Here is a 114,891-nt window from a genome sequence, read left to right on the forward strand (position 1 = left end):
CTTCATGGGGATAAGTGCCCAGGCGGCTGGTGAGAAAGCGCCGGGTATCTTCCGGTGAGCGCAGCGGATCGCCCTGGCGCAGCGGCTCGTCCATCACTCGCCTCGCCATTTCCATGGCAGCCTGCACCTGGGCATATTTGGCGGTGCCCAGGCCTTTGACCTCGCAGAATTGTCGGCGGGAAGCGGTCATCAGGCCGCGCAGTCCGGAAAATTCGGTGATCAGGTGTCGGGCCAGGGCCATCACCGGCATGCCGGTGGTACCGGTACGCAGGAAAATGGCCAGGAGTTCGGCATCTGACAATGATTCAGGGCCGTGAGTGAGCAATCGCTCACGGGGCCGCTCATCGGCGGGCCAATGGCTGGGTGGCATGTTTGCTTCCTTGCTGGTTTCGGGGAGTGCGTCCTGCACCGGGTTCTCGAAATTACAAAGGTTACTCCAAAAGGTAACATTTGGTAAACGAACAGGGGCGCTGGCAGGCTGCCCGTCTGCGCTCGGCATGCTATCTTATAACTCTTTCATTTTACGGGATTACGGAGCCCGCATGACCGCCAAGCGAATATTGTTGGGAATTACCGGTGGTATTGCCGCCTATAAAAGTGCGGAGCTGGTTCGGCTACTGAAAAAAGCGGGGCACGAAGTCCGGGTTGTGATGACCCGTGGCGCGGAGGCATTTGTTGCGCCGTTGACCTATCAGGCTCTGAGTGGCGAACCGGTGCGCACCTCCCTGCTCGACCCAGAAGCCGAGGCTGGCATGGGGCACATCGAGCTGGCCAAGTGGGCTGATCAGGTTGTGGTGGCACCGGCGTCTGCGGATTTTATGGCCCGGCTGGCCCATGGGTTGGCTGATGACCTGTTGACGACGGTCTGTTGCGCCACCGAAGCGCCGATAGCGCTGGCCCCCGCGATGAACCAGGCCATGTGGAAGAACTTTCGTACCCAGCGGAACCTGGCGCTGTTGATGGAAGACCCGCAGATTACCGTCTGGGGGCCGGGTCAGGGCGAGCAGGCCTGCGGCGATACCGGTCCTGGGCGCATGCTGGAGCCGGAACGTCTGGCGCGTCTGGTAAACGGAGAAGGCTTGGCTGAAACTACCGGGCCGCTGTCCGGCAAGCGGTTGGTGATCACGGCCGGGCCAACCCGGGAGCCGATCGATCCGGTGCGCTACATTACCAATCACAGCTCGGGCAAGATGGGCTACGCCCTGGCCGGTGCGGCCGCCGCCGCCGGGGCCGAGGTGGTGCTTATCAGTGGGCCTGTCAGTCTGTCGGCGCCGGCGGGGGTTGATGTCCGGCCGGTCAGCACTGCTCAGGAAATGCTCGAAGCTGCCAGCAAAGCGGTCGATGAAGGCTGCGATATCTTTATCGCCACGGCCGCGGTGGCAGATTACCGGCCCGAGGTGTTCGCCAGCGAGAAAATCAAGAAAACCAACGACAACATGAGCCTGGCGCTGGTCCGTAACCCCGATACCCTGGCGACCATCGCAGCCAGGGCTGATGCGCCGTTCACGGTCGGCTTTGCGGCCGAGACTACGGATGTGGCGCGCTATGCGACCGACAAGATGCAACGCAAGAAACTCAATATGATTGTCGCCAACGATGTGTCCGTGCCCGGGCTCGGCTTCAGCAGCGATCGCAATGCGGTTACGGTGTTCTGGCCTGAGGGTTCGGAATCCATCGGGCCGGACAGCAAACAGGCGATCGCTGCCCGTCTGGTGGCGTTGATTGCAGACCACAGCAACAGGATTGAACAGGCATGAGTAAAAGAAAGTTTCAGGTACGGGTTCTGGATGACCGCATTGGTACCGCGATTCCGTTTCCCGAATACGCCACCGAAGGCTCTGCAGGCCTTGATCTGCGGGCGGCATTGAAAGAAACCAAGACCGTTATGCCGGGCGAGACCCACCTTATTCCTACCGGCCTGTCTGTGCATATTGCCGACCCGGGGTTGGCCGCCATGATCTTGCCCCGCAGTGGGCTCGGGCACAAGCATGGGATCGTGCTCGGAAATCTGGTGGGGTTGATCGATTCCGACTATCAGGGCGAGTTGATGGTGTCCTGCTGGAACCGTGGCCAGACGCCATTCACCATCGAGGTGGGCGAACGTATTGCCCAGATGGTGCTGGTGCCTGTGGTACAGGCGGATTTCGAGATTGTGACCGAATTTGATGCCAGTGACCGGGGCGAAGGTGGCTTTGGCTCCACCGGGAGCCACTGAGTCGGGCATATTTACCTGGCAGCGAGTTAACTGGCCGGCGTCTATACTCAGCGGATACAGAACTATCCGGGAAAGAAAATAACTGCGGGATGCATTATGAAATTCGCCAAGAAAAAAACCAACGCGTCTTCCGGTGATGAGCAGCCGGAGAAGAAACCCGGAAAAAAACAGAAACCTTCCAAAGCGTCCAAAGAAGCGGCTGGCTCCGGGTTAAAGAAACTCGGATCGGTCGGGCTGAATCAATCGCTGGTGGTGCTGATGGCCGGCGTGGTAGCGGTGGTGTTGGCCCATTTTCTGGTGGTGGTGCCCGCCGGGGAAGCCCGTTATGAAGCGGCCAGTGCCATGGAGGTGGACAGTGCCCAGCGGCGCCTGAATCAGTCGCTGACTGCGCTGCTGGAACAGGTTCGGGCGGTGGCCAACCAGCGCTACGCCGCCCTGGCTTTGGCGGAGCGCTCCGATCTGGCGAATCTGGCTGAGCAACTGCAAGCAGCGCTGCCCGGCTCCGCCCAGGTGTTTGTCTTCCCGTATCGGGAAGTTCCCCGGACCGGTAACGGCGATACCCTGCTGGGATTTGCGGGCCTGGAACTGGCCCGGCGGGCAGAAAATGGACAGAACCTGTTGCCGGACGCCTTCCCCCGGGACAATCAGTGGTATCTGCAATTTGCCGCGGCGGTACGCCACCCCACCAGCAATGCCGTGGTTGGTAGCGTACTGGCGGTCTTTGAAGCGTCCCATATCCAGCCACTGCTTTCCGTGAGCAACTCGCAACTTGGGGGGCAGCTTTCATTGGTGCAATCCGTGTCCGGTGCTTCACGAACCGTGGCCAGCGCCGGTAACGGTAACGGCCCGGAGCTGTCCCGCACCCTGCTCAACCCGGACTGGTCCGTCCGTTACCAACCGGCCTCGGCACCGGTGGCGCCGGTAAGCACCATTCTCCTGGCGATTCTGGTGGGGGTGCCTGCGCTGGTGGCGGCGGTTCTGGTCTGGATGCTCCTTGGCAACGCTCAGCGTGGTATACGTCAGGATGTGACCGCGCTCATTCAGTGGGCCCACAAGGTGTTCGGGGGCGAGCGGATGAAACTGCCGGCTCTGCGCTGGGATATGGTAGCGTCCACCGGAGAAGTGCTGTTCCGTCTGTCCCAGATGGTGGAGAAACGGGTGGCCAAGGCTGCGGAGTCGGCTGCACCCAAAGCAGCTCCTGCCCGCCGCAAGGCAGCGACGGCGGAGGATGAGCCGTTGTTTCAGGACAAGGACATGCCGGACATTGATATGCTCGATGGCGATGAGGATGTGCTTGGCTTTGGTGGCTCCGAGGATTCCCTGTTCGACGAGGATATCCCGGAAGTGGCAGAAGCCGAGGTGCCTGTGGTTCAGGTCAACCCGGAAATCTTCCGTGCCTATGACATCCGGGGCATCGTTGGTCAGACCCTCTCGGCCGAGGTAGTTGAAGTCATTGGTCGCGCGATCGGCTCGGAGGCGACAGAGCGTGGCGTCACGAATATCTGCATTGGTTTTGATGGCCGTCATTCCAGCCCGGAACTGGCCGATGCCCTGGGGCGCGGCATCATGGCGACCGGGTGCAACATCATTCACCTGGGTGCCATCCCTACGCCGGTGCTGTATTTTGCAACCCATCACCTGCAGACCGGTTCTGGCGTTATGGTGACCGGCAGTCACAACCCGGCCAACTATAACGGCCTGAAGATCATGCTGGGCGGAGAGACTCTCTCTGGTGAGGCTATCCAGAAGCTTTACCAGCGCATCCAGACTGCCGATCTTGCCAGGGGGCAGGGGGCGCAATCCCGGGATGACGTGCGCCGCGCCTATCTGGATCGTATTGTCGGCGATATTGCTGTGGCCGCGCCGCTGAAAGTGGTGGTGGATGCCGGTAATGGCATTGCCGGAGAGCTGGGCCCCATGCTGGTTGAAGAGCTGGGCTGTGAAGTCACGCCACTGTATTGTGAAGTGGACGGTGATTTCCCGAATCATCACCCGGACCCCGGTAAACCGGCGAACCTGCAGGATCTGATTGCCAAGGTTAAGGAGACCGGCGCCGATATCGGGCTGGCCTTTGATGGCGACGGCGATCGCCTGGGCGTGGTCACCAATACCGGCAAGATCATCTGGCCGGATCGCCTGCTGATGCTCTTTGCCCGTGATGTCGTGTCCCGCAATCCCGGCGCGGATGTGCTCTATGACGTGAAGTGCAGCCGCCGGCTGGCTGGCGTGATCTCGGAGGCCGGAGGGCGCCCGATCATGTGGAAAACCGGCCACTCCCTGATGAAAGCGAAAATGAAAGAGACCGGTGCCCTGCTGGCCGGGGAAATGAGCGGACACATTTTCTTTGGCGAACGCTGGTACGGCTTTGACGATGGCCTTTACTCGGCGGCCCGGCTGCTGGAAATTCTGGGCATTGAGGATCGCCACTCTGATGAGGTCTTTGAAGACTTCCCCGAGGATATCAGCACCCCTGAGCTGAATGTCGAGGTGACCGAGAAAGACAAGTTCGCCATCATTGAACGGCTAGGTCAGCAGGCGGATTTTGGTGACGGCAACATCAGCACCATCGATGGCATTCGGGTAGATTATGCCGATGGCTGGGGGCTATGCCGTGCGTCCAATACCACGCCGGTTCTGGTTCTGCGCTTCGAGGCTGAAACCGAACAGGCACTGGAACGGATCAAATCCGTGTTCCGGGAACAACTGCAGAAAGCGGCACCAGACCTGGTGGCGGAATTCTGAAACCCATTACTGTCGTAAGGATTAACACAACATCATGGCGCTGGATCGTGAAACAGCAATGCAGGTGGCCTCGGTACTGAGCCGGGGCCTGCCCTATATCCAACGGTTTACCGGCAAGACGGTCGTGATCAAATACGGCGGCAACGCCATGGAGAACGAAGACCTCAAGAGCAGTTTTGCCCGGGACGTGGTGCTGATGAAACTGGTGGGGATCAACCCCATCGTGGTTCACGGCGGCGGCCCCCAGATCGGGGAGCTGCTGGAACGCCTGAATATCCAGTCCCGCTTTGTTAACGGCATGCGGGTTACCGATGCGGAGACCATGGACGTGGTCGAAATGGTGCTCGGCGGCCAGGTGAACAAAGAAATCGTTTCCCTGATTAATGCCCATGGTGGCACCGCGGTGGGCCTGACCGGCAAGGATGCCAATCTGATCCGGGCCCGGAAGTTGGAAGTGGTCAATCGCTCGCCGGAGCTTGAGCGACCTGAAATCATCGATATTGGCCATGTTGGCGAGGTCGCAAGCGTCAACGTGGATGTTATCGACATGCTGACCCGCAGCAACGTGATCCCGGTCATCGCGCCCATCGGTGTCGGGCCGGATGGCGCTTCCTACAACATTAATGCGGACCTGGTAGCCGGCAAGGTGGCAGAAGCCATGAAGGCGGAGAAGCTGATCCTGCTGACCAATGTCTCCGGCCTCAAGAGCAAGGAGGACAAAGTGCTGACCGGTCTGACCGCCCAACAGGTCAACGACCTGATTGAAGACGGCACCATCCATGGCGGCATGTTGCCAAAAATCCGCTGTGCCCTGAGTGCGGTAGAAAATGGCGTGCGCACCTCCCACATTATCGACGGACGTGTGGCCCATGCCTGCCTGCTGGAAATCTTCACCGACGAGGGTGTCGGTACGCTGATTTCCCGTAACTGATACTTCTGGCCGGGAGTTACCGGATGAAACGCCTGCTGTCATTTCTCGTTATCACAGGAATAGTGGCCTTCGCCGGCTTTAAAGCCGGCGTCTGGTGGCTGACGGACCAGCGCCTGGCAGAGGCGCGCACGGCATTATCGGAATACGGTGTACTTGAGCGGGGTAGCATCAGCTCCTCCGTGGATGGTCGGGTCATACTCCGGCAAGCGCACTGGGAGGATTTCCGGCTCACTCAGCCATTGCAAATGGGTCTGATGGAGCTGGAAACCGGTTCTCCGGTCACCCTGGTGACCACACTGATGAGCCCTGAGCGTTTGCCGGCCAGTTGGCGGCTGTCCATTGAGCGCGCCAGCATCATGCTGGAACCCACCATGTTCCGGAACTGGGTGACGGCGGCACCGGATGAAACCAGTCAGGCCCCCCTCGGCAATCTGTCCTGTGCGCCGGATCCCCGGCAGCAGCTGGGCAGTGGTGATTTGATGCGTATGGGGATTCCTGATATCCGGGGCGACATGATGCTGGAGCAGACTCCCGATGCGCTGCGTTTTGAACTGAATACCCGTGAAACCGGAAGCCTGGAGCTGGTGTGGCCAGACGCCAGACTGACCATGGGCAATCTGGCCGAACCAGCCTCGATGGGTGCCGGACCACTGCAGCTGACCGTTCGCGACGCGGGCCTGATGCGCCGGCTCTCTGCCTACTGTGCTCGCGAGACCGGGCTGGAGGTCAGCGACTGGGCAGGGCGGGGCGTTGCGGCGCTGGAAGAAGGGTTGCAGGCTCGGGGCCTGGAAGCCAGCCCGCAGTTGCTGGCACTGTATCGGCAATGGCTGACCGAAGGGGGCGAGCTGACCATGATGCTTGCACCCGGCTCCGAAACCTTTGGGCTGCCCGTACGCACTGATTCGGAAAACGGCGCCAGCCTGAGTGTATCTTATAACGGTGCCACCGTTCCGGATGTTTATCTGACCAGAATGCGGCGGGTGGAACCGGCACTGCCCGCCCAGGCACTGGAACCTGTGGTACCACCGGAAGACCCGGATTCCGAGCAGTGGTACCCTGACAGTGTTGAGAACGCCAATATCTGGCTTGGCCGGCGCGTAAGGGTCACACTCTCGAATGAAAACCAGGTTGAGGGGCGACTGGTCAGTGTTGGTGATCGGGATATGGAAATTGCCCGTACCGTGGCGGGGGGCGAAGTGGCCTATCCCATTCTGATTCGTGCCATTACACAATTTGAAGTCTGGCGCCGGGGCCGCCCGGAATAACGCCGGGACGGGAGGCAATAAGTGACTGCAAGCGCAAGCACAGGGGTACCAGGTATCAGGGACATGCTGGCCCGGCTGATTTCATTGCCGTCCATCAGCAGTGCCTCACCGGAGTGGGATCACAGCAACGAAGGTGTGGTTCGCCTGCTGGCGGAATGGCTCGAACCCCTGGGGTTTACCGTCGAGATCATGGAAGTGCCGGGCATGCCCGGTAAGTTCAATCTGATCGCCACTCTGGGTAGCGGTCCGGGTGGGCTGGTACTCTCAGGCCATACCGACACCGTACCGTTTGACGACAAACGCTGGCAGAGCGATCCGTTCAGCCTCACGGAAAAGGACAACCGCTGGTACGGTCTGGGCACCTGCGATATGAAAGGCTTTTTCCCGCTCGCCATCGAAGCCGCCAAAGCCTTTGCCGGCGAGCCCCTGCAGCAGCCGCTGATTATCCTGGCCACTGCCGACGAAGAAAGCTCCATGAATGGCGCCCGGGCACTGGCGGAAGCCGGCAAACCGAAAGCCCGCTACGCGGTGATCGGCGAGCCTACCAATCTCAAACCAGTGCGCATGCACAAGGGCATCATGATGGAAAGGTTGCGCTTTGACGGGCAATCGGGCCATTCCTCCAACCCGGCCCTGGGCCGCAACGCGCTGGAAGGCATGCACGAGGCGCTCGGCGAACTTCTGGCCCTGCGCAGCGAATGGCAGGAAAAGTACCGCAACCCCAACTTCGAGGTACAGGTGCCCACCCTGAACCTGGGCTGTATCCACGGTGGTGACAATCCCAATCGCATCTGCGCCCAATGCGAATTGCACTTCGACCTGCGTCCGCTGCCGGGCATGAACATGGAGACCCTGCGCCAGGCGATTCTTGACCGGATGCAGCCTCTGGCCGAGCGGCGGGAACTCAAACTCACGTTTGCCCCCCTGTTTGACGGCGTACCGCCGTTTGAAACCCCGGCCGACGCCGCTCTGGTCAAAGCCTGTGAGAAACTCACGGGCCACACGGCACACGCCGTTGCTTTTGCCACGGAGGCACCCTGGCTGCAGCAGCTGGGGTTGGAGACCCTGGTGATGGGGCCAGGTTCGATCGACCAGGCGCACCAGCCGGACGAGTTTCTTGAACTGTCCCAGTTACAGCCGACGGTGGATATCCTCAAGGGATTGATCAAAAGGTTCTGTCTTTGAGTAGACTAACGGTAAGGCGGGCGGAAAACCGTCCCGGCATTCTCCATTCTTGGCAAGCATTATCAGGGTATAAGGAATAAAGGTTTGAAATCAAACGACTGGCTGCACGGATTCCGCCATTCCTCTCCGTACATCAACGCCCATCGCGGCCGAACCGTCGTCCTGACCATGCCCGGGGATGCCATCGAGCACCGCAATTTTATCAACATCATCCACGACATCGCTTTGCTCGGCAGCCTTGGCGTCAAGTTGGTGGTGGCGTTCGGTGGCCGCCCCCAGATTCAGTCGCGACTGGATGATGCCGGCCTGGAATCCTCCTTCGCACGGGGCTTGCGCATCACCCCTGATAACCATCTGCCGATGGTTATGGAAGCCATTGGCGGGCTCAGGGCCTACCTGGAAAGCCAGCTCTCCATGGGGTTGGTGAACTCACCCATGCATAACGCCCGGATTCGGGTCAGCAGCGGCAACTACGTCACCGCCAAACCCGTTGGCGTGCTGGATGGCATTGATTTTGGCTATACCGGCCGCGTCCGCCGTGTTGATACCCGAGGCATCGAGCAATTGCTGGAGCTGGGGCATATTGTTTTGCTGCCGCCAATGGGCTATTCGCCCACCGGTGATGCCTTCAACCTTTCCTATGAGGATGTTGGCAGCCAGGTGGCCGCGGCGCTGCAGGCGGAGAAGCTGATTGTCTTCATCGACGACGAAGGCCTGCTCGAAGAAGATGGCAGCCTGATACGTGAGTTGTCCGCCCGTCAGGCCTCCGAACGCCTGAACGACAATGCCGTCACCGGCCACGACGCGGCCTTGCTCAAGGCCGCCTGCGATGCCTGTGTCAAAGGCGTTCGGCGTGCCCACATCATCAGTTATGTCGAAGACGGCGCCCTGCTGGAGGAGCTGTTTACCCGCGATGGTTCCGGCACCCTGGTCAGCGGTGATAACTACGAACAGATTCGCCAGGCGCGGGTAGAAGATATCGGGGGCATTCTGGAGCTGATTCAGCCGCTGGAAGAGCAGGGCGTGCTGGTTCGCCGCTCCCGGGAAATGCTGGAAACCGAAATTGACCGGTTTGTGGTGGCGGAGCGGGACGGCACCATTGTCGGCTGCGCCGCGCTATACCATTATCCTGAGGAGGGCTCCGGAGAGTTGTCCTGTTTTGCGGTAGACCCCTCCTACCGACGCGCCGGCCGTGGTGACGAGATTCTCGCCATGGTTGAAAAGCTGGCCCGGGGCCAGGGTGTCCACAAACTGTTTGTGCTGACTACCCAAACCGAGCACTGGTTCCGGGAACGCGGTTTCCTGCCTACCGCCGTGCAGGATCTGCCGGGGCCAAAGCTGGCCTCATACAACACCCAGCGTAATTCAAAGGTGTTCTACAAACCGCTCTGAAAGCAATTCCAGCTGCGCAGCGCGACTGTCCGCCGGCTGCCGGGAAAGCTCCTCGACGGCCCGGTAAAATTTGCTGAAGCGGTAGTCCAGCTCTTTCAGCATCTGTCGGAAGGCGGGAACATGCTGATTGTACTGCCGGAACAATGCCAGCTGTGCATTATTCAGCTGCACCGGCGGCGGGCCGAATGGCCCCGGCTCTTCATAATGATCGGCCAGGTTGGCGTAGTCCCGGGCCAGCTCGTCGAGCAGTTGGGCCTTGCGCGCTCGGAGCATGGATCTGTCCATATGGTTCTGGCTGGCATAAAGCTGCTGCAGTTTCTCGCTGGTATCCTCGACCAGCGCCAGAGCCTGTCTTCGGTGCTGTAGTCGCGCCAGAGCACCGTCAAAACCTTCCAATGCCCCTTGCTGCTGCAGCCAGAGCCGAAGCCCCTCCAGTTCCACGGCGGTGGCAAAACTTTCGTTAAAGGCGGTATCACCGTTGATATAGAGAACTCGGTGGGCCAGCTCATGGAACATCAGGGCAACCATACGGTCATCCGTCAGAGAGGTGAACCCGGTATGCAACGGATCATCGAACCAGCCCAGGGTGGAGTAGGCGGTAACAGTGCCGATAAAGGTATCGTAATCGCGCTCCTGGAAGACCTTCTGTTCCTGCCGGGCATCGGCCAGGCGGAAGTACCCGCGATAGGACTGGCAGCCCACAAACGGATAACACCACTGGTGGGGGGTAAGCGAAAACTCCGGCACGGCGACCAGATTCACCACCACCCATGGTCGGCCCAGTGCCACGTATTCACTGTAGGCATCGTCCACGGGTAAAGCCAGTTCCTTCGCCGCGAATTCGCGCGCCCGCACAGCCAGCTCAAGCCGTCGGCGAAGTTCCGGGTCGGTTTCCGGTGCCGTGATCACCTGGTTGATGGGCCTGGCCTTCATCATCAGGGACACATGGCCGCCGATGGCCTGGCCATAGTAGCCAATGGTCGTACAGCCACTCAGGGGTGTTACCAGTAGCAAAAGAAGATAGATCTGACTAAGCTGTCTCATGAATCATCATATTATGATGTTGTGGGTATGAGGCTGTACAATTCCTTATTCGCCGACGGCTGTCACAGATTTTTAACTGACCGCCACAGGCCTTATCATAACAGCTCGAACCTACACCCACTCAGGGACGTTGGCCGGATTTCCGCATCCGGCAACATGCCGGCTTTGCAACTGGTCAGGTAGTTCATGGATCCGAGAGAGCGTCGCAGCAGCCCCCGACAGCCGATAAAACTTGCCGCTCAGATAGATGCCGGCAATGGTGAGGCGTGGCCCTGCCAGATTGCTGATTTCTGTGCCGAAGGCATGTTCATTCGTTATTCGGGTGAAACCTCCGGCAAAATCGAGCGGGCCTTTGCCGGCGGCAGCGTTACCGAGCTGGTGGTTCGGTTCCGCGGTCTTGAGGGCAATCGTCGATACGAGCTTCATGTCAGCCCGGTGCGGCGTATTGACGGTGCCATGGGCGTGCATTTTACCCGCCCCGATTCCGATGCCTTCAACGCCATGCTCCAGTTGTGTGGCAGCTCCGGTGATCAGTCCCGGTCATCCCTTCGCGCCCCCAGTGAGCGGGTTCAGTTTGTTCTTCATCAGTGTGCCAAAACGGTTACGCGGTTTATTGAACCACTGATGGATGCCTGTTTTGTGCAGACGGTGGATGCCCTGCGTGTTACAGCCCAGAAAGCCCCCAATGATCAGCTTGCCAATGAGTTGATGGATGCCTCCGGCCAGATTCAGGGGCGCCAGCGGGTGCTCTGGCATTACATGAGCCGCAGTCTGGAATCGCCCTTAAAACCGGAGCCCAAAGGCGCGCCCGGTTCAGTGTTGTCGGTGGTAGACAAAAACGAGTTTGAGGACTGGCTGGCAATTCGGGTGATGGTTACCCGTGCTGATACCCAGTACCGTGGCGACCTGCTGCAGCTCAAGCTGAGGCTGGACAAGTTAGGTATCGCCAATCGCACCGGCCATCATAATCCCCTCGGTCCCGCTCTTGTGTGCGAAGCCTTCCATAACGCGCTTGCCCAACTGAAAGTCAGCCGGGAGGTTGAAAAGGTCTGCCTGAAGACGTTTGAGCAGACGGTGATCAAACAGCTGGAGCCGCTGTATCGGGAGTTGAACAATATCCTGATCCGGCATGGTGTGTTGCCGGATCTGGACCTGTCCCGTTATCTGAGCGAACAGGCGCCGGCCAGGAAGGAACCGCCGACCGAGGTGCTGAAGCCGGAGCCCGAAACACCTCTGGAAAAGCCGCAGCCTGAGGCGTCGGAAAGCAAACCCGGGCAAACGGCCCGCGGGCTGAAAAACCGGGTAGCTGGAGAGTTCCGGGGGTATGCCCGCGCAGCCCAGACTGCTTTTGCCACGGTGAGGAATCTGCTGACAACACTGCAGGCCAGTCGTGTGGAGAATGGAGAGGCGACGCCAGAGCCGTTTGCGGCCAATGCCCGTCCGCTGTCTCAGGGAGAACTGCACCGGGAATTGCAGGAGCTGCAGCTACGCGCTGCGGCTCCGGAAGAGCCGGCCGTGCCCTTGCGGGACCGGGTGGTTGAAAAGATACGTGAAACCGGTGACACCCGGCTCAATGCTGAGCAGCAGGACACTCTGGACGTTGTCGATCGGTTTTTCCGGAGCGTGGTCGATAGCCCCAAGCTCAGTGACTACGCCCAGAGCCGAATGCGTCAGTTGGAAGTGCCGGTGCTGAAAGTTGTGATGCGTGATCCCGAATTCTTTGAGGACCAGGACAGCCCGGTTCGTGGTGTGATGAACCGCCTGGCACAACTGGGCGTTAAGGGTGGCCGGCTGAACCCGGTGGTGCAGCGCCGGGTGGATGAGCTGATTCACCGCATTGCTACCGAGTTCGAACAGGATACTGGTGTGTTTGAGCAAACCGTAGGTGAGCTGGACACGCTGATTGACCGGCAGAACCTCGTGTATCGCCGCAACGTTGAGCGGGTGACTGCTGCCGCAGAGGGTGCCCAGAAGGTTGCCGAATCCAAAACCGCCGTGGCCAGCGCGCTGGAAAGCAAACTGGCTGGCCGCAAGGTTCCCAGGGCCCTGGTCAGCCTGCTTGACGGCGGCTGGAGGGATTTATTGTCGCTGACCTGGATTCGCCAGGGACCAGACAGTCAGTTATGGCAGGACTACCTGGCGGTGATCGATTCGCTGATGGCTTTTGCCGAGGACCCGGACAGCAGCATTAACCTGCCCGAACTGTTACGGCTGATTCAGGATGGTCTGGCGTCGATCTCCAGCAACCATATGCCGTCCTCCCAGATCCGGGATGAGTTGAAGCAGTTCCTGGTGCGTCGGCCTGACAAGGCGCCGGAAATGGTTGAAATGCCTGCGGTCAGTGGTGTCCGCCCGGACAAACAGGTGCTCAGCGAGCGGGAACAGCGCAGCCTGCAACGCTGGATCAACCGGGCCCAGCAATTGCGCACAGGCGACTGGCTGCGGGATCAAACCAAGGCGGAAGATCCCCAGTATATCCGCCTGGTGTGGATTGCCCGTGGTTTCAGCCGGTTTGTATTCGTTAATCACCAGGGTATGCGGGTGGTTGAGCTGGAGCTGGAAGCTCTGGCCAGGCAAATGCGCAAAGGCATCATCGTACCGGATAATCAGTATGATCGACCGCTGGTAGATGAGAGCATCGACCGCATGGTTCGCAACGTCTATGACCAGCTGTCCTGGGCATCCACCCATGATGAACTGACCCGGCTGCTTAACCGCCGGGAATTCGAACGTATGCTGGAACAGCAACTTGCCCGCCGGGAAGACAGCCGGACTTTATTGCAACTGGATCTGCGCGGGTTCCGATTGCTGAATGACACAGCGGGCTACCAGGCTGGAGATGAAACCCTGAAACGGGTGGCGGAGGTCATCTGTCGGCATGTGGGCGATGGCATGCCGGTGGCTCGTCCCGGGGGCAATGAATTTGCCATGCTGGTGCCTGAAGAACAGGGGCCGGAAATTGCCAAGGCGCTCCTGGAAGCCATTGCAGATGAGCCCTTCGAGTATGGCGGTCGGTGTTACACGTTAAATGCCAATGTTGGTCTGGCGCCGGAACTGCCCGCGTTGATCAGCGCCGAGAAATGGCTGAAAGCCGCCGAACAGGCGCTCAATTCTGCCCGTGACAAGGGCCCTGGCCGTTTCTCTATATACACGCTCGACGCAGACGACCAGGCCCGGCAAGAGCAGATTGCAGCCCGTGTGGCTGGCCTGAGCAACCCGGACGAAGAACGCATGCTGCTGCGTTGCCAGAAGATCATCCCTCTGCACGCCAGCACCCGCATGGCGGCGCAGTATGAAATTCTGATCAGTATGTACGACGACAGCGGGCAGCTGATTACTGGCCAGGATTTCGTCCGCATGGCCGAGCGCTATGACCGTATGCAGGCGGTGGATCGCTGGGTCGTGGGGCACATGCTGGATTGGCTGAGGGATCAGTCACCGGATCCGCGCCATGTAGGCGGTGTGTGCATAAATCTCTCCGGCTATTCGTTGAACGACCAGTCACTGCTGGAATTCATTTACGAAAAGCTCAGTGAGAAGGATGCGCCTATTGAGCGTCTCTGGTTCGAGCTGACGGAAGCCTCTGCCATTCATGACCTGCAATCGGTGGCGGATTTCATGCTGGAAATGAAAGAGCTCGGCTGCCGGTTCTGCCTGGGTAACTTTGGTAGTGGCCCCAGTTCCTTCCAGTTCATGCGATCGTTGCCGGTAGATCTGATCAAGATCGACAGCGCCTTTACCGGCCAGTTGGCAGTCAACCAGACGGACCAGGCCATGGTCAGGTCCATGGTTGATATGGCTCACTACATGGAGCGGGAAGTGATTGCCTCTCAGGTTGAATCCCGTGAGGTTCTGGATATGCTGAGACAGCTGGGCGTGGATTACGCTCAAGGGTTTGTGGTCGAGAAGCCCCGACTGCTGACCAGCCTTGTCTGACGCACATCCGGGAACCTGAGCTTTTTATGTCCAGACGCCATCCGATTATCGCCGTTACCGGGTCTTCCGGGGCGGGCACCACCACAACCGGGCAGATCTTCAGCCGCATGTTTGCCAGTGAGGGCATTGCTGCCGCTATGGTCAGTGGCGACAGCTTTCATCGGTATACCCGGGAGCAAATGGCACGACTCGCCGCTAAAGGGCAGTTTGGTGAACGCAACCATTTTGCCCTGGCAGCCAATCATATTGATAGGCTGGAAGCTCTGTTCTATGACTACAGCCATACCGGCAATGGCCGTTACCGGCAGTACGTTCATGACGAAGACCGCGACCTGGTGGCCGAAGGCCACAAACCTGGCACCTTCACCCCCTGGGGCCCGTTACCTGCGGATACCGATGCCCTGTTCTACGAGGGGCTCCATGGCGGGGTGGTGAGCGACAACTACAACATTGCCCAGTACGTTGACTTGCTGATTGGTGTGGTACCCATTGTCAATCTGGAGTGGATCCAGAAAATCCATCGGGATACTCATCAGCGCGGCTACAGCCAGGATGCCGTGGTTCAGACGATCATCAATCGGATGGACGATTACGTGCACGACATCGTGCCGCAGTTCTCTCATACCCACATCAACTTCCAGCGAATTCCGCTGGTGGACACGTCCAATCCGTTCGTTGCCCGGGATGTGCCCAGTGAGGACGAAAGCATGGTGGTCATTCATTTCAGGGAAACGGCGGAAGTGGATTTTCCCTGGTTACTGCAGGCCATCCCCCAAAGCAGCCTGTCCCGCCACGACACTCTGGTGATCCCTGGGCCGAAAATGGCCCTGGCCATGGATCTGATTATCCGGCCCATGGTCCAGAGCCTGATGGCTGGTAGAACTTTTGCCTGATCAGGCTGTCAGGGTGCCATCGCGGTAGTCGGCCAGCGCCTGCTCAATCTCGGCAGTTGTGTTCATTACAAAAGGACCATACTGGACAACTGGCTCGCCGATGGGTCGGCCGGCAATCAGCAGCAGTTTTGCGCCGGCCTTTCCGCCTTCAATCAGAACTTCATCCCCATGGTCCAGAATGTTTGCCGAGGATGGTGTCAGAGTCTGGTTCCGGTCTTCGCTCACCAGACTTGCGACGCCTTCGTACAGGTAGACCAGAGCATTGAGAGCCTGAGGTACCGGTAAGGAGACTCTCGCTCCGGGCTCCAGATGGACGTCGGCATACACGGGCTCCGTGCTGCCGCCGGTGACTGCGCCGGTGACGGCACCGCCACCGATTTCCAGTTCACCGGCAATTACCCGGACGGAAACACCCGGCTGACGTGCTATCGGGATCTCTTCAGGCTGAATGTCTCGGTAGCCGGCGGGCTTCATTTTTTCAGCGGCCGGCAGGTTGAGCCAGAGTTGGAATCCCCGCATGACCCCGGATTCCTGTTGCGGCATCTCCGAGTGCACGATGCCCCGGCCTGCGGTCATCCATTGCACCCCACCGTTGCGGAGGTTGCCGCGATTCCCCAGGTGGTCCTCATGCAGCATGTGGCCTTCAATCATATAGGTGATGGTTTCAAAGCCCCGGTGCGGATGGGCCGGAAAGCCGGCAATATAGTCCTGGGGCTGGTCAGAACCGAATTCATCCAGCATCAGGAATGGATCCATGCGCACGGATTGGCGCTGACCCAATGAGCGTTTGATGCGAACCCCGGCGCCATCGGATGTGGCCAGTGCGGGAATGGTTTGTTTCAGGGAGCGAAGCATGATCCCGTCCTCCTCTCGGTTAGTCATGGGGCTATTTAACCGGGATGGTGGAAGGGATGAAAACGCAGAATTCTGGCGGGGGAAGTCAAAAAAACTGACGAAGGCATCAAAAGGTGACGACGGGAACCCCGTCGTCACCTCCGGAGCGATTATTCCACGTTGCGGGAGTAGAAGATTTCCAGCATTTCCCGGCGCAGGCGATCCTCGATGGACTGGGCTTCTGCCGGGTCCAGATCGCCGGCGTTCACTCCGAACACATAGTTGTCCAGATTGAACTCCTTGAGCATCATCTTGGTGTGGAACAGGTTTTCCTGATACACGTTGACGTCGATCATCTGATACGCGTTCTGGGTATCCTCGGTCAGGTAGTTCTGGATCGAGTTGATGTCGTGATCGATGTAATGCTTGGTACCGTCCACGTCACGGGTGAAACCGCGTACACGGTAGTCAACGGTAACCACATCCGAGTCGAAGCTGTGAATCAGGTAGTTCAGTACCTTCAGCGGTGAAATCAGACCGCAGGTGGACACGTCGATATCGGCCCGGAAGGTACTCACGCCGTCATGGGGATGGCTTTCCGGATAGGTGTGCACCGTCACGTGGCTCTTGTCCAGATGCGCCACAATGGTATCCGGCAGCGGACCAGGGGACTCTTCGTTATTGGCTTCGCTGTCGGACAGTTCGTGCTCGGCGATCAGCATCGTGACGGACGCACCATGAGGCTCGTAATCCTGGCGGGCAATGTTGAGAACATTGGCACCGATGATCTTGACCACGTCGGTCAGAATCTGGGTCAGACGCTCGGCGTTGTACATCTCGTCGATGTAATCAATATAGGCTTCGCGTTGTTCTTCGGTCTGCGCGTAACAGATGTCGTAGATGTTGAAGCTCAGGGATTTGGTCAGGTTGTTGAAACCGTGCAGCTGGAGTTTGGTTTCCATGCTCAGCCCCTCCGGGAAATGGAGATGAATGATCACAGGGAGAGGAACTCTCCCTGCCGAGGCCGCCACCGACTACTGACCGGGTGAATGGAACTGTTCACCTTTTGCGCAGACCGGCGGAGAAAGTTGCGTATTATGCATACCGCAGGTGTCATTGAATAGTATTTGCAATGACATTTTTTATAACGGAAAGCCGCGGTTGCAGGGCGCTGGCCGGAATCTGCCCTGCCGTTCTAGCTGGCGGCCTGGATTTCGAAGCTGTGCGTGATCTCGACACCGGCTTTGCCCAGCATGATCGAGGCTGAACAGTACTTGTCGGCAGACAGGCTGACTGCGCGCTCCACCTGCTTTTCCTTCAGGTTGTTTCCGCTAACCACAAAATGAAGATGAATGCGGGTGAACACAGCCGGCACCTCATCAGCGCGCTCCGCATCAAGCTCACAGTGACAGGCGGTCACGTCCTGGCGGCTTTTCTTCAGGATGCTCATCACATCGAAGGAGGAGCAGCCGCCCACGCCCATCAGCAGCAACTCCATCGGGCGCGGACCCAGATTCTCGCCACCGTGATCCGGGGGGCCGTCCAGTTGAACACTGTGGCCACTGCCACTGGTTGCTTTGAAGCTGGCATTGCCGGTCCAGTCGACGGTTGCTTTCATCGGAGTTACCCCTGGTGCCTGAATGAATGGGCAGGATGCTAGCACAGTTCACTCCCTGCGGCATGATGTGGTTGCGACCAAAGCGGTATTGCCTTCAGATACATCCTGTATCCGCTTTTGAGTTGCCCAGAAGTTACCTTCTTGTTATAAGTTGCGTGGCATATCAGTAAAACCCCTAACCCGCACGGACAGGCGGGGATATAAAAACGATCAGGAATCGCCAGACTCTGAGGAGGCATGTCTCGCATTATGGCTACCATTGTCAAGCCGGTTGAGCAGAAGACCAAACACCTGGATTACTTCCTTTCCCAATGCCATCGCCGGCGTTACCCAGCCAAAAGCACCATCATCTATGCGGGTGATAAAAGCGATTCCCTGTTCTACATCGTCAAGGGCTCGGTCACTGTCATTATTGAAGACGACGATGGTCGTGAAATGATCATGGCGTACCTTAATGCCGGTGATTTCTTCGGCGAGATGGGGCTGTTCGACAACATGGATTCCCGGAGTGCCTGGGTCAAGGCCAAGACTGAGTGCGAAGTGGCAGAAATCAGCTACACCAAGTTCCGGGAAATCGCTCAGCAGGATCCGCGGGTGTTGTACTTTATTGGTGAGCAGATGGCCTCGCGCCTGCGCCAGACCACCCGCAAGGTAGGGGACCTGGCGTTCCTTGATGTCACTGGCCGGGTTGCCAGAACACTGCTGGATCTGTGCAAAGAGCCGGATGCCATGACTCACCCGGACGGCATGCAGATCAAGATTACCCGTCAGGAAATTGGACGCATTGTTGGTTGCTCCCGGGAGATGGTCGGTCGGGTTCTGAAAACTCTTGAAGATCAAGGTCTGGTGCGGGTCAAGGGTAAGACCATGGTGGTTTACGGTACCCGTTGATTGTTCTCTCCCTCCTTGTAATCGCTGCATAAAACGGTGCTCTGCTTTTGACGGGCACCGGTCTTTCTCGGTATCTCCGTCGGTATATTCGCCATTTCCCGCTCCGTTACCTTCTCAGCTTTGATGGTGTCGAAGCACTTTACAGTTGTGTTCAGACACATTAACTGAGTGTTTTATAACAAACTGAAAATTAAAGATCTTTTCAATTCTGGCAGGAATCGCGCAGGGAAGGTTGAGTCACACATTGACTCACAAAAAGGAGTTTAACCATGAAAAGAAAATGGATTGCCGGCACTGCTGGCCTGGCCGCAGCCGCCCTGATGAGTTCCGCTTCTGTTGCCGCGCCGATTACGGCAGATGTTGTGTTTCTGGTCGATGAATCCGGCTCCATGGGTGGAGAGCACGCCTGGCTCAGCAATATGATTGCAAGCCTTGAGAGTGGTCTGGTCGGTGAGGGCGTTGGCTCTTCGGTAAGCAACCGGTATTCGCTGGTTGGTTTCGGTGGTTCGTCATTCAGCAACCATCTGGATCCCCATGCCCATGATATGGATGCCGTTACTGCGGGCACTCAGGAGTGGGGTAGTTCCACCGATTTTGCTGCTGCAACGTCGACGCTGGTTACCAACGGTGGCACGGAAGACGGCTGGAGTGCGCTGGACTGGGCACTGAATAATCTGAGCTATCGCGCGGATGCCGCGGTTAACTTTGTGCTGGTTACCGACGAGGATCGTGACAACACGAATGCTGCCCTGAACAAGGAGAGCCTGTTGTCAGGATTGTTCGGGAAGAACGCGCTGCTGAACGTGGTAGTAAACAACAGCTTTGGTTGTGATGCGTCCTCTACCAATGCCATTGGTATCGACAGCGATGATAACGGTTTCCAGGCCGATGGTTCCGGTGGTTTCACCAAGTGTGAAGGCGCTGGCAACATCGGTAGTGGTTACGGAACCACTGGCAGCGACTACGTCGATCTGGCCCTGAATTCCGGCGGTGCCGCCTGGAACCTGAACATTCTCCGTTCCGGTGGTACTAACGCAGATTCGTTCACCGCATCGTTTGTTGACACCAAGGTACAGGAAATTACCGAGCAGCCTCCGGTTTCTGTGCCGGAGCCCGGTACCCTGGCCCTGCTGGGTCTGGGTCTGACTGGCCTGGCATTCCGCCGCAAGAAAGCCTGATCGTTCGATCGAGGCTTGCAGTAACAAGGGCGCCTTCGGGGCGCCCTTGTTGTTTTTGTGACCGTTATCATCAGGGGCTTTGAGGTCCGCTAAGCGTTATTTCCAACAAAGGTTGATACAGACTGACAGATGGCGTCGGGCTCGGTCAGTGGCGCCCAGTGCGGGGCATCCAGTTCCTGCAGCGTGAGTTTACCGGTCCATTGCACCAGGCATTCGGTGAGTTGACGGCCAACGTAGGCATCCCGGGTAGGAATGATCACCTGAACGGGGCAGCGGGTGTGCCGTGGCCTGGGGCGTAGCAGTCTGGGCAGAAAGTTTGCCCGGTAGAGTTTTACGCCATATTGCCCGTCTGCCTTCTGCAAGGGGCTGAAGCGGGCATCAGCGACCTGTTCCTGTTTCTTGAGGTAGCCGGGCCAGGCTTTGTCCAGCCCGGCTTTCCAGATTATTTCCGGAAGTAGCGGCAGCTGGAAAAGAAATACGTACCAGGAACTCGCCAGCTGCCGCAGTACCTTGGTAGTACCGCCGTTTGCTGGTGAGCCGATCTGATTGCGAATCCAGAAGCCGACATGATCCAGGCAGGGGCCGGAAATGGACGTGTAGGACCGAATACGCTGCTGGAGGTCGGGGTCGGTGACCGATTCCCAGCTCTGAATGGAGCCCCAGTCGTGGGCAACCAGATGAAATGGCCGGTCGGGGATAATGGCGTTGACGACTGCTTGCAGATCTTTTGCCAGCAACGACAGGCGATAGTCCCAGGTCCGGGCTGGCTTGTCGGAGCGGCCAGCACCTCGGACATCGTAACGAATCACCAGATACTCCTGGCTGAGTGTGGCCGTGACCTTGTCCCAGACACTGTGGTTGTCGGGGTAGCCGTGTACCAGAACAATGGGCGTTGCTTCCGGGTTGCCCTCCGCAACGGCGTAGAGAAGAAGGTCTCCACTGGTCACCCAGTGTTCATGTTTGGTCGGCATCAGTCCGCTCCCGGCATAGTGTGTTTAAACGCCAGAGTAGCGATATCACTGGTCACACTCTGTGGCCAAAGGGGCCAGAAGTCCTTCAGTCCACCAGGGCAACCGATTTGATCTGGAGCCACACCGGCTGGCCAGGGGTGAGTGCCAACTGGGCCGCGGAGCGGCTGGTGAGCCGGGACAGAAACGGAGTATTGCCTGCCAGCAGGCGCACCAGGGTGGTGCCGGGGGTGACGTCAGTCTCGACGTGATCCACCCGCGCCGGCAGCAAATTCTGGATACTCTGGTCGCGATGCTCCGTCAACGCGATACTCACATCTCTTGCCAGTACCTGTATGCGGGCCTGGTCACCGTGCCGGAAGCGCGGATCCTGTCGTAGCCACAAGCTGCCACCATCAAAGCTGAAGCGGGCGAGATGCCATGGCTCATCCAGCGCATCCAGTGTTGCCTGAACCAGTACGCCTGCGTCTTCCTCCAGCCGAAACGGCTGGTCCACACGGGCCAGAGTCTCTTGCAGCGGTCCCTGTGCGATAACACGCCCGTTGTCCATCATTACAATGTGGTTGGCCAGGCGCGCCACTTCGCTGGTGGAGTGGGAAACGTAGATCATCGGAATGGCCAGATGGTCGCGCAGCCGCTCAAGGTAGGGCAGTATCTCCTGCTTTGAGCTCTGATCCAGTGCCGACAGAGGTTCATCCATCAGCAGCAGTCGCGGGCTGGTGAGAATGGCCCGGGCAATGGCAACCCGTTGTCGTTCGCCCCCGGACAGTCTGGCAGGCATACGCTCCAGAAGGTGGGCCAGCCCGAGCCAGGAGACGGCATCGTCAAACCGGATCTGGCGTTGCTCGGCTGGAACCCGGCGTTGCCCGAACGTCAGGTTCCGGCGCACCGACAGGTGAGGAAACAGATGCGTCTCCTGGAACACATAGGCCAGGGGCCTTTGATGAACCGGCCTGAACAGGGTGTCTGTCTGCCAGGGCGTGCCGAATACGGAAAGCTGTCCCTGGGCCTGCTGCAGCCCGGCGATGCAGCGGAGCAGCGTGGTTTTGCCGCATCCGGAGTGACCGAATAAAGCGGTAATCCCGTTGCCGGGTAGCTTCAGGTCGACATCCAGTTCAAATCCGGGAAAGCGGCAGATAAAACGTGCCTCGATGGCTGTGGGATTCATCGCAGGGCCCCCGCCCGGGCCCTGCCATTGAGGACGTACAGGGTCACCAGGACGATGAAGGAAAACGCCACCATGCCCGCAGCCAACCAGTGGGCCTGGGTGTACTCCAGGGATTCCACGTGATCGTAGATGGCCACCGACAGCACTTTGGTCTCGCCCGGGATATTGCCGCCAATCATCAGGATGACGCCGAACTCGCCGATTGTATGGGCGAAGGTCAACACGCTGGCGGTGATGAAGCCGTTGCGGGCCAGCGGAATCACCACAAAGAAAAACCGGTCCCAGGGCCCCGCCCGGAGGGTGGCGGCGGTCTCCAGAAAGCCTTCACGGATACTTTCGAAAGCATTCTGCAGGGGTTGCACGGTAAAGGGCAGGGAATAGATAACCGAGGCCACTACCAGGCCCTCAAAGGTGAACGGTAGTAAACCAAGGCCAAGACGTTCTGTCAGTTGGCCGACCCAGCCATTCGGGCCAAGCAGTAGCAGAAGATAGAATCCGAGCACCGTGGGCGGCAGGACCAATGGCAAGGCGACGACCGCAGCAATCGGCTGGCGCAGCCAGTGGCGGGACCGGGCCAGCCACCAGGCGATCGGGGTTCCTACCAGCAGCAGTACCAGGGTTGTCAGTGAAGCCAGCTTCAGCGTCAGCCAGACCGGCTGCCAATAGGTTTCCAGCATCAGTCCGCCGTGTCGTATCCGTAGTCCTGAATAATCGCAGCAGCCTCCGGAGATTGCAGGAAGGCGAGCCAGTCTCTGGCGGCGGCATTGTCGGCACCGCGCTTCAGAAGAATCGCCTGCTGGTCGATGGGGGCGTAATAGGCTTGCGGAATCCGCCAGAGTGTTCCGTCCTGATTCGGCCAGGCTTTGACTTGAGCCAGCGCCACCAGCCCGGCCTGGGCATTGCCGCTGGCAATGAACTGGAAAGTCTGGGCGATGGAGTCGCCACGGACCAGTTTGGGCTGTAGCGGTGACCAGAGTTCCAGGTGTTCCAGAACCTGCTGTGCGGCCAAGCCATAGGGGGCAGTTTTAGGATTCGCGATGGCCAGCCGCGAGAACGACTGTTCGCTCAGGTAGGCGATGGGAGAGATAAAGGCCGCGGTCTCAGGGCTCCAGAGCACCAGCTTGCCCCTGGCATAGGTAAAGCGAGAATCGGGAACGGCCATCCCGTCGGATTCCAGTAACCGGGGGCGTTGAGCATCGGCCGCCATGAACACATCAAATGGAGCACCGTTGCGAATCTGGGCGTAGAGTTTGCCCGTGGAGCCGAAGCTGGCGATGACCCGGTGACCGGTTGAGGCCTTGAATGTCTCCACCAGACTGGCGGTGGTGTCGGTGAAATTGGCAGCGACGGCGAGGGTCAGATTCCCCGCATAGGCGTTGCTCAGGGGCAGAAGCAGCCAGATTGCCAGCAAAGGGAAGAAACGCCAGCAGGTACGGCGGCTCATAGTGATTCCTTATGGTAGTGACTGGGCCAGTGGCAGGTCGCGGGCCTCCGAGCGGGCGACTGAATACGGCATAAGGTTAGCACGTATTGCCACACTTCCATGCGATTGGTTTCATTGAGCATCTCATGGCGCCCGCCGTCGAACAACCGCAGCGTTACCTGCTCGATGCCCGACTCCCGGATGGTCTGAAAATGCTGGCGGACGCCTTTCCCCATCTCGCCCACGGCATCCGCGGTGCCGGACAGCAAGTGTACCGGCAGATCCCGATGCCAGGTTGCCGGTCGGATGCTCAGCATGCCGGCAATGAAGTCCTGCCAGAGCCCCACGGAGCAATCAAAACCACAGCAAGGATCGGCTTCGTAGTGGTCTACCTGCTCGGCATCACGGCTCAGCCAGTCGCTGCCGGTACGGTTGGGGCGGAAAGCACGATTGAACTGGCCAAAGGTCATCTTGCCGATGAGCCGGCTGCGATGGCGCCGGCCACGGACGCCGGCAATCAGGTTGACCAGCAGCCGCGAGGCCAGCAGTTGGGGCCGGTGGATGCGGTTGGTGGCACTGAGTATCAGGGCGTTGATACGGTCGCCGTATTGCTGGGCATAGCTCTGAGCGATGAAGGATCCCATGCTGTGGCCGAGCAGATTTACCGGCAGGCCTGGATGCTGCTTGCGGGCAGTCTCTACCACTTGCGCCAGGTCGTCCACCACCCGTTGCCATCCGTTCTGGTCAGCATAATGCCCCTGGAGTTCGGCCGGGCAGTGGGGGCCATGGCCCCGGTGGTGATAGGTGATGACAAGAATGTTGTGAGCCCCGAGCCAGCGGGCCAGCTCCTGATAGCGATCACCGTGCTCCGCCATGCCATGGCTGATCACCAGAATGGCGACTGGCTGTGCCGGCAGATATTGCTGTCCGGCAATGGTGTGGCCATCAGGGGTATTCAGCGTCAGAGGGTGTTCGGTCATGGTTTCGGCCCGCATCCTTGTTGTTGTTCTGAGGTGCCGGGCGCTGCCACTCCGGCGGATTCCATAAATGCTGAAAACGGGACAATAAGCTGCCGGGGCGGGCCATGTCGCGGAACATGTCCACATATTCGTGGGTCCAGAGCACAATCAGGTTATTGGAATGAATCTGCCGGGTAATGCCGTATTCCGGTGGGTTGCTGTCGCTCTCCGGGACAAAGGTTCCGAACAGGCGATCCCAGATAATCAGTGTGCCACCGTAATTGCGGTCGATGTATTCCGGATTGCGGCCATGGTGTACCCGGTGATGGCTCGGGGTGTTGAAAAGGAATTCGACCCAGACCGGCAGGTGCCTCACCAGCGTGGTATGCACGAAAAACTGGTACACCAGGGAGAAAGCATAGGCGATGCCGATCCACACCGGGTTGAAACCGATCAGCGCCATGGGCAAATAGAAAATCCACATGCCGTTGAAAATGTTGGTGGCATTCTGGCGCATGGCGGTGGAGAAATTCATGCGTTCGGACGAATGATGGACTACATGGGCGGCCCAGAACCAGCGCATGCGGTGGCTGGCACGGTGCATCCAGTAGAAACAGAAATCCACGCCGAGAAAGGTCAGAAATCCGGTCGCCCAGTTCAGCTCCAGTTCCAGCAAGCGATAGTGATAGCAGAGCGCGTAGACGGGAAAGGCGATCAGGCCGGCAAAAAGTAGCTCCGTAACCTGGTAGCCGGCACCGAGGGCGAAGTTGCGAATAGCCTCCGGCACGTTCATCAACCGTGGGTCATGCCGTATCTTCAGGTATTCCCACAAGGTAACTGCAATGAACACGGGGGTGGCGATGACGAAAATCAGCTGTCGTTCGTCAAGAGCCAGCCAGGGGGCCAGGAACTGCCAGAGGCTGATCAGCCCGCTGTCTTCCAGCACTGTCCGCATCATGTCGATCAACACCATGGCTGCTCCCCAAATTATTTTTGTTGGGAGTCATCATCGCACAGCGTCGGCTAAAGGCGATGTCCTATTGCGCCAGGGTTGCTGGCCTATTCCGCCACCGCCTGGCCAGCGTCACCGGTTCTGACGATACACCGCGGCGATGGGATCGATGGCAGTCTGCCATTCGGATAGCCAGGCCTGCACAGGCTTCGGAACCCTGCCCGGCTTTGGCCATGGCACCGGGTACTCGGGCGGCTGGAACAACGGCGCCAGCAGCGAGCAGGCAGTGAGATCGGCGCGGGTAAACTGATCGCCTACCAGGAACGGACGTTGCTGATAGATCTCGGCCAGTTCTTTAACCAGAGCCTCGAGGGTTGCCTGTGAGGTATCGGCGGTTTTCTGGTTGATCTTCATCCACTTGCGCATGATCTCATCAACCCGGCTGAAGGCCAGGCTGAGCAGGATACGATTATAGAATGGTGTGCCCGCTGCCAGCATGGGTACCACTATTTTCGGGCGTTGCAGAAAATAGTGGTACACCCAGGTGCGCAGAGCGGGGCCGGCCTGTTCGTCCAGCTTCTGTTCCCATTCAAGAACCCTGGCCTGAAGGTCTGGATCCGCCGGCAATAAGGGCTTGTCTGGAAAGACCTTGTCGAGGTAATCCAGGATATGTCCGGAGCCCTGGATGATCTGGCCGTCGTGTTCGAGTACCGGTACAGACGACTCGGCCCCGGTCAGTTTGCGAATGGTGTTTACATGCTGGCCCGGGAGCAGGTTGACGGTCTGATAGTTGATGCCCTTGTAGTCCAGGGCCCAACGCGCCTTTTCGCAGTAGTGCGAAATGCAGAACTGATAGAGTTTGATCGCCATGGTGTTGCTCCGGATGTCTGGTAACTCAAGATTAACCTTTCTGTATGCGAATTCCCAAGACGGCAGGCGTAGAATGTAATGGTTATCTCACTATCTATCAGGGGGTTATATGAGTCTTGCAAAGAATGTCATGGCGATGTTGCTGATTACCGGGTCGCTCTGGGGCTGCTCCCTCAATGCCGAGAAAGAGGGTGGAAAGCCCGGGTCGCTGGCCGGTAGCCAGTGGTTGGTGGAAGAGATTGATGGTGAGCCGGTGCTTGAGGGTAGTGAGGTTACCATCGGGTTCACCGATGAAGGGCGGGTGTTTGGCTCATCGTCCTGCAACCGTTACAACGGAGGCTGGCACATTCAGGGTCAAGAACTGGTGTTTTCCCAGATGGCCGCGACGCGAATGGCCTGCCCCGAGACCCTGATGCAGCAGGAAAACCGGTTTCTGAAACTGCTGGGCGACGTTCACGGGTATCAGTTCGCCGCAGATGGCCGTCTGGTGCTTGAGACCGGGCAGGGCGTTACCATCCTGGCCTCGCCAGCCGCTGAACAGGAGTAGTTCCGGTCGCCTTGGCGATGACGTGACACAGATACGCTTCTGCCTCAGCGCTTTGCCTCGATCGTGGTGAATCCAGGATGGAATCTCTACAATGGCGACTTGTAGTCTGGAACAACAGAGGATGTGTTCATGTTTTTGCGACAAGGTGTATCGCTGTCTGTCGTGGTTCTTGCGGGTGCACTGATCAGTGCCTGTGTCTCCAGCCCGACGAAAACGGGCCTGTCGGAGTTTGGCCGTTACCAGTGTGGCCAGCTCGAAGTTACGGTCACCAGCTCCGGTGACGACGAACTGGTAGGGCTGGAATACCTGAATCGCCGGGTTCTGCTCAAGCCGGCCGAGAGCGCCTCCGGCGCCTTGTTTGTCGCGCCCGGCGACCCGGATACCCGGTTCTGGAGCAAGGGGGAGCGGGCAACGCTGAGCCTGCGTGGCGAGACGCTTCCCGAGTGCCTGGAGCCGGGCGCCATTGAATCCTCGTTTCGTGGGATAGGCACGGAACCGTTCTGGTCTGTTGTCATCGAGAATGGCCAGATGCGGCTGACCCGTCCTTACGACCAGCAAGTCACCGAAGATATCCGCCTGAACGAGATTCTTGCCAATCGTCATGGTCGCGCCTATGAAGCCACGCTGGGTGACGAGCGGATGGAAGTGCGGATCGCTCATCAGTTGTGTGAAGACCAGATGGCCGGTGCTCAGTATCCGGCTCAGGTGCGTCTGACACTCGGCGATGAGACGTTTGAGGGTTGTGGCGGGGATCGTCAGCGACTGTTCCGGGGTGCCGAATGGGTGGTGGAAGACCTTGCCGGTGCCGGCATTATTGACCGCTCCAGAATGACCCTGAGGTTTCTGGCGGACAACCGGGTAGCTGGCCGGGCTTCCTGTAATCGCTATATGGGAAGTTATAACCTGACGGGAGAAGGGCTGTCCTTCAGTCTCCAGGCCACCACCATGATGGCCTGTGCGCCGGCGTTGATGAATCAGGAAAGGCGTTTCCTGGAGCTGCTGGAAGAGGTAACGGATGGCCGGATCGGCCGGCATGGTGAATTGCTGCTGCAAACACCCGCTGGCGATACCATAAAGGCTTTTCAGTCTGAGGTGGAAAGCCCGTAGGACGCCTTGATCACGTCCAGACGGCCAGTTTTAGCCAGCCTGGTCAGACCTGCATCCAGTAGTCTGGCCAGTTCCTCCGATCTTGAGTTGCCAGCCGAGAAGGCGATGTAGACGGGGGCCTGGTGGGCGATCCCGGCCAGTCTTGGAGGTGGATATCCTGAATGCTCCCGCAAAAACCAGCTCATGACCGCCTGGTCTTCGGCGAAGGTATCGGTACGTTCCTGTGCCAGTAGTCTGAGGGCTCGCCCGAGGGGCGCTGCTCCGGAGAGGACCCACACTCGTTCGGGATCATCGGTATAGTCTGCAATATAACGATCCAGCTCCGGAGAGTAGGAGTAACCGTTGATCACCAGCAGGGTTTTTCCGTTAAGCGACTCCAGCCCCCGGTATTGCCATTGACTCTCCGGATGCGTGTACAAGCCGATACGGGCGGTGCCCATGGGGCGCTCCGGAAAGACAAAGTCCGGGGCGTCGCCTTTCAGGGCGCCGATAACGCCATCAATCCGGTTCTCCCGGGCCAGGCTCAGGGAACGGGCCCAGCCATAGTTTCTGTACTCAACGTCAAAGCCGGATGCGGCAAAAATCTCCCGCGCAATATCCACCATATAACCTTCCTCCGGCGCACCAGCCCGGCAGTTATGGGGGCACCAGGGGTCGGCGGCGAGAATGATCCGGTGTTGATCAGGGTGGGGGGCAGGTTGCTGGCGCGTGGCGCTTTCCGTGGCTTCATGTCGTCCTGGTTCTGTAGCCTCATCGGGTGAGCAGGCGGCCATCAACAGGGCCAGGATGAGCAACGGGAATCTGGGCATGAGCGAACCGGGTCACGGTAATCTGCGAAGGTGCATTTTCATAGTATACCCTTGCATACTATTTGCAATAACAGGTTCGGCACTGTCAACGGACTGAAGCATTCCTGGCGCACACTGTCAGCAGCCGTTGCCAGAGAGCCTGAAATGACCGAACTGAAAGCATTGACGCCCCACGCGGTGATACCAGCGGAGCAAGCCCGCCGGGACAAAGGCCAGAAACGAAGGCTTCGCACTTTCCTGCCGGAGCTGATCCAGCTCGAGCGGCTGCTGGCGGAGGCGCCGGAAGGTGTCTCCAGTTCCGTGCTGTCCCGGGTGAGCGTTCGCGATCTTGAACTGCCGGTCTATCGGGTCGACCTGGGCACCGACCGCAAGGATGCGCCCGTTGTTATGCTGATTGGCGGAGTTCATGGGCTTGAGCGTATCGGCACGCAGGTGGTGATGGCGTGGCTGTCTTCTTTTCTGGCCCGCCTGGCCTGGGATGACAGCGTACAGACGCTTCTGGAGCGGGTGCATATCACGCTTCTGCCCATGCTGAACCCGGGCGGCATGTACCTGAACCAGCGCAGCAATCCGAACGGGGTTGATCTGATGCGTAATGCGCCGATCACGGCCCAGGATCGCAGTGCCTTCCTGTTGGGAGGGCAGCGGCTTTCACCACGCTTGCCCTGGTATACCGGTGATCCCGAGCAGGGGATGGAAGCCGAGAACCTGGCCCTCGAGTCGGTGATCCGGGAACTGCTCCCGGGCCGTCCATTCAGCCTGGCGCTGGATTGTCACTCCGGGTTTGGCTGGCAGGATCAGATCTGGTTTCCCTACGCCTATCGCCGCCGGCCCATGCGCCGTATTGGCTCGGTCATGGCGCTCAAGCTGATCTGGGAACAGGCCTACCCCAATCACACGTACCGGTTTGAGCCGCAATCTGCCCACTATCTGACCCATGGTGATCTATGGGACTACTTTTACAAACAGGTTAACCGAACCAGCGACGGAGTTTTCCTGCCGCTCACCCTGGAAATGGGATCCTGGCGCTGGATTCGTAAACGCCCGCGTCAGCTGTTTCGGCTGGAAGGCTTCTTCAACCCACTGGTTCCGCACCGACACCAACGGGTGTTGCGCAGTCACATGCCGTGGATTGATTTCCTGTTGAACGCCGCTGCCAGTCATGAGAACTGGTTGCCGGGGGCGGATGAAGAGTCCATGCTGAGGGAAGCTGCCATTATGCACTGGTACAGGGATAGCCGATGACATGCACTGGATCCTTCTGAGAGGCCTTACCCGGGAGCAGGGCCATTGGGGCGATTTCCCGGCACAGCTTCGCTCGGCCTTTCCGGAACACCGGTTCCACACCATTGATCTGCCGGGCACCGGCACACTGTTCCGCGAGGATTCTCCCGGCACTATCCCTGAGATTCGCAGGCGCGTCTGTGAGCAGGTCAATCATATACCCAGGCCGTTCAGCCTGTTGGCGTTGTCCATGGGCGGTATGGTGGCCCTTGACTGGGCCCAGCATGCCGAACCCGGGGAGCTGCAGCACCTGGTTCTGGTCAACACCAGTTCCGGTTTCAGCCCGTTCTGGAAGCGCATGCGCCCGCTGGCCTGGCCGCGCGTGACTCAGCTACTGGCCCGTCGAGAGCTGTTTCACCGGGAGCGGGATATTCTGCGCCTGACGTCCAATCGAGAGATTCCACTGTCTTTGTGCAAAGCCTGGTACAGCATCCAGCGCCAGCGCCCGGTCAACTATCGTACGGCGTTCAATCAGTTGCGGGCGGCAGCCCGGTTTCAGCCCTTGCCGCAGCGGCCCATGGCAGACGCTCTGCTGCTGGCGAGCAAGGGTGACCGTATTGTGCACTGGCATTGCAGCGCCGAGCTGGAACGGCGTTGGTGCTGGACGCTTCGGCTGCATCCGGATGCCGGGCACGACCTGCCGCTGGATGAACCCGGGTGGATCATCCGGCAGATGGAACAGTGGTTGCCTGGTCAATAGCGGTTGCTTGACGCAACTGTTTTTTGCGGTCACGCTCATTGGCGTCAATTCAACGAGTGAACGGAGCCAATAACAAGATGAAACTCTTCGAAACCCGAACCGCCCCCAACCCACGCCGAGTGCGCATGTTCCTGGCCGAGAAAGGCTTGCTGGACCAGATTGAACTGGTGCAGGTGGATATTGAAAAAGGGGAGAACCTGAGCCCGGACTTTGTTGCCCGCAACCCGATGAAGAAAGTGCCGGTGCTGGAACTGGAGGACGGCACCTGCGTTGCCGAAACCATGGCCATCTGCCGCTATTTTGAGGAAAGCTATCCGGATACGCCCAGTCTGTTGGGTGAATCACCGCTGGAGAAAGCCCTGGTGGAGCAGTGGCTGCGCTGGATTGAATTCTATTTCATGATGCCCACCGGCATGTGCTTTCAGCACACCACCGGCTATTTCAAGGATCGGATGAACCCCATCAAGGAGTGGGGGGAGGAGTGCGGCCAGGGCGTCGAGAAATTCATGCATTTCCTGAACAAGCAGCTCGAGGGCAAGGAATACCTGTGCTGTGACCGGTTCACCGCCGCCGACATCAACGCCTTCACCACCGTGGCCTTTGCCCGGGTGGTCAATATCCGTATCAAGCCGGAACAGGAGCATCTGCAAGCCTGGTTCGACCGGATCAAGGCGCGGCCTTCGGCGCAGGTCTGAAGTTTGCCGGTGACCTGTAGTCCGGCTGGCTGATAGTATCGCTTGATGGAACGGCGCGCCTTGTTCACACGGGGGCGCCAGGAGCGAGCCGTGCGACTTGAAGGACTGAATGATGAGCAACAGTGCCAATCTGGAATGTGCGATTAATGCCATCGACCAGGCAAACCAGCAGGATCCCAACCGCGAGGAAGTAGATGGTGAATCCCTTCCCAGGGAATTCGCCTACAGTCTGCACATGACCCGCTGGCTGTTTGAGCTGGAGCCGGAACCTTCCGAGCGCATGCAGATTGCCTGTCGGGCCCAGCATGTCGAGCGCTGGACCATGCCCCGTAGTGACTATGGTGAGGGCCGCAAGAATTACTATCAATGGCGTCAGGCCTGCGGCCGCATGCATGGTCGCCGGGCAGCGGAGATCATGGCGGCTTGCGGCTACCCGAAAGCGGAGTGCGAACGGGTCGAAACTATTCTGACCAAGCGTAAACTGCGGGAAGACGAAGACACCCAGTTGCTGGAAGATGTGGCGTGTATGGTGTTTCTGGAGCGCTATTTTGCGCAATTCTTTGAAGACAACCCGGATTACGACAAGGAAAAATGGCTGCGCATTGTGCGCCGGACCTGGGGAAAAATGACACCTCGTGGCCACAGTGCCGCTCTGAAGCTGGCCGAGGGCATGCCCGCTCACCTGTTGGCGTTGCTGCAGGAGGCTCTTGCCGCACCCGCTGAGTGAATCCTGCACTTGAGCTACTGCCATTAGTTGCATATGATATGCATTATCATTTGGCAATGGATGGCAAACCATGGCGACACTGGCCGACCGAAATCCGAAAATCCTGATTGTCGAAGACGATCAGTCCCTCAGTGATCAGCTGTCCGGATTACTGGCGTCCCGGGGCTACCAGGTGGTGCAGAGCTACGAGGGCGATCAGGCACTGATCACCGCTATGGGGCAGCGGCTGGATCTGATTCTTCTGGATGTGCTGCTGCCGCGCATGAACGGCTTCGAATTCCTGGAGAAACTCCGTAAAACCCGCCAGACCCCGGTCATGATGCTGACCGCCTGTGGTGCCGAGCAAGAGCGCATTATGGGGTATCAGCAGGGGGCCGATGACTATGTGCCAAAACCTTTCAGTTTCACCGAATTGCTGTTGCGAATTGAGGCGTTGCTGCGACGCACCCTGGGCGAAACCGATCAGCGCGCAGACCCTGCCGCACTGGCTGCCGGTGAGTTGAAGCTTGATCGTCATGCCATGACCGTCAGCTTTCAGGGTAATCCGGTCTCGCTGACTCCCATCCAGTTTCGCCTGCTCTGGATTCTGGTGCTGCATCAGAGCGAAGCGTTGAGCAAACCCTATCTCTACCAGGTGGTGCTGGAGAAAGAGTTCAGTCGCTACGATCGAAGCCTGGACATGCACCTGAGCCGGGTGCGTCGCAAGTTGGTGGAAGCCGGCGTTGCCGGTGACCGATTGCAGACAGTGCATGGCAAGGGGTATTGCTTCCAGTGAATCGTCGTTTGTGGTGGAAGCTGTCAGGCACCCTGGCGCTGGGAACGCTGGTGTTGTTCTGGGTGATCTCCTTTCTGGGGGCCACTACTGAACAGCAGATGAGTTTTATTGCTCGCAAGCATCAGGAGACCCTGAAAGACTGGGGGCACACAGCAGAGCGTCTGTACCTGGCCGGCGACGAACAGGCCCTTGCCCGCTGGCTGGAGCAGCTGCAACGGGACGAAAACACCTGGGCGGCGGTGGTTCGGTCCGAGATACAGCCGCTGGCTGGCAGTGAACTGTCCTCACAGTTTCAGGAGGGTTTTCGGCTTGGACGCAACGTGGAATGGAAGATCCATCTGTATTTCACCGAAAACCCGATCATGGATCTTACCTTCGCCGATGGCCACACCCATTTCCTGATTACCCTGCCTCAGCGTATGCGGCCGGGCGCTTACCTGCCGGAGGCGCGGCTATTCCTGAAAGTTGCCCTGCCACTGACGGTGCTGCTGGCATTGTGTCTGGTGATTTACCGGCACCTGATGAATCCCGTTCGCCAGCTGGAACTGGCAACCCGTCAGTTCAGTGAGGGTAATCTGGGCGCCAGAGCCAGGGCTCTGCTAGGTAACAGAAATGACGAACTGACGGCGCTGGCAGAGACCTTTGACCAGATGGCTGAGCGGATCGGCGATCTGATCCAGTCCCAGCGCCGGTTGATCTCAGATCTCTCCCATGAGCTGCGAACGCCCCTGACCCGGATTGATATGGCCATCAGTTGCGTAGAGGAAGGGATCGATACCCAGCATTTCCTGCCCCGGATACGGCGGGAGTGCGATCTGATGCGCGCCCTGGTGGAGGACACCCTGACCCTGGCCTGGCTGGAGAACGAGCAGCCGGAGCTCAACCAGGAGGATCTGGATCTGACCGATCTGGTGGATACCATTGCGGAAGACGCCCGCTACGAGTACCCGGAGCATCATATCAGGACCGAGCTTCCGGAACAGGCGGAGATTCGGGGTACCAGTCATCGGGCGTTGGCACAGGCCATTGAAAATGTGGTCCGTAATGCCTGCAAGTATACGCCGGCCGGTGGCACGGTAATGATACGGCTGCAGGAGGAAGCCGGTGGGTACCGGCTGTCGGTGGAGGACGACGGGCCGGGGGTTCCGGCCGAGCAACTGGAGGCGATCTTCCGGCCGTTTTTCCGTGCCACACGGATCCGGGAAAGTGTGCCGTCTGGCCATGGCCTGGGGTTAGCGCTGGCAAGCCGGCATCTGGATGCCATAGGGGGGCGAATCCGGGCCTGTAATCTTGCGGGGAACGGTGGTCTGGCGATGCATTTGTGGTTGCCTGCAGTCCGGATGTAACAAATGTAAAACTGGTTCACTTCGCGACACAAGTTATCGAGAATGCACTCCAAATACGAATCATTTGCATAATGGAGTGCGGTCGTGATGGCAAATTCCTCACCGATGAAACAACCCCGGCGCTTTCGTCGCAACACCCTCTGGCTGGCGCTGGTGGCAGCACCCCTGGCTCATGCACAGCCGGTTTCCCTGGATCCTATTCAGGTAACCGCAGACCGTGAGGCGGACGCCGATACTGTGGTCGATGCAGAGACCATAGAGCGTTTCCAGGCGGACGATCTGGAAGACGTCTTTGCGGGCCAGCCAGACGTGAGCGTTGGTGGGTCCAACAGCATCGCCCAGAAAGTTTATGTCCGAGGCTTTGAAGACCCGCTTTTGAACGTATCCGTGGATGGTGCCACCCAGGCTGGGGCACTGTTCCATCACTCCGGTCGACTGTCGGTGGAGCCGGAGTTGCTCAAGCAGGTTGAAGTCAATGCCGGGGCTGGCCGGGCCACCGAAGGAGCAGGCGCCCTGGGCGGATCAATCCGCTTTGTTACCAAGGATCCGGACGATTTGTTGCGGCCAGGCGAAAGCGCCGGGGCCCTGGTTAAATTCGGCTCTTTCTCCAACACCGATGGCTACAAGGCCAGTGGCACGGCCTTTGGTCGGCTGAGTGATAACTGGAGCACTCTGGTGTCTGTCAGCCAGAGTGACCACGAGCCGTTCAAGGATGGCAGTGGCGACCGTATTGCCGGCAGTGATGCCCGTCAGCAGCTGGGGTTTGCGAAACTGGTGGGCCAGTTGCCGGCCGATCAGACTATCAAGCTCAGTCATGAAGTACGTACCGATGAGGGGGAACGGCCCCAGCGTCCACAATGGGTTGTCAGTAGTTTCAATCGCCTTTACGAACTGGATGGCCGACGGGACACCACTACCCTCAACTACGGATACGCTCCTGCAGGCAATGCCCTGGTGGATCTTGAGGCAACCGTTTACCACACCGAGTCTGACATCGAACAGAACGTTGAGGATCGCTGGGGCCGTTACTTCGGGTTTAGCCGGAACATCGGCGGCGACCTTCGTAATACCAGTCGTTTTGGCGAGCACAGCCTGACCTACGGTGTTGATTATCGTGAGGACAAGGTGAACGCGGGGTATCAGGAGGACAAGCGGGCCGAGCAACAGACCGGTGAAGTGCTGGGCGTTTACCTGCAGGGCGATCTATGGCTCACCAGCCGTCTGCTGTTCAGTGCCGGCGCCCGTTATGACGACTACCGGCTCAAGGACAACGATGATCAGCGCTTCAGTGAAGACGAGGTCAGCCCGAATGCCAACCTGGCCTGGGAGGTGGTGGACGGTCTCACCCTGAAAGCTGGTTATGCCGAAGCCTTCCGGGGGCCAACCACTCAGGACGCCTTCAAGCTGGAAGGTTCTGAAAACGATCCGGATCTGAAAGGCGAAAAAGCCCGGAATACCGAGGTCGGTTTCGATTACCGCTACGAGACTTTCCGGCTGTCGGCCGAGGTGTACCGTTCTGAAATCAAGGACGCCATTGCTGATCCGTTGCTGCCGTTCCGGGAATCCATCTACAAGAACATCGGTGATCTCGAGTCTGACGGCTATCTGATCTCGGCCGGTTACCAATGGCAGGCACTTTCCGCCGGACTGAGCTTCCACAGTAACGATGCCGAAGTGGATGGCCAGCCGTTGACGGTGTACGAGCACAATCTGCTGGGTAACACCATGGGAGATACCTGGATTGCGGACCTGGCGTACCGCTGGGATCGAAACCTGGAGTTTGGCTGGCAGGGCCGGTTTGTTGAGGGTATCGATAATCTGGACACCTCTGTTGGCACCATCGACAAGCCCGGATACGGCGTGCACGACCTGTTTCTGCACTGGTTACCCACCGGCAATGAGGATCTGCGGCTGAGTCTGACCATCAAGAACGTCGGCGACAAGCAGTACCTGGCTCATGCCAGCAATGCCGATTACCAGCATATTGAGGACTTTGAGGGAATCGTTGGCATGCCGGAGCCGGGGCGGGACATCCGTGTTGGCCTGGCCATGCGGTTCTGAGGCCCGTGATGTTGCGTTACCAAATCACAGCCGCCCTGATGGGCGGCGTTTTCTGTTTACTGGCTGAGCTCTCCCTGGCGGCGGACACGGTTACCGATCTGGCGGGGCGGACAGTAAAGCTGCCGGACCGTGTCGAGCGAGTGATCCTGGGAGAGAGCCGCTACATTCCGGCCCTTGCCATACTGGAGGGAGAGCACCTGCCTGACCGTCTTGCCGGGCTGTTACCGGATTTCGAAATGACGGATCCGGGCGGCTATGCGCAGTATCTGAAAGCTTTCCCGTCACTGGCGGATATTCCCCGGGTGGGGCACACCTCGGCTGACAGTTTCAGTCTGGAAAGTGTGCTTGCCATGGGGGCAGACCTGGCCATCTTCAGTCTCGAGGGCCACGGTCCCGGTGCCCATAACCGGGCACTGATTGATAGCCTGCAGCGAGCGGGCGTGGCAGTGGTGTTTATCGATTTTCGGCAGGATCCTCTGGTCAATACACCCAGGAGCATGGCTGTTCTGGGCGAAGTTCTCGGGCGTCAGGATGAGGCCGAGGTCTTCAACCGGTTCTACCAGCAACAGCTTGCCCGGGTCACCGGCGTGGTGGCCGAGATTCCGCGAAGCGACTGGCCCAGCGTGTTCCTGCACAGTCGTCTGGGTCGGCATGACAACTGCTGTGAGACCATGGTGGAGGGGATGATGGGGCACTTCATCGAGGCTGCTGGCGGTAAGAATGTGGCGCAAGGCCGGGTTCCCGGGGTCAGTGGTGTGCTCAATCTGGAATATCTGATCAGTGAGCCGCCCCGGCGTTACGTAGCCACCGCCATTGGCTCCCGACGGTATCAGGCGTCCGAAACCGACCATGCTTACGTGATGCTCGGGGCCGGTATTGATGAGCAGACGGCCAGGGCGTCCCTTGTCCGGGCCACTGATCGTCCTGGGCTGCGAGCGGTAAAACCCATTCGAGAGGGGCGGACCATGGCTATCTGGCACCACTTCTACAACACGCCTATGAACGTGGTGGCGGTCCAGGCTCTGGCCCGGTGGTTCCATCCGGCAGCGTTTGGTGAGCTGGATCCAGGTGCGACCCTGGCGGAATTCTACCGGCGATTCCAGCCAGTGCCGCTTGACGGAGTCTATTGGGTGACAGCCGGGGAGGCGCAGAAATGACGCCCGTGCAGTACAGGCAAGATGCAGGGTTGAAATCGTCTGACACCAGGGCGTCCTCGCTGGCCGATGACTATCGGCGTTTTGTCTGGCGCCGGGTGTTGTGCCTGGGAGGGTTGACCCTCGCGGCGTTGGCGGCACTGCTGGTGGACATTGCCAGCGGGCCGTCGATGCTGGGGTTGCTGGATGTGTTCAGAGGGCTACTCAACCCTGAGGGTATCGATGCCGGCACCCGCGTGATCATTGAGGATATCCGACTGCCCTACGCGTTGATGGCGGTGGTGGTCGGCGCTTGCCTTGGCCTTGCCGGGGCGGAGATGCAGACGGTACTGAATAATCCGCTGGCCAGCCCGTTTACCCTGGGCGTCGGTGCGGCTGCCACCCTGGGGGCGTCCCTGGTGATTGCCTTCAATATCTCGGTATTGGGATTGGCGGCCCATGTATTGCTGCCTCTGTCTGCGTTTGTATTTGCCGCAGCCGCCTCGCTGCTGATTCTGGTATTGTCACGCACTCTGGGGGCCTCGGTGCATGCGGTGGTGCTGTTTGGTATTGCCCTGTTATTCGGCATCAACGCAGTGGTGGGCCTGATCCAGTTCATGGCCGATGCCGAGTCGGTTCAGCAGATTGTGTTCTGGACCATGGGTAGCCTGGCTCGGGCCAGTCTGGACAAAGTGGCCATTGTCGCCCTGGTGCTTGCGCTGTGCCTGCCGTTTTCCCTTCGCAATGCCTGGGCTATGACCCTGCTGCGCAGTGGTGAGGAGCAGGCCCGCAGTCTGGGCATCCGGGTGGAGCGCATGCGCCTGGTGGTGTTGATGCGGGTCAGTCTGTTGACGGCGGCGGCCATGTGTTTCGTTGGCGAAATCGGGTTTATCGGCCTGGTGGCGCCCCACATCGCCCGTTTGATGCTGGGTGAAGATCATCGCTTTCTGTTGCCGGGCAGCGCCCTGGCCGGGGCCGTTCTGCTGTCGTTGTCATCCATTGCCAGCAAGTTACTGGTGCCGGGCGTGGTATTGCCGGTGGGGATTGTGACCGCCCTGGTAGGTATCCCGCTGTTCATCACCCTGATCATTGGCCGCAGCAGGAGGGCCGCGTTGTGACCCTGAAGCTGCAATCCGTGACCGCCGGCTACCGGAACCGATCCGTCTTCACCGGACTTACCCTGCCCGAGATACCCGCGGGCTCACTGGTGGCCGTGGTTGGCCCTAATGCTGTGGGTAAGTCCACGCTGCTGAAATCCATCGCCGGTCTGCTGCCGATTGCCGGCACCATGACCTTTGCCGGGGAGAATCTGGCGGCGATTACTGCCCACCAGCGCATTCGTCGTGTCGGCTACCTGCCCCAACCTCTGCCCCAGGCCATTCCCCTGGTGGCATACGAAACTGTGTTCAGCGCCTGCCGCTCTGCCCGCGGCGACTGGTCCCGGGAAGAGACCGAGCTGGCGATCGAAGAGATTTTCGACACCCTGGGTATCCGGCAACTGGCGCTTCGGCGACTGTCGGAAATGTCTGGTGGTCAGCGCCAGATGGTAGGGCTGGCCCAGGTTCTGGTACGCCAGACGCCATTGATGCTGCTGGATGAGCCTACCAGCGCCCTGGACTTGCATTGGCAGCTGAATGTGCTCAACGCGGTACGTGATGCCACCAGCCGGACCGGCGCCATTGCTCTGGTGGCCAGCCACGATCTCAATCTGGCCCTGCGCTATTGCGACCAGATTCTGGTACTGTCCCCGGGGGGGCAGGCCGTGCTGGGCACACCGGCACAGGTGCTGACGCCGAAACTGTTGGCCAGAACCTATGGTATCGAGGCCCGCATCGAGCGATGCTCCCGGGGACACCCCATTGTGCTGGCGGATCGTCCGCTGTCCGCCAGTGTAAATTGACCCATTGATGTCGAGGAAACTGCCATGCCAACCATGAACGCCCAAGTGGCCACCACCGATCCCGGTCGCCTGATCAATCGCCTCTGCAAACACTTTCGCCACAAGATTGAGGCTGAGTGGACCGGGACCGATGGCAGGCTGACTTTCTCCATTGGTGAATGCCGGCTCGAAGCAGCAGACGGTAAGTTGCTTATGCGGTGCCAGTCACCCACCGAGACGGAGCTGGAGGAGTTGGGCCAGGTGGTGGCTTCCCACCTCATTCGCTTTGCCGGCGATGAGGTGGATGAGGTTCACTGGCAGACGGCCAGCGCCTGAGATTGCGCGTGGTTCTGGCGAACGTTTTGCCGCAACTGGTGAAGATCGCTGCATAGCACCCGGTAGCTGTCCGGGCCGAACCACTCCAGGGAAATGTCCAGTGGGGCCGGATGGGTTTGCGACTGATGCCAGCCGGCCAGGGTGTCCAGTAGCGGACGGTAGTCACAGGCACCGTCCAGCACGGGCACCATTCCCTGCCGGGAACCGGCCGGTGAGTAGACATTAGCCGGAGCAAATACGCCGAGCTGATCCCGATGACGGATATTCTTGAAGTGAAAATGTCTGACCCAGGGCGCCATTTGTTGCAGCGCCAGCTTTGGGTCTGCTCCGGCTTCCCAGACATGCAAGACGTCGAAGTTGATACCCAGGGCCGGGTGATCCACGTCGGTCAGCAACGTCAGCGTAGAGTCGACCGTATCGGCCAGTGTACCGGGGTGTGTTTCCACCACCAGGGTCAGGCCTTCATCTGCGACGCAACGGGTCAGCGTCTGCAGACGTCGGGTCCGGGCCTGGCGCTGCCTCTGGTCGAGCTCGGCGCTGCCCTGATGGCCGGCAAACGTTCGCAGTTTGGGTGCCTGCCAGTGTCGGGCCAGCCGGCAGAGTTCGCGGGTGTAGTGGATGGCCTCCTGTTCACTACCGTCCAGCGGCAGATAGTCGCTGACCATGGGAATAGCCAGTCCCTGGCTTTTCAGCCAGCGGCCATCCAGTCCGGGCTGCTGTAACAGGTGCCGGGCATGCACACCCCAGAGTTCAATACCGTCAAAGCCGGTGGCGCCAGCCCAGGTGGCGAGTTCCGGTAACGACACCAACTGGTGGCGGAACGAGATGGTGCACAGGTGGAAGCGAATCATGGCAATACCTCCAGGGCGGACGTCCGGGTGTTGACCGTGAGGTCGGGGTGTTGCTGCTGCCATTCTGCAAACAGGCCCTGCAGGCTGTCCTTGATGGCGAACTCTCGCTGATCCTGCTCGTCCAGCAACTGCTCGACCCCGGACAGCAGGGCAGCGTTACCGGACATCACCAGTTTCAGCGCCCGGTACTGGATCTGGGTGTAAGTTTTCACCAGCCGGTCAATGTCCTCGCACAGCGCTTCGAACCACGGATCGCCCTCGGCGGTGCGGCCCTGATCCTCCAGCAGCCAGGCAAAGGCGTGCTCGTAGGCGTACTTGCGAATCGCCATTACTGGAATCTCCCTGAATGCCCGGGGCAGGTTTGCCAGTGGTTGCCTGGCGTCGGGACCGATATGGGCGTGCAGAATCTGCCGCAAGGCATCGGTAAACGGATTGGTCTCCGCTTTCATGCACTGGGCGAAATAAGCGGCTACCGTCTCCGCGGGCGTATGCCGGATGTCCAGGCCATCGAAACAGAAGCCACCGGCAGCGGCCGGGGAGCGGACCGATTCCAGAATCCGGTCTTTGGGCAGCACACCCTCCCAGCGAAAATCCGGGTCCGACATGAACCACTGCTCCGGATCTTCCGTCGCTTCCAACATCACGTAGTGGGGAAACGGGTTCTGGTGGAATTTGTTTTCCCGTTCTGGCAGTCGGTAAAGGTCCAGCATGACCATGACCTGACGATCGGAAGGGCGCGTTTCCAGCAGTTCAATCAGCCGGTCGATGTTGGCCTCTTTCGATTGCTGGTGGTTATACCAGGATTCAATGGTGACGCCGTACAGTAGCCGGTACCACTCCCGGAACTGGTCGTGCCGGGTATGGGGCGAGTGGTAGGACAGAACCTGCTCCTCATTGACCGAGAAGTCCGCATCCCATACGCCAAAGTAGAAGGGGCGGTGGTCCACACCGGGGGTGCGTTTGATGATCTCGCAGACACAGCTGACAAAACAGTGCACTTTGATCACAGGGAAACCTCCGGGTTGCCTGTGGCGACCAATAGCGCTTCCAGGTCCTCAACGGTCTCGAGCTGATGGGTCAGCAGCGCTTCTTCAGGTATATGCAGGCCGTATTCCAGTTCCAGGTGTACGATCAGCTGCAACAGCATAATCGAGTCAATAGCCAGATCGGCGTTGAGGCGGGCAGTCGCTGAGAACGCCGAAAGCCGGGCGTTGGGCAGATGGCTTCGAATCACCGCTTCAATGGCATAGCGGGTGGGAGTGGCTGAACTCATGCCGGCACCTCCCGCTGATCTTTGTGGTTGAGGGATTCAGTTAACAGCCGGCGACTGACCTTGCCGTTCGGGAGCCGGCTGATGCTTTCCACCTGTTCGATCAGTGACGGCACCTGGTGCGGTGACAGTTGGCCCCGGCTCCATTGCCGCAGCTGGTCGGTGTCTATTTCTGAGTCTGCTACAAAGCGCAGGCAAACCCGCTCACCGGCAAAGGTATCCGGTTGCTTGAAGGCCACCGCCTCTCGAATCCCGGGATAGCCAAGAAACACGTCTTCCACGGCCCCCGGATAGACGTTGATGCCGGCAACGTTGATGGTGTCATCGGAGCGGGCCAGGAAATGCAGCTGACCCTGCTGGTCGAAATAGCCCAGATCCCTGCTGTGAATGCGCTGTCCGGTGGCTTTAACCGTGATCAGGATTTCATCCGGTTGCCCTGGGGAGCCCCCGGCCTGCACTGACACATGCGATAACGGCAGGCCGAGTTGGCCAGGCTCAGTCACGTCCGGGCTCAGCGCCACGCAGCCGGCTTCCGAACAGCCATATTGCTGGCAAACGCGCAGGCAGCGGTTTCGAAGCTGGTCCAGCACGGGGGCGGGCAGGGGCGCCCCGGACAGCATGACGCTGTGCAGTCTTTGGTTTTCAGGCAGCATCCGTATCAGCAAGCTGACCAGGGTCGGAGAGGCATAGAGCAGATGCTCGGGTACTGCGCGCAGCCTTGCAAGAATAGAACGTGGATTGAGGTTGGTGACCACCTGGGGGGCGATGCCCCGTTGCAGGGCTGCCAGCACACCACAGATCAGACCGTAGGAGTGCGTCACCGGGCATGCGACCACCGGTATCAAGGTCATGGCCTCAGTGAACTGGGCAACATAGGCGGCCAGTTCCCGTTCTATGTCGTTCCAGGGCCGTGTGATGGTTTTGGGGTTGCCCGTGGTGCCGGAGCTGAGCTGAATCAGCTCTCCGCCTTCGGCGCAGGTCGTCTTCGCTTTCCCGCGAATGACTTCGGGCGTGACTTCCTGGAGTTGCTCGCCAAACAGCAGGTAGGTGCAGCCCGTGCTCTCGGCCAGGGTTCGGGCCGCAGCATAGGGGGTGCCGGAATGAATGGGCAGCACACTGGCGCCAAGGGATTTCAGCCAGAGGCACAGGGCCAGCCAGTGGGCGGTGTCCTGCAGGCAGACCGCAAATCGGCAACCGGCCGGCTCCTGAAATTCAGGGCGCTCCTCCAGGCACTGGACTATCTGGTCGCAGTCCGGTTGCGTGTAAGGCATGTTGTCGACATAGAACAAAGGTGCAGTCACGGTAACCTCTTGTGATGGTGATCAATGAAGGGCATCAGGGTGTCGTTGGGGCCCGGGGCCAGGGGGGTTGGCACCCGGTGGCGAGGCTGCTCGCTGTCTGGCTGAAGTTTGCTGCGCAGCAGCGACTCGGTGAGCGGGTGTGGTTGATCCCATCCCAGCCGACCCAGCCGGGACCTCAGATCTGAATGTTGTCTTGCGTAATTGGTCAGGATTGTCCGGACCCGATCCCAGAACAGCGCCTCGTTAAATCCGTAGGCCTCTTCCAGGACCAGCGCGAGCTCACTGAGATTGAAGATAAACAGGGTATCCATCACCAGCTCGCGCAGGGCTTCCGGGTTGCTCATGCGGTAATACTGGTTGTCCGGTGCCTGATCGTAGAATGCCTGCCGGGGGCCGAAGTTCGGTTCGGGGATAGTCTGGGGCAGATAGTCCCGGGCGTACTCGACGCTGTCGTGGAAATCCCGAAGCATCAGTGCTCTGGGCCAGCCGCTGCGCGCCACCAGAAGGCTGTTCTGGGCATGAGCCTCAAGACCGACGCCGTGGGCAGCGAGCATATGCCAGACTGGCAGAATGACAGCCTTGAGCGTGGCCTCCAGCCAGGGGACCAGACCATAATGCTCCACCCAGGGGTGAATAAAGGGCATGCCGTCAGGTTGCCACTGGAACAGGGCGTTTAAGGGGATGGCCTGCTCACCCTCATGAAGCCGGGAGCCGATGCTGGCGCGCCAGATGGCGGCCAGCTCCCCCGCAAGCTCCGAATTATTTGCTCCCTGCTCTTCGCGCGCGGCAACGCCCAGGCTGGCATATTCGGGCAGCAGACGTAGTGGGTAGCTGGTATCAAACAGTGGATCGCCGGCGACAATGGACTCGAGCCAACGGCTGATGGCAGGAGCCGATGGCACGGAATGGGGCTCCAGATGCCGGCGTGACGAGGTATTGTGAATGCCCAAAGGCAGTTTGACGCAGGCTTTCGCTGGCCGGCTGGCATTGAATAGAGACCTGAGCGACTGCCCTGGATGGTAACGGTCTCCCAGAGGCCCCAGGCATTTGATGCCCAGTGCCTCAAGCCGGCCGGACTCGGGACCCTGGCTGAGTTTCTGCCAGTGCCATGGGTGGGTTGGCAGCGCGCCATATTGTTGCCAGTCAACGCCCGCCCGGTGGAATGCTGCCCGTAGCAGATAAGCCTGTTCCTGGCCCAGTTCTGATTGCCAGAAAGCCATGTCTGAAGACGGTAACTGGGAATCCAGATTGTGTCGGGGAACTGCCACCCAATGGAGTCTGAATCCGGTGCTGGTTTCCGGGCTATAGTGCACCAGATCATCGCCCTGGAATCCGAGTCGGCTCTTGAAACAGGGATGGTAGGGGTGGCCTTCGTGCAGGGCGCTGTCCAGAGCTTCGCCATGCAGGTTCCGGCGGTCTCCGGAATGCCGGGCCTTGCGCAGGGCGTCCAGCCGTTCACTGTTGCTGATCGTGGCCAGCAGCTCCGTTAACAGAGATTGCTGTTGTGAGTTCGTTGCCGGAAGCTGTGCAACCAGCGTGGTCAGCGAGAGCGACACCGGTTTCTGGTGCCGCTCCAGGGTCAGGGAACTGGTGTCCAGTCTCAGTCGGCCAAAGCCCCGAATGCGGGCTCGGCAACGTCCGTGCAGATTGCCAGCCTGGAAGCTCAGCCATTGCCATCCGGTGCGGTTGCAATCGCCCGGATGGTACGCAATCACCCCTTCAAACATCAGGGCTTCAAGCAGCTGCCGCAGCACCCGTTGGGCCGGTAACTCGCTCAGGGCGGTCACCGGTTGCAGTCCTGCCATGGGGGCTTTGGATAAGGCTCTCGGTTCAGGCAACACCATGGCTTACCTCGACTGCCGGGACGGCGGTGCTGCCTTTCGGTGTTGCCCGGGTATCGCGGCGGAGTGGGTTGGCAATACTGGTGTAGACTGCCATCTCCAGCTCTGCATTCAGCTCGTCAACATCGTTGACCCGGGTCAGCAGATTGCCTTTGTAGGGTAGACGGCTGTCTTCCAGTAACGACTTGACGAGCGCCTGTGCCGGGCCATGAAGCCGGCTGTGCTCGGCATGTAGAAAATGTCGGAATTGCTGGATCAACAGGGTTTCCGGTATCAGGTCGTCAATGCCAAAGCGGGCAATTACCGAAAACAGCTGGTTTACGATCAGGTAGTAGCAGAACCTGTCGCGGATCATGGCGTCCCGGTAGAACAACTCCGGGGTTTCTTTCAGGTCGGTACATTGCTCTGTGAGTGGCCCGCGCAAGCTCTCCGAGAGGTAGTAACCCTGATTGTCCCGGTAGTAGTAACAGCGTGGATAGCCCCCGCTGACATCCAGCAGACTGTTCTGCTGATGGGCTTCCAGGGCAATGCCATGCTCATCATAAAGCCGCAGTGCCGGGCCAATCGCGCATGATAGATACTGCTGGAACCAGTCCCGGCTGACGGCTGCCAGGCTGCGGTTCTCGTTCAATGCCAGGCCCTCGATCAGATCCAGTAACCGGGAATTCCGGCCCGGCAGGGGATCCTGGGTCAGGGCGGCAATGCTGATCACCCCCTGGTCCTGCCCCGGCGGGAAAGGGTTGTTCCGGAAAATCACTTCAAAGCCGCTTTCGGTCAGCCCGGGTAGCATAACGGTCAGATAGGCCGGGTCCTGAAGGATCCGGAAGCCGGGCTCGGCTTCACCAAAACCGGTTTGCCGGAGCAGCCGGGACATAACCACCCCCGCTTTCAGCTCGTGGGCCTTGTTGATCCGCAGCGAGTTGGTCACCTTGACTGGAATGGAGAACTTCAGCATCCATTCAGCTTGCTCGCAGTAAACAGTGCGTACCGATGACGTCGCAGAAAATTCCGGACCAAGCGAGCCCAGTGGGTGAATCAATCCCTGGGCGATGGCGTCCAGCACCCCGGGCTGCGTCATCAACCACTGAGCCTGCAGAGGATGGGCCGGAATCAGGACATGATTGTCCGGCAGGTTCAGGGAGGCTTGACTGTCCTGCAACAGAGATTCGGCCATGGTACTGGCTGGTAAAGGACCATCAGAATCCTCCAGGACGCAATCCCGATGAACCAGAAAGTAGTGCAGCTGAAAGCGCCCGGTCAGCTCCGGCGCGTAGGCATGCTGCTGCCATTCCGACATCCCCTGGCGGCTCTTGGGAGTGGGATGGGCGGTGTGTCCGAACAACAGAGACTGTTCTGAATCGATAAACCGGTTGGCCAGAAGCCGGCAATCGTTGCGCCTGTGTTCGACGTAACGGGTCATGACCCCGTAGCTGTCGGTGAGCCGATGCAGGAACTCCAGTTCCCGGAGTTTTCGGAGCTCGGGCACCATGCCGCCGGATAACGCATAGAGTTCACGGGCCAAGAGACACATTGCCTGAAAAGGGTCGATGTCGGCCCAGCAATGACGACCGCTGAGCCACTGTCGTACCTTGCCGTAGCGGTGTCGGCCCAGAGCGGAGCGGTAGACAATATCGATGGCCAGGCGGGAGCGCTGGCTGTTCAGAGTCAGTTCGCATACCCAAGGCCCCGAGAACCGGCCTGTCGGATCCTGGGTGCGCTGGCTGGCGGTCTGCCAGTCGCCGGGATCAACTTCCTGAAGGTAACCATGCAGGAAAGCCTGAAAACTTGCCTGTTCGGCAATTGCCCGGGCAGACGGTCCCATGTCGACGCTCCAAATTCCTGAATTTGGAGTAAATCTAAATGAGAATCTATTGCAGGTGAAATGGTTTTACATTTTTTACAATTAGCCGGGAACGGTGATCACCCGCTGCGGCCGGAAGCGTAAAAACAGGGCTATTGCGAGGCCGAAGGTGAGCCATTCCGCCAGTGGCAGTGCCAGCAGTAGCGGCCATTCCGGCGCAAAGCGGGCAATGCCGACCAGCAGCAGTGCGGGCAGCACCAGGCTTCTGGAAAAGGCGACAAGGGCTGAAGGCAGGGCCTTATGCATGGCCGTCAGATACACCGACAGCAACACGTTGATGCCGTTGACCAGAAACAGCGGCCACAGGATGGTCAGAAAACGGTCTGCCAGGGCCGCGGTGGCCGGGTCTGCCGTGGTGTCCAGAAACAGGCGGACAACCTGATTTCCAAACAGCCACACCGTGACCACCAGCGTCAGTGCCAGGCTCAGAATGACGGTGGCCCCGCAGCCCATGAAGCGCCGGATACGTTCGGCATTGCCGGCCCCGAGGTTGTGGCTGATCAGCACGTGCATGGCGTCTGAAATGCCATAGAACACCATCAGGCTCAGGAAGATCAGATAGTTCACCACGGTAAAGGCGGCTACCCCCGCCACGCCCTGAGTGGTCATCAACAGCCAGTTGATCAACAGCATAACCAGCCCCACGGAGAGTTCGTTGATCCACTCCGAAACGCCATTGGCGAACGCCTGGGGAATCTCCTGCCAGTGTTTTTGCTGAAGCTGGAAATGAAGCTTGCGTTCCGGCTTGAGAAAGTAACAGGCCAGAACCGCGAACTGCAGCACCTGGGCCAGGCCGGTGGCGATGGCTGCGCCGCGCAAACCGTAATCCAGGTAGCCCACCAGCAGGGCGTCCAGCAGGATATTGGCGGCGGCTCCTGTTACCAGAGCCGTGGTTGCCAGCCCAGGGAAGCCGTCTACTCGCACGAAGTAATACAACACCATGGTGACCAGCTGGGCCACCAGCACCCAGATGATCACCAGAAAATATTCGGACATCAGCGGGTAGATGTCGGGCGAAGCACCCAGCAGACGATAGATCCCATCATGGAACAACAACCCCGCCAGTGCTCCGGCCAGAGCCAGGGCCAGAGTGGCCATCAGGCACTTGCTGAAGATGGCAGATGCGGCGTCGGTCCTGCCTTCGCCCAGATAGCGGCCAGCCCGAACGGTACCACCAATGGCCAGGGCGAGCGCCATGCCGAATAGCAGGGTAAACCAGGGAATCAGCAGGTTCAGAGCCGCCAGGGCATCTGCGCCGGCGAAGTTGCCAATGAAAATGCCGTCAACGATGTTGGCGGTGGTCAGTGCCAGCAACCCCGCCACTGAGGGCAGGGCATAGCGGAAGAAAACCGGCCAGAAGGGGCCGGTCAGTATCGGGTTGTCGGAATCCTTGCCGGTCTCTGCGTCCATACTTGCCTCACCCGTTTATCCTGTGAATCAGCCGAACAGCTCCTGCAGTTTCTCACCCGGATCTGGCGCGCGCATGAACGACTCACCCACCAGAAATCCGTAAATGCCCCGGCTGGTCATGGCCTCAACATCTGAACGGGTCATGATCCCGCTCTCGGTAATGGTCAGTCGGTTTTCGGCAATCCGGTGGTGCAGTTCAAAGGTGGTGTCCAGCGACACCTCAAAGTTGTGCAGATTGCGGTTGTTGATGCCTACCAGCGGCGTGCTCAGGGTAAGCGCATCGTCCAATTCCTCGCCATCATGCACCTCCACCAGCACATCCAGGCCAATCTCGTGGGCGATGCCCTCCAGTTCCTGCATCTGGTCTTTGGTCAGGCAGGCGGCAATCAGCAGAATGCAGTCGGCGCCAATGGCCCGGCTTTCATACACCTGATAGGGCGCCACCATGAAGTCCTTGCGGATCACCGGCAGGCTGCAGGCCGCGCGGGCGGCTTTCAGGTAGTCTTCGTGGCCCTGGAAGAAATCTTGGTCGGTGAGCACTGACAAGCAAGCCGCACCGCCTTGTTCGTAGCTTTCGGCGATGCGTTCCGGTTCAAAGGGATCTCGCAGGATGCCTTTGCTGGGTGACGCCTTCTTGATCTCGGCAATGACTGCTGGCCGCTGAGCTTCGATGCGGGTGCGCAGGGCATTGGCGAATCCACGCGCTGGAGCTTGATCGCCGGCCATGGCTTTCAGGTCTGCAATCGAAACCTTGGGCTTACGTTCATCAATTTCTTCCCATTTTCGGTCAACGATTTTCCGGAGAATCGTGGGAGTTTTGTCCAAATGTCGTTCAGTCATCTCGTGCCTACAAAATTGGGTGCTGGAGCCGATGATGGGGGCCTTTCCAAAACACGCCCACAAGTACGTCCCTGTAGGGCTTGGCTGTAGCCATCCATGGCTACAGACAGTTTTGGAAAGGCCCCCATCACCGGCTCGTCAAACTTGGCAATGGCCTTCAGGAACTCATGGCCGTTAAAAACACTGGGAGAAATCAGCCAGCTCTGACATCTTGCCGGCCGCGAGTCCCGAACCCATGGCATCGAGTGCCATATCGACGCCTTCTTTGGCGGTCCTGGCCAGGCCGGCGACATAAATGGCTGCGCCGGCGTTCAGGGCGATCATGTCGCGGGCTTTTTCGGTGGTTTCGTCGTGGCTGCGGCCGAAAGCGGCCTTGATCAGTGCCAGTGACTCATCAGCGCCATCCACCGACAGGCCCACCAGCGACTGGCTCTTGATGCCCAGGTCTTCCGGGGTCAGGTCGTATTCGGTGATTTCGCCATCTTTCAGTTCCGCCACATGGGTGACGGTGGCCAGGCTGATTTCATCCAGGCCGTCTTTCGAACAGACCACCATGATGTGTTCGGCGCCCAGACGCTGCAGCACTTCCGCCATGGGCCGGCACAGTTCCCTGGTGAATACGCCAATCAGCTGACGGGTCACGCCGGCCGGGTTGGTCATGGGGCCAAGAATATTGAAGATGGTCCGGCAACCCAGTTCCCGGCGTGGGCCAATGGCGTGTTTCATGGCGCCGTGATGGGCCGGGGCAAACATGAAGCCGACGCCGATCTGCTCGACACAGCGGGCGACTTCTTCCGGCTTCATGTTCAGGTTGATACCGGCTTTCTCAATCAGGTCGGCGCTTCCGCTTTTCGATGACACGCCCCGGTTGCCGTGCTTGGCGACATAACCGCCGGCAGCCGCCACCACAAACGAGGCGGCGGAGGATACGTTGAACAGGTTGGCGCCGTCGCCACCGGTGCCGACGATATCCACCAAAGGCTCGGCGTTAACCGTCACGCCGGTGGCCAGTTCGCGCATGACTTCGGTGGCGCCGGTGATTTCGTCGATGGTTTCGCTCTTCAGGCGCAGGCCCATCAGGAAGGCGCCGATCTGGGCGTCGGTGGCTTCGCCGTTCATCACAATACGCATCACATCCTTCATTTCGTCCCGGGACAGGTCCAGGTTGGAGGCAATGCGGTTCAGTGCTTGTTTCATGTCCATGGGGTCGTCGGCCTCTTGTTATGTTCTCAGGAAGTTGCGCAGCAGTTCATGGCCCTGTTCGGTCATGATCGACTCGGGGTGGAACTGCACGCCTTCGATGGGCAGGGTCTTGTGGCGTACGCCCATGATTTCTTCAACGGAGCCGTCGTCGTTGCGGGTCCAGGCGGTCACTTCCAGGCAATCGGGCAGAGTGTTCTTGTCGATCACCAGGCTGTGGTAACGGGTAGCCTGCAAGGGATTGTTCAGGCCGCGAAACACACCTGCATCCTTGTGGTACACCGCTGACACTTTGCCATGCATTACCTTGCCTGCCCGGATGACGTCGCCGCCGTATACCTGGCCGATGGACTGGTGGCCCAGGCAGATGCCCAGGATAGGCAGTTTGCCGGCGAAATGACGAATGGCGTCCATGGAGATCCCCGCCTCGTTCGGCGTGCAGGGGCCCGGGGAAATCACCAGTCGCTCGGGGTTCAGAGCTTCGATTTGTTCAATGGTGATTTCGTCGTTCCGGTATACCTGTACGTCGGCACCCAGCTCAGCCAGGTACTGCACCACGTTGTAGGTGAAGGAATCGTAGTTATCGATCATCAGCAACATAATCTGTTCCTCCGCCTCAATGGTCGTAGTCGTTGTAGGTCATGGCCACGGCACGGAAAATGGCGCGGCCCTTGTTCATGGTTTCTTTCCATTCGAGGCGGGGAATGGAGTCTGCCACCACGCCGGCGCCGGCCTGGATGTGCAGGGTGTTGTCCTTGATGACCGCGGTGCGGATGGCGATGGCGGTGTCCATGTTGCCGTTGAACGACAGGTAACCGACCGCACCGCCGTACACGCCGCGCTTTACCGGTTCCAGCTCGTCAATAATCTCCATGGCGCGGATTTTCGGCGCGCCGCTGAGGGTGCCTGCGGGCAGGGTGGCGCGCAGCACGTCCAGGCAGCTGGTGTTTTCTTTCAGTCGACCGGTCACGTTAGAGACAATGTGCATCACGTGGGAATAGCGCTCCACGATCATCTTGTCGGTCAGCTTCACTGTGCCAGTTTCCGACACCCGGCCGGCGTCGTTGCGGCCCAGGTCGATCAACATCAGGTGCTCGGCGATCTCTTTCGGGTCGGCCAAGAGTTCCTTTTCCAGGGCTTTGTCCTCGGCATCGGTGGCGCCGCGTTTGCGTGTGCCGGCGATGGGCCGGACGGTGACTTCCTCATCTTCCACCCGGGCCAGGATTTCCGGAGATGAGCCGACAATGTGGAAGTCTTCCAGATCCAGGAAGTACATATACGGTGACGGGTTGAGCACGCGCAGCGACCGGTAGAGGTTCAAAGGCGGTGCCTCGAACGGAATCGACATGCGCTGGGAAATGACGGTTTGCATGACATCGCCATCCAGCACGTAGCCCTTGATCTTGTCCACCGCCGCTTCGAATCTGTCCTGGGTAAAGCCGGAAATAAAGTCGCTCTCGTCCACCACCTTGCCGCGCAGATGTTCCGGTGTGCGGGGGGCGTTGGCGGTCTGGCGGTGCAGCTGGCTTTCCAGTTCGTCGATGCGTCGCTGGGCCTGTTCATAGGCACCATTGGCTGTTGGGTCCACATGCACAATCAGGTGCAGCTTGCCGCGCAGGTTGTCGAACACCACGATTTCATTGGACACCATCAGCAGGATGTCCGGGGTGCCGATTTTGTCGGGCGGACAGCTGTGGCGCAGGCGCTTCTCGATGTAGCGCACGGTGTCGTAGCCGAAATAGCCCACCAGGCCACCGTTGAACCGGGGCAGCTCGGGCAGGTCCGGGGCGTTGAATCGCTTCTGGTAGTCGTCCACGAAAGCTAGGGGATCATCCACCTCTGCCTGCTCGACCACTTCGCCGTTGCGGCTGACTTCAATGCGGTGGTCGAAGACTTTCAGCACTTCCTGGCTGGGCAGGCCAATAATGGAATAGCGGCCCCATTTCTCGCCACCCTGTACCGATTCAAACAGGTAGGAGTATGGCCCGCTGGCCAGTTTCAGATAGGTGCTGAGGGGCGTGTCGAGATCCGCCAGAACTTCGCGGTACACAGGGATGCGGTTATAGCCGGCTTCAGCGAGCTCGTGGAATTGCTCGGGTGTCATGGTTCGGTTTCCTGAAATCTGATCTGCGTTTTGTCAGAACGGTGTTACACCGCTGTGACCGGTGGTGCGGGCAAGCAGGCATACGCCATCAGCCCCGGGGCTTGCTCAGCCGGTGCGCCATCGCCACCATCGTGTTGCGCGGGTTGTCAGGATGCCTCGCGCTGCAGTCAGATTCAGTCCCTGCACGGCAGGAATCTCCCGAATTGATGTGTTCAAAATAAAACGTCCTTGCGAGATTACAAAAGCTCGGCCAGCGAATCAACAACAGCATCTGCACCGAGACTGTCAACGGAGCCGCCAAAGTTATAGCCATACCTCACGGCGACGCAGGGGATGCCTGCTGCCAGGGCTGCATTGACGTCTGCCTTGGAGTCCCCGACCATCACCGTGGTGCCCCGTGTGCCGCCCAGTTTTTCCATGGCGTGCAGCAAGGGCGCCGGGTCCGGTTTTTTCACTGGCAGGGTATCGCCACCGACCGAGAGGTCGAACCATTGAGCCAGACCGGTTTTTTCCAGCAAGGGCTGAACAAACTGGTCAGGTTTGTTAGTGACCACGGCCATCCGGCAGCCCAGTTGCTTCAGGTGTTCCAGGCAGTCATGAACGCCGGGAAATACCACGGAATGCTGGCCATTCATCTGGCCATAGGCGTGATAGAAAATGGCCAGGGCGTCGTTGAACAGCGCGTCGTCTTTGGCGGTGGCGGGTTCCCAATCGGTTTTTCCGGCCAGGGCCCGGCGCACCAGAACCTGGGCGCCGTTGCCAACCCAGTTGCGAACCTTGTCCAGGCCTGCCGGGCTACGCCCCAGGTGCTCCAGCATCTGATCCACGGCGGCGGCCAGATCCGGTGCGCTGTCCACCAGCGTGCCGTCCAGATCAAACAGGGCGACGCCCGGCCAGCGGGCGTTGAACAGGCCTTTCAGGCTCATCCGCCGATCACCTTGCGGGCCTGCTCCAGTGCCTCGCGCATGGCGTCGATGGTGGCCTTGTAATCGGGAGTGTTGAATATGGCAGAGCCGGCCACGAAGGTGTCGGCGCCGGCCTCGGCGATTTCCCGGATGTTGTCGGTTTTCACACCGCCATCGATTTCCAGGCGAATGTTGTAGTTGCTGGCATCAATCTTCTTGCGGGCTTCCTTGAGCTTGTCGAGGGTGCCCGGGATGAACTTCTGGCCACCGAATCCCGGGTTCACTGACATCAGCAGCACCATGTCGAGCTTGTCCATCACGTAGTCCATGTAGCTCAGCGGGGTAGCCGGGTTAAACACCAGCCCGGCCTTGCAGCCGCCGTCGCGGATCAGTTGCAGGGAACGGTCGATGTGGTTGCTGGCCTCCGGGTGGAAGGTGATGTAGCTGGCGCCGGCGTCAATAAACATGCGGATCAGGTCATCCACCGGAGACACCATCAGGTGCACGTCGATGGGGGCGGTCACGCCATGCTTGCGCAAGGCCTCGCATACCATGGGCCCGATGGTGAGATTGGGGACATAATGATTGTCCATCACATCGAAGTGCACCACGTCGGCTCCGGCGGCCAGTACATTGTCGACTTCCTCGCCCAGGCGGGCGAAATCGGCGGAGAGGATGGATGGGGCAATCAGATATGGGTTCATCGGGGCTCTCTCGGTGTAGTGAATTATCGGCCTCTGGGCAACCCTGCTAGTCTATCAGTTTGCCGGTGATTTTCGCAGCGGGATAGGTGCATGGGCTCATGGGGTTGAAAGCAATCAGGTTACTTTGTCTGTTCTTGATCAGCGGCTGGCTGGGCGCCGCTGTGGCCCAGGATGAGGCGCAGGGGAGTGAGGAAGAAGAGCCTGTGGCTAAGGTTAGTCCGGCGTCAAGATCGGGCTTCTCAACGGGGTTGGGAGAGTGGGCGCTGGCACGGCGCTACCCGGAGCAGGCTGTCTGGCTCGATCTCGACGACGAAGGCCGGGCGCTGGGCTTGTTCCTGCCGGAATACATTACGCCGGCAACCGGTGCTTTACTGGTTCTGGCCGACGAAGGCCAGACGGCCGATGAGGGTGTATTGGGGCCGTTGCGGGTGGCTCTTGCGGAGCGGGGCGTTGCCGTGATGACCGTTGGCCTTGGGCTGCCTCCGGAGGCGGTGCGTCGGCATCGCATTGAGGCCTTGGTGCCCAGCCTGGATGATGACGCCGGACAAAATCCGGATCAGGGCGGGAATACACCGGATTCGGTCATGATTGATGTCGCCGAGGAGCCGCCTCTTGATGACGTGGCTGCGGATTTCCGGAATTCGGTTCGTGCGGTTCTGTCCGCGGGTGTGGAAGCGTTGCAGCAGCGTGGCTATGAGCGTGCGGGCGTATTGGGCATTGGTTGGTCCGCTGATTATGTGACGGACTGGGCGGCGGACTCCGCGGCCGTGTCCGCGGTGGCCTGGCTGGCCCCCCGGTTCCCGGCCCGACGGTCCGCCACCTTGCCCTCGTTGTTGAAGGAGCGAAACGGAGGGCAGGGATGGCCGGTGCTGGATCTGCATGGTTCCGGTGGTCGCTCCGGGGCAGAGGGCCAGGCGCGGGCGGCGGCGTTTGCTCGCGCGGACGTGGCCGGTTACGACCGTCAGCCCGTGGCCCTCAATCGACCACTCCGGGCTGAAGATGCGATGCGGGTTGCCAGCCGGGTCAGTGCCTGGCTGAAAAACCGGTCGGCCAGCGGGGATTAAAGTGCCCGATGTCTCTGGCGAATCAGTTCCCAGGCCTGTTGATAACGTAACAACCGGTCTTTTGCCATCGCCACTTCCGAGGGCGCCAGTTTCTGTTGCGCCAGTTTGTCCGGGTGGCAGGCGGAAACCTGTTTGCGGTAAGCGCGTTTGATGGTCTCCAGCGAATCTCGCCGGGTTACGCCCAGAATCTGGCAAGCCTGCTCGTAGGTGGCCGGCTTTTGCGGCGGCGCGGCAGTGCGAATCCACACTTTGCTGGCGTAGCTTTCGAAAATGTCATCGCTGATGACAACGGGCAACCCCATATGGCTGATGGCGTCTTCGCAGCGGTAGCGCCGGGCCTTGCCGGGCTGGCCCAGGATTTGTGCGCCATGGCACAGGCAGATAGCGGTTTTCAGGGCTGGTGCCGGCCACAGCAGCAAGGCCAGGCGCAGTATCAGGCCCTGGCGCAGGGGCAGATGGTCAGTGTCCTTGCCCTTGCGAAACTGATCGATGGCTTTGCGGCGTTGCCTGGCCGACAGGGCCAGGGCTTTCATCAGGGCTTCGGCATAATGAATGTCCGGTTCCCGGACCCGGCCATCGGCCTTGGCAATGTAACCCAGAAAAAAGAACAGTGGCTTGCGGTACCAGCGCGGCAGGCGCGCGCGCTCCAGCAGGGTGCTGGCCTGATGTCCGCAACTGGACAGTTCCTGCAGCAGTTCCTGGAACGACGACTCCATTCTCGCCGGCAGGGCGGGTGGATTGCTCTGCCTCATGATGTCCGGGCCCTTTCGTGCAGCCACTGGTCCAGGCTCTGCAATCGTTCTGGTGTGCCGACGTCCACCCACTGGCCGTTATGATGCAGGCCGGTGACCCGGTTGCGGGCCATGGCCCTGCGCAGCACCGGGCCAAGTTTGCCGGCGGCATCGTCCAGTTCATCAAACAGGCGCCGGTGCAGCAGACTGATACCGGAAAAGGTGAGTTTATCGGCCCCGTCAGGGTTCAGAAAGCCGTTGTCCTGAAGATGAAAATCCCCTTCCGGGTGGTGGGGCGGATTTGAGACCATCACCAGCAAGGCATCGGCATCGGCATCGGCCGGGGCCAGGAGCTGGCTGAAATCGAAATCGCTCCAGATGTCACCGTTGACCACGAGGAACCAGTCGTCGCCCGCGTCGGTCAGCAGAGGCAGGGCCCGGATGATGCCCCCGGCGGTTTCCAGCGGTTCACCCTCTGCAGAGTAGCGAATGCTGACACCAAAGGCCTCGCCATCCCCCAGCCGGGCTTCAATCTGTTCCCCCAGCCAGGCATGGTTGATCACAATGTCGCTGAAACCGGCGTCGCGCAGGCGCTCGATATGATGAACGATCAGGGGCTGGCCCCCGGCTGACAGCAACGGCTTGGGGGTGGTCAGGGTCAGCGGGCGCATACGCTCGCCTTTGCCGGCGGCGAGAATCATAGCCTTCATGGTCAGCGAACTCCCGGCTCCGGCAGCGGGCCAATGCGCTGTTCGATGGCCGGAATCACGGTGCTGCAGAGCCACTCGTGAAAATGCCGGAAGGCCGGTTGCCGGGCGCTGGCATCTCGCAGATAACTGACGGTGCGGGGAATGTCAGCCAGGTAGCCGGTCTTGCCGTCGCGAATGGCGAGGCGGGCAAAAATGCCGGCGGCTTTCAGATGGCGCTGCATGCCCATGAGCTCAAACCACTGCCGGAAAGTATCTGCATCAGCGCGGTGCAAACCGGCCTGCTGGCTGGCGTTACGAAAATGCTCCAGCCAGCTTGCCAGGCGGTCTTCCGGCCAGCGCACGTAGCAGTCTTTAAGCAGGGAGACGGCGTCATAGGTGATGGGGCCGCGTACGGCATCCTGAAAGTCGATCACGCCGGGGGCAGCCTGGCTATCACGGATCAGTAGATTGCGGGAGTGGTAGTCACGGTGCACGGTGACTTCCGGCTGCGCCAGAGCACTTTCACGGAGCAGACCGAAGGCGGTGTCCAGCAGCGCACGTTCCTGGTTGTCGAGCTCCAGGCCCAGGTGTTTTTCCAGCAGCCAGTCCGGGAATAGCGCCATCTCCCGGTCCATCAGGGCTTGATCATAGGCGGGTAGTGGATAGTCTGCCGGGTCGTCCAGCCCGGCAATACTCGCCAGTTCGTCCAGTGCGGCCCGATATAGGGTGTCCGCATCGCCCTGTTCCAGGGCGGTTAACATCAACTGATCGCCCAGGTCTTCCAGTAACAGAAAACCCTGCTCAAGATCCTCGGCGGCAATGGCGGGCACGGCGATACCGTGTTGATGCCAGTGCCGGGCGATGGCCACAAACGGAACGCAGTCCTCGTGCTCCGGTGGAGCATCCATCACAATGAAGGGGGCGGGTTGCCCGCCCGGCACGTCTTTCCAGACCCGGAAGTACCGTCGAAAACTGGCGTCGCCGGAAACCGGTGTCGGGCTGGCGGCCGAGAAGCCGGGAATTTGCCTGACCCAGCGGGTCAGCAACTGCAAACGGTTATCCATGGTCAGATCAGCATTCCTGGATCGGTGGATGATGGCCGGCGCGTTAACCGGGCACTCTCTGCACCGGAGTATAAAGAGGGTAAAACGGAATTGCAGCGGGCTTTCCGTTAACAAGCCTTGAGGGCGCGTGTAAACTAGGTGCCCTTACGCCCAGCCATCATTCAAATGGAACAGGAATTTCGTCAACGTGCCCAGCCATTGCTCCTCCTTGTTGTGCGCCAGGTTCCGGCTTTCAAGCCTGGCCGTCATCGTGGCATTGGCAGCGAGTGGCGTACGTGCCGAGGGGGCGGGTAGCAGCCCCAGCGCCGCTGAGATTGACTGGCGCCCGCGCAGTGAATTGCCGCCAGAAGTGGCCGAACGGCTGCCGGTGTTCTGCGAGGGCGGTTATCTGCCTGGCACGGTTGGCGGCGATGGCGCTGTGGTGCCGGGCGTGGGTGTCGATGGTTCAGCGGCACTGGAAGCCAGTGCTTTGAACGCCCGCTATGAACTGGATAGCGAACTCTACCTGCAGGGTGATGTGCGCCTGCGCCAGGGTCCGTTCCAGGCGACCGGCGCGGAGGCACGGTACAACCAGCAGTCCGGCGAATTGCAACTGCAAGGACCGCTGGTCAGCCGGGGTGAAGGCTTTCTGCTGACCGGGCAGGACGCGAACTATTCTACCCAGTCCGGGCAACTGGATATCAACACGGCCACGTTTCTCCTGCACGAGTCGGAACTCAGGGGCGAGGCCTCATCCCTGTCCAGGGTCAGTGAAAGCCAGGTGGTTATCTCCGATGGCATGATCACTACCTGTGGTCCGGGCCAGAACGACTGGTCGATTGTGGCATCGGACATCGAGCTGGATCAGGCGGAAGGTTTTGGTACTGCACGGCACGTGCGGTTGGAAGTGTTGGATGCGCCGGTATTCTACTGGCCTTACATTACCTTCCCGATTGATGACCGCCGCAAGACCGGTTTCCTGTATCCCCAGTTTGGCTCGTCCAGCGCTGGTAGCGGGGCTTATCTGGCCTTGCCGTACTATCTGAATCTGGCACCCCATTATGATGCCACCCTCACACCGCAGTATATTCACGGTCGCGGCCTGTTCACGGAAGTAGAGGGGCGCTACCTCAGTCGGTATGGCGAATCGGTGCTGCAGCTGGGGTATATCGACAATGATTCCGCTTTTCGGGATGAAAATCCGGGTGAAAATGGCGAGCGCTGGGCCCTGGATTTGACCACCCGGGCGGCGTTTGGCGGAGGCTGGAGCGGCTACGGCGATTACGCGGTGATATCAGATGAGGACTACCTGAGCGATCTGAACCGCAGTCTCGAAATAGACCAGGCGACGCATCTTCAGCGTCGGGGTGGTGTCCGTTACTACGGAGCCAATCAGTACTTTGAAGCCTACCTGAACGGCTACCAGACCATCCCTGACCGTATTGCCGACGTTGATAAACCCTATGCCCAGTTGCCGGAAGTGATCTACGGTGGCTCGCTGGAAGCCGGCTGGCTGGAAGCGAACCTGGAAAGCCAGTACACCTGGTTCTACCGGGACAATGAGAACCTTACCGGCCTGGACAAGGCCAACGGCCAGCGGTTACGGGCGATTCCCGAACTGGCGTTGCCCATGAGGGCGCTCTGGGGCTTCAGTCGTCCCTCGGTCAGCCTCGACTACACCCGCTACGAGCTGGATGACTACACCCTGGGTGACGCCGGCTTTGACCGCACCGTGCCGGTGTTCGAGTGGGACAATGGTTTGTACTTTGATCGTCGATCCAGCCTGTTTGACGTACCCTACAACCAGACCCTGGAGCCCCGGCTGTATTACGCCTGGGCCGATGCCGAATCCGATCAGAACTATATCCCGGATTTTGATACCGGCATCCGCAGTTTCCGCTTTGACCAGCTGTTCCGGCGGGACCGGTTTACCGGCGGGGATCGGGTCGGTGACGCCAACCAGTTGACGGTGGCGCTCACCAGTCGTTTCAATGACCTCCTGACCGGGGCGGAGCGGGCTCGGGTGAGTGTTGGCCAGGTGCGCTATTTCGAAGATCGTGAAGTGGATCTGTTTGGCGAGGGCGCATCCGACCGGAGCCGCTCACCGCTGGCGGGCGAGTTGGTGCTGAACCCCATCGACAATCTGGAGCTTCGTTCTTCCCTGCTGTGGGATCACGAAACCCGGAAAACCGAAGAGGGCCGCAGCCAGCTGATTTTCCACTCCGAGGATTATCGTTACCTGGCGACACTCGGACATACCTACAGCCGGCCGGATGAGCTGGAACAAACCGACATTGGAACGGTCTTTCTGGTAACGGACCAGGTCAGTGCCATTGGTCGCTGGGTCTGGGATTCTGAGCTCGACCGAACCGTGGGCACCCTTGCCGGTCTGGAATATAACAACTGCTGCTGGAGTTTTCAGGTGGTGCACCAGAACTACCTGACTGATGACGAAGAACTGGACACCCGCTTGCTGTTCCGGATTGAACTGAAAGGTCTGGGCGGCAGTGGCGGTGCATCCGACAACATCGCGGACGCCATCTACGGCTACGACGAGCGAGAGCGCCGGAGGTTCGGAAACCCGCGCCGTTGAACGAACCCGAATCTGCAGGCCGACCCGGCTGCGATCACGATTTTACAAACCAAGAGGTGATTATGAAGGCGACTGTCCGCCACGGACTGACAATTCTGCTGACACTGGCCATGGTGGTGCTGTCAGTGACTGCTCAGGCCGAACGAAAACTGCTGGACCGTGTGGTTGCGATCGTGGATGACGAGGTGATCCTCCAGAGTGAGCTGGACGCCCGTATCAATACCATTGTCGGTCGCCTGAGCGCGCAGGGCACTGGTCTGCCGCCCCGGGAACTGCTTGAGCAGCGGGTACTGGACCAACTGATTCAGGAATCCCTGCAGCTGCAGATGGCCGACCAGATGGGCATGCGCATCAGCGACAACGAGCTGAACGAGACCCTGGCCAATATTGCCCGCAGCAACGGCATGACCCTGGCCGAATTCGAAGGCCAGCTGGCGGAAGAAGGGGTGACCTATCAGCAGGCCCGGGAACAGATCCGCAATGAAATGCTGACCAGCCGGGTGCAGCAGCGTCGCGTAGGTAACCGGGTACGCGTTACCGACCGGGAAGTGGAAAACTATCTCCAGGCCCAGCAAGCCAACGGCAGTACCGATGCCGAATACCGTCTGGCCTATATCTTTATCGAAGTTGACGACCCGGCCAGCGAAGCGTCGGTGGATGAGGCCCGGGAGACAGCACAGGCCTTGCGCCAGCAGATTGCCAACGGTCGGGACTTCCGGGAAGTAGCGGTTGCCGAATCCGATGCCAGCAACGCCCTGGAAGGGGGCGACATGGGCTGGCGATCTGAAAGCCAGTTGCCCTCACTGGTCGCACCGGTGGTACCGGATCTGGAAGTTGGTGAGCCTTCGCAGGTGCTGGAAAACAACAGTGGTTTTCATCTGGTGATGGTGATGGACAAGCGCGGCGGTGAGCAGCAGCAATTCATCCAGCAGCACCGGGTCCGGCATATCTTGGTACGGCCTTCCGAAGCGGTGACCGATGTGCAGGCGGAGCAGCGCATTCGCGAGATCTACCAGCAGTTGCAGGATGGCGCCGACTTTGCCGATCTGGCCCGTGAACGCTCGGACGATCCGGTCTCCGGCTCGGACGGCGGTAATCTGGGCTGGGTAAGCCCGGGCCAGATGGTGCCCGCTTTTGAAGAAGCCATGAATCAGGCGCAGGTGGGCGAATATTTCGGGCCTTTTCGGTCCCAGTTTGGCTGGCACATCCTGCAGGTGGAGGAGCGCCGGCGCCAGGACGTGACCGAACAGAATCGCGAGTCCCAGGCTCGTCAGGCCATCTACATGCGGAAATTCGAGCTGGAATTGCAGAACTGGCTGCGTGAGATTCGGGACGAAGCCTTTGTTGAGTTCAAGGGTGAATATGCCGATATGAACCCGGAGAGCGAGGAAGCAGACCCGTCATGAGCACACCGGTGATCCTGGCACTCACTGCCGGCGAACCGGCCGGTATCGGCCCGGAACTGTGCCTGCAACTGGCAACCGGGAGCCGGGACGCCGGCCTGGTGGTGATTGCCAGCCGCGAACTGCTACGGGACAGGGCCAGCCAGCTCGGACTCCAGGTTGAGCTGCATGACTGGCAACCAGGTGTGGCGGCAGCAACCCGGGCGGGTCATTTGTCGGTACGGCATGTTGAAGGTTGTGGTTCCACGGTGGCCGGCCGGCTTGATCAGGGTAACAGTCAGTACGTGCTGGACACCCTGACCATCGCCGCCCGGGGTTGCCTGAATGGCGATTTTGACGGCATGGTGACTGCACCTGTGCACAAGGGCGTTATCAACGAAGCCGGCATCGTCTTCAGTGGCCACACCGAATTCCTGCAGGAGCTGTGTGGCGTAGAACGGGTGGTGATGATGCTGGCCACGGAAGAACTCCGGGTGGCATTGGTAACCACCCACTTACCCCTGAAAGACGTTTCTGCGGCCATTACACCGGACCGGCTGACTCAGGTGACGCGCATTCTGAATGCGGACCTGAAAGCCTTTTTTGGTATTGAGCGGCCTCGCATTCTGGTGGCCGGCCTGAATCCTCACGCCGGTGAAGGGGGCCATCTGGGCCGGGAAGAAATCGAGGTGATCGAGCCGACCCTCGAACAGCTGCGGGCCGAGGGAATTCAACTGACCGGGCCGTTGCCGGCAGACACCCTGTTCACCCCGCACTGGCTCGACAATGCCGATGCGGTATTGGCCATGTATCACGATCAGGGCCTGCCGGTACTGAAATTCCAAGGCTTTGGCCGGGCCGTTAATATCACCCTGGGCTTGCCCATTGTCCGTACCTCGGTTGACCATGGCACTGCCCTGGATCTGGCTGGTACCGGCAAGGCCGATGCCGGCAGCCTGCATACCGCTATCCGTGTGGGCGAGCAGATGGCCCGCTGCCGCAAGGCCGCACGGGCCGGAGAACTGTCATGAGCAACAAACACGGGCACCAGGCCCGTAAACGGTTTGGCCAGAACTTCCTGCATGATCCCGGTGTGATAGAACGCATCGTGCGCGCGATCAATCCCAAGCCGGAAGACTCGATTGTAGAAATCGGCCCCGGTCTGGGGGCTATTACCGAAGAAATCCTTGCCATCAATCCCCGTTTGCAGGTGGTGGAACTGGACCGGGACCTGATTCCGGTGCTGCGCACCAAGTTCTTCAACTACCCGGAATTCCGGATTCACGAGGCCGATGCCCTCAGTTTCGATTTCAGCCAGTTGGTGAGTGACCGGCCTTTGCGCATTGTCGGCAACCTGCCTTACAACATCTCCACCCCGCTGATCTTTCATCTGCTGTCCCAGAGCGGTGTGGTGCAGGACATGCACTTCATGTTGCAGAAGGAGGTGGTGCAGCGGCTGGCGGCGGTACCGGGCGACAACAATTACGGCCGCCTGGGTATCATGGCCCAGTATTTCTGCAAGGTGCAGCCGCTGTTCGAAGTAGGCCCTGGCGCCTTCCGCCCGGCCCCGAAAGTGGACTCCGCCATTGTCCGCCTGGTGCCCCACAAGGAACTGCCGTACCCCGCGAAAGACCTGAAAACGCTGCAGGCAGTGGTACGCACCGCGTTCAATGCCCGCCGAAAAACCCTGCGCAAGGCGCTGGCGGCCATGGTTACCGTAGAACAGCTGCAGTCCCTCGGAATCAACGATGGCCTGCGCCCGGAAAACCTGGGCCTGGCCGACTATGTCAGGATTGCGGATTTGCTGGCAGACACTGGTAAGCTGCCGGCAGAGGACAACGAGGTAAGTGATGACTGACTACGCCATAGGCGATATTCAGGGTTGCTACGATCGCCTGCGGGATGTGCTGGCGAAAGTCGATTTTTCGCCGTCCCGTGACCGGCTCTGGGTGGCCGGTGATCTGATTAACCGCGGGCCGTCATCACTGGAAACCCTGCGCTACATCGAAAGCCTGGGCGATGCCGCCGTCGTGGTACTGGGCAACCACGACCTGCATCTGCTGGCGGTCGCGCTTGGCGGCCACAGACCGAAGCGCAAGGATACGTTGCATGACATTCTGGACGCACCGGATCACGACCGGCTGATCCAGTGGCTGCGCCAGCAGCATCTGTGCGTGCACGACGCCGGCCGAAACCTGGTGATGGCCCATGCTGGCCTGCCGCACATCTGGAGTGTGGAGCAGGCCGTGGCCTGTGCTCGGGAAGTGGAAGCCGTGATCCGGGGCGACCAGGCGGGCGAATATTTCAGCCAAATGTATGGCAATCAGCCCGAAGCCTGGTGTGATACCCTCACCGGTATGGATCGCTGGCGAGTGATTACCAACTATTTTACCCGCATGCGCTTTATTGCCAGCGATGGCCGTCTGGAGCTGGCTACCAAAGAGTCGGCCGATCGGGCGCCTGAGGGCTTTGCCCCCTGGTTTACCTATCCCCGTCAGGACGATGTGAAAGTGGTGTTCGGCCACTGGGCTGCCCTGGAAGGCAACACCGGCAGCGACCGGTTTATCGGGCTGGACACCGGCTGTGTATGGGGCGGCGCCCTGACCATGATGAATCTCGATACCGGAGAGAAAATTCACTGTGACTGCGGCTGACCCCGGAACCCGGATTGTACGCTGGGCACTTGTCGCCGGCGCCGTCGCCGGCCTGCTGGCGGTTATGGCCGGCGCTTTCGGTGCTCATGGTCTGCGCCATGTGGTGTCTGAACGCGGCCTTGTGGTGTTCCAGACGGCTGTCAGCTACCAGATGTACCATGCCCTGGCGCTGGTGGCCGGGAGCCTGATGCCGGCGCTGGGCCTGCCGCGAAAGCTGCTGACCCTGGCCTGTGGCTTCTGGCTTGCCGGTATGCTGTTGTTCAGTGGCAGTCTCTACCTGCTGGCTCTGACAGGAATCCATTGGCTGGGCCCGGTGACACCGGTGGGCGGCGTCTGTTTTATGGTGGGCTGGGCGTTGCTCATTGTCGCAGCCCTGAAGAAGTAACGGAGGCAATGGTAACCATGTTGGTACAGGTGAATGGCGAGGCAATGGAACTTCCGAGCGGAGCGACCATTGCCGCCCTGATAGAACAACTCACCCTGACCGGAAAGCGCCTGGCGGTGGAGGTAAACGAAGACATTGTGCCCCGCAGCCAGCACCCGCAGTTCACCCTGAATGAGGGTGACCGGGTGGAAGTGGTCCACGCCATCGGTGGCGGTTGATACCTCACCAGAGCCAGGCGTTTCCCGCTCTTACTTTATCCAGATAACTCAGGCAGGTTATGACAGAGACACCAGAGATTCAGCTCCCCGAAGACAAACCCCTGGAAATCGCCGGCAAGGTGTACCAGTCCCGCTTGTTGGTGGGCACTGGCAAATACCACGACCTGATGGAAACCGGCCACGCCATCGAGGCCAGTGGCGCCGAGATCGTGACTGTGGCGGTACGCCGTACCAACCTGGGTCAGAACCCGGATGAACCCAATCTGCTGGACGTGATTTCCCCGGAAAGCTACACCATCCTGCCTAATACCGCCGGCTGCTACACCGCCAAAGATGCGGTCCGCACCTGCAAGCTGGCCCGGGAACTGCTGGACGGTCACGATCTGGTCAAACTGGAAGTGCTGGGCGAACACAAGACCCTGTACCCCAACATGCCGGAAACCCTGGTCGCGGCCGAAGAGCTGATCAAAGACGGTTTCAAGGTAATGGTGTACTGCTCGGACGACCCTCTGCTGGCCATGCGCCTGGAAGATATGGGCTGCGTGGCCATCATGCCTCTGGGGGCGCCGATTGGCTCCGGCCTGGGTATCCAGAACCGCTATAACATCCGGCTGATTGTCGAGAACGCCAAGGTGCCGGTGCTGGTGGATGCGGGCGTGGGTACTGCCTCAGACGCTACTATTGCCATGGAGCTGGGTTGTGACGGCGTGCTGATGAACACCGCTATCGCCCAGGCCAAAGACCCGATCAGAATGGCCAATGCCATGCGCCTGGCCATCGAATCCGGCCGTGAAGCCTACCTGTCCGGTCGTATGCCCAAGAAGCTGTATGCCAGTGCCTCGTCACCGATCGACGGCACTTTTTTCTGAAAAGTCCCTCCCTTGCAGGGGAGGGCATATAAAACCAAAACCAGAATTTCAGAGCGCTGTAGTCCTGTCATGACCAACCAGAAACCCAGTCGCCGGGAGTCTATTCTCCAGGCGCTAGTCGAGCTGTTGCAAAGCGATCCCGGTGCCCGAATCACCACGGCCGGCCTGGCCAAAACCGTGGGCGTTACCGAAGCGGCGCTGTACCGGCATTTTCCCAGCAAGCGCAAAATGTTTGAGGCGCTGATCGAATTTGCCGAGGAGGCGGTGTTTTCCCGTTGCCAGGTGATTCTGCAGGAACAGGAGGATGTGCGCGTGCGCCTGCAGCAGCTGTCGCATCTGGTGCTGGTGTTTGCCGAGCGTAATCCGGGCTTGTGTTGTGTGCTGACCGGCGATGCACTGATGGGGGAGGATGAATCCCTGAGAAAGCGGGCATCCCAGTTCTTTGAACGGCTGGAAACCCAGATTCGCCAGACCCTGAAAGAAGGCGAAATCCGCCAGGGACTGCGGCCCAGAACCACGGCTGCCCGTGGTGCGGACTTTGTCATGGTGTTCGTGGAAGGCCGGATTCAGCGCTTTGTACGGTCTTCGTTTTCGCGCTTGCCGACGAGTGATTTCGACGAGGCCTGGGGATTGGTGTCCGAAGCGGTCTGGGGATAAAGGTTGGGAGGTGGTGTACCCCTAGCCTGATGGTTTTGGAGAATGGCACTGGCTGGAAGCCCTTTCCCGAAACCGCTACAAGCACATCCCTGTGCGCTTCTCTCCGGCCATCCATGGCCTCCGAAATTTCGGGAAAGGGCTTCCAGCCAGTGCCGATCGTGCCTCGGTGAAATGTCGATAAAACTCAGTCGTAACCCGAAGCAGTCCGCAGAATTGAGCGCACTGGCGCCCACACGGCCGGCGCCGAGATGAGAATATCCCGCCCATAGAGATCCGCCGGATAGCCCTCCGGAACTTCCCCGAAATGGCCTACCGTAGCGCCAGCTTCTTTTGCGATCAGACGGGCGGCGGCGAAGTCCCAGGGGCTGACGTTTTCGTAGTAGATGTCCAGCCGGCCACAGGCCACCCAGCAGATGTCCAGAGCGGCTGAGCCGATCCGGCGCAGGTCTCGGCACTGGTGAATCATGGCGTCCAGGCGGCGTACCAGCGGTTCCAGGTTGTCCTTGGTGTACGGAAAACCAGTGGCGAATAGCGATTGCCTGGGGTTGGTCGCACCGCTGTGGCGGATAGGCTGGTTATTCAGTGTGGCGCCTTCGCCTTCGGTGGCCCGGAAGGTTTCGCCTGGAAACGGCGCGTGCACAACGCCCACCCGCACTTTGCCCTTCTCGGCGTAGGCAATGGATACCGCAACCTGGGGATGCCCGTAGGCGTAGTTTACCGTGCCGTCGATGGGGTCGACAATCCACAGCGGTGTTTCCAGTTCTTCCGCCTGGGACAGATCCGGCATGGTTTCCTCAGAGAGGATGCGGTGGTGGGGGAAACGTTCGCGGATGGTGCCGGTGATGAACTCGTCGGCCATCACATCGGCGTGGGTGACCAGTTCGGTCTGGTGTTTGTAGTCGGTGCGCAGGGTGTTTTCTTCCCGCTCGTGGCGGATCAGTTCGCCGGCTTCGCGGGCCAGGGCTTCGGTGAAATCGGTGATTTCCTGGAGAGAAACTGAGTCAGACATGGCACCCCCGCGGTTTCAGAAACTGTGAGGGTGCCAGTCTAGCACGGCAGGCTTACAGGCTGTTCAGCCACTTTTCCATTTTATCCATGGCCAGCACCAGTCTCGGGCAGGCCTGCTGGACAAAGCTGTCGTCCAGTTCCTGATCGGCGTAGTCGCCACCGGCCAGGTTCAGGGCCGCGGCACCGTCGAAATCGACAAATGCCAAACGGGCGCCCAGGTGGTCCGGTACGAAGCCGAAATCACTGGAGGGCAGGATGGCGACGCCGGTATTCTCCAGCAGGGCGGTGCAGAAGGCCTGGGAAGTCTTGATGTCCTTGCGGGCCAACTGGTCGCGGAAACCGGAGAAGTCCGGGAACAGGTAGAACGCACCTTCGGGCTTCTGAACCACCGCGCCCATGTCGGTCAGGCGGCGGTGCATGTATTCACCCACCACTTTCAGCACCCGGCGGGACTGAACCAGATATTCCTCAATATCCTCACCACCATTGAAAGCAGCAATGGCGGCGTGCTGGATGGGGGCACTGGTCGCCGTGTAGGTTTCGCTGGCGATGATCGCCATGGCGTCCTGCAGTGGCCTCAGCTCGGCCGGGAAGATAAAGGTGCCCAGGCGCCAGCCGCCGGCGCCGGCCCATTTGGACAGGCCGGTACTGATGATGGTGCCCTCCGGGTAGTAGCGGGCAATGGACTTGTGTTTGCCCTCAAAGTGCACCTCCCCGTAGATCTCGTCCGAGAGCAGGATCAGCTTGTACTTGCGGGCGACGTTGGCGATGGCCAGCAACTGGTCGTCGGTGTACGTGCAGCCAGTGGGGTTGGACGGGTAGTTGAGAATCAGGATGCGCGGGCGTGACGGGTCGTCCCGGCAGATAATGTCCAGTTCCTCGGCGGTCAGCTGCCAGTTGTTCTCGGCGTGGGTCGGCAGCCAGTGCACCGAGCGACCGATGATGCGGGCCTGGGGCGCGTAGGACACCCAGCTCGGGCGCGGGATCAGCAGGTCGCCGTAGTAGGCCAGCTGCAGCATGAACAGCAGCTCTTTGGAGCCCGGGCCGATCAGCACGTCTTCCCAGGTACAGCGCATGCGCTCGCTGCGGTTGATGTAGCCGGCGATGGCTTCGCGCAGGCCTTTCAGACCTTTGACCGGCAGATAGTCTTTTTCGTGGGCGTGCTCCTTGAGCGCATCGACCACGCGATCCGGTACCGGGAACGGCGACTGCCCCAGCCCCAGTTTGATGATGTCCTTGCCTTCGGAACGAAGCTGGTTACTGAGCTCGTTGATGCGCAGGGTGGCGGAGGGCTGGATGCCCCGTACGTTCAGGTTAATCGCGTAACGGTGGTCGTTTTTGATGTCCATTGTCCCGGTCTGTTGGTTGGAGGGTGACAACGGCAGTATAGGAAACCCAAACATATCTGTGACGGGGGTGCGGATAGGGGATTGCCGAAGTCTGCAGGCAGACTTTGGTCGAATCCCCGGCTGGTCAGGGGTTCTTGATCCAGACTTCTACCCGGCCATTGCGCTGGTTTCCCTTGCCGCCAACGGGCATATAGTGGCCATAACCTGTGTAGGCGACGTCCGCCACACCTGCCTGGCCCAGTGCCTTGCGCACCGACAACGCTCTCAGCTCGGAAATCATCTGGGCCCGAAGCTCGTGGCTCTGGGCATCAGCGAATCCGATGAGCAGCAGATCATCGGATTCGCGATTGTGCTGTTGCAGGTAATGCTTCACCCGTAGCAGATCCCGCTGGGCCTTGTTGTCGAGCTTGGTGCGGCCTTCGGCAAAGCGGAAATTGACGGTCAGGCGCTGGTAATTGCTGGTCAGTCGCCGGAAGCTCTCTGGTACGGAGGTGTCGAATTCCGGTTTTACCGCGATCGGATTCTGGGAAATAAAGCCGGATTCGGCCACCAGGTTCTGGCCATCCTCATCCAGGGCATAGTCGATCAGGCCTTTGGCGAAAGCCGGTGTTCTATCCCCCATGGTATACATGAACAGTCGGCGGGACAGCGGGTAGTCTTCGCTGGCGACCGTCAGCTGATTCGGTTTCAGGGCCGGGGCATTGCCTTCGGAGATCGCCAGTAGTTTGCTGTTGCGCACCGAGGCAAGGCCGGAGAAACCGATACCGCCGGGATCGCGGGACACGTCATCCGACAGCTGGTCGTTGGATTCGTAGCGTTTGGCGGATTCGTCCAGGTGGTAGTTTTTACCCAGAACCAGGGATTTAAAGGTATCCCAGGTGCCAGAACGATCATCCCGGGCGTAGAGCCGTATTGGTCGGTCCGGCCCGCCAAGTTCCGACCAGTTACGAATCTGGCCAGCGAAAATGCGCCCGAGCGTATCGATACTCATGGCATTGACAGGGTTGTCGGGGTGCACCAGTACGGCAAGGCCATCAATAGCGATGACATGTTCACTCTCCAGGGCTGTCAGGTCGGCCTTCTGGCGAACCTGTTCCGCCTCAGCGGCTTTGACCGGCCGGGAGGATGCCCAGATCTGCGCCTGACCGCTGGCCAGGGTGCGGAAGCCGGTGCTGGAGCCGTGGGCGGCCACCAGAACACTGATGGGACCCTGTTCGGTCTCGGTCAGCAGAATCTGTTCGTTCTCGGTGCCCGTGGCCCGGCGACTGACCGACCCATTACCCTGCTGTGCCAGATAGCCGCTTACCAGCATGGGTGCCAGTGTGGCGCCGACGGTGTTGGAGCCGTGAATTTCCAGCTCATGGGCGTTGGCGCTGGCGCAGAGACTGGCGCTTGCAAGCAGTGCCAGCCAGTGGCCGGCGGTCTTCCTTGCGAAATCAGGCATCGTGTTGAAAACCTCTTCAGATCAGATGGTTGTGATGCCGGAAGGATGCTTCAGAAATATGACATTTATGTTTCAGGCAAGATCAGATGGCGCGAAAGGTTCAATACTTTTGTAAGAAAGTGTTAAGCAGGCCGCTGAGGCGCCGGGCTTGCTGGCTTATAGTGGGGTGTCCGCAGTAACAAAAACAAACACAGCGGGGCACTATCATGCATGTGACATCGCTCCGGCATGGCTCATCTTCGGCAGAACATCATCGAACCACAGCCTTTGAGAAGGTTTTGCTGGTCGATGACCACGCCCTGTTTGCGCAGGCGCTGGCGGGCCTGATCCGGCAGGAGGAACTGGCGCTCTCGGTGGTCACGGTGGGCACGCTGCAGGCCGCGGCCGAGCAACTGGTGCATGGCACCGGGGTCGATCTGGTATTGCTTGACCTGGCACTTAACGGAGAAGCCGGACTTTCGCTGTTGCCGCGTCTGGCTGGCTTGCGGAACACCCCGCCGGTGGTGATTATCTCCAGCAGTGAGGACGAAAGCACCGTCAGGGCCGTGCGAACGGCCGGGGCGGCGGGGTTTCTGGCCAAATCGGCCGGCCGGGCGGCACTGGTTCGTATGATGCAATCGGTACGGCGGGGGCAGGGCTATTTCCCCGGGGGTATGCCGCCTCTGGTGTCGGAGACCCCGTTAACACCACGTCAGCTCGAAGTGCTGACGCTCCTCGCCCAGGGGTTTCCCAACAAACGCATCTGCCAGAGCCTGGGCCTGACCGAGCACACGGTCAAAACCCATCTGAAAGCGATCTTCACCCACCTGGGGGTACACAATCGGACTGAATGCGTGAACCGGGCCCGGGCCCTGGGCTGGTTGTAACAGCAACCGGCAGTGCCACCCAGAATACCGCGCCCTGGCCCGAAGATGATTCGGTTCCACATTGCCCGCCCATGAGCCGGGAGAATTCGCGCACGATGGTCAGGCCCAGCCCAAGCCCTGCCTGGTGGCTGGCACCGGCACGAATGTAGGGGTCGAAGACCTGTGTGTGCAGGCTTTCCGGCAGCCCGCGCCCGTCATCGCACACCCGGATGCGGGCCCAGTTCCCGGTGGTGACCGTGTTGACCCGAATGCGCTGGCCACCACTGTGGTCAGCGGCATTGATGATCAGGTTCTGCAATACTCGCAACAGCAGGCTGGGATCCGCGGTCAAGGCCAGCCCGGGCTCGGCCGGGGCAATGTCCAGGCGGATGTCGCGACGGGACAAGGTGTCTGACAGCAGATCTTCAAGCTCCTGCAACGTATGGTTCAGTTGCACAGGCTGGAGTTCCGGCTGAATCATGCCCTCGTTCAGTCGGGCGCTGTCGAACACCGTTCCCAGCAGATTACGGAGCTGACCCACGGTATCACGAAGCTGATTCATCACCTCGGAGTGTTCGCGTTCAGGTTGCAGCGTTTCCAGCGTCAGGTCGATGACATTCAGGGGTTGGCGAAGATCATGGCTGGCCGCAGTGATCAGCTCGGTTTTCCGACGGCTCTCGTCCCTGGCGGACTGGTGCAACAGATCCAGGAGCTGGCGGTCGAGAAAGTGGGCACGGTGACGGTACTCGCTGATCCAGGCGCCGACCATACCAATGACATTTGCGGTCATCAGAAAGAACAGATTGGTGAGGGTGGCGGTGGCGGGGTTGCCGGCCCAGAGCTCAGCCAGCAGGTAGGTCCACATCAGAACAAAGGAGGCCACCGAGGCGGAAAAAAAAGGCAGTCCCATGGCAAAGTATCCGAACATCAGCATGAGTATCATGCCCTCATAAGGCAGAGGGTAGCTGTGCCAGCGGGCGGCCAGGATAATGGCAATGACGCTCAGACCTCCGGCGATATAGGCAAACACATACAGCCGCTCGAAGTGGTGGTCGTCGGGGGTTTTCCGGTGGGCCAGCCAGAGAACCAGGGCGATGATCGGGCAGGTAATGGCCAGTCTTATTCCAGCCGTGAGACGGGCCAGCTCGGCTGGCAGGGTCATCAGGTCTACCAGGGCGTACACCAGAAAGAGCAGCAGACCAGCAATGGACGCCAGTCTCGCCCGTTGGCGAATTAACGCGGAACGCACTTTGCGGTAGTCGGCTTCGAGTGGCGGCACAAAACGCAGGGTCAGGAAGCCTCTGGCCTGTTGCTGTTGGATTTGTTCGGCCGTCATGGTCGGGATATCCACGGAACACAAGCTCCAATTCTAGAACGCTCTGGCTCCGGATTTCGGGAGCCAGAGCACAGAGTGGTCAGCTTTGGTTCAGCATTCTGAGCCGGGCCCAGGTTCGGCTCTGTTCATCGGGGAAGTATTGCTCCAGCAGGGCATCCTTGTGTTTCTGACGATCTGCTCCGGCCAGGCCTTCCAGATCCTCGGCGTCAACAGCCTGTTCGAACTCGGAAAACTGCTGATCAAAACTCTCACGTTGTTTGAGGTAACTGACGACCCCTTCGGCACTTTCCGGGTCCATGCCCAGCTCCACCAGCTTCCGGCCGGCGGCTTCCGGTGATTCGGTATTCTCCAGGGCAGACAATCGGGCCTGATGCTCGCGGGTTTCGCTCTGCAGTCGTTGCTCGGTTGCCCGAAGCGACTCCGGCAGCTGTTTTCGGTGCCATTCAATCAGTGCCTGTTTGCCCTGATCAGACAGGTCTTCTCTTTGCTGAATACTCATGGCTGCCAGGGTGTACTCGCTGTAGGCCTCTTCCTCGCCGAAAAACGCCTGATGTGCGTCCGGGCTGAAGGTCGAACGGCGCAGTTGTTTCAGGCTGCTCAGGGCATCGCCGAGGGCGGTTAGCTGGTAGCCAGGGTCGTGTTGTCGGCTCGGATCCAGTTCCGTTTGCATCAGCTGTAACGCAGCCTGCTTGTAAGCCAGGTACTGGTCGAGCAGAGCCATGGCATCGCTGGCGGCCGGTTCCGGCAGATAGTTGCGGGCCAGGGACTGGATCTGTTCGATGGCGGCCTCCGGTGAGACTTCACCCACGGCGCTCAGGAAGTAATCGAAGAAGTCGCGAACGCCAAGGTCCAGAATCAACTCGCCGTTGCCGTCTGCCTTGAGGGCGCCGTCGATATCCGTGCCGGCCAGGGAGCGGGCAAAGTTCTGGTCGGGAAGGCTGGCGGGTGTCTGGTGTGGCGGTTCCTTATTGGAAGGAACCGGGGCCGATGCCTGGGTGACCGCCGGTGGCGTGACAGCAGGCGCACTGGCAAAGGTTTTTGCCGGGTCTGGCCTGGGTTCTGAAACCGGTGCCTGCCAGTACCAGAGGCCGCTGCTGGCCATAATGGCCAGCAGGGCAACGGGAAGCGGCCACCGCAGTTTCCGGGTGGACTGGTGCTTCATAACGACCTCACAGACCGCGGTTTTTCAGACGGTTGGCCTGGCTGCGGTAGAGTGAGACCGGGTTGGTCCAGAGAGAACGGGCGCCCAGCAGATGGTTGATGGCATCAACGTGGTTCATGTCGTAGTGGGTGCCGATGACATTGCCCATCATGGTGGCGCAGACGCCGACCAGACCATCATTGGGCTCGCTGCCAAAGGCCAGGGAGGTCACGCCCAGGAACGGATCGGTAATGTCGAACACGTTGGTCCATACGGCGCGTCCGGTCCAGGAGAAAAACTTGATCTTCTGGCCACTGATCCAGACATCTTCGCTGGTACCCGCGCAGGCATTACGATTAACCCCTTTCCAACCCAGGGCGTCGTTCAGGCTGGTGGTGCCCGGAGTGGTCAGGGTTTCCAGGGCGGCAATACCATCCTGGGGGTTGCTGGCTCCGGACAGGGCATTGATCAGTCCGCCCAGGGCGTTGGCAATGGCGTCGGCGCCCCCTTCAACATAGCTACCGGGAGGGATGATGCCCCGGATAACGTCAGCAACTTTGGAGCCCTTGTTTACGCCGTCAATCGACGTGACCGAGGCAATCTTGTGGGGAATCAGAGCCGCTGCCACCCGGGAGGTGGGGGCACCCTGACTGTGCGCCATCAGATTGACCTTGCTGTGGCCCAGGCTGTTGACGTAATTGGCCAGTTGCTGGCCACGCTGTTCGCTGCTGTTCACGAAGGACACGCTGGCGGTATAGACCTTTGCGCCACTGCGTTCAAGGTTCCAGGGAATGGTGTGGAAGTAGTTGATCAGACCGCCAAGAGTGTTGAAGCCGGTTACACCGTGTACCAGCACAATCGGATGACGGGTCTGGGTGTAGCTGGCGTGGCTCAGTACCGAGAACACCAGCATGAGAATTCCGGCCACAAGCCGGATGGGCATGGCAAAACGCATAGATGACTCCTGTTGTTTTTGTTGGTTGTCGACATGCAACAGGGAGTATCACGGACGAACACAGGTGCCGGTAATCGCCCATTTGGGTGAGGCGGCTCCGGTGACAGTCGGTCAGAATCGGTGCGGTTCAAGTTCGGTGTGAATGATGCTCTGGCCAAGCATGATGATACGGCCGGTGTAACGCTCTTCGCCGGTGGTGGTGAAGTCGAACAGGAAACGCCGCCACACTCGCAGTTTTCCGTTCTGATCGCGCTTGAACCAGAGTCCGCGCAGATAAACGGCGTCGTCCAGCAGCATTACGTCCATGGATTTGCAGTACCGGTGAGCAGCCTGCAAGACAAAGTCTTTGATGGCTTTGGCCCGCCACCAGTACCAGATGGCGAAACCGGCGACAAACAGCCAGAAGAGGGTTGCTAGGGTCAAGGCACGGGGAATCCTGTGGGTGATTGCAAAGGGGGCGAAGCCTCCACCCCCCCACGAATCGCCAGACTACCCTATTGTGCCGGTTCAGGAAATTGCCGGGTCGATGCCTGAGCGCCCTTGTTCAGCAGTTTATCGCACAGCATTTGTAGGAAATGACTGGTCAGCAACTGCGCCTGGTCAACATTGGATCCCAGTTGCTCGGACTCCTGGCGGGCGCTTTCGCTACTCTGAACCGATTGATTGCCCAGGTGCAGCAGATGTTCGGCCTGACGTTCCACCTGAGCTGCCAGTGCGGATTGCTGTTCGGTTGCCCCAGCCACTTCACGGGCGCAGTCATCAATAATGTTCATGTCTTTCAGGGTCGTGGTGAGGGCCTGACGGGCTTCGTCGGCCATGGTGGCAGTCTGCTCACAGGCAGCGCTGCCCTGGCCGATGACGTCGACCACCATCCGGGTTTCCGATTGCAATTCCTCAATCATAGTGTCGATACGGCGTGTGGAATCGTGAGTGCGCTGGGCCAGGCCCCGAATCTCGTCCGCCACTACCGCAAAGCCACGGCCCGACTCGCCGGCGCGTGCGGCTTCAATCGCAGCATTCAGGGCCAGAAGATTGGTCTGCTCGGCAATGTCGCTGATCACCTCCAGCACCACGCTGATGGCATTACTGCGTTCGGTCAGTCGATCCATTTCGTCGTTAGCGCTGGTTAGCTGCTGCCGTAACCGTGATAGTGAATGATTGACGCTATCCATCTGGTGCTGGCACTGACTGGCAGATTGGCGGGCGTCGGCACTGGCCTGCTGGGTTCGAACGGTCATCTCGTTGACGCGACGGACGCTCTGGGCCAGTTCTTCGAAGGCCCGGGTGATTTGCTCAATATCGCCTTGCTGGCTGCGGATACTCGCCACCGAACTGGAAACCCACTCCATGGTGCGCTGCTTGCGGCCATGCAGTTTGCCGATGTTGGCGTGCATGCGTGCCGAGACCGCGCGCAAGGTGGCATCGCGCTTTTGCCGATCGTATTCGATCCAGCCGCCCTCGTCGCGCCGTCCGGTATAGATCCAGGGCATCACGGGGTGGGCGTCACAACAGGCTTCCCGTGCGGTTCGCATCATGGGTAGGGTAAGCCAGAACAGAACACCGAAAACAGACAGGACCAGGGCTTGCAGCACGGCCATTTCCGGTATCGACAGGGAGGTCAGGCCAAACACCAGAAGACTGCCTGCGAGTAGGCCGTACAGGCAGGCGAGTTTGGAAATCAGTGGGGGTGACACCGCCAGGAAACGCCGGGGCAGGGAGCCACGGTTCCAGGCGGCGTAGGCCTTTTCCGCACGCCGGACCTGGCTGCGGCGGGGCTGGCAGCGTACCGACTGGAACTCCACCAGTTCGCCGTTTTTCATGATTGGCGTGACATAGGCGTCCACCCAGTAATGGTCGCCGTTCTTGCAGCGGTTCTTCACCATACCGCGCCAGGAGTCGCCCTTGCGGATAGTCTCCCAGAGATTGGCAAAGGCTTCGGGGGGCATATCCGGGTGCCGGATCAGGTTGTGGGGCTGTCCCACCAGTTCATCAATACTGTAGCCGGCGACTTCCGCGAATTCTTCATTGGCAGCGGTAATCTTGCCCTTCAGATCTGTGGTGGTAATCAGGTGATAGTGCGCGGGGTATTCGCGCTCGTGACCGGTAACCGGTTCGTTCCTGCGCATGGGGCGCTCCTGCGGGGCGTTTGTTTCGTTTTGCACCTACTATCGACCTGTATTCGTTGGCGGGGTATCCGAATATTGCAAATGTTGAAATTGTGTTCACATTTTCTCAGCCTTTCGTCAAAGATAAGGCGGTTTTGCAAAATATGGATAGGTTTGCGACGTTTTCTGCCTATGCTGGGACAAAAGAGCCTGCCTGTAGCAGGTCGGACACGGAAGGTATTTGGCGTATGCAGGCGTTGACAGAACAGGACTTCAAAGCCCTGGTGGATAATCATCCGCGAGCCATCATGCTTTCAACTCCGGACGCCGTGATTACCTATGTGAACCGGATGTTCCAGGCCGTGACCGGATACCGCCCAGAAGAAGTCCTGGGTCGGGCACCGTCGGTGCTCAGTTCCGGGCTGCACTCGCCTGAGTTCTATCAGGCCATGTGGGAAAGCCTGAATGAGAGCGGTCGATGGGAAGGCCTGATCTGGAACCGGCGCAAGAGCGGCGAGAACTATCCCCAGTGGCTGACTATCTACCCCGTGGACTATCAGGGCAAGCGCCTGTATGCCGGGGTGTTCATGGATGTGGGTGAGCTGGCTGCCAGCGATGAACGGCTGGCAACTCTGGCCTACTACGACCCCCTCACCGAACTACCCAACCGTTCGCTGTTTCAGGAATTCCTGAAGGCCCGGGTGAACCAGCGTAAAGATACCGCCGACCTGTTTGCGGTGCTTTATATCGATCTGGACTTTTTCAAGTCTGTGAACGACTTGCATGGCCACGATTGTGGCGACCGGGTGCTGCAACAGGCTGCGGCCTGTATCCAGGCCGTGGTTCGTAACGGCGATGTGATTGCCCGGCTATCGGGGGATGAGTTTGCCGCCATCATCGAACTGGATACCGAAGATCAACTGAATGCGGTGTGTGAGCGCATGACCAATGTGTTCCGGGCACCCGTGATGGTGGAGCACCGGGAATATTTTCTCTCCGCCTCGGTGGGCGCCGCTATCTATCCGAATCACGGCGAGACCGCGGGTGAATTGCTGCAGAATGCCGACCGGGCCATGTATACCGCCAAACTGGCCGGGCGGGCCTGCTATCGGATCTACAGTGCGAGCGAAATCCAGCATGGCCAGCAGCAACAACGGCTGTCCGAAGCCCTCGTGGCTTCCCTGAAAGTGGCGCCGGAGGAATTCTCGGTGGTGTACCAGCCCCAGTACGATCTTGCCACCGGCGCCATGGCCGGCATGGAGGCTCTTTTGCGCTGGCAACATCCTGAGCTGGGGGCGGTGTCTCCGGGGGACTTTGTCCCGGTGGCCGAGCAGCGCGGGCACATCCACGAACTGACCGAGCAACTGATCCGGTGCATCCGTCGGGATCTGGAGGCCTGCGCTGTCGATCATGGCCGAGGCCGACGCCTGGCCATTAACATTTCCGCCCGGCAGATTGCTGATGGCCGGCTGGATGGATTGTTGGAGCCTTTCTTCGAACGGGTTCGACAGGTTGGCTGGCAGCCGGAAATCGAGATTACTGAAACCCACCTGATGAACCTGTCACGCCGTTGCCTGGACAAACTCCGGGAATTCGGTGACAAGGGAGTGGTGGTTGCCATTGACGACTTCGGTACCGGGTATTCCTCGCTGGCGTATCTGCATGCGCTACCTGTGAATGTGCTCAAGATCGATCAGCAGTTTGTTCAGCGGCTGGGGCAGGATGGCAGGGATTCGCGGATTGTCTCCGCCATTCTGGCCATCGCCGAGGCGCTGAGTCTGGAGGTGGTAGCGGAGGGCATCGAGACCGAGATTCAGAAACGCAAGCTCCAGGAATTGAACTGTCACCGTGGCCAGGGCTACCTGATGGCCCGGCCGTCCCCCCTGGATGAGCTGCCACTGGATTGATAAGAATCAATTAACAGGCAAACTCCGTCCCGTTTCTTGCCGTTTTGCAAGATTTGGCTAGGGGTTTGCGGCACGCTGGCTTAAAACAGCAAGCTCACTCACTGCCTGTTCACGCTGTATGCGCAATCTCACTGCCAAACCGGATCTGGATGCCTACCTTCGACTCAATCGCGCTGCAGCCGGCGAATGGCAGGCGGCTATCCGTGAGTTGCTGGCCTGTGATGACGTTGGTCTCACTCTTGAGCGGCCGCAAACGGTTGCTGGCTCGCTGTCTTCCCTGAGTGTTGACCGTGGGGGCGTGTGTGCGCTGGATCTGGCCCAGGATGCCGAGGTGCATCTGTGCGGACTGCCTGGGACATTGCTGGTGGTGCCGGTATCGGGGCAGTGCGATGTATTGGTGAATGGCGATTGCAGACAGCCGGCTTTCCCGATGGCCGCCATCACCTCCAGCCAGGCAATTTCCGTGCGCGCCTGCGGGCAGTCCCGGCTGATTCTGTTAAACCCGGAACAGTGGCGCAGCAACGTCACCCCGGGGCAGGGGGTGTTAGCCTGGATGGCGGAACGGGTGAATCACTTTCTGTTGCGCTCCAACTTCTTCCAGGATCACAACGATGCCTGCGCTGCGGCCGATAGCCTGTTTGACGAACTGGACAGCATCGCCCGAGAGGGTGGTTGTGAACCTAACGAAACGCCCCCGGAGCTCGATCGCCGGCTTCTCCGGGTTATCGACAAAATCCGCATGGAGCCCGCCTGGGAGTTTGATTTGCAGGAGCTGGCAAACCATTCCGGGGTCAGCGAGCGCAATCTGTATTATCTGATGAAGCGGGAAACCGGAATGACCCCCTACCGTTTCTACCAGCGCTGTCGGTTGATCCGGGTACGGCGCAGGCTGGTGGATTGCCAGTGTGATGTGCCCCATATTTCCTGGTACGCCGCCGATGAGGGATTTTCACATCTGGGGCGGTTTGCTGCGCTGTACCGGGAACATTTCGGTGAGTTGCCCAGCGAGACCGTCCAGTGGCGCCGCCGTCTGCAGACGGGAGAGGCAGCGTTGGAAGCGCCGGACAGGATCGTTGCTTCCTGACAAAAAAAGCCCGACATGACACCATGCCGGGCTTTTTTGTGTTGCTGTGCGGGGTTAGTGGTTGCCCGCCGGCACCTGTGATGACTCTTCGTCGTTGCCGTATTCATCGGCTGCCGAGCCATGGTGGTCACGGGCCAGCAGAATGTAGAACGCCGGCAGCACAAACACCGTGAACAGGGTACCAATGCCCAGACCAGCACTGATGGTCAGGCCGATAGCAAACCGGCTTTCCGCACCCGGGCCGATGGCAATCAGCAGAGGCACCATGGCGAAGATCAATGCCAGAGAGGTCATGATAATCGGGCGCAAGCGGATAGCCGCCGCCTCGATGACTGCATCGACCTTGTTCAAGCCCCGCTCTTTCTGCAACTGATTGGCGAATTCCACAATCAGGATGCCGTTCTTGGAGACCACCCCGATCAGCGTAATCAGCCCCACCTGTGTGTAGATGTTCATGGTGGCAAAGCCCAGTACGATGAACGCCATGGCCCCGGCTACCGACATGGGAACCGATACCAGAATGATGATCGGGTCGCGCCAGCTTTCAAACTGCGCGGCCAGGACCAGATAGATCACCAGCAATGACAGGAAGAAGGTCACCATCAGAGCGCTGCCCTGGGTGGCCAGCTGGCGGGTTTCCCCGGTGTAATCGTAGCTGAAACCCTGAGGGAAGACGTCGCTGGCGGTTTGCTCCATAAACTCCATGGCGGCACCTGCCGCCACGCCCGGCATCACCACGCCCTCCAGGGTCAGCGAGTTTTGCTGGTTGAACTGGGTGCGGTTCGACGGCTCCACTTCCTCGGTAAAGCTGACGACGCTGGACAGCGGCACCAGTTCGCCATTGCCGGCACGGATGTAGTAGTCCTGCAGGGCTTCCTTGCTCGGGCGGAACTGATCATCCACCTGCGGAATCACCTGGTACGACCGGCCTTCCATGTTGAAGCGGTTGATGTAGCCGCCACTGAGCATGCTGGCCAGGGACTGCCCAACATCCTGCATTGACAGGCCCAGATCGGCCACGCGATCACGATCAACATTAATGCGGGTAACCGGCTTGTCGAAGTTGATGGACTTCTTCAGGAACATGAAGTTACCGCTCTGCATGGCCTTGCCCAGCATTTCATCCGCCACCTGGTCCAGCTGTTCATAGCTGCCGCCGGTGGTGATGACAAACTGGAACGGCAGGCCGCCGCCGGAGCCGGGCAGGGACGGCCGGGGGAATACCGCGGTCTGCAGCCCGGTGACCTTTTTCAGTTCGGCATCCAGCTTGGGCTGAACCTCGAACTGGGTAATCTCCCGCTCGCTCCAGGGCGCCAGCTTGAAGCCACCGAAGACGGCGTTGGGGCTGGTGATGCCCAGAATCATGAAGTCTTCGCTGTAACCCGGCACCTCAGACATCCGGTTCTGCACTTCCTGACCGTGGTCGTACAGGTAGTCCAGGGTGGAGGTCTCGGGCCCCAGGCCTTGATAGAACAGGATGCCCTGGTCTTCGGTGGGGGCCAGTTCGTTCTGACTCATCATCAACATGAAGTAGATGGATCCAAGCACCACAAAGGCGAAGAACACCACGACGGACTTGGTTTGCATCAATGACGCCAGCGCTGCCTTGTAACCGTTTGCCAGACCGTTGAAGCTCTTTTCGACAACCTTTTCAAAGCGGCCCGGGTCGCCGTGGGGTTTGAGTACCTTGGCAGACAGCATGGGTGACAGGGTCAGTGCAACAATACCGGAAATGACCACGGTGCCGGCCAGGGTGAAGGCAAACTCGGTAAACAGTGAGCCTACGAGACCTCCCATAAAGCCGATGGGCGCATAAACCGCAACCAGGGTGGTGGTCATGGCGATGATTGGGGTGGCCATTTCCCGGGCACCGTTGATGGCAGCATCGAACCGGGATTCGCCCTGTTCAATATGCCGGTGCACGTTTTCCACCATGATGATGGCATCATCTACCACCAGGCCGATGGCCAGCACCATGGACAAGAGCGTCAGCAGGTTCAGGGAGAAGCCGAACATCAGCATGACAAAGGCGCCACCGATCAGGGACAGCGGAACCGCTACAGATGGCACCACCGAAGCTCGAACCGAACCCAGGCACAGGAAAACCACCACCAGTACGATGATCATGGCTTCCAGCAAGGTCTGGATAACCTCGTTGATGGAATCGTCGATAAAGTCGGAAGCGTCGTAGGCCAGGCGCACATTCAGGCCGCTGGGTAACTGACTCTCGATATCCGGCAGTTCTGCCTTGACCAGTTCAGCCACCGTCAGCGGGTTGGCTCCTGGTGCCAGCTCAATGGCCACATAGGTGGCCGGTTGGCCTTTGTACAGCGCCAGGCTGTCGTAGGTCTGTGAGCCCAGTTCCACCCGGGCAATGTCCTGCAGGCGGATCAGAGTGCCGTTTGACTGTTTAACCACCAGGTTCCGGAAGGCGTCCGGGTCGGCGATGTCGGTGTCGCTGGTCAGGCTGACCTCGGTGTACTTGCCACGGGTCTTACCCACCGCGGCCTGATAGTTGTTGGCCCGCAATTTGGCAGCCACCTCGACCGGGGTCATATCCACGGCGGCGAGACGCTCCGGGTCCAGCCAGATACGCAGGGCAAACGTCCGGCCCAGCAGTTCAGCCTTGCCCACGCCGGCCAGCGCCTGCAGCTTGGGCTGCACCACCCGGGTCAGATAATCGGTAATCTGGGGGACATCCAGCTCGGTGCTGTAAAAGGCAATGTACATCAGTGCCGTGCTGTCGCCGGTTGTAGAGGTAATCACCGGGTCCTCGGCTTCCGCCGGTAACACGTTGCGCTGACTGGCCACCTTGGCCTGGATCTCTGCCAGGGCATCGTTGGCGTCGTAGTTCAGGATCATCTTGGCCTGAATGGTCGATACGCTCTGGGAACTGGTGGACGTCAGGTAATCAATGCCGCTGGCTTCCGCAATGGCCTGCTGCAGCGGAGTCGTGATAAAGCCCTTGATCAGGTCCGAACTGGCGCCGGGGTAAGCCGTGGAGACGGTCACCGTGGTGCTTTCCAGCTCCGGATACTGCCGGATTTCCATCTCCATGGCGGCCCGCGCGCCGATCAACAGGATCAGCAGGCTGACCACCGTGGCGAGAACCGGCCGGTGGACAAAAATGTCGGTGAATTTCATTACTCAGACGCCTCCTGGCCGGACTCGTCCTGGATTTCAACACGCTGGCCCGCGCGCAGCCTCAGCAGGCCCTTGGCGACGACCGTTTCGCCTTCTTCCAGACCGGAAAGCACGGCTGAGCGGCCATCACGGACTTCGCCCGTGGTGACGGTGCGGCGGCTGACAATCAGTTCACCGTTGTCGTTTTCTTCAACCACATACACGAAATTGCCGTAGGTGTTGTAGGAAATGGCGGTGCGCGGCAGGGTAACCACTTCATTGTCCCGGGGCTGACCGGTCTGAATGGTGGCAAACATGCCGGGGCGCAGCAGGTTTTCTTCATTATCCAGGGTGGCGCGTATACGCACGGTACGGGTTTCCGGGTTTACCGAGGTGTTGATAGCGCTCACCTCACCCTCGAAGGACTGGTCCGGCACAGCAGCGACCGTCACGGATACCGGGTAGCCCTGATCCACGTCTGGCAGAAATTTCTCGGACAGGGTGTAGTCCACATAGATAGGGTTCAGCATGTTGATCTCGACGATCGGTGTGCCGGTGGCAACGTACTGACCCTGATCCACCATGCGGATACCCAGCTTGCCGTCGAAGGGCGCGCGAATCACCTTCTTGTTGAGCTGAGCTTCGGCCTCGTTGACACGGGCTCGGGCGGCATCGAAATTGGCCTTGGCCTCATCATACTGGGACTGAGACACGGCCCGCTTCGGCAGCAGATCCGAAACCCGCTTGAATTCCTGTTCTGCCAGTTGGGCTTCTGCCCGCCGTGTGCGCAGCGCTGCTTCGTCGATGGCGGCATCCAGGCGCACCAGAACATCGCCCTTGTTGACGGTATCGCCGGACTCAAAGCCAATGCTCTCAATCACACCGGGCACTTCGTTGGCCACTTCGATGCCGTTGATAGCAGTGATGCTGCCGACAGCCTTGATCGCCGGCTGCCAGTTTTCGGTAGTTGCTTTGGTCACAGAAATGATGGCCGGCGGCTGTGGCTGGGACATCATTTCTTTCATCTGGCCGAACTGGTAGAACTTGTAACCAAAGATTCCACCCAGCACGACGCCGAGAAAAAGGAGAACGATGACGAAACGGGAAGCAGTGCGCATAAGTCTGTTCCTGGGAGTGAATTTCCTGAATCTGATAAAGTCGCCCGGAAGGGAAGGCTGACAGCTATCCTTGCAAATCAGGGCTCGGGGACAAAGTTATAGAACGTCAGTTCAATTTAACGAATAGGATGCTACAAAAGCTATTGCTATTTGTCACCCGTTTGCATTCATGAAGCAGTATAAATACTGCAGAATGATTACGCTGGTGTTTGGATGCCGGATTAGAGTAACAGCACCAAGTTGAGTGTCCAACTGGTGGACTAAAACCTGACAGAGATACATGCAATGCAACTGATTCTCGGCCTGGCCCTGGCTGCCGCTGTATTTGTGATCCTGAAAAAATGGGGCGCGCTGTCGCCGGAAGGGCAGAAGGCGGCAATCTGGAAAGTCATTCTGGTGGCTGGCGGTGCGCTGTTGCTGTTCATGGTGCTGACGGGCCGGGTGCATGTGATCACGGCCGGTATTGCCGCTCTTATTCCCCTGTTGAGAAAGTTGCCGGCACTACTGCGTTATGCACCGATGTTTCGCAAGGCCATGGGCGATTCCTCCGGTAATGATTCGACGCGCCATGCGAATGCCGGGGGCGATCAGGCTGCCACCCGGGGGCCAATGAGCACGCAGGAAGCCTGCGATATTCTGGGAGTTAACCCCGGTTGCTCCCGTGAGGAGGTGACCGCTGCCCACCGCAAACTGATGTTGAAGGTGCACCCGGACCGCGGCGGCAACGATTACCTGGCCTCCAAGCTCAATGAGGCGCGAGATGTCTTGCTGGGCAAGCGTAATCAGGCTTGATCAGGGAAGAATTTCCACTTTGACGTCGATGGACAGATTTTCTGCACGCTTGCCGTTCACACGGTAGGTGATGCCTTGCTGCTCCTGATTCATGGAGGTGCGAGTTCCTCCGAGGCTGACCCATTGCCCCGGCTCGACCCGCCGGATGGTCATCAGGGCTTCGGTTTCGTAGCCGGGCAGTGCGGCGGGGTCTTCCTCAAAGGACACGATACTCAGTTCTACCGCCTGGTTCGAGATGGCCTGGGGGCTCACCACAAAGCCGCTTCGGGTTTCGACCTGCTGCAGTATGGCGGCGGGGTTGCGCCCACCCTTAACGGCAAATGGCAAGGTTCGCACATTGCCGGAGGTAATGTGGGCCGACTGGCCATCCTGCACGATCAACTGACGCTCACGGGTTGAATTGGTGCTGATGGTGCGGCGTTCGACGCTGGCGCCGGCCGAGCCGTTCGAGAGGCTGACGCCGCCTCCGGATTGTTTGCCGCCGATGTCCTGACGGTAGCGTACGCTGATCCTCATCTGTACCGGCGGCACATCCATCGATTGCACCAGTGTTCCGATTTCGTCCAGCAGTGCGGGTTCGCCACGGACCACCAGTTGTTGTCCGCGTGCCGTCACCGTAACCGGCGACTGTTGGTAAAGTTCGCGAATCTGTAGCGCAATGTCGTCGGCCGTTCGGTTGTTCAGCTCATAGACCCTGGCTTCTGATTGTGCCCAGACGACGGTGGAAGCCGTTAACATCGTAAGAAACAGGGCAGTCATCAGCCAGAGAACGGAGCGGTGCTCGGTGTTTCGCATGCAGGCCTCCAGAGCCATGACGGCCATGCCCGCATTAAATAATCCGTTTTGCGGGTTGCCATCGTTAAAACCGTAGGTATATAGTGAAAAGCATGAAGACCTTACACGCAGCCTGTCAATTGAATGTTCTGAAAGCTTTCGGTGAAAAACTGAAGGCCGCAGGCTCTGCTGTGTATTTTTGGTGGTTTGGTTATGGCTTTTATTTTAGCCAGAGCCCGGGCCGCCCATAAGATCTTCATCGACCGAATACAACGAGGAAGGCAGCCCGGCAAGCAACCCAGGCTGCCACCGGACTCCGAAAAGCCCCGACTGGTAGCCCAGCCGGGGCTTTTTTGATTCTGACACAGGGAAACGGGAACACAGACATGAACATGCCGCTGAAATCTGAAACACTGGATGCGCAAGCCTCAAGCGCCTGCCAGCACCGCCAGGAAGCGAGACTGCCCACCGCCGCCGAGTTGCGCCAGCAGTTTCCTGCCGATGAGCAACAGGTGCGGGCCATTGCCGGTTACCGTGATCAGATCCGCGCCGTGCTGCACGGTCAGGACGACCGCACTCTGATCGTGATGGGCCCTTGCTCCATTCACGATGAGCAGGCTGCCCTGGATTACGCCACCAGACTGAAAGCCCTTTCTGACGAAGTCAGCGACCGTTTCCTGATTGTTATGCGCGCCTATCTGGAAAAGCCTCGCACCACGGTGGGCTGGAAGGGGCTTCTGTACGATCCCGAGCGCACCGGCCAGGGCGATCTGAAACAGGGCCTTGAGCGTTCCCGCAAGCTGTTGCTGGCGTTATCCGAGCTCGGCCTGCCGCTCGCTACCGAAGCCCTGAGTCCGTTCATGATGGATTACCTGGGGGACCTGGTGAGCTGGACCGCGATCGGCGCCCGTACCACCGAATCCCAGATTCATCGGGAAATGGTTAGCGGCCTGCCCATGCCTACCGGGTTCAAGAACGGCACCGATGGTGGCATTACCGTGGCCAGCCACGCCATGAAGTCGGCCTCGCATCCGCACCACCACATGGGGATCTCCCATAGCGGCGCACCGGTGATGATTTCCACCGCCGGCAATCCGGATACTCATCTGGTTCTGCGCGGTGGCCGGGGTGTGACCAACTACGATGAACTGAGCATTGCCAAGGCCGTGGCAGAGCTGGAAAAAGCCGGCGTATCAACGGCGGTGATGGTGGACTGCAGCCATGATAACGCCTGCAAGCAGGCTGAGCGGCAGGTGGACATCGCCCGGGAAGTGATGGCGCAGAAGCGTAACGGCAATCGGCACATCAAGGGCCTGATGCTGGAAAGCTTCCTGGAATTCGGCCGCCAGGACGACGGCAAAGAGCTGGTCTACGGGTGCTCGATTACCGATCCATGCCTGGGCTGGGAACAGACGGAGACTCTGATCCGCTCACTGTAGAGAGCAGCAGTTGCCCGGCCAGCAATACCAGAATGCCCCCCATGGTCCGGTCGAGCCAGTGTCCGAACCGGTTGAACCCCCGGCGGACACGGGGGTGGGTAAAGAACACCGCTACCATGGCAAACCACAGGCCGGTGGCCAGGGCCATATAGATGCCGTATCCGGCCTGCAGCAGAACCGGCGTGCCTGGATTGATGATGACGGAGAACAGGGACACGAAAAACAGGGTGGCCTTGGGATTGAGGGCGTTGGTTAAAAACCCGAGCCGGAACGCCGCCCAGCCAGTCTGGGCCTGCCCGCCGTTCGCTTGCACGTGAATGGCTCCGGGTTTGGCCCGCAGGCAGTGCCAGGCGATATAGAGCAGATACACGGCCCCAATCACTTTCAGCACGGTAAACAGCATTGCCGATTGCTGGATGATCAGCCCGATACCCAGCAGCGAATAGCCCACATGCAGCAGAATGCCGATGCCAATGCCCATGGCGGTCAGCAGGGCATTGCGCCGGGCCTGGGTCAGTGCCTGGCGCAGCATGACTGCAAAATCCGGCCCGGGGCTGGCCACCGCCAAAAGGTGCACCAGGGCAACGGTCAGAAACTCCAGCCAGTAATTCTGCACATTCATTCTCCCGCGTGTTTGCAATTGTGCTTGGGTTGTTGCGCCTGCAGCCAGTAACCACAGGGATTTTTTCTGTGATTCCCCTGTCAGCGGATAATAAGCTTTCTATACTTTACCGAAAGGCTCCTTAAGTTTAATAGCCCAAACCACCTGAAATTTCAGTCAGTCTCCAGGAGGCAGGATGGACAAGCGAGAAGTGGATGTAGCGGTTATCGGTGCGGGTACGGCGGGAATGGTCGCCTATCAGCGCGCCCGCAGGGCCACCGACCGGATTGTGTTGATTGAGGGTGATCAATACGGCACCACCTGTGCCCGGGTAGGGTGCATGCCCAGCAAGTTGCTGATTGCCGCCGCGGAAAGGGCCCATCAGGTGAGGCAGGCGGAAGCGTTCGGTGTGCTTCCGGGCGATGTGCGCATTGATGGTCCGGCTGTGATGGCGCGAGTGCGTGAAGAGCGCGATCGCTTTGTGGCACCGGTGGTGCGGTCCATGGAATCGCTGCCGCAGGAACACCGGTTGATGGGGCATGCCCGATTTGTTGACAGTCATCGTCTTGTCGTGGGTGATCATACCGAGGTCACCGCGGGCCGGATTGTTATTGCCACCGGCTCCCGCCCCAACATCCCGGGCATTCTGAAAGAAGCGAAAGACCGACTGGTGGTCAACGATGACGTGTTCGACTGGCGGGATCTGCCGTCTTCGGTGGCGGTGTTCGGCCCGGGAGTGATTGGGGTCGAATTAGGTCAGGCATTGAGCCGGCTGGGCGTAAAGGTCCGCATGTTTGGCGTCAGCGGCGGCATTGGCGGTATTCAGGATGAGAAGGTGAGGGAGTATGCGCTGGACACCTTCCGTGAAGAGTTTGCCATCAGCCCGAAAGCCGATACCCGGCGTGTTGAACGCATCGAGGAGGGGGTTCGCATCAGCTGGAGCGAGGGCGGCAAGGAGCATCAGCAAACCTTTGATTATCTGTTGGCAGCCACCGGGCGGAGACCCAACATTGATCACCTGGATATCCAGAATGCCGGCATCGAACTGGATGAACGGGGCATGCCGGAGTTTGACCCCTTCACCCTGCGCTGCGGTGACAGCCATATCTTCATTGCCGGTGATGTGAACAACGACCGCCCCCTGCTGCATGAGGCGGCAGACGAAGGCCGGATTGCCGGCGACAATGCAGGGGCCTGGCCGGAAGTCCGAACCGGCCGCAGAAAAACTCCCATGGCGGTGGTGTTCACCGAGCCCCAGATTGCCTCGGTGGGGCTGAACATTCATCAGGTGGATGAGCGTTGCCAGGGCTGCTTTGCGGTTGGTGAGGTGTCGTTTGAGGATCAGGGGCGCAGCAAGGTTATTGGCAAGAATCGGGGGCTGCTCCGGGTCTACGGCGAGCACGGCAGCGGCCTGTTCATGGGGGCCCAGATGTTCGGGCCTGCTGCAGAGCACCTTGCCCACTTGCTGGCGTGGTGCGTGCAAAAGCGAATGACCGTGAGTGAAATGCTGGAGATGCCGTTCTACCATCCGGTGATTGAGGAGGGGCTGCGAACCGCAATTAAAGACCTGAGCAAGAAACTCCGGATAGGCCCTGCGCCAGGGGAGGGTTGCATGGATTGCGGGCCGGGTGTGTAGCTTTACCCTCCGTCTTTGACAGAGGGCAAGCCATTAAAGCGTATTTTGCCCTAAATTCATGGCATTGGCGGTTGTATTCCGCTGATGCCGTGCCCATATCTTTTCATGGAAGAAGTAAGCAACGGTGTTAATGGCCGGTTCGACCATCGCGATCAGGCTGCCGATCAGAATGTCTCCGGTCAGCAGGAACGCGACGGTAAAAGCCACCGTAAAGTGGGTAATCGCGAAGGTGATCGTTTTCAGAAACGACTGGTCGCCCTTCGAGCTGTGATTGTGAACAAACAGTTTCAGGGTACTCATGGAATCAACTCCGCGTGATGAATGCCTATAAACCCATTTAAGGACAAACGAGAATTGTTTCCAAATAGAAAGTGACATTTTTCTCGATAGGGCTCGGCTATGGGTTTAAGGTTGATGGCATAAGTTTATGCTATGAGAGGTATTGAATAACCAAACTTTCGTTCTGATACTGAGCTGTCATACAGTAGCGGTCAGATGCAACCCCAAAACGAATCAGGAGGTTCAACATGGGCAAGAATTTTATTGGTCTCGACACAGACAAAACCCAGAAGCTGGCAGATGCACTGAACGAACTGCTCTCCAACTACCAGATTTTCTACATGAATGTGCGTGGCTATCACTGGAACATCAAGGGTGACAATTTCTTTGAGCTGCATGCCAAATTTGAAGAACTCTACGATGACCTGCTGCTCAAGATTGATGAAATTGCCGAGCGGGTTCTCACCCTGGGCCATCGTCCTGCACACGCCTACAGCACCTACATTGAAAAGTCCGAAGTGCCGGAGCGCAAGGACGTATCTGATGGCAAAGAAGCGGTGGGTAACATCGTTGAGAGTTTCGGTAAGCTCATCGCCAAGCAGCGTGGCCTGCTGAACCTGGCCGGTGAAGCAGAAGATGAAGGTACCGTGGCACTGATGAGTGACTACATCTCTCAGCAGGAAAAAACGGTATGGATGTACCGGAGCTACCTGGGCCAGTAAGTTCCGGCTGATGCTCCGACTTTTCCCCGGCCCGGCATCGGGCCGGGGAGTTGTCACAGAAACGTCACTGCACTGTCACTTTCCTTTCCCGCGTTCGTCACGTCTGTCGCCTAGCCTTCTTTGCTCTTGCATCATTAAATAAGCAAAGGAGCCCGCTGTGCCCAAGACATCGCACCCATTTCAACTGTCATTGCTCGCTCTCGCTGTGAGCGCCGTGCTGGTATCCGGCTGTAATTCCTCGGACAACGATGATGACCTGGCGCCGGAAGCTCAAGTCACTGGCCTGACGCTCGAATTCGCCGGTCGATACAGCACCGGGCAGTTTGATGAGTCTGCTGCGGAAATCACGGCGTTTGACCCTGCCAGTCGCAGGGCGTTTGTGGTTAATGCCTTGTCCGGAGCTGTGGATGTGCTGGATATGAGCGACCCGGTCAATCCAGCGAAAATCGACACGCTGACGGTTGCTGACATTGCCGCTGATGCGGTGGTTAACAGTGTGGCTGTGGCAAGCGGGCTCGTTGCGGTTGCTGTTGAATCGAATCCGAAAACTGCCCCCGGTTATGTCGCGGTATTTGGAGCTGCAGACCTGCAGTTGCGTGACAGTATCCAGGTAGGTGCGCAGCCGGATATGGTTACCTTTACGCCGGATGGGCAATATGTCCTGGCAGCAAACGAAGGCGAGCCAAGCGATGATTACCAGATCGATCCGGAAGGGTCGATCAGTGTAGTTGATGTTTCCAATCCGGAGAATCTCACGGTACGAACAGCCGATTTTCTGGCCTTCAACAGCCAGGAAGGCGCCCTGAAGGCATCGGGTGTTCGCATATACGGCCCGGGGGCCACCGTGGCCCAGGATCTGGAACCGGAATATATCACCGTCAGTGCCGACAGCCGCACTGCCTGGGTCTCCTTGCAGGAAAACAACGCCCTGGCGAAGCTGGATGTCGGCGCGGCAACGGTCACCGGTATCTTACCCCTGGGGTTCAAGGATTACGGTGTTGAGGGGCAGGGTATTGATGCCTCGGACGATGACGGCGTCATCAATATCCAGAGATGGCCGGGTGTGGTGGGTATCTATCATCCCGATGCCATCGACAGTTACCAGGCAAATGGTGAAACCTTTATCGTGACGGCCAATGAGGGGGATGCCAGGGCCTGGGGTGAAGATAACGCCGACTACTGGAATGGCGACAGTTCCAGGGGCTTTGTCGAAGAGTTGCGGGTGAAACACCTGGTACATCCGGATGGTTTTGCCCGTCGGGTTGGTGACGACATGCCGGCGCAACTGACTGCGCTGGCCGAAGGTGCGCTGTTGAATCCATCCGTCTTCGATTACTGCGGTGCCACAGCCGGTGCAGCCAATGCCTGTCGCGATGATGACCAGTTGGGAAGACTCAACATCAGTTGGGTGCAGGGTTACCGGGTTGCTGAAAATGGTGCTCCTGTCATGTTCAACGCGTCGGGTGCAGAAGACCCGGACGGCACGCTTCTGATGTACGACCAGCTGTACTCCTACGGCACGCGTTCTCTGGCGATCTGGAATGAGGACGGTGAGTTGGTATGGGATTCCGGCGATGCGATCGAGCAGTTCCTGGCCAGTGAGGAGTGTCGTCTGGGTACGGATCGTTCTATTCCCTGCGCCGACCACTTCAACTCCGCCCATGACGAGGGCATGGCTTTCGATTCCCGGTCGGACGCCAAAGGCCCGGAACCTGAAGCCGTGACATTGGCGACGTTCGGCAATAAAACCTTTGCTTTTCTGGGCCTTGAGCGCATGGGCGGTATTCTGGTCTACGACGTAACGGACCCTGCCAGTCCGGTTCAGGTGGATTACCTGAATACCCGTGATGACTGGACCACTGTCGACACGGCTTCAGTACTCGAAACCGCAGGGGATCTGGGCGTGGAGAGTATCACTGTGGTTGCCGCCGATGACTCACCTACTGGTGAGCCGTTACTCATCACTGGCAACGAAGTCAGCGGCACCACGGCGATCTACCGTGTGAAACTTCAACTGACTGATTAATTCTGTTTTCTGAATAAAAAAGCCCCGTCTTCATGGCGGGGCTTTTTTGTGTCCGGGTTAAAAATGTGTCCACAGGATCATGTCATATAACCGAAACATATTATTAACAGTTCGTTAATAAATTCCCGCCATAGTGTCGTCTCAAGATTGCTGCCAACCACCGATTGGAAATAAAGCGTGACGAGACTTGCCTGGACGACCTGTTTACTTGCCGCCTTGATGCCGTTGCCGGCTCTGGCAGAGGTTCAGCTCACTTTGGGGGCCTGCGTGAACGTGCAGGCTGTTCAGGGTAGCGAACAGACCGCCGGCTCTGGCCAGTCATTGACTCTTGCTGATGGTACCCAGCAGCTGGTGGTGGAGTGCACCACCGAAATTGGTCGTGAAGAGGTGCTGGAAACCAGCGATACCTTCGTTGTCCGTTTCGAGGCTGCTGATACCGCACTGACCCTGAGCGCTCCGGAAATCGAGTCGAGGAATCAAATGGACGCTTTCAATCAACAGGGTAACTGGCAGCTGACTGATCGCCAGGGCCGTGAGGTGGCGTTAACCGCCGATGTGCTCGAGAAAGAGGGCTTTCAGCTGGTGAGGGACTATGCCCGCGAGCTGGCGGCCTATAACCGTTCCGGCGCCGAAGCGGCAGTAGCTGCTCCGGGGCTGATAACCAACCAGGACGGGTTGTTGCTGGATTCGCACGTCGATCCGGATCAGGAAATGGTCAGCAGGATGCTGCGCTACTGGTATCTGAAAGCTGACGAACAAACTCGAAAAGAGTGGGACAGCTGGGTTGATTCCAGCAACCAATAAACACCAAACCAAACTGAACGTGGAGTTCCAAAAATGAAGAAGCTTCTTCTGGCTGTTGCTGTGTCTACTGTTGCCGCAGGTTCTGTGAATGCTGCGACTGTTTACGAGAAAGACGGTTTTACCTACAAACTGAACGGTGACTTCCAGGTGCAGTTCCGCCAGGCAACCGGCTTTGATGAGCGCGCCGAGGTTGAATACGACGATCTGGAGCTGAAAAACTACGTTGCCTACGATCTGGGCAATGATCTGACTGCTTTCGGTCGCCTGGACTTTGGTTTCAAGGATGCTGCCGAGAAGGACGAGAACGGCAGTAATCTGGAAGAAGCCTTCGTGGGCCTGAAGTATGGCGTGGCTTCATTCTCCTTCGGTAAGCAGAACTTTGCTACGGATGAGTTTGGTATTGAGCAGGCCATTGAAGTTGAAACCGTGGACGAAGACCGTTTTGAAGGTATCGCCACCGACGGAGACGATACCATCCGAGTCGATATTGAACTGGAAAACGTCTACATCGCTGCTTCCCACGAAATGAAGACCAACGACGGAGCTTCTGCCGGTATCGACGGTGAATACTACGATCTGTTCGTTGCCACCGAGCTGGCCGGTCTTGAACTGGCTGCCGCATACCAGCAGGCGCGCGCCTACGGTACCGCCGATTCCATGGACACCTGGGGTATCAGCGCATCCTACGATTTCGGCTTCGTGAATCTGGCCGCTGACTACAGCTCAACCGACGAAGACGACTTCGAAACTACCCAGTACAACCTGGCTGCCGTGTTTGCCGTTGCTGCCACCACCGACGTTGCTCTCGGTATGGGCAACAAGGAAGAAGATGATGCGGACGACGTTACCGAATGGTACGCCAACGTGACCTACAAGTTCCCGGCTGCCAAGAACGTCAGCGTGTTCGCCGAAATCGCCCAGAGCGACCTTGAAGATGCGTCTGGCGACGACGCCGACATGGGCTTCCTGGCCGGTATGCGCGTGAAGTTCTAAGCTCGCTCGTTACATGCGCCAGCCTGGTATCGAGCTACAGGTCAGTGCAGACGTGAAATCAAGGCCGGGCCTCAGCGCCCGGCCTTGGTGTATCTAAACCGCGACCTCCAGTGGCGGCACCTCCTGATGCAAGAACCACTTCTCCGTGACCACCTTGCGGGTAAACCAGTGTGAGCGCATCAAGGTGCTGGCGATGGGTTGTTTCAGCCAGTCCGGCACCTCAAAGCCGGGCTCCTGGTCCGTGGCCCGGGTTCCGAAGCGTTCGGCAATCCGTTCACCATAGCTTTGCAGCGAGAGCGCGGAATAATCCGGGGCGGCCTTGATCACATTGGCCGCCATCAGTGCCGATTCTATGGCGGGCCGAATGCCCTCGCCACTCTGGGTATAGGCCAGACCGGCCGCATCGCCAATCAGCAGCACGCCGTCATCCACCAGGGGGCGGTTGGCATGGGCATACAGCAGATAGGCGTGGCCTTTGAAGCGGCCCGGCAGGTCGGAAGGGATGCGGCCCGACTGTTTCATTTCCTCGACAAAAGCTTCCAGATGATCAGATAACCGGTGGTTGTCCTCACGGCCCAGGCCGATGTTCAGATAGCTGCCTTTCCGGAAAACCCAGGCGTAGCCCTTGAGATCCCGGCAGAACCAGAGCTCTGGCGTGTCGCCGCGGGCTTCGCAGGCGCGGGCCTGCTCTGGCGTCATCTCGAATTCCACTTCCTTGGCGGCCACCACGGTTTCATGCTTGCCCGGGCCGTCGCCCAACAGCCGTGCCACCGGGCAGAAATGGCCCCCGGCACCCACCAGCAGCGGCGCCTGCCATTGATCGTTGATCACCCAGTTGCCGTTGTTCCGGTTGATGGACTTTACCGCGGTTGCCAGTTGCTTTTCACACTCGGCACGGTCAAGCAGGTAGTCGTCGAATTCGCAGCGACGAATACCGTAGCTGACAATATCCCCGTGGTCGTTCTCCACCGCACTTTGCCCCATCATGCCGATCCGGAACCGGCGAATGGGTTGCAGTGTCCGGCCGACGGAATACTTCCCCGGATCAATGTCCAGGCTGGCCATCACTGCCGGCGTAACCCAGCCGGCGCAGGTCTTGTCCCGGGGGAAGGCTTGCTTGTCGATGATCAGTACCCGTTTGCCGGAGTCCTCCAGAGCCCGGGCCAGGGTTGAGCCGGCAGGGCCGGCCCCCACGATAATGATGTCGTAGTATTCCATCAGACCCCCTCTGGCGTGGCTGGAAACGTGTAGAGTTCCTGCCGGCTCTGGGGCAGCTGGTTATTGTCGCCGTGGGTGAACACCACCTGGAACAACTGCAAAGAACCGGCCCGGAACGCGGCGATGGAACCGGCCAGATACAGTCGCCAGGCCCGGGTGAAATGTTCGTCGTACATCTCGGTGACCTGGTCCTGGTTGGCGGTGAAATTGTCCATCCAGTGGGTCAGGGTCTGAGCGTAATGCAGCCGCAGGTTTTCCACATCCAGTACCGAGAAATCGCTGTGCTCGCAGATTTCCATGAACTCGCCAATGCTGGGCGGATAGGCGCCGGGGAAAATCCGCTTCTCGATCCAGGCGTTCATCAGCATCGGCCGGTTGCGGCCGATGCTGTGGAGCAAGGCAATCCCATTCGGCTTCAGGGAGCGTTTGATCAGTTCCGACAGTGCGGGGTAATTGTCCTTGCCCACGTGTTCGAGCATGCCAATAGAAACGAAGGCATCATATTGGCCCTCAATATTGCGGTAATCGTCTTCGACATAGGTAACCAGGTTGTCCAGGCCTTGTCGCTCTGCTTCAGCCCGGGCGTAGGCCAGCTGTTCCCGTGAGATATTGTAGGAATGCACCTTCACTCCGTAATGACGGGCCATATATCGGGCCAGCCCGCCCCACCCGCAGCCGGCTTCGACCACGGTCATGCCCGGTTTCAGCCGAAGTTTGCGGCAAACGTGTTCCAGTTTGGCCAGTTGCGCCTGTTCCAGGGTGTTGTCGGCCTGCTCGTAATAGGCGCAGGTGTACTGCATTTCGGCCTCATCCAGCCACAGTTGGTAAAACGCGTTGCCCAGGTCGTAGTGGTGGTGAATGTTCTCCTTGGCCTCGGAGATGCCGGTGGCACGCGGGTTGTGGTTGCGCCACAGGGCGTCCAGCCAGCGTGGCCATTTCTGGCGGGCGGCATGGACGGCCCGGTACAGGCTCTCCATCAGATCTGGAAGATCGCCGTCGATTTCCAGTCGACCGGCGGCATACAGGTCACCAAAGGCCAGATTGGGGTTGGCCACCAGGGAGTAGAGAGCCTTGTGGTCGGTCAGGTGCAGGGTGAAGCGGGCGTCCTGAACTTCCGGTTCTATGACATCGCCGTTCCAGAGCCGGAAACGAATGGGGGGAGAGCCGGCCATACGCATCAGTTTATGGATCAGCCAGCGTTCATAACTGTGGGGTTCGCGATCGGATTGACCGCGCTCCAGGGGCAGGCTGAGGACGTGGGCCCGGTGTTCTTCCTTGTCCGGTAACTCCGGTTTATGAGCGGTACTCTGTGCCATGGAATGCTCTCTCCTCTGATTCGTTATGGTCCGTGCAATCCCGAAAACTGAACTGAGAGTCGCGGCTTTTTGACTCAGTATAGAAAATGATCAGGTTTTGTCAGGTCGGCGGACTGAAGACTGAGGGGCAGAGCGGGTGGATGGGCGGAGCCGGCATTGGCCGGCTCCGCCAGAGTTGCAGGGTTATTCGGGGGTCAGTAGGTGGCGCTCATGCCGAACCATTCCGGGAAGATGACGATCAGCGCCAGCACCAGAATCTGGATCAGAATGAACGGAATAATACCCTTGTAGATATCCGTGGTTCGGACTTCCGGTGGTGCCACCCCTTTGAGGTAGAACAGCGAAAACCCGAATGGTGGTGTCAGGAAGCTGGTTTGCAGGTTCATGGCAATCAGGATGGCGAACCAGAGCATGTTGATGCCCATGGCCTCGGCCACCGGTGCCAGAATGGGCACGATGATGAAGGAAATCTCCACGAAATCGATGAAGAAGCCCAGCACCAGAATGACCACCATGGCCAGGATAATGAAGCCCCATTGTTCGCCGGGCAGCATCATCAGCCACTCCTCCAGCAGATAATCGCCACCGGTATAGCTGAAGACCATGGAGAAGGCAGTCGCGCCGATCAGGATTGCGAATACCATGGCGGTCACGCTGACGGTGTCTTTGGCGGCATCCCAGACCATTTTGAACGAGAACTGGCGGTAGATGATCGCCAGAACCACGGCGCCAACACCGCCCAGTGCGGAGGATTCCGTGGGAGTGGCGATGCCGGTGAAGATGGAGCCCAGCACGATCACGATCAACGCCAGTGGCGGAATAATCGCGAGCAGGGCATCCCGGATTTCCTTGCCCCGGCTGACCGATTCATCCTGGGCCGGCATGGCCGGTGCGGTTTCCGGCTTGAAACGGGTCAGAATCAGAATGTAGACAATGTACAGGCCAATCAGTACCACGCCGGGCATGACCGCAGCCTTGAACAGATCGCCCACGGGCAGGCCAAGGACGTCACCCAGAATGATCAGGATGATCGACGGCGGCACAATCTGGCCCAGGGTGCCTGAGGCACAGATGGTGCCGGTGGCCAGGCGCTTGTCGTACTTGTGCGCGAGCATGACCGGAAGTGAAATCAGGCCCATTGCAACCACGCTGGCGCCAACAACGCCGGTGGAGGCAGCCAGCAGGGCACCGACCAGAATGGTGGAAATGGCAAGGCCGCCGGGCAACCCGCCAAACAGCCGACCCATGGAGGTCAGCAGTTGTTCAGCCAGCCTGGTGCGTTGCAGTACCACACCCATGAAGATGAACAGAGGCACTGCCATCAATACGGTGTTCTGCATCACGCTCATGATCCGGAAGGGCATGAAGGCAAAGAGATCCATGCCCTCGGCGTAGATACCGAAAAACAGCGCCACGCCGCCGAAGGTGAAGGCCACCGGAAAACCGAACATCAGCATGACCAGCGCCACGCCGAACATAATCATACCGATCATGCCAGACCTCCTGCGCTGTGCTCACCTTCGTATTGCTTGTCACCGGCCATCACCCGGATGGCGTAGGTCACCATGTTCAAGCCGGCCGTTCCCATAAAGAAAGCACTGACCGGAATCACGGATTTGATCACCCAGCGATGAGGTAGGCCACCGGGGTCGCCGCTGCCTTCGCCCATCTGGTACGCATCCATCGCGTAGCTGTAGCCATAGGTGGCAATCAGGTAGGCGAACGGAATAACAAAAAGAACGGCGCCTATCAGGTTAATCCAGGCTTTGCGCTTCTGGCTCCAGTTGGTGTAGAACACGTCCACACGGACATGACCATCGGTGCGGAGGGCATAGGGAATGCCAAGCAGGAAGACGACTGAATAAAGGTGCCATTCCATTTCCTGCATGGCGATGGACACATCGTTGAAAGCATAACGTGCGACGACGTCATAGAAGACGTTGGCGGCCATCAGGATCATGGCCACACAGGCGATCCAGCCGCAAAGTTTGGAGAGCCAGGCCAGGCCCTCGTCCAGTCGGATAATCCAGCGCATCGAACTTCTTCCTCCGCATCGCGGAATTTCTGAATGTTGGAAATGAAAAAGCCGGGATCACTTGGAAGAGCGATCCCGGCTCTGATTCGTCATAAACGAATAGTTTACTCGACTTCGGCCATGGTGTTGAGGTAAGCCCGCTCCGAAATGTCGGTGTAAGCGCGGCTCTGCTCCAGATAATTGTGCTGGGATTCAATGATCTTCGCAGCCATCTCACTTTCTGCCGCGGCCTCTTTCAACAGCTTCTCGTTGGCCTCGTACATGGCCTGGAAAATGTCATCCGGGAAACGCTTGATCTGTACGTTCGGATACTCTTCCTTGATGTTCGCCCAGGCTTCGGCGTTGGCGTGCTGAGAGTGAACCAGCATGTCATAGGAAGCGGTACGCATGGCTACCCGCATGATTTCCTGAAGGTCTGCCGGCAGGCGATCCCAGACGCGCTTGTTGATCAGGAACTGCAGCTCGGTTGCCGGTTCGTGCCAGCCGGTGTAGTAGTAGTCAGCAATCTGCTGGAAACCAAGACGCAGATCCAGCGCAGGGCCTACCCACTCAACGGCATCAATCGTATTGCGCTCCAGAGCGGTGTAGAGCTCGCCCGGGGCGATGTTAGTGGGGTTAACACCCACTTCTGCGAAGACTTCGCCGGCAAAGCCGGGAATACGCATTTTCAGACCCTTGAGGTCATCCAGGGATTTGATTTCCTTGCGGAACCAGCCGCCCATCTGTACGCCGGTGTTGCCGCCAGGGAACGACAGCATGTTGTGGGGCTCATACACTTCCTGCATCAGCTCCATACCGCCACCGTGGTAGAACCACGCATACTGTTCCATGGCATTCATGCCAAATGGCATGCTGGTGAAGAACAGGGTTTCCGGCACTTTGCCCTTCCAGTAATAGGAGGCGGAGTGGCCCATGTCGTACTGACCGGCCTTGACCATGTCGAATACGCCCAGCGGGGCTTTGTGCTTGTTGGCTGAGTCAATGCGGACGGTCAGTCGGCCATCAGACATCTTGTTAACGGTTTCGGCGAAGCGTTTGGTGGTGTCACCAAAAATGGGGAAGTTCGGGCCCCAGGTTTCTGCCAGTCGCAGGGTGAACTTGTCTTGGGCAAGCGCGTGGGTGGCGGCAAAGGTAGTTGCCACAGCCAGCACAGCCGCGGAAAGAACAGAACGGATCTTCATTGCTCTTCTAACCTCTTGTCATTGTTGTAGTAGAGCCCGGCCCCTCGTGGGGTCCGGAACTCAAGAGTGTAGTTCAGATTAGCAACTATGGCGGGTGGGCTGCAGCAAAAAATTGCCGGACTACGACATTGGTCTAACGTTAGATGTCGTTCATTCGACCTATCTGGCTGGCCAGGCGCATGGCCTCATGCTCCTCCAGGGATTTCAGATCCTCCAGCAGGGATTTGGCCTCGGGAATCTCGGCTTTGCCGATGAGGGCGTCGTACAGGTCCATCACCTGGTCGTGGAAATCAAAGATCTCCCGGGCAATACCGTCAAAATCCAGATCGTTATAGCGGGTATCGCAGGTGCGGTTCTTCTCGATGGGTTTATGCACGCCATAATCGTACAGGCGGGTGGTCATGGCTTTCGGGTCGGCCTGTTTCTCGTACTCGGCAACAGCCTTTTCCAGCAGTGCCTCGTGGGAACTGATGTAATCGAGCAAGGCGCTGGCGCGTTCGTTCTGATTTTTCTGGGCGGATTCGTGCAGGCACCGGGCCAGGTGGGCGTGGAGCTGGCGTGTCCAGTCAATCAGGTCTGCGAAGGTTTTGATTTCCATGGCGTCTTACTCTTGTCAGGCAATGGGTTTCAGGTTTTTTGTTGTGTTCAGTCTAGTCAAGATTTTCCGCTTTTTTCGGCATCGGGGCGTTGATCAACGTCAGACCGGTATCCGGTACGGCACGTTTGCGCCACTGCCGGAACCAGCGCAGAGCGGGTTTTTCGATACCGTAATGCAGGGCTGCCGCCAGACCAATGGCGACGGCCAGGGCCATCATCACACCAAGTTGGCCGGGTAGACCGGATTTGTAAGCCAGATCAATCACGCCATAACCAATGTTCTGGTGCACCAGGTACAGGGTGTATGAAATGCTGCCCAGCCAGAGCATTCCCGGCCGTGCCAGAACGTTGAGATAGCCGGCTACGGCCAGCCCGAAAACGCCATAACAGCCGAGCACAAAGAGGTTGAACGGTGCCTTGTAAGCGAGCAGGCAGTGGCTGATGGTTAGTGTCAATAGCGCAAGATCCGCGACCGGCAAACGATTGTGGCGGTGCCAGCGGTAGATCAGCATGCCGCTGATGAACAGGGGCGCGTAGCGGGTAAACAACAGGTCCTTGATCAGGAACTCCAGCCCATCGGGAATGGCTTTCCACCAGATCACTGCCGCATAGCTGGCCAGAGTCCAGGCCCAGAGCATTGGCTGCATGCGCTGCCAGCTTCCCAGCCCGTAGAACAACAAGGCAATCCAGACGTAGAACGTGGCTTCAATCACCAGGCTCCAGTAGGCGCCATCGACATGGGGGTGGCCCAGGTATTCGTGCAGCAGGGTGATGTTCAGTAGCGCCGAGCCCGGGCTCACCATGCGGTCAGCTGGCCCCATCAGTTGAACGGCAATCCAGGTCAATACAATGCCGGCCCAGAGTGCCGGCAGCAGGCGGAAGGCCCGGGCCAGTCCGAACCAACTGGCGCTGCGTGTGCGCTCCAGGGTCATGAAGATGACAAAGCCGCTGAGGATGAAGAACAGGTGAACCCCGTAGCGCCCGAAACCGAGGGTGTCCGGCGTGCTGAAACTGTGGCCGTAGAGTTTGTCGTAATAGGGGAGGTAGTGGAACAGCACCACACCCAGGGCCGCGATGCCTCGAAGCGCGTCCAGTGCGGGCAGTCGGTCTTGACCATTGGGCATGAAAGCTGTGCTCCTGAAAACTCAACATTTTACCGGATCGTTTATTCTAGGCAGGTTGTGACAGTAGCGGCTAGGATCTAATCATACGGTATACTTGCTGAGATCTGACGATCCCGTCATCAAGGCAGCTGGTCCGGTATAGTATTCGCTTGGGTGGCAGACAGGGAGCGACAGGTTTATGACGGTGGAACTGGGAATTATTGAAGGATTTTACGGGCCTCTGTGGACCTGGTCCGAACGGCGCCAACTGGTCAATGCCCTGCTTGCCCATGGTTACGGCTTCTATCTGTATGCCCCCAAGGCCGACCCTTACCTGCGTCGTCGCTGGCAGGAACCGCACCCTCCGGAGCAGGCTGAGGCACTGGCGGACTTTGCCAGATTCTGCCGGCGTGAAGGTGTGCGGTTTGGTGTCGGGCTGAGCCCGTTCGAAATCTTCAATAACTTCGATGAGGCGGCCCGGGAGGCCCTGGCGAAGAAACTGACAATGCTGGATCGCCTAGGTATCCAGGAGCTGGCTATCCTGTTTGATGATATGCACCCGGACACTCCGGACCTGGCCCGCACCCAGGCTCAGATCGTGGACTGGGTAAAAGCCAATACCAGTGCCGGCAAACTTAGCGTATGCCCCACCTACTACTCCGATGACCCGGTGCTGGACCGGGTCTTCGGGCAGCGGCCGGCGGACTATCTGGAAACCCTGGGGGCGGAGCTGGACCGTGAAGTGAGAGTTTTCTGGACCGGGGAAGAGGTCTGTTCCCGTGAAGTTTCTCCGGGCCATCTCAAACGTGTCAGCAAGTTGCTGGGGCGCAAGCCACTGCTCTGGGATAATTACCCGGTGAATGATGGTGATCGCATGTCCAGGCATCTGCATCTTCGTGGCTTTACCGGCCGCCCTGCCGGGAATGCCGCCTACCTTTCCGGCCACGCCATCAATCCGGCACTGCAGCCGGTGCTGACCACGATCCCGGCGATCACACTGGCGGAATGCTACCGCCAGGGGCCGGACTACCAGTATGGCCAGGCGTTTTTGCATGCAGCGCGGGAAGTGCTGGGGTTGGAGCTTGCGGGGCAGTTGCACAGGGATTTGCTGACCCTGCAGGACACCGGGCTGGCACGAATCAGCGATGAGAAAAAGCAGGCATTGATTCACACCTACGACGCGTTTGATCACCCCGCGGCTCACGAGATCCTGCGCTGGCTGGTCGGCGACTATCAGGTGACCGACGAAATGGTGGCCACCCAGTAGGCACCTGTTTTCGGTTACTCCAGGTAGTAATCGAAGGTGGAGACCACCCGCACGGTTTTCACCGGCTGTTGTTGCTCCGACACGCCTGGTGCCTGATCCCTTGCCAGAATCTGGAACACACCCTGATTGGCCCGGCGCAGGCTGCCGAGTTTGGCCTCGGCATCCCGAGCAAACTGTTGGGCGGATTCACGGGCCGCTGCTGTGGCCTCGGCGATCATGGCCGGTTTGATATCGTTCAGGCCGTTGAACAGGTAAGTGGGGCCGCTCGGGCCGTAGTCCGAGGACAACACTACGCCGGAATCCACCAGCTCGCTGACGTTCTGGGCCGCCTGCCGGATGCGCTCGATATCGGTGCTGCGCACCATCAGGGTCTGGTTGATGATGTACTGTTGCTCGTTGTTATTGCCGGCGTAGGGATTGGCGCGGGTGTCGGTTACATCCAGGCGCTGGAGTTCAACCGCAGACTGGTCAATGGCCTGCAGTTTCAGGAACGCCATGATGGCTTCCCGGCTGCTTCGGGCTTTGTTCTGTGCTTCGTCCAGCGTGCTACCGGTGGCAACAAAGCGGATGGGCCAGAGCGCCAGGTCTGCCTGCACTTCCCGTTCGGCCATGCCCTTGACCGTTACGTAGCGATCGGCCGTGCGCAGCCCCATCAAGCCCTGGCTCAACAGGGAAGCGGCAACAATGGCGCACAGGCCGATAATCAGGGCAGAGACAACTTTCATGGCTTACTCCTTGCGGTTCGGAAAACATCCTGATGTCTGCGCAGGTTAACGGGAACCGGGGCTGCTGGGAAGGCGCGCCTTACGCGCCACTTTGATCACTCGCAGCGGGTGTCTGAATGGCGGCTGAAGCGTTTCTGCATGGCGCTGCGCTGGCGTTCCGCATCCCGGTATTCCGGAGGCAGGGGCAGAATAAAGTAAAGGTAGTCACCCTTGTGACGGTTTGCTGCCACCGGCATCGCCTGTTCCGGGGGCGACCATTCAACCGGTGAGAGCACTGCAATGCTCAGCTCTGGTGCCCGTTGCTCAAGGACCGCAACGGTACCGAGCCGCTGTTCGCTGTGGAAGGTGCCGGTGGTGTGCAAAACCTGATGTCCGGGGTATTCATTCAGTGCAGTCAGTATCCGCTCGGCCATGGTGTTGTCCCGCAACAGCTGGGCCTGATAGGTGCTCAGCAGGCGCCCGGTCAGTTCTGTCTGTTCCGCACCGTGGCTGCCGGCAATGGCGTCGACGAATTTGTCACGGTAGTCCGGGGTATCCAGGAAGGCCTGTGCGGGCAGGGCGGCGCGTTGCGCGTCTGGCAGGCGTTGCAGATAGTCCATCCCCTCACGGCCGACACAGCGCACGATATCTGCCGGGGCGTTGGCCGCGACAACCGGCAACTGGTGTTCGCGGGCAAATTCCACCAGGGGCCGGTAGGAGCCTTTGTAGTTCTCCCAGGCGCCCGCGTCTTCGATCATTTCCGTTTCGCCGGCTTGTCCGGCCAGGTAGGCATCCAGGGCATCCTGGTGGTTCAGGTTGAACTGCTCCATGGTCAGGATCTGCCGGGGGTTGTGCCGGTAAAGCGCCTGTTGAAGGCGGGCCTGCAACAGGTGCGAGGCATGGTGGCCATGGTATTCCCCCGTCACCACTACATCGGTGTCTGCCAGCTTCCGGGCCAGTTCTGCGACAGTGAGGATATTGCCGGTGCTGGCGTCGACGATTACGGCATCGTACTGGCTGACGGGCGCGGGCCGGTTCTCTGTGCGCATGGCTGTGCATCCTGTGAAGGCGGCAACGGTTACAAGCGTCAGGACAAGGCGGGTGGCGTAAGCTTTCATATCCGATTGTACGTTGCCGGAGTCAGTCGGTTTTCTGGCCGCTGTTCTCGCGCCAGTCTGGCCCGAGCCGCTCTTCCACATATTCACGAATGAACTGACGCACCTTCTGGGAGGGAGTCACGTCCTCCTGCTTGCAAAGGGCCTCGAAAACTTTCTTCTTTTCAGGGTCAATCAACAGGGTCAGCCGGGCAGTTCGGTTTTCCATAGTGTTTCTGGTTCTCAACAGGTTCAGCGAAGATAGTTACAGATTGACATGTTAATCATATTAACATTGAGTGTACAGATGATGAGCATATAATGTAACCAAATGCCTGGCCTGAGAGAGTCTGTTCATGCCCCATCGCGCCCATCTCTTTTCTCTTCGTACCGCTCACGCCGTTCGCGAGGCCTGCGTCGATGAACCCTACAACAGCGGGCGATTTTTCAAAGACCTGATGGCTGGCGCCACGGTTGGCATCATTGCCATTCCGCTGGCGATGGCGCTGGCGATTGCCTCCGGGGTTGCGCCGCAATATGGCCTGTATACCGCTATCATAGCCGGTTTTCTGATTGCCCTGTTTGGCGGCAGCCGATACAGCATTTCCGGCCCTACTGCCGCGTTTGTGGTGATTCTCTATCCCATTGCCCAGAGCTATGGCCTGGGTGGATTGCTGCTGGCTACGCTGATGTCCGGTGTGTTGCTGGTGATTATGGCGGTGATGCGTCTGGGCCGCTTTATTGAGTATATCCCCGAATCCGTCACCCTGGGGTTCACCGGTGGCATTGCCGTGGTGATTGCCACTTTGCAGGTGAAGGACTTCTTCGGGCTCTCCATTGACGCTATGCCAGAGCACTACTGGGACAAGCTGGCGGTTCTGGGCCAGCAACTGCCGGCACTGGATGGGCTGAGCACTCTGGTGGCGGTGGTTACCCTGGCGGTGATGCTGCTCTGGCCAAGGCTGAAAACCCCGGTGCCGCCTCATCTGCCGGCGGTGATTGTCGGTAGTCTGCTGGCCTTGTGGCTGAATTCCGGTGGTGCGGCTATTGAGACCGTCGGCTCACGCTTCAGTTACCTGCTTCCTGACGGCAGCACCGGTGCCGGAATACCTCCGTTTTTACCGGAATTTGCCTGGCCCTGGCAGCAGGCCGGGGCCGACGGGCAGCCCCTCGGCTTGTCCTGGGATCTGTTCCGGGAACTGATTCCCGCCGCTTTTGCCATCGCCATGCTGGGTGCGATCGAATCCCTTCTGTGCGCTGTTGTGCTCGATGGCATGACCGGTAAACGCCACAGTGCCAACAGTGAGCTGATGGGGCAGGGCATTGGCAACATCGTGGTGCCGTTTTTTGGCGGCATCACCGCCACCGCCGCCATAGCCCGGTCGGCCGCCAATTACCGGGCCGGCGCGGAATCACCTGTGGCCGCGATGATTCATGCGCTGGTGGTGCTGCTGGCGCTGGTCTCCCTGGCCGGTATTCTTGCCTATCTGCCCATGCCGGCCATGGCCGCGTTACTGGTGATGGTTGCCTGGAATATGAGCGAGGCACCAAAAGCAGTGCACCTGCTCAAGACCGCGCCCCGCAGCGACATTCTGGTATTCCTGACCTGTTTCGGGCTGACCGTGGCCCTGGATATGGTGATAGCCATCACCACCGGGGTGTTGCTGGCCGCTGTGCTGTTCATGCGTGAAATGGCACAAATGACCAGGGTGACTGACATTACCGGCAACAAACGGGTGCAGCAGGTTGGAGTGCCGGAGGGCTGGCAGGTGTTCAAGATCAATGGTCCGCTTTTTTTCGCGGCTGCTGACCGCATCTTCGGCGAGCTGGCAGACTTGTCCCAGCAGGCTGAGGGTCTGGTGTTGTACATGGACGGAGTGACCATCCTCGACGCTGGCGGCCTGGCGGCGTTGAACAAACTGATCGCCAGTTGCCGGAAAACCGGTACCCGCATTGTAATTGCCGACTTGCAGTTCCAGCCATTGAGAACCCTGGCCCGGGCCGGCGTAAAACCGGAACCCGGCGTGAGCTATTTCTACCCGACTCTGGAGGCGGCGCTGGCTGAGTTGTCAGAGATGGACTGGCAGACCTAAAAAAACAGGCAGTTGGCATAACACGCCAGTGATCAACACAAGAGCGCCTGAAGGCCGCATCATGTCAGGGGTCACCTTCCGGGACTGTTTGAACTATCCTAGGCGACAGAATCAGAAACCGGCAAACCGTTTGCCGCGGGAACGACGCTATAAGGGATCGAATGCTGCCATTTCGAATTGTTGATCGGATCAAGTTCATCGTGGAGCGCCAGCTGGTCAAGGGGGCTGGTTTTCAGTTGCTGGTGGTCGGTTGCTTTATTGCGCTGATATCGCTGATTGGCGGTCTGCTGGTGGTGTTGCCCCAGGCCGGCGAGTTTGAAAGTGCCGGGCACGCCATCTGGTGGGCGTTTTTGCGCCTGACCGATCCGGGTTACCTTGGAGACGACGTGGGCACCTGGCAACGTATTGTCTCCACCCTGCTGACGATAATGGGCTACGTGGTATTCATGGGTACGCTGGTGGCCATTCTCACCCGTTGGCTGATTGCCAAGATGGAAGATCTGGAGCGTGGCCTTACCCCGGTGACATTGAAGAACCATATCGTCGTGCTGGGCTGGACCGCCCAGACGCCGCCGCTGGTAGCGGAGTTATTTGGTTCGTCTGGGCGTATGGCCCGGTTTCTGGAGAAGCATGACGCCCAGAAACTGCGGCTGGTTCTTTTGGCGGAAGAGGCCAGTGTCGAGCATTTGCACGAACTGATCAGGGAGCCTGGTATTGGCCGGCGAGCCCGGGAAGTGATTCTGCGCAGCGGCTCTGCCATTCAGCCGGAAGCGTTGCATCGGGTTGCCTGTCTGGATGCGGCGGCGGTGATTGTGCCCAGCCAGGTGCACGAGGGCGGCTCGCTGATAACCTCCGATGTTGAAACCGTGAAGGCGCTGTTGTCCATCGCCGCCCAGGCCAGGCACTACAACGCCCGGCTGCCCTTTGTGGTGGCTGAAATTCAGGACATGCGTAAACTGCCCGTTATCGAGCGGGCCTACCCCGGGGCCGTGGAAGTGGTGGCCGGTGATGCCACCATCAGCAGGTTGATGGTTCAGAACGTCATCCACCCGAACCTTTCCGAGGTATACAACGAGTTGCTGACCGCCGGTGAAGGCAACGAGATTTTCGTGCGTGGGGGAGAAACCGCTGAAGGCCTGACCTTGGCAGAGCTGGCAAGCCAGCGGCCCAATGCGATTGTCCTGGGTTTGTTGCATCCAAACCCGAGCGGGGGCTGGCAGGTCAATCTGTTGGCAGATTCAGGCACGGTCATCCGCAACGAAGACCGGGTTGTGCTTCTGGCCCGGGATTACCAGCATACCGTGGCCGTGCCAAAGGCAGCGACGTTGCCGAAGCTGGAGCGAAGACAAAATCAGGCCCTGCCAGAGCCGGTTCCGGGTGTCCACCGGGTGCTGGTACTGGGCTGGAACCGTAGGGTGCCGACCATGGCGGCCGAGTTTGCCAGCTATGGCAGTCGGGTTTTTGAACTCGATCTGGTGTCGGCGATTCCGTTGGATGACCGTAATCGGGAAATGCAGCGTTACGGCGTTGACCTGTCGAAAGTAAACGGTCGCCTGCTGGAAGCCGACTACATGGTGGAAGAGGACCTTCGGCGCCTTGATCCAGCCGGATACGACACAGTGATGTTGCTCAGCAGCGATCGAGTTGGCTCCGGAGAGGAAGCCGATGCCCGTGCCATGGTGGGCTATCTCCAGTTGGAAGATGTTCTGTCGGCCGCCCCCAGGCGACCGCAGGTCATAATGGAACTGAGTGACCCGGATAACCGCCATCTGTTGTATGGCCACAAGAGCGAGATGCTGATCAGCCCGATGATTCTCAGTCATGTATTGGCTCAGGTGGCGTTGCGGCGGGAACTGAGGGTGGTGCTGGATGAACTGTTCACGGAGGGTGGGGCAGAAATCCAGTTCCGGAAGCCTCACGACTATCCGTTGCCGGCCAGCGCGGATTTCCAGGTGTTGGAGAAGATTGTGGCGGAGCGCGGGGAAATTGCCCTGGGCGTTTATCGGGCCGAAGCGGATGAACGCGGGCGCCATTTACAACTGAATCCGCCCCGGAACCAGTACCTGGATCTGCGCGATGGCGATCAGCTGTTGGTGCTTTGTCTGGGGGCGCAGAGTTGAGCCGGCGTCTTTAGTCGACGGTCTCCAGTAGGGCCTGCATGATGTCGTCCATGACCACGAACCCGGAAATGTCGTTGTCACATAGCACCAGCAGGCGCTTGACCCTGTATTCGGTCATCAGTCTGGCCGCGTATTTCAGAGCCAGGTTCTCACCTACGCTGATCACCGGTTTGGCACACACATCGTAGACGTTCAGCAAATCGATGTCGCCGTCCTCCGAGATAACTGACTTGAGAATATTGGTATAGGTAATCAGCCCCCAGGCATCGTGCTCATTCTGGCGTTCGACCACCAGGGATTTGACATTGTGGCGCTTCATCAGGGAAAGCGCCTCGCGAATGGTGGCGAAGGGCGAAATCCTGATGATGTCGGTCACCATCACGTCTTTGACCAGTTTCATTATCTGCGCTCCGCTTACAGAGAGTCTTTTACGTGTTGTTCGAATTTTTCCACCTGGGCCATGTCGATGCCGCCCAGGTGTTCCAGTGGTACGGTAAAGATCATACCCTGGGAATCTTTGCCATCCGGCATGATGACTTTCTGGATGGCTTTCAGCACATCCAGCGACAGCCCCTTTTCCAGGACCATCAGCAGCACGCTCTGGCTGCCGTCGTAGGTCAGGCCGAAGAACGTTTTTTTCGCGGTATTGCTGATGCCCCGGCCGGACATCACAGTGATTCCTCCGGCACCGCAATCCCGGGCAGCATCAATACACTTCTGCTCCAGGTCTTCAGGAACGATGGCCACCAGTGCCGAGAATTTCATGGTGTCTCCTTACGTGGTTCTGCAAGATACTGGGATGCGATGGCGTAGGCCATCACCGTTACGATAGGAAAGATTGAAGCAAAGGCAATCAGCCCGAAGCCGTCGATAAGAACGCTGCGTCCGTCAATACTGCTGGCCAGACCAATGCCCAGGGCGGTAACCAGGGGAACCGTGACCTCCGAGGTGGTGACGCCGCCCAGATCATAGGCCAGCGCAACGATGTAGCGGGGCGCAATCAGCGTCAGGCCGATCACCAGGATGTAACCGCCCATGATGTAGTAGTGAATGGAGTCGCCGGTGATGATCCGGTGAACACCTATGGTGATGCCAATGGCAACCCCGACTGCCACCAATATGCGAATGACATTGCCGTTCAGGGTGCCCCCGGCGGCTTCTTCCGCCTGCCTGCCGATGGCAATCAGCGCCGGTTCCGCCATGGTTGTGGCAAAACCGATCATCAGGGCGAAGAGGTACACGTAGAGATAATTGTCTCTGTCCGTCAGTTGTTCGGCCATGCTGGTGCCAATCGGAAACAACCCCATCTTGAGACCGATAACAAAGGCATAGAGCCCCAGAATAACCAAGGCAAAACCAAAGATAACCTTGCGTGGGTTGGGGAGTTTGCGGCGCAGCACCAGATACTGAAAGAACAGCACCGTAATGATGATAGGTAGCACATCCCGAATCATGGTGACCAGTTCCAGCAGTGCGCCGACCACGCCGGAAGGCTTGGTTTCTCCGACATCTGGTGAGAGTGGGACACCCTCGGCTTCGGCAGAACCTGAGTACACCAACATGCCGTAAACCTGCACGGTGACCATCGGTACCATCACCGCCAGTGCGACCAGTCCGAAACCGTCAATCAGCGGGTTCCGGCCTCGGATCGACGCAGCCAGGCCTATGCCCAACGCGGCAATCAGCGGCACGGTCACAACATTGGTGGTGACACCGCCGGAATCGTAGGCCAGACCGACGATTTCTTCGGGTGCAAACCAGGTGACGATCACCACGATGATGTAGCCGACAATCATGAACCAGTGTATCGGGTAGCCGAAAATCGTCCGGAAAACGCCGAGGGCCACGACGCAGCCCACGGATAGTGCTACTAGTACCCGGAGTGTCAGGCTGTCGATTCGCCCCCCGCTGATGGTTTGTGCCTGCTCGGCCACGGCAATCAGGGCTGGCTCGGCAATCACCGCAGAGAAGCCCATGGCAAAGCCGAAGGCCAGGAGAATGACCAGGGAACCGCGCCGCGCAAACTGATTCGACAGGCTCTTTCCCAGCGGGAAGATGCTAAGCTCAAGCCCTTGCAGAAACAGGGCAACACCGATGGCAACCACAAACAGGCCGGCAACCATGCTGAACAGGTTCTCTGGTAGCTGCTGGAGAATGGCGATCTGAAAGAACGCCACCACGACCACAATGGGAAGCAGGTTCTTCAGTGCGTGCAGGAGTGAATGACCGAAGGCGCGGAGGTAGAACACAGAATGCCCCTGTAGCCCGTGGGTGAGGGTGGTTGCTGACCTGGATCAAGTGCCTGAATCATAGCACGCTGTAGTCTGCCCGAAATGACCCGTCTCAATAATGGGCCCTCAGCCTGTCGGCAGGGATTATGTGTATTCATTTAAAAAATGCCGAAAATACACCATATAAATTTCAATTATAAATTCGAAAGCACTAAAGTTACGCCCAACGTCACCACCAGCCCGATTACCCTGGCCGGTGGCTGGCTCCGGAAGCTGCTGGCAGCAGTGTTCCGAACCTTTTGAACACAAACGTAGAAAGGATAGAGACCATGCCTTACGCACAAGACGTCGACCAAATCGCTTCCATTCTGAAGCAGAACCCGACCTGGAACGCCATCAACCCGAAGCACGCGGCCCGCATGCGCGCCCAGAACAAGTTCAAGACTGGTCTGGACATCGCCAAGTACACCGCCAAGATCATGCGTGAAGACATGGCTGCTTACGATGCCGATTCTTCCAAGTACACCCAGTCTCTGGGTTGCTGGCACGGTTTCATCGGCCAGCAGAAGATGATCTCCATCAAGAAGCACTTCGGTACCACCAAGCGTCGTTACCTGTACCTGTCTGGCTGGATGGTTGCTGCCCTGCGTTCCGAGTTCGGCCCGCTGCCTGACCAGTCCATGCACGAGAAGACTGCTGTTTCTGGCCTGATCGAAGAACTGTACACCTTCCTGCGTCAGGCCGATGCCTGGGAACTGAACCACCTGTTCCGCGCCCTGGAAGAAGCTGAAAACGCTGGCGATACTGCCAAGGCCGAAGAGCTGATCAAGCAGATCGACAACCACGAAACCCACGTTGTGCCCATCATTGCGGACATCGACGCTGGTTTCGGTAACGCCGAAGCGACCTATCTGCTGGCCAAGCAGATGATCGAAGCCGGTGCTTGCTGTATCCAGATCGAGAACCAGGTGTCTGACGAGAAGCAGTGTGGCCACCAGGACGGCAAAGTAACCGTTCCCCATGCCGACTTCCTGTCCAAGATCAACGCGGTTCGTCTGGCGTTCCTGGAACTGGGTGTGGACGACGGCGTGATCGTTGCCCGTACTGACTCCCTGGGTGCTGGCCTGACCAAGCAGATCGCTGTTACCAACGAGCCGGGCGACCTGGGCGACCAGTACAACAGCTTCCTGGACGGCGAGTACATCGACGACGCTTCCCAGATCGAGAACGGCGACGTTGTGATCAAGTCCAACGGCAAGCTGCTGAAGCCGAAGCGCCTGGCCTCTGGCTTGTTCTGCTTCAAGCCGGGTTCTGGCGAAGACCGTGTTGTTCTGGACTGCATCACCAGCCTGCAGAACGGCGCAGACATGCTGTGGATCGAAACCGAGAAGCCGCACGTTGGCCAGATTGCGGGCATGGTTAACCGCATCAAGGAAGTGGTGCCGGATGCCAAGCTGGTTTACAACAACAGCCCGTCCTTCAACTGGACCCTGAACTTCCGTCAGCAGGTATTCGACGCGTGGAAGGAAGAAGGCAAAGACGTATCTGCCTACGACCGTGCCAAGCTGATGAGCGCCGAGTACGACAACACTGAGCTGGGTCAGCTGGCTGACGAGTGGTGCCGTAACTTCCAGCGTGATGCGTCCCGTGAAGCTGGTGTATTCCATCACCTGATCACTCTGCCGACGTACCACACTGCGGCTCTGTCTACCGACAACCTGGCCAAAGGCTACTTCGGTGACGAAGGCATGCTGGCCTACGTTGCTGGCGTACAGCGTCAGGAAATCCGTCAGGGCATCGCTACCGTGAAGCACCAGGACATGGCCGGTTCCAACATCGGTGATGACCACAAAGAGTTCTTCGCTGGTGAAGCGGCTCTGAAGGCCGGTGGTAAAGACAACACCATGAACCAGTTCGGTTAATCGACTGGTTCAGGTTGTCCGGCAGGCACCCGCAGGTGCCTGCCAGCTACCAGAAACCCCGCATGGCTATCGCCCTGCGGGGTTTTGTTTTTTAACACTGGCGGATTTTTCCAGGTTGCTGATATTGGTGGACAAAAGCGAAATGGCCGATATGTAGCCACCGTTTGCTGTTTCACTAGCGCAACAGTTCGTCAGTTCACAGTTGTTTTCTGGTGTTCTTGAAATTTTTATTTCTCTTTATTTTTCAATGTCCTGAGTAATTTATTTGGCTTCTGGCACGGGAATCGCTCTTGTCTTCTGCGGGTCTGGACCTTGGCTTACCCGAATGCTGGCGGGATGGGTTGGACCCCTTTAAGCCAATACCATCAAAAGGACATGACATCATGAATACCAAGAAAAATCTGCTAGCCGCTGCCATCGCCATGAGCATGGGTATCTCCGGATTTGCACTGGCTGACCAGGGTGGGGACGGTGACCCCAATAACAATGCCAACGACAACTCCGCTGCCAATACCAACTATTCCGGTAACGCGGACTCCGGCAACGACAACTCCACCAACAACTCCGATAACTCGGACAGCTCCGATAACTCCAACAATTCAGACAACAGTACCGATGTGGCGGACTCTTTCAAGATCGCCGACAGCGGAAACGACATGTCTGATAACTCGAATAATTCGGACAACTCCAATAACTCCGATAATTCGAACAACTCGGATAATTCCGACAATTCGGACAGCAGCACCAACCTGAACGACGCCTTCAAGATTGCCGACAGCGGCAATACCGATGCGTCTGACAATTCCGACAATTCGGATAACTCGGATAATTCCGACAGTTCGGACAACAGCACCAGTGTCAACGACGCCTTCAAGATTGCCGACAGTGGCAATACTGATGCATCAGACAACTCCGATAACTCGGATAACTCTGACAACAGCACCAGTGTCAACGACTCCTTCAAGGTTGCTGATAGTGGCAATGACATGTCCGACAACTCGGATAACTCCGATAATTCGGACAACTCAGATAACTCTGACAACTCCGATAACAGCACCAACGTGAACGATGCCTTCAAGATTGCCGACAGCGGCAACACCGATGCATCGGACAACTCGGATAATTCCGACAATTCGGACAACTCAGATAACTCTGACAACTCCGATAATTCCGACAACAGCACCAACGTAAACGATTCGTTCAAGATCGCGGACAGTGGCAACAGTGACAGTTCTGATAACTCCACCAATGCCACCGATTCCTACAACAGTGACAGCAGTGACAACTCAGACAACAGCACCACCACGCTGAACCTGTCGTTGGAAGTGTTCATGAACGATGCAGAGCTTAATGGCTCGGTCTCTGGCACCAATGTCACCTATGGCAGCGCCAACGGTGAAGGTTCCTATGTGGATACCCGCACTGGTAACGAGATCAGTGGTGGCTCCGCTAACTTCACCGGGGTCGGGGCATTTGCCCAGAATGCCGGCGTTGGCAGCGTAACCCAGGCCAATGTAAGCGTAATGTCCAACCTGAGTACCGGTGGTGGCAGCAACTGAGACAGGTCGGGCTGCCCGGTCAGGGCAGCCCGGTTTAGTCGGGAGATGTGTCATGGCCAGATTCATCAACAGGATGCTGATGGCTGCGCTGGTGTCTGTGGCGTCTGCAAGCTGGGCCGGGGATTGGCCTGATGCGGAGCCAATGAGTGCTGATCAGTTGGAGGCTGCCAGCGGGCGACAGGGAATTCCGCTCCAGTGGCAACTCAATGAGTCAGAACAGAACGCTCTGGTGTCTGGCAACGTGTTGTCTGGACCGGTCAAGACCGGAGACAACCGTATCAGTGATCAGGCCTTCGGCAACATGAGCGGCATTGCCACAGTCATCCAGAACACCGGCAACCAGGTGGTCATTCAGGACAGCACGCAAATCAATATTCTCATCAACCATTGAGGAGGGGCGGCCGCCATGGCTACCAATCGCATCGGGAACCGTCAGGGACGTAGCCGTCAGGCGCTGTCGGCAACTCCCGTAGCGCCCAGGTGTGGCGGCCTTTCCCACTGGCCGCTTTTCAGGTGTTGTTTGACCGGTGTGCTG

105 protein-coding genes (1 of these 105 running past the window's edge) are annotated in these 114,891 nt (G+C 59.0%); 50 read left to right on the forward strand and 55 right to left on the reverse strand.

The features are described from left to right. Positions 1-370, reverse strand: partial view of a RadC family protein gene (gene radC, locus Q674_RS35530; protein ID WP_014422834.1) — the 5' portion only. The gene continues 305 nt to the left of window position 1, outside the view; 370 of the gene's 675 nt are visible here — the first part of the coding sequence; the start codon lies at positions 368-370; its stop codon lies off the left edge, out of view. A gap of 172 nt (positions 371-542) precedes the next feature. Between radC and coaBC the strand changes: the two genes are divergently transcribed. From coaBC to argA, 7 genes are all read left to right on the forward strand, one after another. Next, on the forward strand, positions 543-1,757 hold the full coding sequence (coaBC, locus tag Q674_RS35535; protein WP_023009500.1) for a bifunctional phosphopantothenoylcysteine decarboxylase/phosphopantothenate--cysteine ligase CoaBC: 1,215 nt from the start codon (positions 543-545) through the stop codon (positions 1,755-1,757). Then, the gene (gene dut, locus Q674_RS35540) at positions 1,754-2,215 is read left to right on the forward strand and encodes a dUTP diphosphatase (protein WP_023009501.1); all 462 of its coding nucleotides are present in this window, start codon (positions 1,754-1,756) and stop codon (positions 2,213-2,215) included. The genes coaBC and dut overlap by 4 nt, the downstream gene beginning before the upstream one ends. Before the next feature lie 96 nt (positions 2,216-2,311). Further along, positions 2,312-4,957 (forward strand): phosphomannomutase/phosphoglucomutase, encoded by a 2,646-nt coding sequence (locus Q674_RS41615; RefSeq protein ID WP_023009502.1) that lies wholly within the window; start codon positions 2,312-2,314, stop codon positions 4,955-4,957. 34 nt (positions 4,958-4,991) lie between these two features. Beyond that, on the forward strand, positions 4,992-5,888 hold the full coding sequence (gene argB, locus Q674_RS35550) for an acetylglutamate kinase (RefSeq protein ID WP_014422830.1): 897 nt from the start codon (positions 4,992-4,994) through the stop codon (positions 5,886-5,888). Between the two features lie 23 nt (positions 5,889-5,911). Beyond that, positions 5,912-7,153: a hypothetical protein gene (locus Q674_RS35555; protein ID WP_023009503.1), complete on the forward strand. Its 1,242-nt coding sequence runs from the start codon at positions 5,912-5,914 to the stop codon at positions 7,151-7,153. A 21-nt stretch (positions 7,154-7,174) separates the two neighbouring features. Next, positions 7,175-8,338, forward strand: coding sequence for an acetylornithine deacetylase (gene argE, locus Q674_RS35560; RefSeq protein WP_031210310.1), 1,164 nt, complete (start codon positions 7,175-7,177; stop codon positions 8,336-8,338). A gap of 84 nt (positions 8,339-8,422) precedes the next feature. Then, the gene (gene argA, locus Q674_RS35565; protein WP_023009505.1) at positions 8,423-9,730 is read left to right on the forward strand and encodes an amino-acid N-acetyltransferase; all 1,308 of its coding nucleotides are present in this window, start codon (positions 8,423-8,425) and stop codon (positions 9,728-9,730) included. On the opposite strand, the gene Q674_RS35570 is transcribed toward argA, so the two are convergent. Next, positions 9,704-10,774: an aminopeptidase gene (locus tag Q674_RS35570; protein ID WP_031210311.1), complete on the reverse strand. Its 1,071-nt coding sequence runs from the start codon at positions 10,772-10,774 to the stop codon at positions 9,704-9,706. The genes argA and Q674_RS35570 overlap by 27 nt on opposite strands. 186 nt (positions 10,775-10,960) lie before the next feature. Here Q674_RS35570 and Q674_RS35575 point away from each other — a divergent pair, with 186 nt between their 5' ends. Together Q674_RS35575 and Q674_RS35580 are read left to right on the forward strand one after the other, a co-directional pair. After that, positions 10,961-14,710: a DUF1631 family protein gene (locus tag Q674_RS35575; RefSeq protein ID WP_023009507.1), complete on the forward strand. Its 3,750-nt coding sequence runs from the start codon at positions 10,961-10,963 to the stop codon at positions 14,708-14,710. A 26-nt stretch (positions 14,711-14,736) separates the two neighbouring features. Further along, positions 14,737-15,603 carry a phosphoribulokinase gene (locus Q674_RS35580; protein WP_011786964.1) on the forward strand — a complete coding sequence of 289 codons (867 nt, stop codon included), beginning with the start codon at positions 14,737-14,739 and terminating at the stop codon, positions 15,601-15,603. On the opposite strand, the gene Q674_RS35585 is transcribed toward Q674_RS35580, so the two are convergent. The 3 genes from Q674_RS35585 to Q674_RS35595 form a co-directional block, all read right to left on the reverse strand. Continuing rightward, positions 15,604-16,458, reverse strand: a complete 855-nt coding sequence (locus Q674_RS35585) for a pirin family protein (RefSeq protein WP_023009508.1) — start codon at positions 16,456-16,458, stop codon at positions 15,604-15,606. Positions 16,459-16,607: 149 nt separating this feature from the next. Further along, positions 16,608-17,399, reverse strand: a complete 792-nt coding sequence (gene speD, locus Q674_RS35590; RefSeq protein ID WP_011786962.1) for an adenosylmethionine decarboxylase — start codon at positions 17,397-17,399, stop codon at positions 16,608-16,610. 233 nt (positions 17,400-17,632) lie between these two features. Further along, entirely contained in the window at positions 17,633-18,055 is a 423-nt protein-coding gene (locus Q674_RS35595) for an OsmC family protein (protein ID WP_011786961.1), read from the reverse strand. Positions 18,056-18,304: 249 nt separating this feature from the next. On the opposite strand from Q674_RS35595, the gene crp reads away from it, so the two are divergent. Together crp and Q674_RS35605 are read left to right on the forward strand one after the other, a co-directional pair. After that, positions 18,305-18,946, forward strand: a complete 642-nt coding sequence (crp, locus tag Q674_RS35600) for a cAMP-activated global transcriptional regulator CRP (protein WP_007153756.1) — start codon at positions 18,305-18,307, stop codon at positions 18,944-18,946. 269 nt (positions 18,947-19,215) lie between these two features. After that, a complete protein-coding gene (locus tag Q674_RS35605; RefSeq protein ID WP_011786959.1) occupies positions 19,216-20,124 on the forward strand; it encodes a vWA domain-containing protein in 909 nt (302 codons plus the stop codon). Between the two features lie 89 nt (positions 20,125-20,213). Here Q674_RS35605 and Q674_RS35610 read toward each other — a convergent pair whose 3' ends face one another. The 7 genes from Q674_RS35610 to Q674_RS35640 form a co-directional block, all read right to left on the reverse strand. Further along, entirely contained in the window at positions 20,214-21,095 is an 882-nt protein-coding gene (locus Q674_RS35610; RefSeq protein WP_011786958.1) for an alpha/beta fold hydrolase, read from the reverse strand. Between the two features lie 85 nt (positions 21,096-21,180). Next, entirely contained in the window at positions 21,181-22,260 is a 1,080-nt protein-coding gene (gene modC, locus Q674_RS35615; RefSeq protein WP_011786957.1) for a molybdenum ABC transporter ATP-binding protein, read from the reverse strand. Then, positions 22,257-22,937 carry a molybdate ABC transporter permease subunit gene (gene modB / locus Q674_RS35620; RefSeq protein WP_022993172.1) on the reverse strand — a complete coding sequence of 227 codons (681 nt, stop codon included), beginning with the start codon at positions 22,935-22,937 and terminating at the stop codon, positions 22,257-22,259. The genes modC and modB overlap by 4 nt, the downstream gene beginning before the upstream one ends. Next, entirely contained in the window at positions 22,937-23,704 is a 768-nt protein-coding gene (gene modA / locus Q674_RS35625) for a molybdate ABC transporter substrate-binding protein (protein ID WP_023009509.1), read from the reverse strand. The genes modB and modA overlap by 1 nt, the downstream gene beginning before the upstream one ends. Then, the gene (locus Q674_RS35630) at positions 23,701-24,663 is read right to left on the reverse strand and encodes an alpha/beta hydrolase (RefSeq protein WP_226538117.1); all 963 of its coding nucleotides are present in this window, start codon (positions 24,661-24,663) and stop codon (positions 23,701-23,703) included. Before Q674_RS35630 ends, modA begins: the two co-directional genes overlap by 4 nt. Further along, positions 24,629-25,615 (reverse strand): sterol desaturase family protein, encoded by a 987-nt coding sequence (locus tag Q674_RS35635; RefSeq protein ID WP_023009511.1) that lies wholly within the window; start codon positions 25,613-25,615, stop codon positions 24,629-24,631. Before Q674_RS35635 ends, Q674_RS35630 begins: the two co-directional genes overlap by 35 nt. 111 nt (positions 25,616-25,726) lie before the next feature. Further along, complete coding sequence (locus Q674_RS35640; RefSeq protein ID WP_023009512.1) at positions 25,727-26,464, reverse strand: glutathione S-transferase family protein; 738 nt, start codon at positions 26,462-26,464, stop codon at positions 25,727-25,729. 109 nt (positions 26,465-26,573) lie between these two features. Here Q674_RS35640 and Q674_RS35645 point away from each other — a divergent pair, with 109 nt between their 5' ends. Beyond that, on the forward strand, positions 26,574-27,011 hold the full coding sequence (locus Q674_RS35645; protein ID WP_011786952.1) for an META domain-containing protein: 438 nt from the start codon (positions 26,574-26,576) through the stop codon (positions 27,009-27,011). A 129-nt stretch (positions 27,012-27,140) separates the two neighbouring features. Further along, on the forward strand, positions 27,141-28,118 hold the full coding sequence (locus tag Q674_RS35650) for an META domain-containing protein (RefSeq protein WP_023009513.1): 978 nt from the start codon (positions 27,141-27,143) through the stop codon (positions 28,116-28,118). Here Q674_RS35650 and Q674_RS35655 read toward each other — a convergent pair. Then, a complete protein-coding gene (locus tag Q674_RS35655) occupies positions 28,094-28,927 on the reverse strand; it encodes a substrate-binding periplasmic protein (RefSeq protein ID WP_023009514.1) in 834 nt (277 codons plus the stop codon). The two genes, Q674_RS35650 and Q674_RS35655, sit on opposite strands and share 25 nt — an antisense overlap. Before the next feature lie 144 nt (positions 28,928-29,071). Here Q674_RS35655 and Q674_RS35660 point away from each other — a divergent pair, with 144 nt between their 5' ends. From Q674_RS35660 to Q674_RS35710, 11 genes are all read left to right on the forward strand, one after another. Continuing rightward, positions 29,072-30,172: a M14 family zinc carboxypeptidase gene (locus Q674_RS35660; protein WP_023009515.1), complete on the forward strand. Its 1,101-nt coding sequence runs from the start codon at positions 29,072-29,074 to the stop codon at positions 30,170-30,172. Position 30,173: 1 nt separating this feature from the next. Continuing rightward, on the forward strand, positions 30,174-30,911 hold the full coding sequence (locus Q674_RS35665; RefSeq protein WP_023009516.1) for an alpha/beta fold hydrolase: 738 nt from the start codon (positions 30,174-30,176) through the stop codon (positions 30,909-30,911). Between the two features lie 77 nt (positions 30,912-30,988). Next, positions 30,989-31,606 (forward strand): glutathione S-transferase family protein, encoded by a 618-nt coding sequence (locus Q674_RS35670; RefSeq protein ID WP_023009517.1) that lies wholly within the window; start codon positions 30,989-30,991, stop codon positions 31,604-31,606. 109 nt (positions 31,607-31,715) lie between these two features. Then, positions 31,716-32,333: a DUF4202 domain-containing protein gene (locus Q674_RS35675; RefSeq protein ID WP_023009518.1), complete on the forward strand. Its 618-nt coding sequence runs from the start codon at positions 31,716-31,718 to the stop codon at positions 32,331-32,333. Between the two features lie 70 nt (positions 32,334-32,403). Further along, positions 32,404-33,108: a response regulator transcription factor gene (locus Q674_RS35680; protein WP_014422808.1), complete on the forward strand. Its 705-nt coding sequence runs from the start codon at positions 32,404-32,406 to the stop codon at positions 33,106-33,108. Beyond that, on the forward strand, positions 33,105-34,454 hold the full coding sequence (locus Q674_RS35685) for a sensor histidine kinase (RefSeq protein ID WP_023009519.1): 1,350 nt from the start codon (positions 33,105-33,107) through the stop codon (positions 34,452-34,454). The genes Q674_RS35680 and Q674_RS35685 overlap by 4 nt, the downstream gene beginning before the upstream one ends. 87 nt (positions 34,455-34,541) lie before the next feature. Beyond that, a complete protein-coding gene (locus Q674_RS35690; protein ID WP_023009520.1) occupies positions 34,542-36,515 on the forward strand; it encodes a TonB-dependent receptor domain-containing protein in 1,974 nt (657 codons plus the stop codon). A gap of 8 nt (positions 36,516-36,523) precedes the next feature. Further along, the gene (locus Q674_RS35695; RefSeq protein ID WP_023009521.1) at positions 36,524-37,672 is read left to right on the forward strand and encodes an ABC transporter substrate-binding protein; all 1,149 of its coding nucleotides are present in this window, start codon (positions 36,524-36,526) and stop codon (positions 37,670-37,672) included. Beyond that, the gene (locus tag Q674_RS35700; RefSeq protein ID WP_023009522.1) at positions 37,669-38,766 is read left to right on the forward strand and encodes a FecCD family ABC transporter permease; all 1,098 of its coding nucleotides are present in this window, start codon (positions 37,669-37,671) and stop codon (positions 38,764-38,766) included. The genes Q674_RS35695 and Q674_RS35700 overlap by 4 nt, the downstream gene beginning before the upstream one ends. Beyond that, positions 38,763-39,548, forward strand: coding sequence for an ABC transporter ATP-binding protein (locus Q674_RS35705; RefSeq protein WP_023009523.1), 786 nt, complete (start codon positions 38,763-38,765; stop codon positions 39,546-39,548). The genes Q674_RS35700 and Q674_RS35705 overlap by 4 nt, the downstream gene beginning before the upstream one ends. Before the next feature lie 24 nt (positions 39,549-39,572). Beyond that, complete coding sequence (locus Q674_RS35710) at positions 39,573-39,863, forward strand: DUF2218 domain-containing protein (protein WP_023009524.1); 291 nt, start codon at positions 39,573-39,575, stop codon at positions 39,861-39,863. Here Q674_RS35710 and Q674_RS35715 read toward each other — a convergent pair. The 13 genes from Q674_RS35715 to rpe all read right to left on the reverse strand — a co-directional run bounded on the left by Q674_RS35715 (position 39,839) and on the right by rpe (position 54,150). Beyond that, on the reverse strand, positions 39,839-40,714 hold the full coding sequence (locus tag Q674_RS35715) for a sugar phosphate isomerase/epimerase family protein (protein WP_023009525.1): 876 nt from the start codon (positions 40,712-40,714) through the stop codon (positions 39,839-39,841). The genes Q674_RS35710 and Q674_RS35715 overlap by 25 nt on opposite strands. Then, positions 40,711-41,721 (reverse strand): DUF6005 family protein, encoded by a 1,011-nt coding sequence (locus Q674_RS35720; protein ID WP_023009526.1) that lies wholly within the window; start codon positions 41,719-41,721, stop codon positions 40,711-40,713. The genes Q674_RS35715 and Q674_RS35720 overlap by 4 nt, the downstream gene beginning before the upstream one ends. Further along, positions 41,718-41,987: a phosphopantetheine-binding protein gene (locus Q674_RS35725; protein ID WP_023009527.1), complete on the reverse strand. Its 270-nt coding sequence runs from the start codon at positions 41,985-41,987 to the stop codon at positions 41,718-41,720. Before Q674_RS35725 ends, Q674_RS35720 begins: the two co-directional genes overlap by 4 nt. Continuing rightward, a complete protein-coding gene (locus Q674_RS35730; RefSeq protein ID WP_023009528.1) occupies positions 41,984-43,285 on the reverse strand; it encodes an AMP-binding protein in 1,302 nt (433 codons plus the stop codon). The genes Q674_RS35725 and Q674_RS35730 overlap by 4 nt, the downstream gene beginning before the upstream one ends. After that, entirely contained in the window at positions 43,282-45,090 is a 1,809-nt protein-coding gene (locus Q674_RS35735; protein ID WP_227501242.1) for an IucA/IucC family protein, read from the reverse strand. Before Q674_RS35735 ends, Q674_RS35730 begins: the two co-directional genes overlap by 4 nt. 25 nt (positions 45,091-45,115) lie before the next feature. Continuing rightward, positions 45,116-46,948: an IucA/IucC family protein gene (locus Q674_RS35740; protein WP_023009530.1), complete on the reverse strand. Its 1,833-nt coding sequence runs from the start codon at positions 46,946-46,948 to the stop codon at positions 45,116-45,118. Positions 46,949-47,029: 81 nt separating this feature from the next. After that, a complete protein-coding gene (locus tag Q674_RS35745; RefSeq protein ID WP_011786932.1) occupies positions 47,030-48,397 on the reverse strand; it encodes an MATE family efflux transporter in 1,368 nt (455 codons plus the stop codon). A 27-nt stretch (positions 48,398-48,424) separates the two neighbouring features. Continuing rightward, entirely contained in the window at positions 48,425-49,237 is an 813-nt protein-coding gene (gene trpC / locus Q674_RS35750) for an indole-3-glycerol phosphate synthase TrpC (RefSeq protein WP_011786931.1), read from the reverse strand. 174 nt (positions 49,238-49,411) lie between these two features. After that, positions 49,412-50,440 carry an anthranilate phosphoribosyltransferase gene (gene trpD, locus Q674_RS35755; protein WP_011786930.1) on the reverse strand — a complete coding sequence of 343 codons (1,029 nt, stop codon included), beginning with the start codon at positions 50,438-50,440 and terminating at the stop codon, positions 49,412-49,414. Positions 50,441-50,458: 18 nt separating this feature from the next. Further along, positions 50,459-51,037, reverse strand: coding sequence for an aminodeoxychorismate/anthranilate synthase component II (locus Q674_RS35760; protein WP_011786929.1), 579 nt, complete (start codon positions 51,035-51,037; stop codon positions 50,459-50,461). 16 nt (positions 51,038-51,053) lie between these two features. Beyond that, positions 51,054-52,541, reverse strand: a complete 1,488-nt coding sequence (trpE, locus tag Q674_RS35765) for an anthranilate synthase component I (RefSeq protein ID WP_023009532.1) — start codon at positions 52,539-52,541, stop codon at positions 51,054-51,056. Positions 52,542-52,777: 236 nt separating this feature from the next. Continuing rightward, positions 52,778-53,467 carry a phosphoglycolate phosphatase gene (locus Q674_RS35770; RefSeq protein WP_023009533.1) on the reverse strand — a complete coding sequence of 230 codons (690 nt, stop codon included), beginning with the start codon at positions 53,465-53,467 and terminating at the stop codon, positions 52,778-52,780. Continuing rightward, entirely contained in the window at positions 53,464-54,150 is a 687-nt protein-coding gene (gene rpe / locus Q674_RS35775) for a ribulose-phosphate 3-epimerase (protein ID WP_023009534.1), read from the reverse strand. The genes Q674_RS35770 and rpe overlap by 4 nt, the downstream gene beginning before the upstream one ends. Positions 54,151-54,248: 98 nt before the next feature. Here rpe and Q674_RS35780 point away from each other — a divergent pair, with 98 nt between their 5' ends. Then, a complete protein-coding gene (locus tag Q674_RS35780) occupies positions 54,249-55,214 on the forward strand; it encodes a DUF3530 family protein (protein ID WP_023009535.1) in 966 nt (321 codons plus the stop codon). On the opposite strand, the gene Q674_RS35785 is transcribed toward Q674_RS35780, so the two are convergent. The 3 genes from Q674_RS35785 to Q674_RS35795 are packed head-to-tail and all read right to left on the reverse strand — an operon-like array spanning position 55,211 to position 57,698. Then, positions 55,211-55,966, reverse strand: coding sequence for a DnaJ domain-containing protein (locus tag Q674_RS35785; RefSeq protein WP_011786924.1), 756 nt, complete (start codon positions 55,964-55,966; stop codon positions 55,211-55,213). The genes Q674_RS35780 and Q674_RS35785 overlap by 4 nt on opposite strands. Then, the gene (gene murU, locus Q674_RS35790) at positions 55,963-56,655 is read right to left on the reverse strand and encodes an N-acetylmuramate alpha-1-phosphate uridylyltransferase MurU (RefSeq protein ID WP_023009537.1); all 693 of its coding nucleotides are present in this window, start codon (positions 56,653-56,655) and stop codon (positions 55,963-55,965) included. Before murU ends, Q674_RS35785 begins: the two co-directional genes overlap by 4 nt. Positions 56,656-56,657: 2 nt before the next feature. Next, positions 56,658-57,698 (reverse strand): aminoglycoside phosphotransferase family protein, encoded by a 1,041-nt coding sequence (locus Q674_RS35795; protein ID WP_023009538.1) that lies wholly within the window; start codon positions 57,696-57,698, stop codon positions 56,658-56,660. Positions 57,699-57,936: 238 nt separating this feature from the next. Between Q674_RS35795 and Q674_RS35800 the strand changes: the two genes are divergently transcribed. From Q674_RS35800 to slmA, 9 genes are all read left to right on the forward strand, one after another. Continuing rightward, positions 57,937-60,270: an LPS-assembly protein LptD gene (locus Q674_RS35800; RefSeq protein WP_051993058.1), complete on the forward strand. Its 2,334-nt coding sequence runs from the start codon at positions 57,937-57,939 to the stop codon at positions 60,268-60,270. Between the two features lie 62 nt (positions 60,271-60,332). Next, positions 60,333-61,676: a peptidylprolyl isomerase gene (locus Q674_RS35805; protein WP_031210318.1), complete on the forward strand. Its 1,344-nt coding sequence runs from the start codon at positions 60,333-60,335 to the stop codon at positions 61,674-61,676. Next, positions 61,673-62,683, forward strand: coding sequence for a 4-hydroxythreonine-4-phosphate dehydrogenase PdxA (gene pdxA / locus Q674_RS35810; protein WP_023009541.1), 1,011 nt, complete (start codon positions 61,673-61,675; stop codon positions 62,681-62,683). The genes Q674_RS35805 and pdxA overlap by 4 nt, the downstream gene beginning before the upstream one ends. Beyond that, positions 62,680-63,510, forward strand: coding sequence for a 16S rRNA (adenine(1518)-N(6)/adenine(1519)-N(6))-dimethyltransferase RsmA (gene rsmA / locus Q674_RS35815; protein ID WP_023009542.1), 831 nt, complete (start codon positions 62,680-62,682; stop codon positions 63,508-63,510). Before pdxA ends, rsmA begins: the two co-directional genes overlap by 4 nt. Further along, positions 63,503-64,306, forward strand: a complete 804-nt coding sequence (locus tag Q674_RS35820; RefSeq protein WP_023009543.1) for a symmetrical bis(5'-nucleosyl)-tetraphosphatase — start codon at positions 63,503-63,505, stop codon at positions 64,304-64,306. Before rsmA ends, Q674_RS35820 begins: the two co-directional genes overlap by 8 nt. Continuing rightward, positions 64,293-64,691: a DUF423 domain-containing protein gene (locus Q674_RS35825; RefSeq protein ID WP_023009544.1), complete on the forward strand. Its 399-nt coding sequence runs from the start codon at positions 64,293-64,295 to the stop codon at positions 64,689-64,691. Before Q674_RS35820 ends, Q674_RS35825 begins: the two co-directional genes overlap by 14 nt. 17 nt (positions 64,692-64,708) lie before the next feature. Then, complete coding sequence (gene thiS, locus Q674_RS35830; RefSeq protein WP_031210319.1) at positions 64,709-64,909, forward strand: sulfur carrier protein ThiS; 201 nt, start codon at positions 64,709-64,711, stop codon at positions 64,907-64,909. Between the two features lie 59 nt (positions 64,910-64,968). Further along, complete coding sequence (locus tag Q674_RS35835; RefSeq protein ID WP_023009545.1) at positions 64,969-65,778, forward strand: thiazole synthase; 810 nt, start codon at positions 64,969-64,971, stop codon at positions 65,776-65,778. Positions 65,779-65,847: 69 nt separating this feature from the next. Beyond that, the gene (gene slmA / locus Q674_RS35840) at positions 65,848-66,435 is read left to right on the forward strand and encodes a nucleoid occlusion factor SlmA (protein ID WP_023009546.1); all 588 of its coding nucleotides are present in this window, start codon (positions 65,848-65,850) and stop codon (positions 66,433-66,435) included. A 184-nt stretch (positions 66,436-66,619) separates the two neighbouring features. On the opposite strand, the gene Q674_RS35845 is transcribed toward slmA, so the two are convergent. From Q674_RS35845 to Q674_RS35855, 3 genes are all read right to left on the reverse strand, one after another. Further along, positions 66,620-67,444: an inositol monophosphatase family protein gene (locus Q674_RS35845; protein ID WP_023009547.1), complete on the reverse strand. Its 825-nt coding sequence runs from the start codon at positions 67,442-67,444 to the stop codon at positions 66,620-66,622. Positions 67,445-67,496: 52 nt separating this feature from the next. Continuing rightward, a complete protein-coding gene (locus Q674_RS35850) occupies positions 67,497-68,792 on the reverse strand; it encodes a pyridoxal phosphate-dependent aminotransferase (RefSeq protein ID WP_023009548.1) in 1,296 nt (431 codons plus the stop codon). 124 nt (positions 68,793-68,916) lie between these two features. Next, entirely contained in the window at positions 68,917-70,236 is a 1,320-nt protein-coding gene (locus Q674_RS35855) for a substrate-binding domain-containing protein (RefSeq protein ID WP_023009549.1), read from the reverse strand. A gap of 206 nt (positions 70,237-70,442) precedes the next feature. Here Q674_RS35855 and Q674_RS35860 point away from each other — a divergent pair, with 206 nt between their 5' ends. Then, a complete protein-coding gene (locus Q674_RS35860) occupies positions 70,443-71,102 on the forward strand; it encodes a response regulator transcription factor (RefSeq protein WP_023009550.1) in 660 nt (219 codons plus the stop codon). On the opposite strand, the gene Q674_RS35865 is transcribed toward Q674_RS35860, so the two are convergent. The 5 genes from Q674_RS35865 to Q674_RS35885 all read right to left on the reverse strand — a co-directional run bounded on the left by Q674_RS35865 (position 71,035) and on the right by Q674_RS35885 (position 76,639). Then, the gene (locus Q674_RS35865) at positions 71,035-72,417 is read right to left on the reverse strand and encodes a sensor histidine kinase (protein ID WP_031210322.1); all 1,383 of its coding nucleotides are present in this window, start codon (positions 72,415-72,417) and stop codon (positions 71,035-71,037) included. The genes Q674_RS35860 and Q674_RS35865 overlap by 68 nt on opposite strands. Positions 72,418-72,496: 79 nt before the next feature. Next, positions 72,497-73,579, reverse strand: coding sequence for a lipase secretion chaperone (locus Q674_RS35870; protein ID WP_023009552.1), 1,083 nt, complete (start codon positions 73,577-73,579; stop codon positions 72,497-72,499). 7 nt (positions 73,580-73,586) lie between these two features. Continuing rightward, complete coding sequence (locus tag Q674_RS35875) at positions 73,587-74,513, reverse strand: esterase/lipase family protein (RefSeq protein WP_014422773.1); 927 nt, start codon at positions 74,511-74,513, stop codon at positions 73,587-73,589. 111 nt (positions 74,514-74,624) lie between these two features. After that, positions 74,625-74,936 carry a DUF3301 domain-containing protein gene (locus Q674_RS35880; RefSeq protein ID WP_023009553.1) on the reverse strand — a complete coding sequence of 104 codons (312 nt, stop codon included), beginning with the start codon at positions 74,934-74,936 and terminating at the stop codon, positions 74,625-74,627. 71 nt (positions 74,937-75,007) lie between these two features. Continuing rightward, positions 75,008-76,639, reverse strand: coding sequence for a PAS domain-containing methyl-accepting chemotaxis protein (locus tag Q674_RS35885; RefSeq protein WP_023009554.1), 1,632 nt, complete (start codon positions 76,637-76,639; stop codon positions 75,008-75,010). Positions 76,640-76,866: 227 nt separating this feature from the next. On the opposite strand from Q674_RS35885, the gene Q674_RS35890 reads away from it, so the two are divergent. Both Q674_RS35890 and Q674_RS35895 read left to right on the forward strand, forming a co-directional pair. Beyond that, positions 76,867-78,525: a putative bifunctional diguanylate cyclase/phosphodiesterase gene (locus tag Q674_RS35890; RefSeq protein WP_014422770.1), complete on the forward strand. Its 1,659-nt coding sequence runs from the start codon at positions 76,867-76,869 to the stop codon at positions 78,523-78,525. Between the two features lie 118 nt (positions 78,526-78,643). Then, positions 78,644-79,609: a helix-turn-helix domain-containing protein gene (locus Q674_RS35895; RefSeq protein WP_023009555.1), complete on the forward strand. Its 966-nt coding sequence runs from the start codon at positions 78,644-78,646 to the stop codon at positions 79,607-79,609. A 54-nt stretch (positions 79,610-79,663) separates the two neighbouring features. Here the strand turns inward: Q674_RS35895 and Q674_RS35900 are convergent, their stop codons facing one another. Together Q674_RS35900 and Q674_RS35905 are read right to left on the reverse strand one after the other, a co-directional pair. Next, positions 79,664-82,753 carry an efflux RND transporter permease subunit gene (locus Q674_RS35900; protein WP_023009556.1) on the reverse strand — a complete coding sequence of 1,030 codons (3,090 nt, stop codon included), beginning with the start codon at positions 82,751-82,753 and terminating at the stop codon, positions 79,664-79,666. Further along, entirely contained in the window at positions 82,753-83,850 is a 1,098-nt protein-coding gene (locus Q674_RS35905; RefSeq protein ID WP_022993128.1) for an efflux RND transporter periplasmic adaptor subunit, read from the reverse strand. Before Q674_RS35905 ends, Q674_RS35900 begins: the two co-directional genes overlap by 1 nt. Before the next feature lie 285 nt (positions 83,851-84,135). Here Q674_RS35905 and Q674_RS35910 point away from each other — a divergent pair, with 285 nt between their 5' ends. Next, positions 84,136-84,642: a DnaJ domain-containing protein gene (locus Q674_RS35910; protein WP_023009557.1), complete on the forward strand. Its 507-nt coding sequence runs from the start codon at positions 84,136-84,138 to the stop codon at positions 84,640-84,642. Here Q674_RS35910 and Q674_RS35915 read toward each other — a convergent pair whose 3' ends face one another. Next, the gene (locus Q674_RS35915; RefSeq protein ID WP_031210323.1) at positions 84,643-85,437 is read right to left on the reverse strand and encodes a secretin N-terminal domain-containing protein; all 795 of its coding nucleotides are present in this window, start codon (positions 85,435-85,437) and stop codon (positions 84,643-84,645) included. Positions 85,438-85,802: 365 nt separating this feature from the next. Between Q674_RS35915 and Q674_RS35920 the strand changes: the two genes are divergently transcribed. Beyond that, positions 85,803-86,855, forward strand: coding sequence for a 3-deoxy-7-phosphoheptulonate synthase (locus tag Q674_RS35920; protein WP_011786901.1), 1,053 nt, complete (start codon positions 85,803-85,805; stop codon positions 86,853-86,855). Here the strand turns inward: Q674_RS35920 and Q674_RS35925 are convergent. Then, positions 86,800-87,471 (reverse strand): LysE family translocator, encoded by a 672-nt coding sequence (locus tag Q674_RS35925; RefSeq protein ID WP_031210326.1) that lies wholly within the window; start codon positions 87,469-87,471, stop codon positions 86,800-86,802. The two genes, Q674_RS35920 and Q674_RS35925, sit on opposite strands and share 56 nt — an antisense overlap. A 181-nt stretch (positions 87,472-87,652) precedes the next feature. Here Q674_RS35925 and Q674_RS35930 point away from each other — a divergent pair, with 181 nt between their 5' ends. Continuing rightward, entirely contained in the window at positions 87,653-89,092 is a 1,440-nt protein-coding gene (locus Q674_RS35930; protein ID WP_014422764.1) for a dihydrolipoyl dehydrogenase, read from the forward strand. A 33-nt stretch (positions 89,093-89,125) separates the two neighbouring features. Here the strand turns inward: Q674_RS35930 and Q674_RS40700 are convergent, their stop codons facing one another. After that, positions 89,126-89,392 (reverse strand): DUF2061 domain-containing protein, encoded by a 267-nt coding sequence (locus Q674_RS40700; RefSeq protein WP_014422763.1) that lies wholly within the window; start codon positions 89,390-89,392, stop codon positions 89,126-89,128. Positions 89,393-89,619: 227 nt separating this feature from the next. Here Q674_RS40700 and Q674_RS35940 point away from each other — a divergent pair, with 227 nt between their 5' ends. The 4 genes from Q674_RS35940 to Q674_RS35955 all read left to right on the forward strand — a co-directional run bounded on the left by Q674_RS35940 (position 89,620) and on the right by Q674_RS35955 (position 93,916). Beyond that, positions 89,620-90,093, forward strand: coding sequence for a Dps family protein (locus Q674_RS35940; RefSeq protein ID WP_014422762.1), 474 nt, complete (start codon positions 89,620-89,622; stop codon positions 90,091-90,093). Positions 90,094-90,250: 157 nt separating this feature from the next. Next, a complete protein-coding gene (locus tag Q674_RS35945; protein ID WP_023009560.1) occupies positions 90,251-92,119 on the forward strand; it encodes a choice-of-anchor I family protein in 1,869 nt (622 codons plus the stop codon). A gap of 177 nt (positions 92,120-92,296) precedes the next feature. Beyond that, positions 92,297-92,923: a DUF2057 domain-containing protein gene (locus tag Q674_RS35950; protein ID WP_227501243.1), complete on the forward strand. Its 627-nt coding sequence runs from the start codon at positions 92,297-92,299 to the stop codon at positions 92,921-92,923. A 33-nt stretch (positions 92,924-92,956) separates the two neighbouring features. Beyond that, on the forward strand, positions 92,957-93,916 hold the full coding sequence (locus Q674_RS35955) for a porin (RefSeq protein WP_023009562.1): 960 nt from the start codon (positions 92,957-92,959) through the stop codon (positions 93,914-93,916). A 93-nt stretch (positions 93,917-94,009) separates the two neighbouring features. On the opposite strand, the gene Q674_RS35960 is transcribed toward Q674_RS35955, so the two are convergent. The 7 genes from Q674_RS35960 to Q674_RS35990 all read right to left on the reverse strand — a co-directional run bounded on the left by Q674_RS35960 (position 94,010) and on the right by Q674_RS35990 (position 101,387). Next, entirely contained in the window at positions 94,010-95,134 is a 1,125-nt protein-coding gene (locus Q674_RS35960; RefSeq protein WP_022993120.1) for an NAD(P)/FAD-dependent oxidoreductase, read from the reverse strand. Then, positions 95,134-96,450: an SAM-dependent methyltransferase gene (locus Q674_RS35965; RefSeq protein WP_023009563.1), complete on the reverse strand. Its 1,317-nt coding sequence runs from the start codon at positions 96,448-96,450 to the stop codon at positions 95,134-95,136. Before Q674_RS35965 ends, Q674_RS35960 begins: the two co-directional genes overlap by 1 nt. A 194-nt stretch (positions 96,451-96,644) precedes the next feature. Continuing rightward, positions 96,645-97,943: a TRAP transporter large permease gene (locus tag Q674_RS35970; protein WP_011786891.1), complete on the reverse strand. Its 1,299-nt coding sequence runs from the start codon at positions 97,941-97,943 to the stop codon at positions 96,645-96,647. Next, complete coding sequence (locus Q674_RS35975; RefSeq protein ID WP_023009564.1) at positions 97,940-98,485, reverse strand: TRAP transporter small permease subunit; 546 nt, start codon at positions 98,483-98,485, stop codon at positions 97,940-97,942. Before Q674_RS35975 ends, Q674_RS35970 begins: the two co-directional genes overlap by 4 nt. A gap of 104 nt (positions 98,486-98,589) precedes the next feature. Continuing rightward, positions 98,590-99,666, reverse strand: coding sequence for a TRAP transporter substrate-binding protein (locus tag Q674_RS35980; RefSeq protein ID WP_014422755.1), 1,077 nt, complete (start codon positions 99,664-99,666; stop codon positions 98,590-98,592). Positions 99,667-99,805: 139 nt separating this feature from the next. Continuing rightward, positions 99,806-100,264: a hypothetical protein gene (locus tag Q674_RS35985; protein ID WP_023009565.1), complete on the reverse strand. Its 459-nt coding sequence runs from the start codon at positions 100,262-100,264 to the stop codon at positions 99,806-99,808. A 52-nt stretch (positions 100,265-100,316) separates the two neighbouring features. Then, positions 100,317-101,387, reverse strand: coding sequence for an acyltransferase family protein (locus Q674_RS35990; protein ID WP_023009566.1), 1,071 nt, complete (start codon positions 101,385-101,387; stop codon positions 100,317-100,319). A 178-nt stretch (positions 101,388-101,565) separates the two neighbouring features. Here Q674_RS35990 and Q674_RS35995 point away from each other — a divergent pair, with 178 nt between their 5' ends. Continuing rightward, complete coding sequence (locus tag Q674_RS35995; RefSeq protein WP_023009567.1) at positions 101,566-102,633, forward strand: beta-N-acetylglucosaminidase domain-containing protein; 1,068 nt, start codon at positions 101,566-101,568, stop codon at positions 102,631-102,633. Positions 102,634-102,647: 14 nt separating this feature from the next. Here the strand turns inward: Q674_RS35995 and Q674_RS36000 are convergent, their stop codons facing one another. The 3 genes from Q674_RS36000 to Q674_RS36010 form a co-directional block, all read right to left on the reverse strand. Next, entirely contained in the window at positions 102,648-103,358 is a 711-nt protein-coding gene (locus tag Q674_RS36000; protein WP_023009568.1) for an SIMPL domain-containing protein, read from the reverse strand. A gap of 95 nt (positions 103,359-103,453) precedes the next feature. Then, on the reverse strand, positions 103,454-104,386 hold the full coding sequence (locus Q674_RS36005; RefSeq protein ID WP_023009569.1) for a ChaN family lipoprotein: 933 nt from the start codon (positions 104,384-104,386) through the stop codon (positions 103,454-103,456). 91 nt (positions 104,387-104,477) lie between these two features. Beyond that, positions 104,478-104,660 carry a hypothetical protein gene (locus Q674_RS36010; RefSeq protein ID WP_023009570.1) on the reverse strand — a complete coding sequence of 61 codons (183 nt, stop codon included), beginning with the start codon at positions 104,658-104,660 and terminating at the stop codon, positions 104,478-104,480. A 127-nt stretch (positions 104,661-104,787) separates the two neighbouring features. On the opposite strand from Q674_RS36010, the gene dauA reads away from it, so the two are divergent. Both dauA and Q674_RS36020 read left to right on the forward strand, forming a co-directional pair. Further along, positions 104,788-106,524 (forward strand): C4-dicarboxylic acid transporter DauA, encoded by a 1,737-nt coding sequence (gene dauA / locus Q674_RS36015; RefSeq protein WP_023009571.1) that lies wholly within the window; start codon positions 104,788-104,790, stop codon positions 106,522-106,524. Positions 106,525-106,685: 161 nt separating this feature from the next. Further along, on the forward strand, positions 106,686-108,644 hold the full coding sequence (locus Q674_RS36020) for a CASTOR/POLLUX-related putative ion channel (RefSeq protein WP_023009572.1): 1,959 nt from the start codon (positions 106,686-106,688) through the stop codon (positions 108,642-108,644). Between the two features lie 10 nt (positions 108,645-108,654). Here the strand turns inward: Q674_RS36020 and Q674_RS36025 are convergent, their stop codons facing one another. From Q674_RS36025 to Q674_RS36035, 3 genes are read right to left on the reverse strand one after another with little or no spacing between them, the layout of a single operon-like run. Further along, on the reverse strand, positions 108,655-109,044 hold the full coding sequence (locus Q674_RS36025) for a CBS domain-containing protein (protein ID WP_022993110.1): 390 nt from the start codon (positions 109,042-109,044) through the stop codon (positions 108,655-108,657). Between the two features lie 14 nt (positions 109,045-109,058). Continuing rightward, positions 109,059-109,409, reverse strand: a complete 351-nt coding sequence (locus tag Q674_RS36030; RefSeq protein WP_022993109.1) for a P-II family nitrogen regulator — start codon at positions 109,407-109,409, stop codon at positions 109,059-109,061. Continuing rightward, a complete protein-coding gene (locus tag Q674_RS36035) occupies positions 109,406-110,893 on the reverse strand; it encodes a DUF1538 domain-containing protein (RefSeq protein ID WP_023009573.1) in 1,488 nt (495 codons plus the stop codon). Before Q674_RS36035 ends, Q674_RS36030 begins: the two co-directional genes overlap by 4 nt. Before the next feature lie 311 nt (positions 110,894-111,204). On the opposite strand from Q674_RS36035, the gene Q674_RS36040 reads away from it, so the two are divergent. The 3 genes from Q674_RS36040 to Q674_RS36050 all read left to right on the forward strand — a co-directional run bounded on the left by Q674_RS36040 (position 111,205) and on the right by Q674_RS36050 (position 114,747). After that, positions 111,205-112,797, forward strand: coding sequence for an isocitrate lyase (locus Q674_RS36040; RefSeq protein WP_023009575.1), 1,593 nt, complete (start codon positions 111,205-111,207; stop codon positions 112,795-112,797). A 383-nt stretch (positions 112,798-113,180) separates the two neighbouring features. Continuing rightward, positions 113,181-114,356 (forward strand): hypothetical protein, encoded by a 1,176-nt coding sequence (locus Q674_RS41355; protein ID WP_023009576.1) that lies wholly within the window; start codon positions 113,181-113,183, stop codon positions 114,354-114,356. A 52-nt stretch (positions 114,357-114,408) separates the two neighbouring features. Then, positions 114,409-114,747: a hypothetical protein gene (locus Q674_RS36050; protein ID WP_011786875.1), complete on the forward strand. Its 339-nt coding sequence runs from the start codon at positions 114,409-114,411 to the stop codon at positions 114,745-114,747. Positions 114,748-114,891 lie beyond the last annotated feature (144 nt).

The sequence above is a fragment of the Marinobacter sp. EVN1 genome (assembly GCF_000475375.1).
GTDB lineage: Bacteria > Pseudomonadota > Gammaproteobacteria > Pseudomonadales > Oleiphilaceae > Marinobacter > Marinobacter nauticus.

What these genes read in the sequence shown, in the direction of transcription:
- Q674_RS35605 (WP_011786959.1), top strand. Translation starts at nt 19,216, where the DNA reads ATGAAAAGAAAATGGATTGCCGGCACTGCTGGCCTGGCCGCAGCCGCC.
- Q674_RS35610 (WP_011786958.1), bottom strand. Translation starts at nt 21,095, where the DNA reads ATGCCGACCAAACATGAACACTGGGTGACCAGTGGAGACCTTCTTCTC.
- Q674_RS36050 (WP_011786875.1), top strand. Translation starts at nt 114,409, where the DNA reads ATGGCCAGATTCATCAACAGGATGCTGATGGCTGCGCTGGTGTCTGTG.
- coaBC (WP_023009500.1), top strand. Translation starts at nt 543, where the DNA reads ATGACCGCCAAGCGAATATTGTTGGGAATTACCGGTGGTATTGCCGCC.
- Q674_RS35965 (WP_023009563.1), bottom strand. Translation starts at nt 96,450, where the DNA reads ATGGCACAGAGTACCGCTCATAAACCGGAGTTACCGGACAAGGAAGAA.
- Q674_RS36025 (WP_022993110.1), bottom strand. Translation starts at nt 109,044, where the DNA reads ATGAAACTGGTCAAAGACGTGATGGTGACCGACATCATCAGGATTTCG.
- Q674_RS35955 (WP_023009562.1), top strand. Translation starts at nt 92,957, where the DNA reads ATGAAGAAGCTTCTTCTGGCTGTTGCTGTGTCTACTGTTGCCGCAGGT.
- Q674_RS35655 (WP_023009514.1), bottom strand. Translation starts at nt 28,927, where the DNA reads ATGCCCAGATTCCCGTTGCTCATCCTGGCCCTGTTGATGGCCGCCTGC.
- Q674_RS35920 (WP_011786901.1), top strand. Translation starts at nt 85,803, where the DNA reads ATGAACATGCCGCTGAAATCTGAAACACTGGATGCGCAAGCCTCAAGC.
- Q674_RS35990 (WP_023009566.1), bottom strand. Translation starts at nt 101,387, where the DNA reads ATGCCCAATGGTCAAGACCGACTGCCCGCACTGGACGCGCTTCGAGGC.
- Q674_RS35700 (WP_023009522.1), top strand. Translation starts at nt 37,669, where the DNA reads ATGACGCCCGTGCAGTACAGGCAAGATGCAGGGTTGAAATCGTCTGAC.
- Q674_RS35885 (WP_023009554.1), bottom strand. Translation starts at nt 76,639, where the DNA reads ATGCGCAGGAACGAACCGGTTACCGGTCACGAGCGCGAATACCCCGCG.
- Q674_RS35940 (WP_014422762.1), top strand. Translation starts at nt 89,620, where the DNA reads ATGGGCAAGAATTTTATTGGTCTCGACACAGACAAAACCCAGAAGCTG.
- Q674_RS35870 (WP_023009552.1), bottom strand. Translation starts at nt 73,579, where the DNA reads ATGAAGCACCAGTCCACCCGGAAACTGCGGTGGCCGCTTCCCGTTGCC.
- Q674_RS35975 (WP_023009564.1), bottom strand. Translation starts at nt 98,485, where the DNA reads ATGCGCTGGATTATCCGACTGGACGAGGGCCTGGCCTGGCTCTCCAAA.
- Q674_RS35780 (WP_023009535.1), top strand. Translation starts at nt 54,249, where the DNA reads ATGGGGTTGAAAGCAATCAGGTTACTTTGTCTGTTCTTGATCAGCGGC.
- modA (WP_023009509.1), bottom strand. Translation starts at nt 23,704, where the DNA reads ATGAGCCGCCGTACCTGCTGGCGTTTCTTCCCTTTGCTGGCAATCTGG.
- modC (WP_011786957.1), bottom strand. Translation starts at nt 22,260, where the DNA reads ATGAATCCCACAGCCATCGAGGCACGTTTTATCTGCCGCTTTCCCGGA.
- Q674_RS35835 (WP_023009545.1), top strand. Translation starts at nt 64,969, where the DNA reads ATGACAGAGACACCAGAGATTCAGCTCCCCGAAGACAAACCCCTGGAA.
- Q674_RS35635 (WP_023009511.1), bottom strand. Translation starts at nt 25,615, where the DNA reads ATGGTGTTGATCGACATGATGCGGACAGTGCTGGAAGACAGCGGGCTG.
- Q674_RS35715 (WP_023009525.1), bottom strand. Translation starts at nt 40,714, where the DNA reads ATGATTCGCTTCCACCTGTGCACCATCTCGTTCCGCCACCAGTTGGTG.
- crp (WP_007153756.1), top strand. Translation starts at nt 18,305, where the DNA reads ATGGCTACCATTGTCAAGCCGGTTGAGCAGAAGACCAAACACCTGGAT.
- Q674_RS35930 (WP_014422764.1), top strand. Translation starts at nt 87,653, where the DNA reads ATGGACAAGCGAGAAGTGGATGTAGCGGTTATCGGTGCGGGTACGGCG.
- Q674_RS36000 (WP_023009568.1), bottom strand. Translation starts at nt 103,358, where the DNA reads ATGAAAGTTGTCTCTGCCCTGATTATCGGCCTGTGCGCCATTGTTGCC.
- Q674_RS35980 (WP_014422755.1), bottom strand. Translation starts at nt 99,666, where the DNA reads ATGAAGATCCGTTCTGTTCTTTCCGCGGCTGTGCTGGCTGTGGCAACT.
- Q674_RS35675 (WP_023009518.1), top strand. Translation starts at nt 31,716, where the DNA reads ATGATGAGCAACAGTGCCAATCTGGAATGTGCGATTAATGCCATCGAC.
- Q674_RS35650 (WP_023009513.1), top strand. Translation starts at nt 27,141, where the DNA reads ATGTTTTTGCGACAAGGTGTATCGCTGTCTGTCGTGGTTCTTGCGGGT.
- Q674_RS35575 (WP_023009507.1), top strand. Translation starts at nt 10,961, where the DNA reads ATGGATCCGAGAGAGCGTCGCAGCAGCCCCCGACAGCCGATAAAACTT.
- Q674_RS35795 (WP_023009538.1), bottom strand. Translation starts at nt 57,698, where the DNA reads ATGGATAACCGTTTGCAGTTGCTGACCCGCTGGGTCAGGCAAATTCCC.
- Q674_RS35820 (WP_023009543.1), top strand. Translation starts at nt 63,503, where the DNA reads ATGACTGACTACGCCATAGGCGATATTCAGGGTTGCTACGATCGCCTG.
- Q674_RS35735 (WP_227501242.1), bottom strand. Translation starts at nt 45,090, where the DNA reads ATGGCAGGACTGCAACCGGTGACCGCCCTGAGCGAGTTACCGGCCCAA.
- Q674_RS35855 (WP_023009549.1), bottom strand. Translation starts at nt 70,236, where the DNA reads ATGCCTGATTTCGCAAGGAAGACCGCCGGCCACTGGCTGGCACTGCTT.
- dauA (WP_023009571.1), top strand. Translation starts at nt 104,788, where the DNA reads ATGCCCCATCGCGCCCATCTCTTTTCTCTTCGTACCGCTCACGCCGTT.
- Q674_RS35995 (WP_023009567.1), top strand. Translation starts at nt 101,566, where the DNA reads ATGACGGTGGAACTGGGAATTATTGAAGGATTTTACGGGCCTCTGTGG.
- Q674_RS35585 (WP_023009508.1), bottom strand. Translation starts at nt 16,458, where the DNA reads ATGCTTCGCTCCCTGAAACAAACCATTCCCGCACTGGCCACATCCGAT.
- Q674_RS35595 (WP_011786961.1), bottom strand. Translation starts at nt 18,055, where the DNA reads ATGAAAGCAACCGTCGACTGGACCGGCAATGCCAGCTTCAAAGCAACC.
- Q674_RS35645 (WP_011786952.1), top strand. Translation starts at nt 26,574, where the DNA reads ATGAGTCTTGCAAAGAATGTCATGGCGATGTTGCTGATTACCGGGTCG.
- Q674_RS35770 (WP_023009533.1), bottom strand. Translation starts at nt 53,467, where the DNA reads ATGAGCCTGAAAGGCCTGTTCAACGCCCGCTGGCCGGGCGTCGCCCTG.
- Q674_RS35745 (WP_011786932.1), bottom strand. Translation starts at nt 48,397, where the DNA reads ATGGACGCAGAGACCGGCAAGGATTCCGACAACCCGATACTGACCGGC.
- Q674_RS35785 (WP_011786924.1), bottom strand. Translation starts at nt 55,966, where the DNA reads ATGAGGCAGAGCAATCCACCCGCCCTGCCGGCGAGAATGGAGTCGTCG.
- argB (WP_014422830.1), top strand. Translation starts at nt 4,992, where the DNA reads ATGGCGCTGGATCGTGAAACAGCAATGCAGGTGGCCTCGGTACTGAGC.
- trpE (WP_023009532.1), bottom strand. Translation starts at nt 52,541, where the DNA reads ATGACACCCGAGCAATTCCACGAGCTCGCTGAAGCCGGCTATAACCGC.
- rpe (WP_023009534.1), bottom strand. Translation starts at nt 54,150, where the DNA reads ATGAACCCATATCTGATTGCCCCATCCATCCTCTCCGCCGATTTCGCC.
- Q674_RS35865 (WP_031210322.1), bottom strand. Translation starts at nt 72,417, where the DNA reads ATGACGGCCGAACAAATCCAACAGCAACAGGCCAGAGGCTTCCTGACC.
- Q674_RS35665 (WP_023009516.1), top strand. Translation starts at nt 30,174, where the DNA reads ATGCACTGGATCCTTCTGAGAGGCCTTACCCGGGAGCAGGGCCATTGG.
- Q674_RS35850 (WP_023009548.1), bottom strand. Translation starts at nt 68,792, where the DNA reads ATGGACATCAAAAACGACCACCGTTACGCGATTAACCTGAACGTACGG.
- Q674_RS35695 (WP_023009521.1), top strand. Translation starts at nt 36,524, where the DNA reads ATGTTGCGTTACCAAATCACAGCCGCCCTGATGGGCGGCGTTTTCTGT.
- Q674_RS35580 (WP_011786964.1), top strand. Translation starts at nt 14,737, where the DNA reads ATGTCCAGACGCCATCCGATTATCGCCGTTACCGGGTCTTCCGGGGCG.
- Q674_RS36030 (WP_022993109.1), bottom strand. Translation starts at nt 109,409, where the DNA reads ATGAAATTCTCGGCACTGGTGGCCATCGTTCCTGAAGACCTGGAGCAG.
- Q674_RS35900 (WP_023009556.1), bottom strand. Translation starts at nt 82,753, where the DNA reads ATGAAATTCACCGACATTTTTGTCCACCGGCCGGTTCTCGCCACGGTG.
- Q674_RS35640 (WP_023009512.1), bottom strand. Translation starts at nt 26,464, where the DNA reads ATGGCGATCAAACTCTATCAGTTCTGCATTTCGCACTACTGCGAAAAG.
- thiS (WP_031210319.1), top strand. Translation starts at nt 64,709, where the DNA reads ATGTTGGTACAGGTGAATGGCGAGGCAATGGAACTTCCGAGCGGAGCG.
- Q674_RS35910 (WP_023009557.1), top strand. Translation starts at nt 84,136, where the DNA reads ATGCAACTGATTCTCGGCCTGGCCCTGGCTGCCGCTGTATTTGTGATC.
- Q674_RS35710 (WP_023009524.1), top strand. Translation starts at nt 39,573, where the DNA reads ATGCCAACCATGAACGCCCAAGTGGCCACCACCGATCCCGGTCGCCTG.
- Q674_RS35875 (WP_014422773.1), bottom strand. Translation starts at nt 74,513, where the DNA reads ATGCGTTTTGCCATGCCCATCCGGCTTGTGGCCGGAATTCTCATGCTG.
- Q674_RS35690 (WP_023009520.1), top strand. Translation starts at nt 34,542, where the DNA reads ATGGCAAATTCCTCACCGATGAAACAACCCCGGCGCTTTCGTCGCAAC.
- Q674_RS35570 (WP_031210311.1), bottom strand. Translation starts at nt 10,774, where the DNA reads ATGAGACAGCTTAGTCAGATCTATCTTCTTTTGCTACTGGTAACACCC.
- Q674_RS35905 (WP_022993128.1), bottom strand. Translation starts at nt 83,850, where the DNA reads ATGCGCACTGCTTCCCGTTTCGTCATCGTTCTCCTTTTTCTCGGCGTC.
- Q674_RS41355 (WP_023009576.1), top strand. Translation starts at nt 113,181, where the DNA reads ATGAATACCAAGAAAAATCTGCTAGCCGCTGCCATCGCCATGAGCATG.
- modB (WP_022993172.1), bottom strand. Translation starts at nt 22,937, where the DNA reads ATGCTGGAAACCTATTGGCAGCCGGTCTGGCTGACGCTGAAGCTGGCT.
- Q674_RS35725 (WP_023009527.1), bottom strand. Translation starts at nt 41,987, where the DNA reads ATGAGTTCAGCCACTCCCACCCGCTATGCCATTGAAGCGGTGATTCGA.
- Q674_RS36005 (WP_023009569.1), bottom strand. Translation starts at nt 104,386, where the DNA reads ATGCGCACAGAGAACCGGCCCGCGCCCGTCAGCCAGTACGATGCCGTA.
- Q674_RS35890 (WP_014422770.1), top strand. Translation starts at nt 76,867, where the DNA reads ATGCAGGCGTTGACAGAACAGGACTTCAAAGCCCTGGTGGATAATCAT.
- Q674_RS35760 (WP_011786929.1), bottom strand. Translation starts at nt 51,037, where the DNA reads ATGTTGCTGATGATCGATAACTACGATTCCTTCACCTACAACGTGGTG.
- Q674_RS35960 (WP_022993120.1), bottom strand. Translation starts at nt 95,134, where the DNA reads ATGGAATACTACGACATCATTATCGTGGGGGCCGGCCCTGCCGGCTCA.
- Q674_RS35970 (WP_011786891.1), bottom strand. Translation starts at nt 97,943, where the DNA reads ATGATCGGTATGATTATGTTCGGCGTGGCGCTGGTCATGCTGATGTTC.
- Q674_RS35985 (WP_023009565.1), bottom strand. Translation starts at nt 100,264, where the DNA reads ATGGAAATCAAAACCTTCGCAGACCTGATTGACTGGACACGCCAGCTC.
- Q674_RS40700 (WP_014422763.1), bottom strand. Translation starts at nt 89,392, where the DNA reads ATGAGTACCCTGAAACTGTTTGTTCACAATCACAGCTCGAAGGGCGAC.
- Q674_RS35670 (WP_023009517.1), top strand. Translation starts at nt 30,989, where the DNA reads ATGAAACTCTTCGAAACCCGAACCGCCCCCAACCCACGCCGAGTGCGC.
- Q674_RS35630 (WP_226538117.1), bottom strand. Translation starts at nt 24,663, where the DNA reads ATGACCGAACACCCTCTGACGCTGAATACCCCTGATGGCCACACCATT.
- Q674_RS35740 (WP_023009530.1), bottom strand. Translation starts at nt 46,948, where the DNA reads ATGGGACCGTCTGCCCGGGCAATTGCCGAACAGGCAAGTTTTCAGGCT.
- Q674_RS35805 (WP_031210318.1), top strand. Translation starts at nt 60,333, where the DNA reads ATGAAGGCGACTGTCCGCCACGGACTGACAATTCTGCTGACACTGGCC.
- trpC (WP_011786931.1), bottom strand. Translation starts at nt 49,237, where the DNA reads ATGACTGAACGACATTTGGACAAAACTCCCACGATTCTCCGGAAAATC.
- Q674_RS36010 (WP_023009570.1), bottom strand. Translation starts at nt 104,660, where the DNA reads ATGGAAAACCGAACTGCCCGGCTGACCCTGTTGATTGACCCTGAAAAG.
- Q674_RS41615 (WP_023009502.1), top strand. Translation starts at nt 2,312, where the DNA reads ATGAAATTCGCCAAGAAAAAAACCAACGCGTCTTCCGGTGATGAGCAG.
- Q674_RS35555 (WP_023009503.1), top strand. Translation starts at nt 5,912, where the DNA reads ATGAAACGCCTGCTGTCATTTCTCGTTATCACAGGAATAGTGGCCTTC.
- rsmA (WP_023009542.1), top strand. Translation starts at nt 62,680, where the DNA reads ATGAGCAACAAACACGGGCACCAGGCCCGTAAACGGTTTGGCCAGAAC.
- Q674_RS35860 (WP_023009550.1), top strand. Translation starts at nt 70,443, where the DNA reads ATGCATGTGACATCGCTCCGGCATGGCTCATCTTCGGCAGAACATCAT.
- pdxA (WP_023009541.1), top strand. Translation starts at nt 61,673, where the DNA reads ATGAGCACACCGGTGATCCTGGCACTCACTGCCGGCGAACCGGCCGGT.
- dut (WP_023009501.1), top strand. Translation starts at nt 1,754, where the DNA reads ATGAGTAAAAGAAAGTTTCAGGTACGGGTTCTGGATGACCGCATTGGT.
- Q674_RS35680 (WP_014422808.1), top strand. Translation starts at nt 32,404, where the DNA reads ATGGCGACACTGGCCGACCGAAATCCGAAAATCCTGATTGTCGAAGAC.
- speD (WP_011786962.1), bottom strand. Translation starts at nt 17,399, where the DNA reads ATGGAAACCAAACTCCAGCTGCACGGTTTCAACAACCTGACCAAATCC.
- Q674_RS35895 (WP_023009555.1), top strand. Translation starts at nt 78,644, where the DNA reads ATGCGCAATCTCACTGCCAAACCGGATCTGGATGCCTACCTTCGACTC.
- Q674_RS35660 (WP_023009515.1), top strand. Translation starts at nt 29,072, where the DNA reads ATGACCGAACTGAAAGCATTGACGCCCCACGCGGTGATACCAGCGGAG.
- slmA (WP_023009546.1), top strand. Translation starts at nt 65,848, where the DNA reads ATGACCAACCAGAAACCCAGTCGCCGGGAGTCTATTCTCCAGGCGCTA.
- Q674_RS35845 (WP_023009547.1), bottom strand. Translation starts at nt 67,444, where the DNA reads ATGTCTGACTCAGTTTCTCTCCAGGAAATCACCGATTTCACCGAAGCC.
- Q674_RS36020 (WP_023009572.1), top strand. Translation starts at nt 106,686, where the DNA reads ATGCTGCCATTTCGAATTGTTGATCGGATCAAGTTCATCGTGGAGCGC.
- Q674_RS35915 (WP_031210323.1), bottom strand. Translation starts at nt 85,437, where the DNA reads ATGCGAAACACCGAGCACCGCTCCGTTCTCTGGCTGATGACTGCCCTG.
- murU (WP_023009537.1), bottom strand. Translation starts at nt 56,655, where the DNA reads ATGAAGGCTATGATTCTCGCCGCCGGCAAAGGCGAGCGTATGCGCCCG.
- Q674_RS36040 (WP_023009575.1), top strand. Translation starts at nt 111,205, where the DNA reads ATGCCTTACGCACAAGACGTCGACCAAATCGCTTCCATTCTGAAGCAG.
- trpD (WP_011786930.1), bottom strand. Translation starts at nt 50,440, where the DNA reads ATGGACATGAAACAAGCACTGAACCGCATTGCCTCCAACCTGGACCTG.